The sequence below is a fragment of the Kineococcus sp. GCM10028916 genome (assembly GCF_042674865.1).
Taxonomy (GTDB): domain Bacteria; phylum Actinomycetota; class Actinomycetes; order Actinomycetales; family Kineococcaceae; genus Kineococcus.
Genome location: NZ_JBHTFM010000021.1, coordinates 284,330 through 379,988, shown reverse-complemented (window position 1 = coordinate 379,988; position 95,659 = coordinate 284,330). Strand labels below are relative to the sequence as shown.

General features: G+C 72.1%; 89 protein-coding genes and 1 tRNA gene (1 of these 90 only partly in view). 38 read left to right on the top strand and 52 right to left on the bottom strand.

The window, feature by feature from the left end:
* The first annotated feature begins 170 nt into the window (after positions 1-170).
* From ACFQ46_RS23675 to ACFQ46_RS23665, 3 genes are read left to right on the top strand one after another with little or no spacing between them, the layout of a single operon-like run.
* Positions 171-968 (top strand): triose-phosphate isomerase family protein, encoded by a 798-nt coding sequence (locus tag ACFQ46_RS23675; RefSeq protein ID WP_380262686.1) that lies wholly within the window; start codon positions 171-173, stop codon positions 966-968.
* Between the two features lie 57 nt (positions 969-1,025).
* On the top strand, positions 1,026-2,003 hold the full coding sequence (locus ACFQ46_RS23670; RefSeq protein WP_380262684.1) for a 3-hydroxyacyl-CoA dehydrogenase family protein: 978 nt from the start codon (positions 1,026-1,028) through the stop codon (positions 2,001-2,003).
* Positions 2,004-2,016: 13 nt separating this feature from the next.
* Positions 2,017-2,733 carry a hypothetical protein gene (locus ACFQ46_RS23665; RefSeq protein ID WP_380262682.1) on the top strand — a complete coding sequence of 239 codons (717 nt, stop codon included), beginning with the start codon at positions 2,017-2,019 and terminating at the stop codon, positions 2,731-2,733.
* Positions 2,734-2,760: 27 nt separating this feature from the next.
* Here ACFQ46_RS23665 and ACFQ46_RS23660 read toward each other — a convergent pair whose 3' ends face one another.
* Positions 2,761-3,198, bottom strand: coding sequence for a VOC family protein (locus tag ACFQ46_RS23660; RefSeq protein WP_380262680.1), 438 nt, complete (start codon positions 3,196-3,198; stop codon positions 2,761-2,763).
* Position 3,199: 1 nt separating this feature from the next.
* Complete coding sequence (locus ACFQ46_RS23655) at positions 3,200-3,763, bottom strand: DinB family protein (RefSeq protein ID WP_380262678.1); 564 nt, start codon at positions 3,761-3,763, stop codon at positions 3,200-3,202.
* A 97-nt stretch (positions 3,764-3,860) separates the two neighbouring features.
* On the opposite strand from ACFQ46_RS23655, the gene ACFQ46_RS23650 reads away from it, so the two are divergent.
* Complete coding sequence (locus ACFQ46_RS23650; RefSeq protein WP_380262722.1) at positions 3,861-4,787, top strand: helix-turn-helix transcriptional regulator; 927 nt, start codon at positions 3,861-3,863, stop codon at positions 4,785-4,787.
* Between the two features lie 25 nt (positions 4,788-4,812).
* Here the strand turns inward: ACFQ46_RS23650 and ACFQ46_RS23645 are convergent, their stop codons facing one another.
* On the bottom strand, positions 4,813-5,181 hold the full coding sequence (locus tag ACFQ46_RS23645) for a VOC family protein (RefSeq protein WP_380262676.1): 369 nt from the start codon (positions 5,179-5,181) through the stop codon (positions 4,813-4,815).
* A 110-nt stretch (positions 5,182-5,291) separates the two neighbouring features.
* Here ACFQ46_RS23645 and ACFQ46_RS23640 point away from each other — a divergent pair, with 110 nt between their 5' ends.
* From ACFQ46_RS23640 to ACFQ46_RS23620, 5 genes are all read left to right on the top strand, one after another.
* Entirely contained in the window at positions 5,292-5,498 is a 207-nt protein-coding gene (locus ACFQ46_RS23640) for a DUF4229 domain-containing protein (protein ID WP_380262674.1), read from the top strand.
* Positions 5,499-5,709: 211 nt separating this feature from the next.
* Complete coding sequence (locus ACFQ46_RS23635) at positions 5,710-6,489, top strand: alpha/beta hydrolase family protein (RefSeq protein WP_380262672.1); 780 nt, start codon at positions 5,710-5,712, stop codon at positions 6,487-6,489.
* A 55-nt stretch (positions 6,490-6,544) separates the two neighbouring features.
* Entirely contained in the window at positions 6,545-7,051 is a 507-nt protein-coding gene (locus ACFQ46_RS23630; protein WP_380262670.1) for a hypothetical protein, read from the top strand.
* Between the two features lie 492 nt (positions 7,052-7,543).
* A complete protein-coding gene (locus ACFQ46_RS23625; RefSeq protein WP_380262668.1) occupies positions 7,544-8,041 on the top strand; it encodes a ubiquinol-cytochrome c reductase iron-sulfur subunit in 498 nt (165 codons plus the stop codon).
* A gap of 326 nt (positions 8,042-8,367) precedes the next feature.
* Complete coding sequence (locus ACFQ46_RS23620) at positions 8,368-9,366, top strand: tyrosine-type recombinase/integrase (RefSeq protein WP_380262666.1); 999 nt, start codon at positions 8,368-8,370, stop codon at positions 9,364-9,366.
* 24 nt (positions 9,367-9,390) lie between these two features.
* On the opposite strand, the gene moeB is transcribed toward ACFQ46_RS23620, so the two are convergent.
* From moeB to ACFQ46_RS23585, 7 genes are all read right to left on the bottom strand, one after another.
* Complete coding sequence (gene moeB / locus ACFQ46_RS23615) at positions 9,391-10,500, bottom strand: molybdopterin-synthase adenylyltransferase MoeB (RefSeq protein WP_380262664.1); 1,110 nt, start codon at positions 10,498-10,500, stop codon at positions 9,391-9,393.
* Positions 10,497-11,309: a hypothetical protein gene (locus ACFQ46_RS23610; RefSeq protein WP_380262662.1), complete on the bottom strand. Its 813-nt coding sequence runs from the start codon at positions 11,307-11,309 to the stop codon at positions 10,497-10,499. The genes moeB and ACFQ46_RS23610 overlap by 4 nt, the downstream gene beginning before the upstream one ends.
* Positions 11,310-11,352: 43 nt before the next feature.
* Complete coding sequence (locus ACFQ46_RS23605) at positions 11,353-12,489, bottom strand: Gfo/Idh/MocA family protein (protein ID WP_380262660.1); 1,137 nt, start codon at positions 12,487-12,489, stop codon at positions 11,353-11,355.
* Positions 12,486-13,679: an acetylesterase gene (locus ACFQ46_RS23600; RefSeq protein WP_380262658.1), complete on the bottom strand. Its 1,194-nt coding sequence runs from the start codon at positions 13,677-13,679 to the stop codon at positions 12,486-12,488. Before ACFQ46_RS23600 ends, ACFQ46_RS23605 begins: the two co-directional genes overlap by 4 nt.
* A gap of 79 nt (positions 13,680-13,758) precedes the next feature.
* Positions 13,759-14,478: a ZIP family metal transporter gene (locus tag ACFQ46_RS23595; protein ID WP_380262656.1), complete on the bottom strand. Its 720-nt coding sequence runs from the start codon at positions 14,476-14,478 to the stop codon at positions 13,759-13,761.
* A gap of 45 nt (positions 14,479-14,523) precedes the next feature.
* Positions 14,524-14,727 (bottom strand): hypothetical protein, encoded by a 204-nt coding sequence (locus ACFQ46_RS23590; RefSeq protein WP_380262654.1) that lies wholly within the window; start codon positions 14,725-14,727, stop codon positions 14,524-14,526.
* 2 nt (positions 14,728-14,729) lie between these two features.
* On the bottom strand, positions 14,730-15,221 hold the full coding sequence (locus ACFQ46_RS23585; protein ID WP_380262652.1) for an SDR family NAD(P)-dependent oxidoreductase: 492 nt from the start codon (positions 15,219-15,221) through the stop codon (positions 14,730-14,732).
* 92 nt (positions 15,222-15,313) lie between these two features.
* Between ACFQ46_RS23585 and ACFQ46_RS23580 the strand changes: the two genes are divergently transcribed.
* Together ACFQ46_RS23580 and ACFQ46_RS23575 are read left to right on the top strand one after the other, a co-directional pair.
* Positions 15,314-16,141, top strand: a complete 828-nt coding sequence (locus ACFQ46_RS23580) for a helix-turn-helix domain-containing protein (RefSeq protein ID WP_380262650.1) — start codon at positions 15,314-15,316, stop codon at positions 16,139-16,141.
* Positions 16,142-16,262: 121 nt separating this feature from the next.
* A complete protein-coding gene (locus tag ACFQ46_RS23575) occupies positions 16,263-17,522 on the top strand; it encodes a multidrug effflux MFS transporter (RefSeq protein WP_380262648.1) in 1,260 nt (419 codons plus the stop codon).
* A gap of 47 nt (positions 17,523-17,569) precedes the next feature.
* On the opposite strand, the gene ACFQ46_RS23570 is transcribed toward ACFQ46_RS23575, so the two are convergent.
* Both ACFQ46_RS23570 and ACFQ46_RS23565 read right to left on the bottom strand, forming a co-directional pair.
* Positions 17,570-18,397, bottom strand: coding sequence for an undecaprenyl-diphosphate phosphatase (locus ACFQ46_RS23570; RefSeq protein ID WP_380262646.1), 828 nt, complete (start codon positions 18,395-18,397; stop codon positions 17,570-17,572).
* 59 nt (positions 18,398-18,456) lie between these two features.
* A complete protein-coding gene (locus ACFQ46_RS23565; RefSeq protein WP_380262644.1) occupies positions 18,457-19,008 on the bottom strand; it encodes a DUF2231 domain-containing protein in 552 nt (183 codons plus the stop codon).
* Between the two features lie 137 nt (positions 19,009-19,145).
* Here ACFQ46_RS23565 and ACFQ46_RS23560 point away from each other — a divergent pair, with 137 nt between their 5' ends.
* Together ACFQ46_RS23560 and ACFQ46_RS23555 are read left to right on the top strand one after the other, a co-directional pair.
* Entirely contained in the window at positions 19,146-19,532 is a 387-nt protein-coding gene (locus tag ACFQ46_RS23560; RefSeq protein WP_380262642.1) for a BlaI/MecI/CopY family transcriptional regulator, read from the top strand.
* Complete coding sequence (locus tag ACFQ46_RS23555; RefSeq protein WP_380262640.1) at positions 19,529-20,587, top strand: M56 family metallopeptidase; 1,059 nt, start codon at positions 19,529-19,531, stop codon at positions 20,585-20,587. Before ACFQ46_RS23560 ends, ACFQ46_RS23555 begins: the two co-directional genes overlap by 4 nt.
* On the opposite strand, the gene ACFQ46_RS23550 is transcribed toward ACFQ46_RS23555, so the two are convergent.
* On the bottom strand, positions 20,564-21,304 hold the full coding sequence (locus ACFQ46_RS23550; RefSeq protein WP_380262638.1) for a VIT family protein: 741 nt from the start codon (positions 21,302-21,304) through the stop codon (positions 20,564-20,566). The genes ACFQ46_RS23555 and ACFQ46_RS23550 overlap by 24 nt on opposite strands.
* Positions 21,305-21,604: 300 nt before the next feature.
* Between ACFQ46_RS23550 and ACFQ46_RS23545 the strand changes: the two genes are divergently transcribed.
* Positions 21,605-23,020 carry a GDSL-type esterase/lipase family protein gene (locus tag ACFQ46_RS23545; protein WP_380262635.1) on the top strand — a complete coding sequence of 472 codons (1,416 nt, stop codon included), beginning with the start codon at positions 21,605-21,607 and terminating at the stop codon, positions 23,018-23,020.
* A 178-nt stretch (positions 23,021-23,198) separates the two neighbouring features.
* On the opposite strand, the gene ACFQ46_RS23540 is transcribed toward ACFQ46_RS23545, so the two are convergent.
* The gene (locus tag ACFQ46_RS23540) at positions 23,199-24,386 is read right to left on the bottom strand and encodes an FAD-dependent monooxygenase (RefSeq protein ID WP_380262633.1); all 1,188 of its coding nucleotides are present in this window, start codon (positions 24,384-24,386) and stop codon (positions 23,199-23,201) included.
* A 91-nt stretch (positions 24,387-24,477) separates the two neighbouring features.
* Between ACFQ46_RS23540 and ACFQ46_RS23535 the strand changes: the two genes are divergently transcribed.
* Positions 24,478-25,083, top strand: coding sequence for a TetR/AcrR family transcriptional regulator (locus tag ACFQ46_RS23535; RefSeq protein WP_380262631.1), 606 nt, complete (start codon positions 24,478-24,480; stop codon positions 25,081-25,083).
* Between the two features lie 406 nt (positions 25,084-25,489).
* On the opposite strand, the gene ACFQ46_RS23530 is transcribed toward ACFQ46_RS23535, so the two are convergent.
* From ACFQ46_RS23530 to ACFQ46_RS23505, 6 genes are all read right to left on the bottom strand, one after another.
* A complete protein-coding gene (locus ACFQ46_RS23530; RefSeq protein WP_380262629.1) occupies positions 25,490-26,161 on the bottom strand; it encodes a hypothetical protein in 672 nt (223 codons plus the stop codon).
* On the bottom strand, positions 26,158-26,799 hold the full coding sequence (locus tag ACFQ46_RS23525; RefSeq protein ID WP_380262627.1) for an esterase/lipase family protein: 642 nt from the start codon (positions 26,797-26,799) through the stop codon (positions 26,158-26,160). The genes ACFQ46_RS23530 and ACFQ46_RS23525 overlap by 4 nt, the downstream gene beginning before the upstream one ends.
* A gap of 59 nt (positions 26,800-26,858) precedes the next feature.
* Complete coding sequence (locus ACFQ46_RS23520) at positions 26,859-27,734, bottom strand: alpha/beta fold hydrolase (protein ID WP_380262625.1); 876 nt, start codon at positions 27,732-27,734, stop codon at positions 26,859-26,861.
* Between the two features lie 339 nt (positions 27,735-28,073).
* A complete protein-coding gene (locus tag ACFQ46_RS23515; RefSeq protein ID WP_380262623.1) occupies positions 28,074-29,288 on the bottom strand; it encodes an anion permease in 1,215 nt (404 codons plus the stop codon).
* A 431-nt stretch (positions 29,289-29,719) separates the two neighbouring features.
* Positions 29,720-30,022, bottom strand: a complete 303-nt coding sequence (locus ACFQ46_RS23510) for a DUF4193 domain-containing protein (protein WP_380262621.1) — start codon at positions 30,020-30,022, stop codon at positions 29,720-29,722.
* A gap of 317 nt (positions 30,023-30,339) precedes the next feature.
* Entirely contained in the window at positions 30,340-31,722 is a 1,383-nt protein-coding gene (locus tag ACFQ46_RS23505) for an EAL domain-containing protein (RefSeq protein WP_380262619.1), read from the bottom strand.
* A gap of 306 nt (positions 31,723-32,028) precedes the next feature.
* On the opposite strand from ACFQ46_RS23505, the gene ACFQ46_RS23500 reads away from it, so the two are divergent.
* A complete protein-coding gene (locus ACFQ46_RS23500) occupies positions 32,029-32,478 on the top strand; it encodes an STAS domain-containing protein (RefSeq protein ID WP_380262617.1) in 450 nt (149 codons plus the stop codon).
* 789 nt (positions 32,479-33,267) lie between these two features.
* Here the strand turns inward: ACFQ46_RS23500 and ACFQ46_RS23495 are convergent.
* From ACFQ46_RS23495 to ACFQ46_RS23485, 3 genes are all read right to left on the bottom strand, one after another.
* Positions 33,268-33,597 (bottom strand): hypothetical protein, encoded by a 330-nt coding sequence (locus tag ACFQ46_RS23495; protein ID WP_380262615.1) that lies wholly within the window; start codon positions 33,595-33,597, stop codon positions 33,268-33,270.
* 242 nt (positions 33,598-33,839) lie between these two features.
* Complete coding sequence (locus ACFQ46_RS23490; protein WP_380262613.1) at positions 33,840-34,781, bottom strand: hypothetical protein; 942 nt, start codon at positions 34,779-34,781, stop codon at positions 33,840-33,842.
* An 83-nt stretch (positions 34,782-34,864) separates the two neighbouring features.
* A complete protein-coding gene (locus tag ACFQ46_RS23485; RefSeq protein ID WP_380262611.1) occupies positions 34,865-35,812 on the bottom strand; it encodes an oxidoreductase in 948 nt (315 codons plus the stop codon).
* Between the two features lie 61 nt (positions 35,813-35,873).
* Here ACFQ46_RS23485 and ACFQ46_RS23480 point away from each other — a divergent pair, with 61 nt between their 5' ends.
* Entirely contained in the window at positions 35,874-36,464 is a 591-nt protein-coding gene (locus ACFQ46_RS23480) for a TetR/AcrR family transcriptional regulator (RefSeq protein ID WP_380262609.1), read from the top strand.
* Between the two features lie 138 nt (positions 36,465-36,602).
* Here ACFQ46_RS23480 and ACFQ46_RS23475 read toward each other — a convergent pair whose 3' ends face one another.
* Both ACFQ46_RS23475 and ACFQ46_RS23470 read right to left on the bottom strand, forming a co-directional pair.
* Positions 36,603-37,442, bottom strand: coding sequence for a helix-turn-helix domain-containing protein (locus ACFQ46_RS23475; RefSeq protein WP_380262607.1), 840 nt, complete (start codon positions 37,440-37,442; stop codon positions 36,603-36,605).
* A 73-nt stretch (positions 37,443-37,515) separates the two neighbouring features.
* Positions 37,516-38,061 carry an MFS transporter gene (locus tag ACFQ46_RS23470; protein WP_380262605.1) on the bottom strand — a complete coding sequence of 182 codons (546 nt, stop codon included), beginning with the start codon at positions 38,059-38,061 and terminating at the stop codon, positions 37,516-37,518.
* A gap of 282 nt (positions 38,062-38,343) precedes the next feature.
* Here ACFQ46_RS23470 and ACFQ46_RS23465 point away from each other — a divergent pair, with 282 nt between their 5' ends.
* The 5 genes from ACFQ46_RS23465 (at position 38,344) to ACFQ46_RS23445 (ending at position 44,910) form a co-directional block, all read left to right on the top strand.
* Entirely contained in the window at positions 38,344-39,081 is a 738-nt protein-coding gene (locus tag ACFQ46_RS23465) for an Atu4866 domain-containing protein (protein ID WP_380262720.1), read from the top strand.
* Between the two features lie 31 nt (positions 39,082-39,112).
* The gene (locus ACFQ46_RS23460) at positions 39,113-40,513 is read left to right on the top strand and encodes an amidohydrolase family protein (protein ID WP_380262603.1); all 1,401 of its coding nucleotides are present in this window, start codon (positions 39,113-39,115) and stop codon (positions 40,511-40,513) included.
* On the top strand, positions 40,510-40,767 hold the full coding sequence (locus tag ACFQ46_RS23455) for an Atu4866 domain-containing protein (protein ID WP_380262601.1): 258 nt from the start codon (positions 40,510-40,512) through the stop codon (positions 40,765-40,767). Before ACFQ46_RS23460 ends, ACFQ46_RS23455 begins: the two co-directional genes overlap by 4 nt.
* Positions 40,768-41,144: 377 nt before the next feature.
* Positions 41,145-41,996 carry an SDR family NAD(P)-dependent oxidoreductase gene (locus ACFQ46_RS23450; RefSeq protein ID WP_380262599.1) on the top strand — a complete coding sequence of 284 codons (852 nt, stop codon included), beginning with the start codon at positions 41,145-41,147 and terminating at the stop codon, positions 41,994-41,996.
* A gap of 454 nt (positions 41,997-42,450) precedes the next feature.
* The gene (locus ACFQ46_RS23445) at positions 42,451-44,910 is read left to right on the top strand and encodes an EAL domain-containing protein (RefSeq protein ID WP_380262597.1); all 2,460 of its coding nucleotides are present in this window, start codon (positions 42,451-42,453) and stop codon (positions 44,908-44,910) included.
* Positions 44,911-45,402: 492 nt separating this feature from the next.
* Here the strand turns inward: ACFQ46_RS23445 and ACFQ46_RS23440 are convergent, their stop codons facing one another.
* Complete coding sequence (locus tag ACFQ46_RS23440; protein ID WP_380262595.1) at positions 45,403-45,927, bottom strand: cupin domain-containing protein; 525 nt, start codon at positions 45,925-45,927, stop codon at positions 45,403-45,405.
* Positions 45,928-46,056: 129 nt separating this feature from the next.
* Positions 46,057-46,854 carry an SDR family NAD(P)-dependent oxidoreductase gene (locus ACFQ46_RS23435; protein WP_380262593.1) on the bottom strand — a complete coding sequence of 266 codons (798 nt, stop codon included), beginning with the start codon at positions 46,852-46,854 and terminating at the stop codon, positions 46,057-46,059.
* 313 nt (positions 46,855-47,167) lie between these two features.
* On the opposite strand from ACFQ46_RS23435, the gene ACFQ46_RS23430 reads away from it, so the two are divergent.
* The gene (locus ACFQ46_RS23430) at positions 47,168-48,172 is read left to right on the top strand and encodes an AraC family transcriptional regulator (protein WP_380262591.1); all 1,005 of its coding nucleotides are present in this window, start codon (positions 47,168-47,170) and stop codon (positions 48,170-48,172) included.
* A gap of 187 nt (positions 48,173-48,359) precedes the next feature.
* Here ACFQ46_RS23430 and ACFQ46_RS23425 read toward each other — a convergent pair whose 3' ends face one another.
* The 3 genes from ACFQ46_RS23425 to ACFQ46_RS23415 all read right to left on the bottom strand — a co-directional run bounded on the left by ACFQ46_RS23425 (position 48,360) and on the right by ACFQ46_RS23415 (position 50,629).
* Positions 48,360-49,325, bottom strand: a complete 966-nt coding sequence (locus ACFQ46_RS23425; RefSeq protein WP_380262589.1) for a phosphotriesterase — start codon at positions 49,323-49,325, stop codon at positions 48,360-48,362.
* Between the two features lie 460 nt (positions 49,326-49,785).
* Positions 49,786-49,908: a BTAD domain-containing putative transcriptional regulator gene (locus ACFQ46_RS23420; protein ID WP_380262587.1), complete on the bottom strand. Its 123-nt coding sequence runs from the start codon at positions 49,906-49,908 to the stop codon at positions 49,786-49,788.
* A gap of 148 nt (positions 49,909-50,056) precedes the next feature.
* Positions 50,057-50,629: a hypothetical protein gene (locus ACFQ46_RS23415; RefSeq protein ID WP_380262585.1), complete on the bottom strand. Its 573-nt coding sequence runs from the start codon at positions 50,627-50,629 to the stop codon at positions 50,057-50,059.
* Between the two features lie 975 nt (positions 50,630-51,604).
* On the opposite strand from ACFQ46_RS23415, the gene ACFQ46_RS23410 reads away from it, so the two are divergent.
* A complete protein-coding gene (locus ACFQ46_RS23410; RefSeq protein ID WP_380262583.1) occupies positions 51,605-53,833 on the top strand; it encodes a hypothetical protein in 2,229 nt (742 codons plus the stop codon).
* An 810-nt stretch (positions 53,834-54,643) separates the two neighbouring features.
* Here the strand turns inward: ACFQ46_RS23410 and ACFQ46_RS23405 are convergent.
* Together ACFQ46_RS23405 and ACFQ46_RS23400 are read right to left on the bottom strand one after the other, a co-directional pair.
* Positions 54,644-55,588 (bottom strand): phosphotriesterase, encoded by a 945-nt coding sequence (locus tag ACFQ46_RS23405; protein WP_380262581.1) that lies wholly within the window; start codon positions 55,586-55,588, stop codon positions 54,644-54,646.
* A gap of 277 nt (positions 55,589-55,865) precedes the next feature.
* Complete coding sequence (locus ACFQ46_RS23400; protein WP_380262579.1) at positions 55,866-56,999, bottom strand: SDR family oxidoreductase; 1,134 nt, start codon at positions 56,997-56,999, stop codon at positions 55,866-55,868.
* A gap of 115 nt (positions 57,000-57,114) precedes the next feature.
* Between ACFQ46_RS23400 and ACFQ46_RS23395 the strand changes: the two genes are divergently transcribed.
* Positions 57,115-58,047: a helix-turn-helix transcriptional regulator gene (locus tag ACFQ46_RS23395; RefSeq protein ID WP_380262577.1), complete on the top strand. Its 933-nt coding sequence runs from the start codon at positions 57,115-57,117 to the stop codon at positions 58,045-58,047.
* 315 nt (positions 58,048-58,362) lie between these two features.
* On the opposite strand, the gene ACFQ46_RS23390 is transcribed toward ACFQ46_RS23395, so the two are convergent.
* Both ACFQ46_RS23390 and ACFQ46_RS23385 read right to left on the bottom strand, forming a co-directional pair.
* Positions 58,363-58,905, bottom strand: a complete 543-nt coding sequence (locus ACFQ46_RS23390) for a hypothetical protein (protein WP_380262575.1) — start codon at positions 58,903-58,905, stop codon at positions 58,363-58,365.
* A gap of 189 nt (positions 58,906-59,094) precedes the next feature.
* Entirely contained in the window at positions 59,095-59,493 is a 399-nt protein-coding gene (locus ACFQ46_RS23385) for a hypothetical protein (RefSeq protein ID WP_380262573.1), read from the bottom strand.
* A gap of 639 nt (positions 59,494-60,132) precedes the next feature.
* On the opposite strand from ACFQ46_RS23385, the gene ACFQ46_RS23380 reads away from it, so the two are divergent.
* Complete coding sequence (locus tag ACFQ46_RS23380; RefSeq protein WP_380262571.1) at positions 60,133-60,534, top strand: hypothetical protein; 402 nt, start codon at positions 60,133-60,135, stop codon at positions 60,532-60,534.
* Between the two features lie 259 nt (positions 60,535-60,793).
* On the opposite strand, the gene ACFQ46_RS23375 is transcribed toward ACFQ46_RS23380, so the two are convergent.
* Positions 60,794-60,878 (bottom strand) — tRNA-Leu (locus tag ACFQ46_RS23375).
* Between the two features lie 164 nt (positions 60,879-61,042).
* On the opposite strand from ACFQ46_RS23375, the gene ACFQ46_RS23370 reads away from it, so the two are divergent.
* The 7 genes from ACFQ46_RS23370 to ACFQ46_RS23340 all read left to right on the top strand — a co-directional run bounded on the left by ACFQ46_RS23370 (position 61,043) and on the right by ACFQ46_RS23340 (position 71,285).
* Positions 61,043-62,041: an AAA family ATPase gene (locus tag ACFQ46_RS23370; protein ID WP_380262569.1), complete on the top strand. Its 999-nt coding sequence runs from the start codon at positions 61,043-61,045 to the stop codon at positions 62,039-62,041.
* Entirely contained in the window at positions 62,038-63,087 is a 1,050-nt protein-coding gene (locus ACFQ46_RS23365; RefSeq protein ID WP_380262567.1) for a DUF58 domain-containing protein, read from the top strand. Before ACFQ46_RS23370 ends, ACFQ46_RS23365 begins: the two co-directional genes overlap by 4 nt.
* Positions 63,084-65,171, top strand: coding sequence for a transglutaminase family protein (locus tag ACFQ46_RS23360; protein ID WP_380262565.1), 2,088 nt, complete (start codon positions 63,084-63,086; stop codon positions 65,169-65,171). The genes ACFQ46_RS23365 and ACFQ46_RS23360 overlap by 4 nt, the downstream gene beginning before the upstream one ends.
* 136 nt (positions 65,172-65,307) lie before the next feature.
* Positions 65,308-66,360: a 3-oxoacyl-ACP synthase III gene (locus ACFQ46_RS23355; RefSeq protein ID WP_380161836.1), complete on the top strand. Its 1,053-nt coding sequence runs from the start codon at positions 65,308-65,310 to the stop codon at positions 66,358-66,360.
* Positions 66,357-69,068 (top strand): alpha/beta fold hydrolase, encoded by a 2,712-nt coding sequence (locus tag ACFQ46_RS23350; protein WP_380262563.1) that lies wholly within the window; start codon positions 66,357-66,359, stop codon positions 69,066-69,068. The genes ACFQ46_RS23355 and ACFQ46_RS23350 overlap by 4 nt, the downstream gene beginning before the upstream one ends.
* A complete protein-coding gene (locus ACFQ46_RS23345) occupies positions 69,065-70,042 on the top strand; it encodes an NAD-dependent epimerase/dehydratase family protein (RefSeq protein ID WP_380262561.1) in 978 nt (325 codons plus the stop codon). The genes ACFQ46_RS23350 and ACFQ46_RS23345 overlap by 4 nt, the downstream gene beginning before the upstream one ends.
* A 10-nt stretch (positions 70,043-70,052) precedes the next feature.
* Entirely contained in the window at positions 70,053-71,285 is a 1,233-nt protein-coding gene (locus tag ACFQ46_RS23340) for an App1 family protein (protein WP_380262559.1), read from the top strand.
* 383 nt (positions 71,286-71,668) lie between these two features.
* On the opposite strand, the gene ACFQ46_RS23335 is transcribed toward ACFQ46_RS23340, so the two are convergent.
* The 16 genes from ACFQ46_RS23335 to ACFQ46_RS23260 all read right to left on the bottom strand — a co-directional run bounded on the left by ACFQ46_RS23335 (position 71,669) and on the right by ACFQ46_RS23260 (position 89,940).
* Positions 71,669-73,474, bottom strand: a complete 1,806-nt coding sequence (locus ACFQ46_RS23335; RefSeq protein ID WP_380262556.1) for a diguanylate cyclase domain-containing protein — start codon at positions 73,472-73,474, stop codon at positions 71,669-71,671.
* A 140-nt stretch (positions 73,475-73,614) separates the two neighbouring features.
* Positions 73,615-73,851 (bottom strand): carbon storage regulator CsrA, encoded by a 237-nt coding sequence (gene csrA, locus ACFQ46_RS23330; RefSeq protein ID WP_328291669.1) that lies wholly within the window; start codon positions 73,849-73,851, stop codon positions 73,615-73,617.
* A gap of 186 nt (positions 73,852-74,037) precedes the next feature.
* A complete protein-coding gene (locus tag ACFQ46_RS23325; RefSeq protein WP_380262554.1) occupies positions 74,038-74,283 on the bottom strand; it encodes a hypothetical protein in 246 nt (81 codons plus the stop codon).
* Positions 74,280-75,008 carry a PilZ domain-containing protein gene (locus ACFQ46_RS23320; RefSeq protein ID WP_380262552.1) on the bottom strand — a complete coding sequence of 243 codons (729 nt, stop codon included), beginning with the start codon at positions 75,006-75,008 and terminating at the stop codon, positions 74,280-74,282. The genes ACFQ46_RS23325 and ACFQ46_RS23320 overlap by 4 nt, the downstream gene beginning before the upstream one ends.
* Before the next feature lie 70 nt (positions 75,009-75,078).
* Positions 75,079-77,499 (bottom strand): hypothetical protein, encoded by a 2,421-nt coding sequence (locus ACFQ46_RS23315; protein ID WP_380262550.1) that lies wholly within the window; start codon positions 77,497-77,499, stop codon positions 75,079-75,081.
* 10 nt (positions 77,500-77,509) lie between these two features.
* Entirely contained in the window at positions 77,510-79,564 is a 2,055-nt protein-coding gene (gene flhA / locus ACFQ46_RS23310) for a flagellar biosynthesis protein FlhA (RefSeq protein WP_380262548.1), read from the bottom strand.
* Between the two features lie 204 nt (positions 79,565-79,768).
* Positions 79,769-80,158, bottom strand: a complete 390-nt coding sequence (locus ACFQ46_RS23305) for a response regulator (protein ID WP_380262546.1) — start codon at positions 80,156-80,158, stop codon at positions 79,769-79,771.
* An 89-nt stretch (positions 80,159-80,247) separates the two neighbouring features.
* Positions 80,248-82,089 (bottom strand): ATP-binding protein, encoded by a 1,842-nt coding sequence (locus ACFQ46_RS23300; RefSeq protein WP_380262544.1) that lies wholly within the window; start codon positions 82,087-82,089, stop codon positions 80,248-80,250.
* On the bottom strand, positions 82,086-84,323 hold the full coding sequence (locus ACFQ46_RS23295) for an ATP-binding protein (protein WP_380262542.1): 2,238 nt from the start codon (positions 84,321-84,323) through the stop codon (positions 82,086-82,088). Before ACFQ46_RS23295 ends, ACFQ46_RS23300 begins: the two co-directional genes overlap by 4 nt.
* A 91-nt stretch (positions 84,324-84,414) precedes the next feature.
* Positions 84,415-85,497 (bottom strand): flagellar biosynthesis protein FlhB, encoded by a 1,083-nt coding sequence (locus ACFQ46_RS23290; RefSeq protein ID WP_380262540.1) that lies wholly within the window; start codon positions 85,495-85,497, stop codon positions 84,415-84,417.
* Positions 85,494-86,300, bottom strand: coding sequence for a flagellar biosynthetic protein FliR (locus ACFQ46_RS23285; protein ID WP_380262538.1), 807 nt, complete (start codon positions 86,298-86,300; stop codon positions 85,494-85,496). Before ACFQ46_RS23285 ends, ACFQ46_RS23290 begins: the two co-directional genes overlap by 4 nt.
* A gap of 5 nt (positions 86,301-86,305) precedes the next feature.
* On the bottom strand, positions 86,306-86,584 hold the full coding sequence (locus ACFQ46_RS23280; RefSeq protein WP_380262536.1) for a flagellar biosynthetic protein FliQ: 279 nt from the start codon (positions 86,582-86,584) through the stop codon (positions 86,306-86,308).
* Positions 86,585-86,844: 260 nt separating this feature from the next.
* Entirely contained in the window at positions 86,845-87,732 is an 888-nt protein-coding gene (gene fliP, locus ACFQ46_RS23275) for a flagellar type III secretion system pore protein FliP (RefSeq protein WP_380262534.1), read from the bottom strand.
* Positions 87,729-88,259: a FliO/MopB family protein gene (locus ACFQ46_RS23270; protein WP_380262532.1), complete on the bottom strand. Its 531-nt coding sequence runs from the start codon at positions 88,257-88,259 to the stop codon at positions 87,729-87,731. Before ACFQ46_RS23270 ends, fliP begins: the two co-directional genes overlap by 4 nt.
* Positions 88,259-88,999 (bottom strand): flagellar motor switch protein FliN, encoded by a 741-nt coding sequence (gene fliN, locus ACFQ46_RS23265; RefSeq protein ID WP_380262530.1) that lies wholly within the window; start codon positions 88,997-88,999, stop codon positions 88,259-88,261. Before fliN ends, ACFQ46_RS23270 begins: the two co-directional genes overlap by 1 nt.
* A complete protein-coding gene (locus ACFQ46_RS23260) occupies positions 88,996-89,940 on the bottom strand; it encodes a FliM/FliN family flagellar motor switch protein (RefSeq protein ID WP_328291683.1) in 945 nt (314 codons plus the stop codon). Before ACFQ46_RS23260 ends, fliN begins: the two co-directional genes overlap by 4 nt.
* 331 nt (positions 89,941-90,271) lie before the next feature.
* Here ACFQ46_RS23260 and ACFQ46_RS23255 point away from each other — a divergent pair, with 331 nt between their 5' ends.
* The 5 genes from ACFQ46_RS23255 (at position 90,272) to ACFQ46_RS23235 (ending at position 95,460) form a co-directional block, all read left to right on the top strand.
* Positions 90,272-91,684, top strand: coding sequence for a ferric reductase-like transmembrane domain-containing protein (locus tag ACFQ46_RS23255; RefSeq protein WP_380262528.1), 1,413 nt, complete (start codon positions 90,272-90,274; stop codon positions 91,682-91,684).
* A 74-nt stretch (positions 91,685-91,758) separates the two neighbouring features.
* Positions 91,759-92,202 carry an FMN-binding protein gene (locus tag ACFQ46_RS23250; RefSeq protein WP_380262718.1) on the top strand — a complete coding sequence of 148 codons (444 nt, stop codon included), beginning with the start codon at positions 91,759-91,761 and terminating at the stop codon, positions 92,200-92,202.
* Positions 92,199-92,975: an FAD:protein FMN transferase gene (locus ACFQ46_RS23245; RefSeq protein WP_380262526.1), complete on the top strand. Its 777-nt coding sequence runs from the start codon at positions 92,199-92,201 to the stop codon at positions 92,973-92,975. The genes ACFQ46_RS23250 and ACFQ46_RS23245 overlap by 4 nt, the downstream gene beginning before the upstream one ends.
* 72 nt (positions 92,976-93,047) lie before the next feature.
* On the top strand, positions 93,048-94,445 hold the full coding sequence (locus tag ACFQ46_RS23240; RefSeq protein ID WP_380262524.1) for an MFS transporter: 1,398 nt from the start codon (positions 93,048-93,050) through the stop codon (positions 94,443-94,445).
* A gap of 10 nt (positions 94,446-94,455) precedes the next feature.
* Entirely contained in the window at positions 94,456-95,460 is a 1,005-nt protein-coding gene (locus ACFQ46_RS23235) for an aldo/keto reductase (RefSeq protein WP_380262522.1), read from the top strand.
* A 33-nt stretch (positions 95,461-95,493) separates the two neighbouring features.
* Here ACFQ46_RS23235 and ACFQ46_RS23230 read toward each other — a convergent pair whose 3' ends face one another.
* A protein-coding gene (locus ACFQ46_RS23230) for a hypothetical protein (RefSeq protein WP_380262520.1) crosses the window boundary here: on the bottom strand, positions 95,494-95,659 show its final stretch. The gene runs 722 nt beyond the window's last position; the window shows 166 of its 888 coding nt (coding positions 723-888); its start codon lies off the right edge, out of view — the gene reads right to left on this strand; the stop codon is at positions 95,494-95,496.

Below are 95,659 nucleotides of genomic sequence, written 5' to 3'. Positions count from 1 at the left end.
AAGGAGCTCGCCCGCCGTCTGGCGAAGGAGTTCCTGGGCTACGTCTTCGACGAGACCTCCGCCTCGGCGGAGAAGGTCGACGCCATCACCGGGTACGAGACCGCGACGGAGGGCGAGGCAGGTACCGTCGGTTCCTGCTGATGCCCACCTAGATCTGGAGCCCGCGCACCATGACGACTCGTCCCCGCCCGCTCGTCGGGGTCAGCCTGAAGATGTACTTCTCCCTGGCCCGCACGCGCAGCTACCTCGCCGACGTCGCGACCCTCGGTCGCGACGTGGCGGGTAGCGGCGTGGACGCGTTCGTCATCCCCGACTTCCTCAACATCACCACCGGCGTCGACCTCCTGCGCGGCACGGGCATCGCCGTGGGCGCCCAGGACGCCTCGTGGGAGGACTTCGGGGCGCTGACCGGCGAGGTGTCTCCGGCGGCGCTGCGCGAGGCCGGGGCGCGGTTCGTCGAGATCGGGCACGCCGAACGTCGCCGCATGTTCGCCGAGGACGACATCGTGACCGCCCGCAAGGCGGCCGCGGCCGCCCGCAACGGGCTGGTCCCGCTGATCTGCATCGGCGAGAACGTGCGCATCGACGTCCCCGACGCCGCCCGCACCACGATCAGCCAGGTGCTGGCCGCGCTCGAGGACGTGCCCTCCGAGGCCGAGGTCGTCATCGGCTACGAACCGAACTGGGCCATCGGGCAGACCGAACCAGCCCCGCCGGAGCACGTCGTCGGGGTCACCACCCGCTTGCGCGACGCCCTCGCGCACCGACGTGGGGTCACCCGCATCCTCTACGGCGGCAGCGCCGGCCCGGGCATGTTCACCGACGTCGCCGAGGGCGTGGACGGCCTGTTCCTGGGCCGCTTCGCCCACGACGTCGCCAACTTCCGGCTCGTGATCCAGGAGATCGTGGACCACCCGCTCAACGCACACCACACCGACACGGACGACGAGCCGGCCGACCGCGCCTGAGGCGCGGGAGGTCCGGTTCACCGTCGAACCAGCCACCACCACACCAGGAGACCTCCCATGCCTCTCGCACCCCGCACCGACAAGATCACCAAGGTCGCCCAGATCGGCACCGGCTACATGGGCGGCGGCATCGCCCAGTCGCTGGCCCTGGCCGGCAACGACGTGTGGCTCGCCGACGCCGACAAGGAGTCGACGCAGCGCAACTACGAGCGCCTCCTGAAGGAGTCGGAGCTCTTCGAGGCCCAGGGGCTGTTCCCCGCGGGCAGCACCGACACCCTCAAGGAGAAGTTCCACCCCGCGGACTCCATCGAGGAGGCCGTCGCCGACGTCCACTTCGTCGAGGAAGCCGTCTTCGAGGACCCGCAGGTCAAGAAGGACGTCCTCTCCCGCGTGGAGAAGGCCGTCACCCCCGGCACCATCATCGGCACCAACACCTCGACCATCCCGGTGAAGGTCCTGGCCGAGGCGTTCGAGGACGCGTCGATGTTCCTCACCGTGCACTTCTCCAACCCGGCGCCGTTCATCCCGGGTGTCGAGCTCGTGATGGGCGAGGCGACCAACCCGGCCGTCCTGCCCCTCATCGAGGACCTGCTCACCCGCGCCGGCCGCCGTGGCGCGCAAGTGAAGGACGTCCCCGGTTTCGTCCTGAACCGCCTGCAGTACGTGCTGCTGAAGGAAGCCATGTCGGTCGTCGAGGAGGGTGTCGCCACCCCCGCCGACGTCGACACCATCGTCTCCACGACCTTCGGTTTCCGGCTGCCGTTCTTCGGGCCGTTCGCGATCGCCGACATGGCCGGGCTCGACGTCTACGCCAAGGGCTTCAAGGTCCTCGAGGGCCACTTCGGCGAGCGTCTCTCCGCGCCGGCGAACCTCACCGCGCTGGTCGACGCCGGCAAGTACGGCACGAAAACCGGTTCCGGGTTCCTCGAGCTCGAGCCGGAGAAGCTGGCCGCGCTGATCGACTACCGCAACAAGGCCTACCAGAAGATGGGCGAGCTCCTCGCTGAGCTCGGCCCGTCGCCGCTGGCGGAATGAGTTCCTGAACACCATGGGTGTCGCGGTCTCCGGTCAGGGGATCCCGGAACTACCGGGGTACCGCCTCGTCTTCGCCGACGAGTTCGACGGCGACCGCGACACCTCCAGCTGGTCCGGGTACCAGGGGCAGCCGAAGGGGCGACCGCAGGCGCGTTGGCGTCGGGACCACCTGCTGTGCCACGACTCCCGGATGCTGTTGCGGACGACCTTCACCGAAGGCCTCTGGACCTCCGGTGGGACGTCCAACGCCCGCGCCGGTACCCAGACCGGTGGGGCGTGGGCGTTCCGATTCCGCGCCCGACCGGCGGCGGGGATCGGCTACGCGTTCCTGCTCTACCCCGGTGGCGGAGGTTGGCCACCCGAGGTCGACCTGGTCGAGGACTTCGGCGGCGAGCGTCGCCGCTTTCGCACCACCGTGCACTGGAGCGACCCGACCACCGGCCGGCACGAGCAGAAGGGCTGGGCGGTCGAGCACGACCAGACCGCCTGGACCACCGTGGTGGCCCGCATCGACCCGGGCCGCTTCACCGTCGACGTCGAGGGTGTCCGAGTGCTCGACTGGGACGGCACCCTCGACGACGGGACCCCGGTTCCCTGGGCCGTACCGGACTCGCTGCCGCTGTGGTTCGGGATGCAGGCCCACGCCGCGGACGGCGCGACGGACGAGACCACCCCGCCCGTCAGCGACGTCGAGGTCGACTGGGTCGCCCGCTACGCCCGTCTCGACTGACGATCCGGTCCGACGGGTCCGTCCGGTTCAGTCGAGACAGAACTCGTTCCCCTCGGGGTCGGCGAGCACCAGGTGACCGGCTCCGGTGGGTGGGGCGGGTTCGAGACGGGCGACATGGTGCGCGCCGAGGCCGACGAGGCGGTCGGCCTCGCGCTCCAACGCCGCCATCCGTTCCGGTCCGGTGAGTCCAGGAGCGGCACGGACGTCCAGGTGCAGCCGGTTCTTGACCTGCTTCTCCTCGGGAACCCGCTGGAAGAACACCCGCGGTCCGGATCCGGACGGGTCCACGACGGCCGAGGCGTCGTTGCGCTGCTCCTCGGGCACGTGCCAGGCGTCGAGCGCCGCGGCCCAGGTGTCGAACCCCGGCGGCGGCCCCTGGACCCGGTAGCCGAGGGCTTCCGCCCAGAACCCGGCGAGGCGGGCCGGATCGGCGCAGTCGATCGTGATCTGCAGTTCCCGGGCCACGTCAGGCCTTCTTCGTGCGGAACAGGTCGCGCAGCAGCGACACCTCGGCCAGGTGGTGGATGAGTTCGCGGTGGATCTGCAGCACCAGGGCCGCTCTCGGGGCGTCGGCGAGTCCCTCCTCGGCGGGTCCGCAGGGTGCGAGTAGACCGTCCTCGCCCCACGACTCCACCCCGGCGAGCCAGGTCGCGTACTCGGTGTCGAGCTGGCGCAGGGCGGTCGCGGCGTCCGGGGCGTAGTCGAAGGTGGAGTAGTCGGTGGCCGCCCGGCCGAAGTGCGCGGCGTTCCTGAGAGCGAGGCAGCCGACGATCACGTGTCCGAACCGCCAGGCGATCGTCGTCAGGGGCGGGGGACTCGGTTCGGGGTACGCGAAGTCGATCGTCATCGCCCCCGATCCACCCTGCACGGGTGCGGTGCTGCTCCCCCGGGAGCGGACGTTCCAGCTGCCGGGGGACGGTTCCCAGAAGTACTCCTCGTCGGTGAGCCCTTCGAGTCCCCTCCGGACCTGGTGGTCCCAGTGCCGGTTCATCTGATCCCGCAGGAGTCGGTTCCAGCTCTGATCGCTCATGAGACCACCGTGACCCCGATCGCGGACAGCTGCGGTCCGCGATCGGTGCCAGGATCGTGGGGTGGGCGGGGAAGGGACCACCGAGCGCGTGCTCCGGATGCTCGGCCTGCTCCAACGACGGAGGTCCTGGACGGCGGCCGAGCTGGCCGCGGAGCTCGGGGTGACCGAACGCTCGATCCGTCGCGACGCCGAGCGGCTCCGTTCCCTGGGCTACCCCGTGCGGGCGACCTCCGGTGTGGGGGGCGGGTACCGGCTCGGTGCCGGCGCCCGGATGCCGCCGTTGCTCCTCGACGACGAGGAGGCGATCGCCACCGCCGTCTCGTTGCGCCTGGCCAGCGGCGGGACCGTCAGCGGGGCGGCCGAGGCGGCCCTGCGGGCGTTGGCCAAGCTCGACCAGGTCATGCCACCCCGGCTGCGCGAACAGGTCCGCGCCGTGCACGCCGCCACCGACACGCTCGTGGCCGAGGGTGTGGCGATCGACGCGGACGTCCTCGTCACCTTCGCCCGCGCCTGCCGCGACCTGCTCCGGGTCCGCTTCCACTACCCCGCCCGCGCAGGGGGCGAGAGCGAGCGGACGGTGGAACCCGTGCGGATGGTCACGACCGGTCGGCGCTGGTACCTCATGGCCTTCGACGTCGACCGCGACGACTGGCGCACGTTCCGGCTGGACCGCATGCGCGACGTCCGCGCCACGACGTGGCGCTTCCGGGCGCGGGAGCACCCGGACCCGGTGGAACACGTCCAGCGCTCCGTCACCACGATCCCCTACCGGTGGCTCGTCCGAGTCCGCCTGCACGCCCCGGCCCGGACGGTCCGCGAACTCGTCCCCCCGACGATCGGCCTCGTGCACGACGAGGGGACCCACTGCGTCCTCGAGGTCGGCGGCGACGACCTCGACTGGATCGCCGCCCACATCGCCCGGCTCGGGATCCCCGCCGAGGTCCTGGAACCGCCGGAACTGCGGGAGGCCGCGACCCGGCTGGCCCGCACCCTGCAGCAACTGGGCGGCGCGGGGACGCGGTAGGACTTCCCGCAGGCCGGGGTTCGGCTCAGGCTCGGTCGTGGAGGGTGATCTGGTAGCCGTCGGGGTCGGCGAAGGTGAACGTACGCCCGAAGGGCCCGTCGATCGGCGCCGAGACGACGCGGTGGCCGCCGGCGACGAGGGCGTCGTGGATGTCCTGGACGTCGTCGGCGTGCAACCAGATCGCCGCCCCGACGCCTGGCTGCGCGACAGCGCCGAGGTCGGTGCCCGGTACGACGTCGCGCAAGGCGAAGGCGATGGGCGCGGTCTCGAAGACCACGGCGTGCGGGGGCCCGGCCGGGGAGCGGCGGAGACCGAGGTAGTGCTCGTAGAACTCCCGGGAAGCGGTGAGGTCGCTCGCCTGCAGCGAGATGAAGTCGGGTCCGGTGACCGGCACGGGGATGTCCCTTCCGTCGGTGTCAGATGCCTGACACGCAGACCGTATGTCAGAAAACTGACACAGGTCAAGACCCGCACCCCCGGCGCAGGACCGGTACCGTGGCGGACGTGAACCCCTACGTGACCTTCGCGCTCCTCCGGGTCGGGTTCCTCGTCCTCCCCCTGGCCGTCCTGACCCTCCTCGGACTTCGACCACCACTCTCCATCGCCGTCGCCCTGGTCCTCTCCGTCGTCCTGTCCGCGGTGTTCCTGCGCGACCAACGCCGTCGGATCGCCGACCGGATCACCGCACGGGCGCAACGCCGCACCCGCTGACCGGACCTGCCCGGCGCTCGCCACCCGCCACCACTCCACCCACGGAGTCGCGCAGACCACGACGGAACGACTCCTCACCGAACACGCCCTCGAACTCGGGAACGACGTCGACGCGCACCTCTCCGTCCCCGTCGTCATCGCCGCCCTCGCCCGCCCCCACGACCTGCGCGAACACCTCCCCCGCGGGTCCGGCCCGCTAGGCTGACCCGTCGTGGCAGAACAGGTCTCCTTCCTCAGCACCACCGGCCAGAAGCTCGCCGGCCTGCTCGACCTGCCCGAGGGACAGGTCCGCGGGTGGGGGATCTTCGCCCACGGGTTCACCCTCGGCAAGGACTCCCCCGCCGCGTCCCGCATCTGCAAGGGCCTCGCCGCCGAAGGCATCGGCATGCTCCGCTTCGACAACCTCGGCCTCGGCGACTCCGAAGGCGACTGGGGCGACGGGTCCTTCACCCACAAGGTCTCCGACACCGTCCTCGCCGCCGGGTTCATGGCCGAACGGGGAACCCCCGCCGCCCTCCTCGTCGGACACTCCTTCGGCGGTGCCGCCGTCATCGCCGCCGCGAACCGCATCCCCGACCTGCAGGCCGTCGTGAGCATCGCCTCGCCCTCCGAACCCCGCCACGTCGAACACAACTACGACGCCCTCGTCGAACGCGTCATGTCCGAAGGTCACGCCGAGTGGATGGTCGGAGGCCGCGCCCTCACCCTCAAACGCGCCTTCATCGAGGACGTCCGCACCGCGGACCTCAAGCAGCAGATCCACCGGCTCTCGGTCCCGCTGCTCGTGATGCACTCCCCCACCGACGACACCGTCAGCATCGACAACGCCAGCGAGATCTTCAAGGCCGCCAAGCACCCCCGGAGCTTCATCTCCCTCGAAGGCTCCGACCACCTGCTCATCGCCCGCGGCCAGGCCCGCCGCGCCGCGCACATCATCAGCGCCTGGGCCGACCAGTACCTCAAGGACGTCTCCCCGCCCACGAGTGCCTGAGCACCTGGTGACCGAACCCGAACCACCGGGCGCCACACCGCCCTCGCGGTGGACCGTGCCACACCGCCGCTGGCACCGGCCCACCCTGGACGGCCTCGTCGACGACGTGCTCCTGACCGCGGCTTTCGCCGGCGGACTGCTGCTGGGCACGGGCGACCCCGAACGGCTTCTCACGGGAGTGGGGATCTTCCTCGTCGGGTTCGTCACCAGCCAGTACCGCACCGAGGACGACAGCCCGGAAGCTGAGACGAAGCGACTCGTCCACGACCTCGTCACCCGCGGTGAACTCCCGCAGGATCCCGACCAACGGCGCCGAGCGATCGAGCACGCGCAACGCTGGTCCGCACGGCTGCGCCGGGTCCTGCTCCGGGCCGGACTCGGCGTCCTGGCGTGGTGCGCCGTCACCGTGGTGACGCACGCCCTCCTCGTGCGGCACTGGCCGGAGACCAGCGCCCCGAGGGCCTGGGGTGCCGGCATCGCGATCACCGGCGCGACCGGTTGGTACCTCCACGCCGCGGTCCCGGCGGTCCGGCGGGCGCGACGCCTCCGCCGCCTCCTGTAGCCCGGCACCGGGCGCTCGCGGGCGGCTCAGGGCAGGGTCCCGGCCCGCACCGCTCCCTCGTCCTCGGCGCGTCCACGACCTCGAGGGTCAGTGAGACTCGTGACGACACCACGTCAGGTAGTCGCGCACCACTGCGGTGAACCTCCCCTCGGGGTTCCCGGTCACGTCGTGGAACACACCTGACAGCGCCTTCCGGTACGACAACGGGTCGGCGAACCCCAGGGAGCGACCGGTGATCCGCTCCGCATCGGCCTGCACCGCAGCGAAAGCGGGGCACGCGGCCGAGCTACCCGCGAAGCCGAGCAGTCGGAACCTCCCGTTGACGGTGTGATCCGCCGAGCCACCGGACGTGCCGCAGCCGTTCGTGCAGGTCGTCGGCCACCCGCGCGACGTTCCCACGCTGACCCTGCCCCGGGGTGAACCGAACGGGGCGTGACACCGTGTCCCCTCCGAGCGGACCGATCGGGCCCGCCGGACCGACGGAGGATCCTCGTGGACGACGCCCGACTGCCCCAGCCCGTGACTCCCGGGCTCCTGTCCCGGCGCAAGGCGCTCGCCGTGGGCGGTGGCGCCCTCGGTGTCGGGTCCCTGCTGGCGGCCTGCGGCAGCGACGACGACGCCGGAACCACCCCCGCGACCACCGACAGCAGCAGCTCGTCCACCAGCTCCTCCGGCAGCGCCACCTCCAGCGGGGACGGGGCGCTGACCACGGTGTCCGCGGTGCCCGTGGGCTCGGCCCTCCTGGTCACGGCGGCCGGCGGCGCACCGGTCGTCGTCGCCCAGCCGACCGCGGGCGAGATCGTCGCCTTCAGCGGACTCTGCACCCACCAGGGCTGCGCGGTGGCCGTGATGAAGAAGGAGCTCGACTGCCCCTGCCACGGGTCGAAGTTCGACGCCCTCACCGGCGCCGTCCTGAACGGGCCCGCGACGGATCCCCTGACCCCGTTCAAGGTCACCGTCGACGGCGATTCGGTCGTCGCGGCGACCTGACCTTCCGGGCCGGGGCACCCCGGTGCGGTTCCGGTGTCGCGGCGGGAGGTCGACGGGGAGGATCGTCCTGCCGCCGGCGGGCATCGGTCTGCTGTTCAACGTCCTGGTCGCGACCGCCGTGCTCTTCCCCGACGTCCACGCTGGTTTCGAGTGCGGTGTCGACAGCGGGACATCCGCCGGCGGCACGTGCTCCTGAGTCGGGCCAGGGGTGTCCGTCCGGCCCAGAACCCCCCGTTGTACAGGCAGGCTTTGGTGGCGCAGCCGACATGACCATTCTGGTCACGGATTGACTCCAATAACTGAATTTTCAACGCCATTGTGGAGACATGACCGACGAGATGCCGGAACTCGCTGCCGCGGCCCTGCCGCCGTTGCCTGTCCCCGGCGCGTTCGACGCCGAGACCCTGGGCCTCTGGTTCACCCTGCTGGACCCGGTCCGTCGGGCGGTGCGCGCGCCCGGGACCTGGAACGCCTACGCCGTGGACCTCGCCCACTTCGCCGAGTGGTGCACCCGCACCACTCGGCAGCCGTTGCCGGCCGAGCCGGAGACGGTCGCCGCCTACCTCGCCGACCACGTCGAGACGCTGTCCATCGCGACGCTGCGCCGTCGCCTCGCCGCGATCGCCGTCGCGCACGGGATCATCGGGGTCCCCTCCCCCACCGACGGCGAGCGCGTCTCGCTGGTCTGGCGCGGGTTGCGGCGGGTGCACGAACCGCAGCGCAAGCCCCGGAAGGTCGACGCCGTCGAGGTCCGCGACCTCGCGGTCCTCGTCGCCCCGCTGCAGGACACGGTGATGGACCACCGCGACCGGGCGCTGCTGGTCATGGGGTTCGCCGGGGCGCTGCGGCGTTCCGAACTCAGCGCGCTCGACGTGTCCGACGTCGTCGTCGACCCCGGACGCCTCCTCGTCACGATCCGCGAGGCGGGGTCACGGGCCGAACGGGCCGTGGAGCTCCCCCGCGGTCACCGGCTCGAGACCTGCCCCGTTCGCTCCTGGAAGGCCTGGGTCACCGTCGCGCGGCTCACCGAGGGGGCCGCGTTCCGCCGGATGACCAAGGGCGGTCGCTCCCTGCGGCCCGAACGCCTCGGCGACCGCGGGGTCGCGGAAGTGGTGAAGCGCCGGACCCTCGATGTCGGGCTGGACCCGACCCTCTTCTCGGGTCACAGCCTGCGGGCCGGGTTCGTCACGGCCGCGTCGCGCGCCGGTGTCCCCTCGGTGTCGATCGCCCGCCAGACCGGCCACCGGTCGGCGGCGGCCCTCGCCGCGTGCGTCCGGGAGGACCGCCCGTTCCCGCGGAACCCCGCGGCGCACGTGGGGTTGTGACGACGGGGACCACCGCCGCACGGGTCAGGGCGCGCTCGCCGTGCCCACCACCGGTCCTCCCGCCGCCCGCCACGCGACGACCCCACCCTCGAGGTGCACGACGTCGGTGCGGCCCGTCGCCAGGACCGCGCTCAGCGCCTGGGCGGAACGGGTCCCGCGTTCGCAGTGCAGGACGAGCGGGCCGGGGGGCAGGATCCCCGGGTCGGCGAGGACGTGCGCGAGAGGCACGTTGAGCGATCCCGGGATCGCGGACTCGGCGTGCTCGACCGGTTCCCGCACGTCGACGACCAGCGGTGTCGCACCTCCCGCGGTCGCGATCAACGCCCGCGCCTGCACCGCGGGCAGCGTGTCCAGGCCGGTGACGGGTTCGCGTCGGGGGTCGGGGCGCAGCGGCAGTTCGCGCCAGGTCATCGCGAGCGCGTCGTGGACGAGGACCCGCCCCAGCAGCGGCCGGCCGGCACCGGTGACGACCTTCACGGCCTCGGTCACCATGGTCGAGGCGACGGCGCCGCACACCCCGCCCAGCACACCCGCCTCGCCGCAGCCGGGGACGGTTCCCGGTGGCGGGGCCGTGGGGAAGAGGTCGCGGTAGGTCGGTCCGTGCCCGGCGTGGAAGACGCTGACGTGACCGTCGAAGCGCAGGACCGCACCCCACACCCAGGGCACACCCACCAGGCTGCACGCGTCGTTGACCAGGTACCGCGTCGCGAAGGTGTCGGAGCCGTCCAGGACGAGGTCGTAGCCGCGCACCAGGTCGAGGGCGTTCGCCGCGGTGAGACGTTCACGGTGGGTCCGGACCACGACCCCGGGGTTCAGCCGTCGCACGGCCTCGGCCGCGCTGTCGACCTTCGCCCGCCCGACGTCCGGCGTGCCGTGGGCGATCTGGCGTTGCAGGTTCGACGCGTCGACGACGTCGTCGTCGACGACGCCGATCGTCCCGAAGCCGGCCGCCGCCAGGTAGAGCAGCGCCGGGGACCCGAGACCGCCGGCGCCGACGACGAGGACCCGGGCGGCCAGCAACCGCCGCTGCCCGACCTCACCGATCTCGGGGAGCAGCAGGTGCCGCGAGTAGCGGGCGCGTTGCTCGTCGGTCAGCTGCGGGCCGGGTTCCACGAGAGGCGCGTTCGGGGTCACGGGGAAACCTTCCCTCCCGCTGCGGCGATCCGCTCGGGCGGGCTGTCCTGGCGTTGCAGGGCGGCGCGCAGGGTGTCGCCCCCGGAGTCCACCCCCTGACCCACCGCGGGTGGCGCGGACCCCGTGAGCCGTTGCAGGGCACGGGAGGTCGCCTCGAGCACCCCGAGGACGGCGGGTGAGCGCAGGAGCTCGAGGGAACCGGCCGGCCCGTCGAGCGCCACGCACCCCGTGACGCGGGAGGTCTCCCCCGTGTCGTCGACGAGCGGGACGGCGACCACGACGGCGTACTTGCCGACGACCCGGCGGAACTCCTCCACCGTCAGTCCCTGCCGTTCCCCGGCGGCGTCGAGGACGCTGACGTCGCGCGCGATCACGGCGCCCGTCGCGACGCATTCCCCGATGACGCCCTTGCCCGGCGCCCACCGCACCCCCGACGCCACCGGTCGGCGCCGGGACCGGACCCGGTGCACCCGCGCCAGCCGGGGTGGGCGCAGGAACGGCCGGCGCACGCGGTAGGCGGCGAGCGCGAGGTCGCGCGGGTCGAGGCGGCCGCCGGTCGCGTCGACGACGGCCCACAAGGCCCCGGAGAGCAGGTCGTCGTGCAGTTCGCGGTCGGCGTCGGCACGCCGGTCCAGCGCCCGCGCGAGGACGTGCTCGGCCGTGGAACCGATCGCCAGCACCGCGGTCAGGACGACGAGGGTGACGACCACGCCGGCCGAGGGGTTCCAGATGTCGCCACGGTCCAGCGCCAGGGCCGCGCCGACGGCGGCGGCGAGGACGGCGAGAGCGAGGTCGACCCAGGTGCGCACGCCGTCACCGTAGGGGTCCGCTCCGACAGGACCTCCGGACGGCTCACGTCCAGTCGACCCCGCACCCGCTGAACGTGCTCCGCCGCCGTAGGGCCTCGTGGACGGCCTCCTCGACACCGGGCAGTTCGCGCCGCTCGTCACCGTCGGGCAGTTCCACGACGCGGAACGCGTCGGGTCGCACGACCCGGGGTTCCGGGCCGTTGACGATCGCGTCGAGGACCCTCGTGAAGGCACCGGCCGACGCCAGGGGGGACCGCAGCGGCCGGCCGTCCTCGCGGTGGCGGAGGAGGTCGTCGAGCAGGTCGACCCGGGTGTGCTGCGTCGTCGCCGGTGGACGCCCCGGGAGTTCCTCCACGACCACGTCGAGGGTGTAGTAGAGCGTCAGCCGGCCGCGGGTCCCCTCCACGACGACGAACGGTTCGCCGGGTTCGGCGGCCGCCAGCGTCGCGGCCAGGACGAGGTCCGGGGAGTCGCGCAGCGAGACGACGACGGACGTCGTGTCGTCGGTCTCGATGTCGTTGACCCGGAACGGGTCCACCTCGACGGCGAGCACGTCCTCGAGGGACTGGCGGCCCGCGACGGCCAGCGCGGTCGCCACCGCGTGGGCCAGCGGGTTGGTCAGGACGCCGTCGGCGACGACCTGATCCCCGAGCCGGCGGCGACCCGCCCAGGGGGCGCGGGTGAAGTAGGAGCGGGCACGCACCCAGCACCCTGCCGCGGAGAAACCCGTCACCTCCCCGATCCGGCCCTCGGCCACGCGGGTACGGACGTGGTCCAGCGCGGCGGACCCGAGGCTCTGGAAACCCACCTGGACGCTGCGGCCCTCCGCCTGCGCGAGGTCGAGGAGATGGGCGAACTCCGTCAGACCCGTCACCGCGGGTTTCTCGAGGACCACGTCGGCCCCGCTGCGCAGCGCCCGTTCCGCGAGGTCCGCGTGGGTGTGCAAGGGGGTGGCGATGGCGACGACGTCGGGTCGCTGCTCGGCGAGGAGGTCGGCGAGGTCGCCGTAGCGGGGGACGTCGGTGGGCAGACCGTCGGGGAGCGCCCCGACCTCGAGCCGCGGGTCCGCGACGCCGGCCCAGCGGAACGTGCCGGCGGCGATCCGGGGGCCGAGGCGCGCGAGGTAGGAGTGTCCGTAGCCGTGGACCCCGGCCAGGGCGATCGTGGGGACGGGGTTCACCGTGCTACCTCCGGGGACGAGGGACCCGGGACGGGTCCGGGGGTTTCCAGCCAGTCGAACGCCGTCTGCTGCGCGGCCGCGTCGAAGGAGTGCCCCACGTCGGCGAACGACGCACTGTAGGCCTGCGCCGCACCGGCTCCGGTGTAGCGACGACGGATGACGTCGTCCGCGCGGGTCATGCCCTCGCTCGGGAACAACCGGTCGCGGGTGGCGTAGTGGACGTGCAGCGGACGGGGCGCGGCGGCCGCGACGACGTCGGGCCAGTCGCCCACCCGCGCCAGGCCGGGGGTCATGAACGCCCAGGTGTGGGAGTGCACGTGCCGGGCCAGCAGGTCCCGCAACGTCGAGACCATGGCCGCCAGCACCACCCGACCGATGCCGCCCTCCGGGGTGGGTCGCAGCGCGGAGGCGATGGCGGCCCGGGCGCCGCCTCCCGACAGACCCACCAGGGCGACGCCGTCGAGCGCCTCGCCGGTGGCGCGCAGGACGTCCAGGGCCAGCAGGTCCTCCCGCGCGATCAACCCCGCCCACGACGTGCCCAGCAGACCCAGCGCCTTGGCGATCGCGTCCTCGGCCGGACCGGCGTGGACGTCGTAGGTCGCGGCCTCGTCGAGCGGTGCTCCGGTGGCCAGTTCCCGCGCGGCGAGTTCGAGTTCGGCGACGGCTTCGCTGCGGGCGGGCATCGCCGCCACGGGCAACCGCCGGCTCCCCCAGCCGTAGGCGTCGTGGACCAGGACGAGGTGGCCGCGACGGGCCAGTTCCTCGGCGGGGGCCCGGCCGCCGTAGAGCGCGTCCCGGACCACGCCGAGGGAAGGGTGGACGGGCCGACCGTCCGCCCCGTCGGCGAGCTTGTCCAGCCCGAACCGCTTCATCCCGCCGTGGCAGTGCAGGAAGACCGCGGCCGGCAACCGTTGCGGACCGTCGAGGGGTCGCAGCAACCGGCCGCGCACGCGAGGCCCGAACCCGGCCTCCCAGGACAGTTCCCGCCCGGACAGGTCGCCGCGGACCCACTCGGCCTCGACGCGGACGTCGGCCTCGGCGACGCCGGGCACGCGCGGGACCCCGAGCACCCCGTGCAGCCGCCGGCTGACCTCCGCCGGCGTCGGTGCGTCGTCGCCGAACAACGGCCAGGAGTCCTCGAGGACCTCCACCAACCCGTCGAAGACTCCGAGACGATCAGTGGTGGTCATGTCGGTCCGGCTCCGTCGCAGGTCGGGAAAGCGCTTGCTCGCACCGTAGTGGGCGGTCTTCCGGGCCAGCAAGCCACCCTCAGGAGATGAGTTCCGAGAGGACCAGGTAGACCAGGAACCCCACGAAGAACCCGACGCTCCCGACGCTCGTCTCGCCGCTCTCGTGCGCCTCCACGAGGAGTTCCTCCGTGGCCAGGTACATGAAGGCGACGGCACCGAAGGCGAGGACACCGGCGAGCAGGGCGGGCGACGCACCGCCCAGCAGCACGGCCCCGCCGAGGGCACCGCCGATGGTGAGCACGGCGAGGACCGCCGGGAGCAGCGCCACCACGAAGGTCGGGAGGGTTCCCGCGATCGAGGCGGAGATGGACAGACCCACGAAGAGGTACTCCACGGCGAGGGCCACGGTGAGCAGGACACCGACCTGGGCCTCGGTGGAGAACCCGGCCCCGAGGATGACGCCGTCGACGAGGAAGTCGATGCCGGTCGCGACGATGAGCCCCACCGGGACCCCCAGCGCCCCGCGAGCCGCGCGTCCGCGTTCGATGCGGGCGCCGACGTGGCGGAAGGTGAACATCACGGCGATGCCGGCGGCGAACCCCGCCACCGCGACCCACGGGGACCGTTCGAGCACGGCGGGGATGAGCTCGATGGCGGTGGCCGCGAAGACGACACCCGCGGCGAAGTGCTGCAGGCCGCTCGTGAGGCGGGGACCGGGGGCACGCACCGCGGCGATGCCGCCGGAGAGCAGGGCCGCCGCGAGCGGGACCAGCGTGTAGAGGGCGATGGTCGAGAGCACCTCGTGATCGTCCCCCGCGACGGGACCGGGCGCCGTCCGTGCGGTTCACCAGGCGAGCGCGCCCTCCCGGTTGACGAAGGTCCCGGTGGGGCCGTCGTCGGGGAGGGTCGCGAGGCGGACGATCGCGTCGCTGCCCTCGGTGACGGTCTGGGTCCCCTGGCCGTCGTTGAGGTCGGTGTCGGTGTAGCCGGGGTCGGCGGCGTTGACGAGGATCCCGGGCAGCGCGCGGGAGTACTTCAGGGTCAGCATGGTCAGGGCAGTCTTGGAGACGGCGTAGATCGGGGGACGACCTCCCAGTCGAACATGTCGTGCTCCAACGTCGCGGCGAAGGAACCGACCGTGGAGGACACGTTGACGATCCGCGGGTGCTCGGAGTTCTGCAGGAGGGGCACGAAGGCGTTGGTGACGCGCAGCACCCCGAGCAGGTTGGTGTCCAGGACCGCCGCGGCCTGTTCCGCCGTCGTCCGTTCCAGGGGGGCGACGCCGGAGTTGACGGCGGCGTTGTTGACGAGGACGTCCAGACGACCGTGCTCGCTGCGGACCCGTGCGGCCGCGGCGTCGACGCTGCCCTGGTCGGTGACGTCGAGGTGGAGGAAGTCGACGCCGAGGTCGGCGGCGGCGGAGCGACCGCGGTCGAGGTCGCGAGCGCCGAGGAGGACGGTGTGTCCGGTGGCGGCGAGTCGTCGGGCGGTTTCGCGGCCGATGCCCTTGTTGGCGCCGGTGACGAGGGTGATGGTGTCCATGGCGCCACCTTGCGGGTCGCTCCTGCGGGGCGGAAGGCGCTGGGCCTCGGTAGGACTGCCGGCACCACCCGGCCCACGGGCATGATGCCCGGGTGAGCGGGAGTGCGGGGTTGGGGACGTTGTTGCGGGGGTTGCGCAACCGCTGCGACGTGGGGCCGAGCGGGATGGTGGTCACCGCGCGCCGGACGCCGGGGTTGCGCCGTGAGGAGCTCGCGCTGCTGGCGGGGGTGTCGGTGGACTACCTGGTGCAGTTGGAGCAGGGGCGTGCGACGCGACCGTCGGCTCCGGTGGTGGCGGCGTTGTCGCGGGCGTTGCGCCTGGAGACGGAGGACTCCGACCTGCTGCACCGGGCGGCGGGGTTGGCCCCGGTGCGGGGGGCGTTGTCGCGTGAGGTCCCCGAGGGGGCGGAACGGGTGGTGTCGCGGTTGCGGGAGTGGCCGGCGGCCGTCTACTCGGCGGACTGGTGGTTGTTGCGGTGGAACTCGGCGTGGACGGCGCTGCTGGGTGGGGTGGGGGAGGGCCGGTCGCGCAACGTGGTGTGGTTCGAGATGACGCAGCCGAACCCGAACGTGCGGGTGGACCCGGTGGAGGACGAGGTGTTCCGGGACGCGATCGTGGGTGACCTGCGGGTGGCGCTGGTGGAGCATCCCGACGATCCGGAGCTGGTGGACCTGGTCGCTGCGTTGCGGGAGGCGAGTCCGGAGTTCGTGGAGCGGTGGGGTGCGGCGCGGCCGGCGCGCTACCGCGGGATGCGCAAGCGGGTGGAGCACCCGGAGGTGGGGACGGTCGTGCTCGACGGTGACGTGGTGCAGTTCCCGGGGTCGGACGTGCGGTTGGTGGTGTACTCCCCCGTCGCGGGTGGCCGGGACGCGGAACGCCTGTCCCGGTTGACGCGGACCGTCGACGCTCCGGGCCGGTAGCGGGCTGGCCGCCGGGTGTACTGGCGGTACACCTCACGGCAGGGACTCCTCCCGCGCGGCGCTGCTCGTTACCGTCGACGGACCTCCACCGGCACCCCGCGACGATCGGAACCGCAGCCCCGTGACCCGTTCCCCGTCGGAGACCCGACCGGTCCCCGCCGCGCTCATCGCCACCGTCGTCCTCCTGACGGCGATCGCTCCGCTGGCCACCGACATGTACGTGCCGGCCTTTCCCGACGTCGCCCGCGATCTCGACACCTCGGCCACCGCGGTGCAGTTGACGTTGACGACGTTCTTCACCGGGATGGCGGTGGGGCAGCTGGTCGGTGGTCCGGTCTCGGACCAGCGGGGTCGTCGTGGGCCGCTGCTGGTCGCGGTGGTCGTGGTCCTGCTGGCCTCGGTCGCCTGTGCCCTCGCGCCGACGATCACCGTGATGGCCGTGACGCGGTTCGTGCAGGGTCTGGCCGGTGGGTGGGCGATGGTCATCGGTCGGGCCGTCGTGGTCGACCTGGCCACGGGTCACCAGCTGGTGCGTTCGCTCAACCTCGTCCAGGGCGTGGGCGGGGTGGCGCCGATCCTCGCGCCGCTGCTGGGTGGGGTCGTCCTGCAGCTCTCGACGTGGCGGGCTCCGTTCTGGGTCATCGCGGTGATCACCGCGGTGACCCTCGTGGTGGTGTGGTTCGTCGTGCCGGAGTCCCTGCCCGTGGCGGATCGGCACCCCGGCGGGTTGGGGGCCTTCGTCCGGGCGGCGCGCGAGGTCCTGGGGAACCGGGAGTACGTGGGCTACCTGGTGGTGTGCTCGGCGGCCGTGGTGGCGTTGTTCGCCTACGTGGCGACGTCGGCGTTCGTGCTGCGGTCGATGAACGGGATGAGCCCCATCGCCTACTCGGTCTCCTTCGCCGCCAACGCGGTGGGCATGACGGTGGCGTCGCTGGTCTCGGCCCGCCTCGCCGGCCGGGTCGCGACCCGCTCGGTGATCCTCACCGGTCAGGTCCTGGCCCTGGCCGCCGGTGTCGGCATGCTGGTGGGGGCGTTCTGGCTGGGGACTCCGCTGCCGCTGGCCCTGGGGTGCTTCTTCGCCCTGATGGTGGCGATCGGTCTGGTGCTCGGGAACGCCGGTGCCCTGGCCAACGCTGCGGTGCCGGACCACCCGGGGACGGGTTCGGCGGTGCTGGGGATGCTGCAGTGGGGCACGGCCGGGGTCGCGGCTCCGCTGGCCGGGCTCGGTGGGGAGGACAGTTCCGTCCCGGTGGCGCTGCTGATGACGGTGGGCGCCCTCGTCTCGCTGGCGGCCCTGGTGAGCGTCACGGGAACCCGCCGGCGGGCCGGCACCCCGGTCGGGCGTTTCCCCGGCGATGGTGGTGGTGGTGCTCGGCTCTGAGCCGTGGCCGTCGGGTCCGGCGTCGGGCGCGACGCGTCACTCCCCGCTCAGAGGACTCCGGTCGCCAGGAGCACGAGCAGCACGACGCCGAGGAGGACCCGGTAGCCGATGAAGACGGTGATGGGGTGGCGGGCGACCAGTCGGAGCAACCCGGCGATGGAGGCGTAGGCCACGACGAGGCTCACCAGGGTCGCGACGAGCGTGGGGGTCCAGCCGACGCTGGCGCTGATGTCCGAGGCGCTGCCGGCGGCCTCGTAGGCCCCGGCGGCGGTCAGCGCCGGGATGGAGAGGAAGAACGACAACCGGGTCGCCGTGACGCGGTCCAGACCGCGGAACAGGGCGGCGCTGATGGTGGCCCCCGACCGCGAGACCCCGGGGACCAGGGCGACGCACTGGACGAGCCCGATGACCAGGACGTCGGAGAGCCGGACGTCGCGCTCGGACCGTTGCTGACTGCCCCGCCGTTCCGCGAGGTACATGACCGCGCTCCACGCGATGAGGGCGACGGCGACGACGCCGAGACTGCGGAGGCGACCCGAGACCAGGTCACGGGCGGCGAAACCCACGATGCCGATGGGGACGGAACCCGCGATGACGAACCAGGCGAGGCGGTAGTCCGGATCGCGCCGGGCGGCGGGGTGCAGGAGTCCGGACACCCAGGCCCGCACCAGCCTGACGATGTCGGTGCGGAAGTAGATCAGGACGGCGGCGATGGCTCCGACCTGGATGATCGCGGTGAACGCGGTCACCCCGGGGTCGTCGACCCGCAGGCCGAGGAGTCGTTCGGCGATGGTCAGGTGTCCGGTGCTGGAGACGGGGAGGAACTCCGTGATCCCCTCGACGACCCCGAGCACGAGGGCCTGGGCGATGTCCATGTGGTGCAGTCCTCAGATCGTTCTCGACGGGTGGCGGTTCGGTGGTTCGGTGGTTCGGGTCAGTCTCCGCTGCTGCCCTGGGCGGGGGCGCTGGTCATCTGGTCCGCCCACACGGCCTCGGCGCCGGAGTCGCCCACCCGGTAGACCTGGACGCCGGCGGCGACGGCGGCGACCACGGAGAGCACGGCGACGACGCCGAGGCCCCGCACAGCCCGCGGGCCCCGACCGCGAGCGCCGGGGTCCTTCGCGACGTCGGCGGTGTCGGCGACGGCGGCGGCGTCGGGGGTGTCAGCGCGGTGGCGGCGCTGGACCCACCACAGCACGATCGCGAGCAGCGTCATGGGGAGGGCGAACCAGACGAGCTGGTCTCCGAGTCCGGCGTGCGCACCGGGGTCGCCGACGCGGTGTTCGAGGGCTTCTCCGCTGCTGGTCGCGATCGGGCAGAGGGCGGTGGCGATCACCGCGACGAGGGCGTTGAGCCCGCCGTAGCGGACGCGCCAGCGCGGCAGGACGGCGACGAGGATCGTGCCGAGCACCGCCAGCGGGAGGAGCACGACGACGGCGTGGACGACGAGGGGGTGGACGGGGAGTCCGTCGATGGTGTCCAGCACGGGGTTCCTCCAGGGCTGCGGCTTCGGGGAGCGGTGTGCCGCACACTGGCGGGGGGCCGGTGGGGAGCTGCACGCGACGACGTCGACTACTATTGCCTCAGTAGTAGACACGGAGACCAGGGAGGCGTCAACCGGTGGTGAGGCGATCGCGCGGCGCGCTCGAGGACGCCGTCCTGACCGTGGTGCAGACCGCGGACCGTCCGTTGTCCGTGGCCGACGTGGTGGACCGTCTCGACGACGACCCCGCCTACACGACGGTCATGACCACGCTGACCCGGTTGTGGTCCAAGGGGGCGTTGCTGCGCGAACCGGCGGGGCGCGGCTACACCTACGCCCCGGCGGCGGCGCCGGACGAGGTCGTCTCCGCCCGGGCCGCGCGCAGCATGCGACGCCTCCTGGACGGGGAGGGCCGCCGCACCGACATCCTCGCGAGGTTCGTCTCCGAACTGGACCCCGACGACGAGCAGTTCCTGCTGGAGGTCCTCACGCGCACCGCCGCCGAGAACCCCCGAACGGACGCGTGATCCGCGTGCTCGCCACGGTGCCCGACGCGTTGGACGTGCTCGTCCCGCTGTGCGTCGCGTGGTCGCTGGTGCTGCGGGTCGTGGCCCGCCGGCGGGCCGAGGAGACCTCCTGGCGGCGCGCGGTGGTCCTGTTCTCGCTCGCGGCGGCCGCGACGACGACCTGCGTGCTCACGGCGGCCGCGGTCGTGATCGGTGTCCTGCTGGCCCGCACGTCGTGGCTGGCGCACTGGGGTCGGTGGCACCCGACGGCGTTGCCGGAACCCGGGGTGTCCTCGTGGTGGGCCGTTCCCGTCGTCCTCGTGCTGCTCGTCCTCCTCGCTGCCACCGCCCGCCACGTCGTCCTGGTGGTCGCCAGCCTGTGGAGGGCCGAACTCGCCTGCCGTGACGTGGACACCCGCAGCACCCCCGACGGGGGGACCTGGACCGTCCTGGAGAGCGCCTCCCCCGACGCGTTCGCCCTCCCGGGGTGGCGACGCCCGGTGGCGGGGGGACGTCAGCGTGGACGGGTCGTGATCTCCTCCGCGATGCTCGCCGCCCTCGACCCCGACCAGCAACGCGTCCTCGTGGAGCACGAGCGCTCCCACCTGCGCCACCGGCACCCGGTGTGGATCCAGCTCGCCGAGTCGTGCGCGGTGCTGAACCCGTTGCTGCGCGGGGTGCCCGAGGTCGTGCGCGCTGCCGCGGAACGGCAGGCGGACCTCGACGCGGCCGCCTGCGTCGCGGACCAGGAACTCACCGCGCGGACCATCGCCACCGCCGCCCTGGCGCGGGCACGGATGGTGCCGCGCGAGCGCCGTCCCCCCGCTCACCCCGCTCCTGCGGCCACCGGCGGTGACGTCGTCCACCGGGTGGAGTACCTGCTGCGCCCGGAGCGCCACCGCTCCACGCGGTCCGCAACGCTGCTGCTGGTGGCCATCGTGCTGCTGGCCTCGTCGACCTCGCTGGTCACCGGTTACTGCGCGATCGCCCGCCTGGACGACACCCGCGCCCCGGCCGGCGCGACCGCGGCGTCGGGCGCGACGACCCGCCCCTCAGACGCTGCGACCCACCAGTGAGCCGATCCCGTAGGTGACGGCCATCGCGAGCGCGCCGCCCAGGACCGTCCGCAGACCCGCCCGGCGCCGCCCGGCGCCGCCGAGCTGGGCGCTGACCCCGCCCGTGACGGCCAACGCGACCAGGACGGCGAGGAAGCACGCCGCCACCCGCACCGCGACCGGGGTGAGCAGGATGGCCAGCAGGGGGACGAGGGCCCCGAGGGTGAACGCCGCCGCGGACGTCCCGGCGGCCGTCCAGGGGCCTGCGACCTCGTCGGGGTCGATGCCGAGTTCGGCGTCGGCGTGGGCGCGCAGGGGGTCGTGGGCGGTCAGTTCGAGAGCCACCTGCTCGGCCAGGGCGCGGGAGAGGCCCTTGTCGACGTAGATCGCCGTGAGCTCGGCGAGTTCCTCCTCCGGCATCTCGGCCAGTTCACGGCGTTCCGCGGCGAGCAGGGCCTGCTGGGTGTCGCGCTGGGTGGAGACCGACACGTACTCCCCCGCCGCCATCGACAGCGCCCCGGCGACGAGGCCCGCGACACCGGCGGTGAGCAACGCCGTCCGGTCCGTCGTGGCCCCCGCGACGCCGACGACGAGACCCGCCACCGAGACGATGCCGTCGTTGGCGCCGAGGACACCGGCCCGCAGCCAGTTCAACCGCGACGCCAGGCTGCCCCGGTGCAGGGCCGGTTCCCCGGCGTGGGACGTCTGGGTGGCAGCGCGGGCGAGGTCGTCGGTCACGGGCCCAGCCAAGCGCCGGGGACGCGGCACCGCCACCCACGCGCCGCGTCGACGCCCGACCCGCGGTCCTTGAGCGGCGGGTGGGCCGGACGGGTGACGCGGTGAGGTTCTTCCCCCGTTCGGCGCAACCGCCGGTGGCGTACGGGTGAACGGTGTCGATCGGTCGGCATGCTCGCCCGTCGCTCCCTGTCCGTGCTCGCCCTCGCGGGCCTGACCCTGCTGGCCCCGGTCGTGTCATCGGCATCGGCATCGGCATCGGCATCGGTGGCAGGGTCGGCATCGACGCAGGTGCCCGGGCAGGTGCCTGCAGCGACCGCGACCCCGGCACCCGCCGGAGCGGGACCGAGCGACCCCACCCCGCAGCCCTCCTCCCCCTCGGGGGTCACCACGCGCACCTCCCGGGTCGCCGCACCGCCGAGCGGGTGCCTCGTCACCGGCGACTTCGGCCAGACCTACGCGGCCGTGGGCGGTCGCTCGTCGGCGTTGGGCACGTGCACGGGCAACGAGGCTCCGGTGAACGGGGGCGGAGCGGCACAGCCCTTCCAGAACGGCTCGCTCTACCGGAGCCCCGCGACCGGCGCCCACACCCTCTACGGCGCGATCCGGGGCCAGTACGCGAGCGCCGGGTGGGAGAACTCCCCCCTGGGTTTCCCCACCACCGACGAGTTCGAGGTGCGCGGTGGCCGCGGTCAGCACTTCCAGGGCGGGTCGATCTACTGGAGCCCCGCCACCGGCGCGCACGACGTCGCCGGGGCGATCCGGGAGGAGTGGGCGGTGCTGGGGTGGGAGAACTCCCCCCTCGGCTTCCCCCTCACGAGCGAGGTCCCCCTGCCCCGCGACGGCGGACGGCTGCAGCGGTTCAGCGGTGGCGTCGTCTACTGGACGGCGCGCACCGGTGCGCGGACGGTGCGCGGCGCGATCCTGAGCGCGTGGGCCGACACCGGCTACGAGGGCGGCCGGTTGGGTTACCCCACCAGCGACGAGTACGACGTTGCCGGCGGGCGGCGCAGCGACTTCCAGTTCGGATCCATCACCTGGGACGCGGCGACGGGGCACGTCGGGGTGAGCACCGTCCCGCGCATCGCCGTCATCGGGGACTCGATCACCTACGGCGCCTGCGGCGGAACCGCGCAGACCGCTCCCGCCACCGTTCCGGCCGCCACCGCCGCCTGCTTCGGCTGGCCCGGCTCCACCAGCGACGAGATGCAGGCCTTCGTCGAGGACCAGGGCTTCCGCTCCTCCTGGCCGGGGATGCCCACCCCCACGGCGACGGTGGACCTGCGTCGGGCCGTCGGCGACAGCGACGTCCTCGTGCTCGGTCTGGGCACCAACGACGCCCTGCGCGACCGGGCGGCCTTCCCGACCCGGACGTGGCCGCTCGGGGACACCGCTCCGGCGCCCAGCGGGCACGTGCCCGTCGGCAACGGCTACTTCGACCAGAAGATCGACTGGTTCATGGGCCTGGCCGCGGGGAAACCCGTCTACTGGTACGACCTCGGCTTCCACGGCAGCGACCGGGCCACCGGCGACTACTTCCGCGCCCGCAACGAGCGCCTGGCCGCGGCGACGCGGCGGTGGCCGAACCTGCACGTCATGGCCTGGTCCGGTGTGGTCGCGGCGCACCCGGCGTTCCTCGTGGACGAGGTGCACCCCAACGAGGCCGGTCGTGCCGCGCGGTGGGCCCTGCTGACGTCGAGCGTGTGGGGTCACTCGTGACGGTGTCCGCCTCGAGAGTTCGCACCGTCGGGCGCTACCGCTCATCGACGCTCTGCGTGATCACCGACCGGGTGGTCATCGACGGGTGGCCCGCCGCAGTTCACCGCGGAGGTCGCCCGGGGAGACGACGACCACCGGGTGCGACAGGAGGGCCGTCAGCGCTGCCCGGCCGTCGTGCTCACTCCTCGGGGGCGTCGTGTCCACGGCCGGCCATGACCCGCTCGAGGATCGGCGCGGCCGCGCGCCGCTGCGCCACCCTCCAGAGGATCGGCCAGGTGTGGATGCCGAAGCGGGTCATCGGGGCGAACATCGCGACCCGGCCGGGGAGGAGTTTCCGCGCGCCGAGGGCAGGGCGGCGCATCCGCCGTTCGTAGGCGGTGAAGGCGTCGTGGGCGGAGCGCTCGCCGTCGGCGAGTTCCTGGGCCAGTGCTTCTGCGCCGAGCAGGGCGAGCGCCGTTCCGAGGCCGGAGAGAGGGCTTGCGCACCAGGCGCTGTCGCCGAGGAGGACGACGCGGCCGTCGTGCCACTGCGGGACGGCGATCTGGTCGAAGGTGTCCAACGCGAAGTCTGCGGCACCGCCGGCACGGGAGACGATCTCGCCGGCGCGCCAGCCGACGTCGCGGAACGTCCTCCCCAGCAGGGCCAGTTGCGCGGCGCGGTCGTGACGCGGGGGCAGTGGGTCCGTGGTGCGGAAGGAGAGGCCGACCTCCTGCTCGCCGCGGTGACCGGGGCGGGCTTCGACCACGAGGCCGCCGGGTGCGTTGTGCACGAGGAACCAGCCGTCGATCGCGGGTGTGTCCGCGCGCTCCTTCAGGGTGTACCAGGCGTGCGCGATGCCCAGGGAGTTCCGGAACCGTTCCTCCGGGCCCCAGCGCAGGCTCCGGACGCGGGAGTGGACACCGTCAGCGCCGACGACGATGTCGAAGTCCCCGACGTCGCCGGAGCGGAACCGGACGCGCACGCCGTCTGCGTGGTCCTCCAGCGCGGCGACGGTCTCGTCGAAGCGGTAGTCGATCCTGGTGCTTCCCGCGTGGTGGAGGATGCGCGCGAGGTCGGTGCGCAGGATCTCCTCCCTGGACACGAACCCTCGACCGTCGAAGGCTTCGACCGGCATGGCGGCGAGGCGCCTTCCGGATGCGTCGACCCAGGCCAGCCCTCGCTGGGCCACGAGGTGGTCCAGGACGGTGTCGAGCAGGCCCATCCGTCGCAGGACCTCTCGGGAGCCACCGCGGAGGTCGACGGTCTGCCCACCTTCGCGCAGGCCTGGGGCGATCTCGGCGACGATGACCTGCCAGCCCTGTCGGTCCAACAGGACCGCGAGGGCGTCGCCGCCGATGCCTGCTCCGACGACGAGTGCGTGCTTCACGACGTCTCCGATCACCCAAGAGCGAACATCCTCGCATTAACGTAGAGCCGCCGGCCTTGTTCTGCAAATTCTCTCGCATTAGGGTGAGCGGATGGCGCAGGCGACAGGCGAGCTCCGCCCCGGCGGTCGGACGGCCAAGACGCGAGAGTCCGTGCACGCGGCGGTCCGGGCCCTCGTGGAGGACGGCGGACCGTCGGCGGTGACCATGGCCGCGGTCGCGGCCCGAGCCGGTGTGCACCAGGCCACGCTCTACCGGCGGTGGCGCACGCCCGAGGCCCTCGTGCTCGACGTCGCCGCCGGGGACGTCGCGTCGGCCTTTCCCGTCCCGGCGAGCGGGGACCTGTCGGCGGACCTGACGGCCTACCTCGAACACCTCATCGACGATCTCGCCCGACCCGGCAGCCTCGGCTTCCTCCGGGCGATGATCGCGGCGGCCGAAGCCGATGGCATCGGCGCGGCGCAGCAGTTCAGCAGGCCCCGCCTCGAACAGTTCCAAGCGATGCTCGACGCGGACGGCGCGAGCGAACTCACGTCGGTGGACCTCTTCGAGATCGTCCTCGCGCCGGTGTTCATGTGGGCACTCCTCTCCGGGATCGACGTCGACACGACCCGGAGCAACGGCCCCGACGTGGCCAGGATCGTGGACACCGTGCTCGCGGTACGCACACACCGGCAGCGGCAACGCGGATCGCGGTGAGTCACCCACCTGGGCGCGACGGACCGTGGCGGCCTGGACGACATCGCAGGGGAGGTCGTCACCGCGACCTCAGGTCGCTCCACGGTGTCCAGGGAACCCCGGCCTCGACACCCGGAGGAGGCGTTCAACCGTCTGAGGACTCCCCGGCGGAAGAGCAACCGCACGTCGCGTGACCTCGCCGTCGACCTCGTGGCCCGGGCCCGCGGCGGTCGAGTCCAGTCCAGTCCAGTCCAGTGAGGTGGTGCGCGACGTCTGCCACGTGATGCCCGTGCCGCCGAGAATCTCCCGATTCGACCGGCCCTGCGCATCGTCCGGACGGACCTGGTCTCGACCTCCCCCAGGAACGGTGGAAGAGCCACGACGTCAGCGGCATCAGGTTGGTCGCAGACGCTGTGCAGCAACGTCCTCACCCGAAGCCAGTCGGCTCACCGCCTCCCGGCGAGGTCGCGCGAACTCCGTCCTCGCCCCCTTCCCGGCCGTGCAGAGCGCGCAGCGCCGCGAGGTACGGCACGAGGACGACGTTGCCACCGATCAGCAGAGAGACGCTGACCGCGCGCAACCGTCGACGATCACCTCGACGGGAGTTGCACCCGCTCAGGACCCGGGCCGCTCCGGCCGTGCTCACGCTCGATCCCGCGACCAGCAGCAGAACGGTTCCGCGTGCGGAGTGGCGTCCGACGGCTCCTGACCGGTGAGCGAGCCGCTCGTGCGCGACCGCGACGACGGCGGGCGCCAGGCTCGCGACCGCGGTGCGCGCGAGCGCGCCGTACCCCGCACCCGAAGGACGCGAACGCGTGCCCAGGGCCACGAGGACCAGGCCGGCGACCGACGCCGTGTCGAGGGACAGCACCGCGAGCAGTCTGCGGCGCCCAGGGATGCGGGCCCCCGCCGACGACCTGAACCCGAGGTTCCCCTCACCACGCGCGGCCACGGCCACGGCCACCCGTTTCGCCAGTTGCACCCGCGACGTGAGGTTCAGGTCGACCACGCCCTGCTCGTCGGCGAACGTCGTCCTGGTCCACTCGCTGCTCCACGGTCCGGAGTTCCCGGTGCGACCCGCCCCTCGCCGGACGATCACGGCTGGGGTGTCCGGTCCAGCGACGCGAGGACGTCGAGCAGCGCCGAACCCAGCCGGGGATCAGCCAGCAACCGGAAGTGCCCGACGGTGTCGACGACGATGTTCTCGGCACCCGGGAGGTGGCTGGAGCCGGGGATGTTCGGATCGATCTTCGCGTAGATCGAGGTGATGGAACGGTTGACGTCCTCCGCGGCGGTCAGGGTCCGCAGCAGTTCCCCGCCGGGCGCGAAGACGCGCACCGACCGCAGCGGGACGAACCGGGCGAGGCTCGAACCGGAGAAGGGGGAGTTCACGGCCACCAGGTGCTCGAACAAGCCGTCACCGTTGTGCTGGGCGAGCAACTGCTTGCCGATGAGACCGCCCTTGCTGTGCCCCACCAGGGCGATCCCGCCACCTCCGCTCAGGCCGTGCTCCTCGACGTGGCGGCGCACCCGGGAAGCCATCTCGGGGATCTCGCCGCTGTTGAAACCGAGACTGCTCACGACGTGCACGGGATGGCCACCCCCGTGCAGGGCATCGATGATCGGCTGCAGGAAACGCCAGGACTCGAAGACTCCGGGGATCAGCACGACCGGGATCGACCCACCACCGCCTGCGCCGTACTCGGGCGCCAAGGCACTGCGCCGCAGACTCTTCACCTCCCACCTCAACGCGTACCACAGGTCCGCACCCACCCAGCGGACGATCTCGAGACGCCTCACGGCGAGGACTCCCCCACCGCCGTCGTCGCCAACTCGCGCGTCCCCCACCACCAGCACAACCGGGCCACCTCGGCCGGGTGCGACCAGTGGACGACGTGACCAGCACCGGCAACCTCGGCGACAGCACTTCCACGGCACGCTGCGGACAGCCGTCGCGGCCACGCGGCCGAGGCCAGCCGATCCCGCTCCCCCCGCACGAGCAGCACGGGAACCCGCACCTGCTCGAGGGCGTCCTCGATGTGCTCGTCCAGCATGAACCGCGACGTCCGCCACCAGACCCGGGCCCCGCAGGCCGCTGCCGCGAACAACTGGACGAACTTCAGGTTCAGCGGCTGCCCCCAGCTGTCCCAGGCCAGCCGCCGCGCCTGGGAGAACCGGTTCCGGGCGGCGTCATCGGTCGTGGGGGCGAGGAGGACCGCACAGCGGACGTCGCCGGGTTCGGTGCTGAGGAGTTCGGCGACGACCTGGGCGCCGAGGGAGTGCCCCAGCAGCACGACCCCCGTCAGGTCCTGCTCGCGCAGGAAACGCGCGAGCACCTCGGCGTGCTCGCGCACGGTGAGGATGCGCGGACCGGCAGGGGAACGACCGAAACCCGGCAGGTCGATCGCCACCACCCGCCACCGACGCGCCAGTTCCAGCACCAACCGGGTGAAGTAGGCCGACGAGGAGCCGATGCCGTGCACGAGCACGATCGGCGGTGCGTCGAGCCGCCCGGTGGCGGTGACGAAGACCTGGGACCTTCGGACCTGGCGAGGCGGAGCTGCCCCCGCGGCCACACCCTGGTGACCGGCGCCGGCGACCGAGACGGCGATCGCCTGCGAGGTCCAGGCCAGGAGGGAGGACCACGGGCCACGGATCTCGGGACGCGTCACGGGCTTCGGCGGACGTCGGGCGTCACAGGTTCTCCTGGGCAGCGGTCGAAGGCCGCTGTTGGACCTGCGGGCCACCGTAGGTGCTCCGACGGCGGAGGGCACGCCGGGTCGGGCCACGACGCGGTGGGACCAGCACGGCGTCAGCGTCCGCCCGGATCCACCGCTGGACGGTCGGTGAGCTCGACCGTGCGGTTCCCGTGCGCGGCGCGCAAGCGGGACCGGTACCGACCGCCACCCCAGCCGACGCCCACCACCCCCTCTGAACACCATGCCCACCGTCAGGACCCCTCACGTGGCCGTGACCGCCAGGTCGAAGGTGTCGGCCCTCGCTGCTCGTCCTCAGATTCGCGTGGCGGCGTGAGCGCGGGGCTGCGGCGCCCGCCACCGGTCGTTGACGTTGTCGGCGCGCACCGGGTTCCGGCGCGCACGGGAGAAGACGAGCCCACCGAGGGCGACCGCGACAGCGGTGATGACTCCTGCACCCAGCAGGCCACCGCCGAGCAGGTCCGCCACCCACCACGTCAAGGCCCCCACCACCGCCGCGGCGGGCAGAGTCGCCACCCAGGCGACGGCCATGCGCCCCACCAGCCGCCAGCGCACGACCGCGCCGGGCTTGCCGAGGCCGGTACCCACCACCGACCCGGTGGTCACGTGGGTGGTGGACAGGGGGAGGCCGAGGTGGCTGGAGATCAAGATGATCGACGCGGAGGCGGTCTCGGCGGTCATCCCCTGGGGCGGGGTGATCTCGACCAGACCCTTGCCCAGGGTGCGGATGATCCGCCAGCCGCCGATGAGGGTGCCTGAGGTGATGGCCAACGCGCAGGCCACCTTCACCCACCACGGGATGGCCTCGGTGCCCGACCAGTGCCCGGAGGCGATGAGACCCAGGGTGATGACCCCCATCGTCTTCTGCGCGTCGTTGGTGCCGTGGGCCAGGGCGACCAGGCAGGCGGAGCCGATCTGGCCCCAGCGGAACCCCTGGTCGGTGAAGCGCTGGGCGACACCGGCGATGACCTTGCACACCCACCAGGTCCCGACGGCGGCGACGAGGCCGGCGATGACCGGGGAGGCCAGGGCGGGCAGGATCACCTCGCCCACCACACCGCCCACCTCGCCGCCGCCGTTCCAGTTCACCCCCGACCAGCCGAGCCCGGCGACGGTGGCGCCGATGAGGCCGCCGAAGAGGGCGTGGGAGGAGCTCGAAGGCAACCCCAGCAGCCACGTGAGCAGGTTCCAGGTGATGGCGCCGACGAGGCCGGCGAGGACGATGAGCAGCAACACCGACCCACCTCCGAGGAGCAGTTCACGGCGAGGGCTGCCGTCGTCGTCCTGGAGGTGGACGACGGCGTTGGTGACCGTGAGGGCGACCTCCACGGACAGGAAGGCACCGATGAGGTTCAACACCCCCGAGAGGAGGACCGCCGTCTTGGGCGGCAGGGCGTGGGTGGCGATGGAGGTGGCCATCGCGTTCGCGGTGTCGTGGAAGCCGTTGGTGAAGTCGAACGCGAGCGCCACCGCGACGAGGAGCACCAAGATCGCCGTTGCTGTCTGCACGAGACCCAGGTTGCGACCACGACGCCGCGAGGGAAACCTGAAAGTGCACGGCGGTACCGGCTCAGGCGGACACCGCGGAGGAGGACCGTCGCGCAGCAGGCGGTGGCGCCCTCGCACCGGGTGAGCCCCAGGACACCCACGGAAGGGTGGGGCGCCCGGGGCTCACCTCGGCGGTGGTCGAACAGCCGGGACGCGTCGGTGTCGACTCGAACCCGACCCCGTGCTGGGCCCTCGGTCCGGCGTCGTCGACCGTCGTCGGCTTGGCGACGTCCTCCCCGCAGGCCGCGCTGCGTGCGACGTCACGGCCCTCCCACGGAGCACGCGGGTCGGCGTGAACCCTGAACACCGCACTCGACGATGCAGCAGCTACGGCGTCCGTGCGGCCGCAGGTCGGGGGAGGACGCCCACGCGGATCAGGGTTCCTCGGCGGCCTACGCGGCGCAGTCGTTGCAGACGACCCGGCCGTCGCCCGCGCCGGACAGCTGGCTGCGGTGCCTCACCAGGAAGCAGCTGGTGCAGGTGAACTCGTCCTGCTGAGCAGGCAGGACCCGAACCGAGAGTTCCTCGTTCGACAGGTCCGCACCCGGCAGCTCGAAGGACTCCGCCGCGGCGGTCTCGTCCTCATCGACGTCGGCCGAGTTCGACGAGTCCGAGCGCCGGGTCTTGAGCTCCTCGATGGAGTCGGTGTCCTCGTCGTCGGGGTTCTTGCGCGGCGCGTCGTAGTCGGTTGCCATGCGTCATCCTCTCGGTGCGGTGGATCGAGCAGGCACCAGCGCGGCGCGTACCCGGTTCATGGCTGCTGCGGCTGTCCGGAGCGACCGGCACCAGGCCCGTGCCCGTGCCCGTGCCCGTGCCCGTGCCCGTGCCCGTGCCCGTGGGGAGCCGAACCAGCGAGGGGCACACCGGAGGTCACGGGCCGGACGGGACCTCGGCGCCTGACGGTCATGGCCGGGTGAGGCGTGAGTCGAAACTCCTCGACGACGCCCGCGGCACTCGTGGCGTCGGCCGCTGGAGTCGAACGCCCGGTGAGCACTGCCGACCGAGGCGCCGATCACCACTGCAGTTCCGCCGCGGGGAGCGCGGGCGAGTAGTAGTGACCCTGGACCCATCGACACCCCAGTTCCCGCGTCCTCGCCGCCGCCGCCGCGCTCCCCACGCCCTCGACGACCGTCGCCAACCCCAGTTCCCGCGTCAACGTCAACAACGCCCGCACCAGGGCGTCACCCGTCGGGGTGGCCAGCGCGGCCGTGAAGCTCCGGTCGATCTTCACGGCGTCGGCGGGCAGGTGCAGCAGGTAGGACAGCGAGGCCCACCCCGTGCCGAAGTCGTCGAAGAAGATCGGGAAACCGATGTCCCGCAACTGCTGCACGAACGAGGTGGCCTGAGGCGTCAACGCGATGAGGGCACTCTCGGTGATCTCCAGACCGACCGAGGACGCAGCCACGCCGGCCCGGGTGACGACGTCGTGGATGCGCTGCACGCAGTCCAGGTGCGCGAGGTGGCGCCCGGACAGGTTCACGTTGACCCGAAGTTCTGGGTGTTCTCCCTGCCAGCGCGCCAGCTGACCGACCGCGTCGGCCAGGACCGCCAGGTCCAGGTCGATGATGAGGTCGGAGTCCTCGGCCAGCGGGATGAAGGCGGCCGGGTGGAGCAGGCCTCGCCGTGGGTGGTGCCACCGCGCCAGCGCCTCGAAGGCCTGCACCTGCCCCGTGACCACGTCGACGATGGGTTCGTAGTGAGCCACGATCTCCCCGGCGCCCAGCCCCCGCCGCAGGTCCTGCACCGCGGCTGCCAGCCGTGTCGTTCCCGCGGACCGGACACCCGGCCGTCCTCGACCGTTGACGCGACCCTCGGGCGACGATCGGGCTTCCCGCTCGAAGATCAGGCCCAGCTCGCTGCGGCGCCGGTGCAGGTCCAGGTGGTCCTCGACGATCTCGGCCTGCACCTGCAGGAGTTCCGTCTGCGCAGCGGTCACCGGGTGCGGCTCGGTGTCCATCAGGCACAACGAGCCGACGACGGTTCCTTCCCTGCCGCGCAACGGGACACCGAGGTAGGCGCGGACCCCCGCCGCCGTCAGCAAGGGCCAGTCACCCCCGGGTGATGCCCCGACGTCTTCCTCCCTCGACACGACCCGGTGGTAGGGATCACCGAACGGCGACTCCCGCGACGACAGGTCGGGGATGGCCACCGCACGGGCGGAGTCGATGACCAGGTCGCACGGGGTGTTGACCCGGGAGAACACCGGCACCTCGAGGTCCCCGGTGAAGGCCAGCGTGTGCAACGAGGTGTCGTTGGCGATGGACACCGCACCCGACGGGAAGTTCAGCAGGTGCGCCGTGTGGGTCAGGGTCGCTTGCAGGGCCGCCGTCTGCACCCCGTCGCAGAGGTAGTGAGCCGCGTGCTGCGAACCACCCGGGCGGGAGGGCAGAGCCACGCCTGGGGTGGTGGTCGACAAGGAGACGTGTCCTGCGCTCATCGCTCGCCCTCCGTGGCGCTGTGCTGCGCTGACGCCAGGTGCTGGACGGCTGGGACAGATGGTAGGAGAAGTGGACTTCCAGCGCTACGGGTGACGGCGCTGAACTTCGCCGCGTCCTCCTGGCGTGCCCAGAACGAACGCGCAGCACCTCAGTCGGGCCCTCAGACGCTCGACGTTCCCCCGCAGCTCGACGCGCGCTACGCTCCTCCCGTCGAGAAGGCGGCACCGTGCGTCCAAGGCTGGGCGCCGAAACGCTGGACCTCCGTGGAGACCACCGTGAACTTCTCCGTCGATCGCTACCGTGTCGGCCCGGCCAAAGTCCTCCAGATCAACGGTGAGCTGGACGCCGACACCGGCGACCTCCTCATCGCGTGCGCGGAAGCGGGTCTGGCGGACGTGCACCACCTCGTCCTCGACCTCAGCCGCACCGCCTTCGTGGACTGCGGCGGACTCTCCGCGCTGCTCACGGTGGGAGCCTCCGCACGCCGGACCGGAGGGTCGGCCCGGGCCGCCGGCGTGCAGGGTCCGGCCGCGCTGCTCTTCGACGTCTTCGACGTGTGGAACGTTCTGGGCGGGCGGCATCCGGTGGAGCTGGAGGTTCGTCGAGCCGTCAGGACCCGTGCGGCGATCACCCCCTCGCACCCCACGTCGAGGTGCTCCTCCAGAGCGCGAACCGCGCCCACTGCTCCCGCGGTGTGCGCGAGCGGAGGATGACGTGGCCGCCGCGGCGATGGTCACCGCGACGGGCAGACCATCGCCGGCAAGGTCTCAGACCAACGGGAAGATCGTTCGGGTCCGGCAACACGTCCCGGGTGAAGTGGACACCGGCTCGCTGGAGGATGTCGATCTCCATCACCTGCACCCCGGTCTCGCGGTACAGCTCGAGGGTCTGCTGCATGATCAGGTGACAGGTACGTCATGCGGTCAGAGCGAGCGAAGTGGTCATGATGGCCTCGTACTCGATGGGGGTCGAACGACCAACCCGCTCTGCCGACGACGGCGGTGACACGTCCGCTCGATCCAGGTCACGATCGCCATCCCAACCCTTCCCGAGTGGCCCAGGACCGTCGATCCAGAACGTTGTTCTGCAGCAGCCCGGAGAAGCTCTCCATCGCCGTGTTGTCCCCGGCGGCACCGACGCGACCCGTCGAACTGACCATGTCGTGACGGATCGAAGCGTGAACGGATCTCCTCGGTCGGATGGCGATCCACGATCCGGATGCAGCGTGCAGCCAGCAACGTCAACTCCCTCAACCCGCCGTCGCGCAACGGCATCGGCCGAGGCGGAGACGGCCAGACGGGACTGCCGACGTGAATCGATGGAGTAGAGGTACAGCTTGGCCTCGGTGGTCCAGTGCTCCGAGGGGCACCTCCTGCTTGCGGGGAATGTCGGTGCCACAGCTGGTCGAGCCTGTCCGCAGTGAAGTTCCGTTGCGCGAGGTCACCGTGGACGGGCGGTCCGGACTTCTCGCCGTTCTCTTCGCGGCACAGAGCGAAGGTGCTTCACCGCTGGTCGTCCGAGTGGATCCGCCACGCAGTCCGTCCCGCCATCGTCTGACCGTTCTCGGCAGCCTCTTCGTGCAGGTAACGGGAGCCGAACTCGGGGTCGTCGCGGTGAGCGTCGAACAACGCGTCGGCGCGGTAGGCCTGCTCCAGCTCAGCGGCGGTGACCGGGCAGACGACCCAGCGGCGCGGCGCAGGACCTCGTTCTCCTGCTCGAGACGCTTGGTTCGCCCGCGCGCCTCGCGCAGCTCCGCGTTCTCGCTCGTACTCGTACCGGGGTTTCACCTCGGCATCGACGCCGGCTTGGCGCATCCACTTCGAGAGCGTCACGACGTGGCACCAGGGTCGCGATCGCGGACGATGCGGACGACGCCGTCTCGGTACTCGCAGGGGCAGGGCTCGGGAACAGCGACGTCCTCCCAGGCCTGCACGGGAGCAAGCTCAGTCGTCAGCGATCGATGCAGCAGACCCGATGGCCTCGACGGTCGAGGAGGGAGCGGTTCGACTCACCCGCAGTGGAGACCGTCGGGGTTGTGAGTCATCGGACTGCTCCTCGGCCGACAGGTGCGACGTCAACCGCGCCGCTGGGACGCGTACCGGATGATCCCCGCCGCGCCCACGGCGCCCAGCAGGGCCAACACCCCGGCGGTGGCCCAGGTCAGGGCGTCAGGATGGATGATCGACTGTCCCCGCAGCGCCTGCCACAGCACCAAGGCGGAGAGTGATACCCACGTCGCAGCAGCCAGGAACACCAGGCGCAGTCGTGTCCCCTCCCCCAGACGCGTTCCTCGGTCCGCGCGTGCACGGCTGACCGCGCGCAGGGCCAGCGCCAGCAAGGGCAGTGCCTGCAGGGCGTGCATGCCGACGAAGTGGGCCGGGCGCAGATCTCCGTGCCGGGTGTTCCACCCCAGGAAGAACAGGCCGCCGCCGGCGTCGTCACCACCGACGGAGTGCGACCCGATCACGCTCTGGTCGGGTGCGGCCAGCTGCTGAGCAGTGGGCAGCACCATGAGGAAACCCACCGACAGGCCCGCCACTGCGATGAGCAGGCCCAAGCGCAACGCCCAGGCCAGGGAGCGGTCGGGCAGCTCGGTGAACAGCGCCAGGAACACCCCGATGAGCAGGGTCGCGCAGTAGAGGACGACCACGGCGACCCCCATGACCGCGTACAGGGCGGCGTCCAGCGGAGTGGCCACGTTGAAGTGGCTGCTGGTACCGCGCACGACCTGCACGGTGGTGGCGATGATCTCCAGCACGGCAACGGTGGCGGCGGTGGTGCCGGCCCACCACCCGGTGCGACGTCGCCGGGGTCCGGTGATCAGGGACAGCATCCAGGCCAGCGTGAGGCCGTAGAGGCCGAAGGAGATCGTGAACTTCAGCGGTTTCGCCCAGATCGGGGCGCCACCCAGCATCCGACCGTCCAGGAACAGACCCGACGTGCAGACCACCGCCCAACCGGCCATGGCCGCCACGAGACAGGCCAGTGGACCGTGCCAGGCGCGGACGGTGGCCACGACCGTGCGCGCCGAAGGACGCGGCCAGAGGTCGGACCCTCCGTGACGGGTACGGGAACCGGCTGCGGTGGTCCTCGCGCGGCTCACCGCTCCGCCTGTGGACCGCCCATGGGCCCGCCCACGTCCGTGGCCGGCTGCTCGGTCGCCACGCCGGTCAGCTGCTCCGATGCCTGCCAGAGCGCTCGCGCGAGGTCGGGGTTCTTCGCACGGGCGGAGCGGCCGATGACCTGCGCGCCGCCGCGCATGTGGGCCAGGTGACGCGGCCCGGTGAAGGTGTCGCCGGGCAGGTCACCGGTGGCCGCCAGCAGCACCGGGAGCGCCCCGTGCTCAGCGTCTTGCCCGAGGACGGGAACCAGGCGGTCCCAGACCCCACGACGGGTGCGGTGGGGGTCGTCGTAGATGGCGGTGGTGACCAGGCCGGGATGAGCGGCCAGGGCCCGCACCGCTGAGCCCTCGGCGCGCAACCGGCGGTCGAGCTCGGCGGTGAAGAGCAGGTTGGCGAGCTTGGAGTCGGCGTAGGCGCGAGCGGCGTTGTAGGGACGTCGTTGCCACTGCAGGTCATCCAGGTCCAGACGGCTGGCCCGCTCGGCTTGGGAGGCGAGGGTGACCACCCGGGTGGTGATGAGCGGCAGCAGGAGCGTGGTCAGGGCGAAGTGGCCCAGGTGGTTGGTGCCCACCTGCACCTCGAAGCCGTCGGCGGTGTGGGCCAGGCGGGAGGAGGAGACCCCGGCGTTGTTGATCAGGATGTCGATGACCTCGCCGGAGTCCTGCATCTGGGCGGCGAAGCGGCTCACGGAGGAGAGGTCGGCCAGGTCCAGGGCCTGCACGCGGTGCTGCCCTGCCCCATCGGCGGGGCGGGGCAAGGTGGCGGCGACAGCGCGTCCCTTGTCGGTGTTGCGCACGGCCAGCACGATGCGTGCCCCTGCTGCGGCCAGGGCGGTGGCCGTGGCCCGCCCGATCCCGCTGGTGGCTCCGGTGATGACGATGGTCGTGCCGCTGACGTCGAGGGGGGCTGTTCCCGCGTGGCTCATGACCCCAATGTGGACGCCAATCACATTGTTGTCAACACCTACATTGGCTTACGATGCCGAGGTGTCGACCTCCTACCACCACGGGTCCCTGCGACAAGCCCTGCTCGACGAGGGCCGGCGTCTGCTGGCCGAGCAGGGTGTGGCCGCGGTGACGATGCGCGAGCTGGCCCGGCGCACCGGGGTGAGCTACGCCGCCCCGGCACGGCACTTCCCGAGCCGGGAGGCGCTGCTGGAGGCCATCGCCGATGAGGGTTTCGAGGAGCTCATCGAGGTGCTGCAGGCCTCGCAGCTGGCCGGTGACCTGCAGCAACGGCTGCGCGCCTACGCCCACGCCCACGTCCGCTTCGCCGCCGCCAACGGTGCGCTGATGGAGTTGATGTTCTCCCGCAAACCCGGTTCGGAGCGGGCCGAGCGCCCGGCCTCCCCTGCGACCCTGCGCTTCTTCGCCCTCGGGGCGCAGATGCTGGGCGAGCCGACACCCCGGGAGCGCCTGGGCCCCTTGCCCTACGTGTTGAGCGGCGCTCTGGAGGGCATCAGCGCCTTGGCCGCCGCCGGTCGCCTACCGCTGGACCGGGTGGAGGAGGTCACCGACGCCGCGGTGACGATGATGCTGCCCGCGATCCACGAGCAACTCGAGAGCTCCACTTCCTAGCGATCCTGGACTGCAGTCGCTGTGCGCTGCGCCGCCGCTGCACCACGCTCCCGCACGCTCTGCGTGCTCGAGCAGCGAGCCCTTCCAGCCCAGGTCTGCCAGGGCCTTGGGCATCGACCGCTCTGCAACCGGCGAACCTCAAGCCCGATCCCTGACGGTTGCTGCTCGCGTCGCGGCGAGGGACTCGAGCAGGCAGAGCTTGTCAGCGCTCGGTGTCCCGACGGCAGCCCTGTAGACGATGAGTTGCTGCCCGGGCGCCGAGCGGACGTCGAAGGCGTTGTAGTCCAGTTCGAGGTCGCCGACCTCCGGGTGGCGGAAGAACTTGGCCTCGTGGGTCTTCCCGCGGACGTCGTGGCGGGCCCAAAGACGTCGAAACTCCGCACTCGCCTCGTGGAGCGTCGCGACGAGCTCCTGCACGCGTTCGTGGGTGTGGGCGTAGCCGAGGGCGAGACGCACGTTGGCGACGCACGTCTCGCTCGCGCGGTCCCAGTCGGTGAAGAAGTCCCGTCCTGCGGGGTCGAGGAAGGTCATCAACGCGATGTTGCTGGTTTCGGTGAACCCGGAGTACAGAGCGTCGGCCAGTTCGTTCGAGGCGAGGATGTCGAGTTGCCGGTTGATGACGATCGCGGGAGTGTGCGACCACGCCGCGAGAAGTTCCTCGAGCGACTCGTCCACCGCGTCTCGGACGGTGTTGCGGATAACTGGCACGAGATCGGCGAGGCGGAACACGTGCTCGCGCAGGTCGGCGTCCAGGTCGAGGGCTCCCGCGATCGCGTTCAGCACGACCGGGGACGGATTGCGTTCACGTCCCTGCTCGAGTCGAGTGTAGTAGTCGACGCTGACGCCGGCCAGCATCGCGACCTCCTCACGGCGCAGTCCTGTGACGCGGCGACCCGACAGCGTCTTGATCCCGACGTCACCCGGCTGGACGTGTCCGCGACGCGCCTTGAGGAACGCGCCCAGGTCAGTACTGCTCATGAGAGGACCGTAGCTGTTCGCGTGCCGCATCAGCAGGCCGCGCCGGCAGCTGCAGCGGCCAAGAAGAATCCGGTCACGGCACGGCGGAGCGGGGCGGTGCGGTGCGGTGCAGGGTCGCGACCAGCAGCATCACGGCGAGCAACGCGGGGAGAGACGCGACACGAAGCCCTTGCAGGCCGCCCGGGAACGAGGCGACTCCCCTCCCGGGAAGGGCGAGCACGGCTGTCTGCAGGGGAACGGAGGTGACGGGGTTCCCGGAACGCAGGATCGCGGCGTCGAGGGCGGCGCATCCGGCCAGGGCGATCCCGGAGGCCAGGAACACACCTCTCCAGCCGCTGACGGTTGAAGACGGCGCCGTCGTCAGGGGCAGGACGATCGCCGATGCGAGGAACGCCGTGGTCAGCGCGGACGTCGCGACCGTACGCAACTTCGGAGGGAATCTCTGTGCCACGAAGATGAGGGCGCACGGGGCGAAGGTCGCGGTCACGACGCCCTGCACGGCACGGGCGAGCAGCTCACCCTCGAGCGTCGTGGGCAGGGCCGCCGCGCACGCGGCCAGAGCAGCCGCCGCGAGCCCCCAGAGGACCGGCGACGAGAAACCCCACGGCACAGGCGACACCGAAGACCGTGCAGGTCTGGCCCACGGCCACGAGCCCCGTGGCGGTCATGACCGGAACCACCGCGAACTGTCGAAGCGGTGATGTCGCGGGTGAGGTGGTGGTGATCGAACCTCTCCGGAGCGGGCCGGAACGTGACCACGACCATCGTCGCGCCGCCCTCGATCGCGAACCAGGCCGTGCTGCACCCCGGTTCAGCGCGGTCTGGTCCACCGGGGCGAGGACCGCGAGGGTGGGTCTCGTCGACGGCAACCGCGTCGGCCGGCACTGATCATCGGATGGACATGGCTGTTCCCTTCACCCCTGAGCTTCTGGAGCTCATCGACGTCAACCAGGTGAACGGTCACAGGCCGTTGCTCTTCGCGAACGCACGGATCCTCACCGGCGACTCGCTGATCGGTGACTTCGACCGAGGCGATGTCCTGCTCGGCGGTGACCGCGTCGTCGGCATCGGCCCGGGTCTGCTGAGCGCCGCCGACGACGACGGCGCCATCGTCATCGACTGCGACGGCTACGCCATCGTGCCGGCCGTCATCGACACCGCGTCCATCAACGGACTCCGGTCCCCGGGTCATCGGGCGGCAACGGCCGTCGCTCCGGGCAACCCTGCCGCGTTCGCGATCGTTCCGGCTGAGGCCGCCGATTCGAACGACACGATCGTGCGCCGTTTCCTCAGATCTCCGGAGTCGGCTCAGGGCGTCGTGCTCGACGGGCGGATCGCTCTGTGGGCAGGACGTGCACTGGCCGCTGCGCCGGCCGAGGCCGGAGGTGGGACCAGCGTGAGGCCCTCAACTGACGAACGGCTCGGCACCTGGGTCGACGAGAACGGTTTCGTCCACCAGTCCCTGACCGCCGACGGCCGCTACGACGAGACCCGCGGCGGCCGTGAGCACGCGTTCCACGGCAACTTCTGGATCACCGGCGACCGCATCGACTACCGCGACGACCTCGGCTTCTGGGCTTTCGGCGAATTCACCGGCGACAGCCTCCGCCACGCCGGCTACACCTTCCACCGCTCCTGACACCGCTCTCTCCAGCTGCAGAAGGACAACCATGAACACCATCTCCCTGAACGACGTCGACACCGCTCGCGCGAGCGGGCGTCCTGTCCTGCTCACCGGCGGCGCCGTCGTCACGATGGATCCGGACATCCACGACCTCGAGGTGGGTGACGTCCTGATCCTGGGGTCCCGCCTCCTCGCCATCGGCGCCGACCTCCTGTCCGACCCCGAGCACGCCACCCTGGCCGCCTCCGCGTTGCGCGTCGACACGCGCGGCTGCATCGTCAGTCCTGGCTTCGTCGACAGTCACCGTCACGCCTGGGAGGCGCAGCTGCGCCGCAGCATTCCCGACGTCACTGACCTCGGCGAGTACGTGATGTCGACGCTGGCGGGGATCGCCCCGAGCTACACGCCCCACGACATGTACGTCGGAACCCGACTCGCTGCCTTGACGGCACTGGACTCCGGCATCACCACCATGCTCGACTTCTCGCACAACTCACGAACGGCGGCGCACTCGGACGCAGCCGTCGAAGCCCTCGTCGAGACCGGCATCCGTGGCGTGCACGCGTCGATGGGACCTCACTTCGGTGAATGGGACCACCAGTGGCCGGCTGACCTGGCCCGGCTGATGAGCAGGTCCCCCGGCGGCGACGCCTCACTCGTCACCTTCAGGCTCGCCGCCCTCTCGACCAGTGAGATCGCAGGACCGGCCATCGCCTACGGACCTGAACTGGCCGCCGTCGCCCGCGATCTCGGTGTGTGGACCTCCATCGACGCCGTGTTCGGGCAACCCTCGTCGCAGGCGATCTTGCGGTGGGCGGAACAAGGGATCCTCGATCCCACCCTCACCCTCATCCACTCCACCGGCCTCACCACCGACGCCTGGTCGGCGATGGCCGCGGCCGGCGTCACCGTCTCGCTGGCACCGACCTCAGACGCGCAGATCGGTCTCGAATCAGGGATCCCGGCCGTCGACGAAGCCCTGGCGGTCGGTATCCGACCCGGCCTGAGCATCGACGTCGAAGTGGCCCTGGCCAGCGACATGTTCACCCAGATGCGGGCCCTGCACGCCATCCAGCGGATGCGCGCCACGAACGCCGTCTACCGAGGCGTCGACGCAGCACCTCGGATCAGCACGCGCGACGTGCTCGACTTCGCCACCCTGCAAGGAGCGAAGGCGAACGCGCTCGGTGACGTGACGGGCTCGCTCACCCCCGGCAAGCAGGCCGACCTCCTCATCGTCCGAGCCGACGACGTCAACAACATGCCGCTCAACGACGCCGTCGGGACTCTCGTCCTGGGTGCCGACGCCCGCAACATCGACACCGTCCTGGTCGCCGGCACACCGCGGAAGTGGGGTGGGCAGCTCGTCGGTGAGGACCTCGAAGCCCTCCGCGACGACGTCATCCGCTCCCGCGACGACATCGAGCGGCGGGTGGCGCAACGATGAGGACCGAACCCGACACCTCGCATCCGTTCGTCGGCCTCTGGGTCACCGCGGACGGGGAGATCCGGCAGCGGCTCCTACCGGAAGGACGCTACGTCGAAGGGCGTGGAACGCGGGAAGCCGCCTACGCCGGTGCCTACCGGGTCGAAGGGTCGATGATCCACTACCGCGACGACACGGGGTTCTCCGCCGACGGGGAGTTCCGCAGCGACGTCCTGCACCACGCTGGAATGATCATGCACCGGCGACTCGGGTGACCCGCGGAGAGACATCACGGAGTTCGTCTTCGTTCCCGGCGTGAACCACGGTGGACGGTGCCGGTACCCGGTGGGTCAGCGAGTGCGCGCTGCCGGGTACGAGGCCCACCCTTCGACGTTGCCGGGTCTGGCGATGGGCGATGGTCCCAGGGGGCTTCGCCTGGTCGATGCGGTCGACCACATCGTGGGCGAGGTGGAACGCCGCGACCTGCGCGACGTCGTGCTCGTCGGGCACAGTGCCGCTGGAACACCCATCACCGCAGCCGCCCGGATCGCCGAGTGGCTGGAAGTGACCATCCCTGCCCCGCACCGCGCGAGCGATCCCCCGCCCAACGTGCGGCCAGGTCCAGCGTGCCGCGCCCTGCAGCCGGAGCACCATGGACGGCATGGCACTCGACACCACCAAGACCACCGGGACCGCCCTGGTCACCGGCGCCTCCTCCGGAATCGGCGCCGTGTACGCCCGCCGGCTCGCCGAACGGGGTTGGGACCTCGTCCTCGTCGCTCGCCGCGGCGACCGCCTGGACCAGCTCGCCGTCGCCCTGCACGAGGAGCACGGCGTCACGGTGCAGACCCTCACCGCCGACCTGTCCCAGGCGAGCGACCTGGCCCGGGTCGCCACACGTGCCGCCGGCGTGGACCTGCTGATCAACAACGCGGGCATCAACGGCTACGGTCCGTTCGCCGAGACCGACGCCGACCTGCTGACCCAGGTGCTGGCCGTCAACGTCACCGCCCTGACGGTGCTGACCCGGGCCGCCGTGCCCGCGATGCTGACGCGCGGGCGCGGCGCCGTCATCAACGTCGCCTCGCTGCTGGCGTTCGCCGGCAGCCTGCCGCCGGACCCGCTGCCCCACCGGGCCGTGTACGGCGGCACCAAGGGCTACGTCGTGACGTTCACCCGCACCCTCGCCGCGGAACTGGCCGGCTCCCCGGTGACTGTTCAGGTCGTGTGCCCGGGGCTGACCGCCACCGAGTTCCACCTCACCCAGGGCGACCTGCCCGTTCCGGGCGATGAGAAGGTCCACGACGACGGCGGCATGCCACCCCGAGACGTCGTCGACGCCTCGCTGTCGGCGCTGCGAGACGGTGAGGTGGTGTGCGTACCCGGGCTCGAGGACCCGGCTGCGGTGGAGGCGTTGAGCACCGCCGAAGGCGCACTGCGCGCCAGCTCCCGAGGCGGCCGGATCGCCGGCCGCTACCGGTGGACCGGGACCAGGGCGGACTGACTCCAGCGTCCCGACGCACGCGCACGTCGACGACCAACGCACGTCGATGACCAAGCGGTCAGCGTGGCCGGTAGAACGAGGGTGTCGACGCTTCAGCGGAGACTTCACGACGCATCCAGAGCGGCCCCCGGAAGTGGGCGGAGGACGTTCATCCGGCTGTCCTGCGTCAGCTCGCTGCCGGCCGGTTGCCCGTCAGTGGCGGCCAGGCCCAGGGGGTCTGGCGCACGGATCGGTGACCATTCGACTGACCTCCTCAGTCACCACCGCGCCCTCCTTCCACGCCTCCCCACCGCGCCCGCGTCGCTCGTGGCGGTCGAGGCATCGGCCTGGCGCGGACGGGACCGGGTCACTGGACCTGCGGGACCAGGTGCTCACCTCCACCCGCGATCAGCCGATGAAACGATGAGCACCACGCGTTGAAACGGCAGCGCACCAGATCGCGCGAGGAGCAGCCGTGGACACCATCGAGCACGTCATCGATCGCCGGGCTGTGCACAGCGTGTTCCAACCGATCATCGACCTCGACAGCGGGGCCGTCGTCGCCTACGAAGCCTTGGCCCGAGGACCGCGAGGACCACTCGCCACGCCAGACGCCTTGTTCAGCGCCTCCCGCCGAGCAGGTCTGCTGGCCGAGCTCGATCAGGCGTGTCGAGCCGCGGCCTTCCGCGGAGCCGTCGAGCACGGCCTCTTCGACCCGCTGACCGTGTTCGTCAACGTCGAACCCGAAGTGCTGGACGACGCTCCGCTGGACGACCTCCTGGCCCTGGCTGACGACGTCCCCGGACGGCTGCGGATCGTCCTGGAGATCACCGAACGGGCGTTGGCGGCACGCCCCGCCGAGCTGCTGCGCACCGTCGACCGGGTACGCACGCTGGGCTGGGGCATCGCCCTGGACGACGTGGGCGCCGAGGCCGCCTCGCTCGCCTTCATGCCCCTGCTGCGCCCGGACGTGGTCAAGCTCGACCTGTCCCTCGTCCAACGGCGCGCCTCCCCCGCCATCGCCGAGATCATGAACGCGGTCAACGACTACGCCGAGCGCACCGGTGCCCGCGTCCTGGCCGAGGGGATCGAGACCCCCCAGCACCTCACCGTCGCGCGCGCCCTCGGCGCCCACCTGGGACAGGGTTGGCTCTTCGCCAAACCCGCCCCCGGCCCCGCCGCCGCGTTCCCCGTCGGGCACCTGAGCCTGCCGATCGCGGCGGCCGGCGCCCTCGAGGTGCCCCCCTCGCCCTTCGACTGCCTACCCGCTGACGTCGCGCTGCGTCGCTCTCCCAAGCGACTGCTCGTGGAGCTGAGCAAGCAGCTGGAGCGTCAGGCCATGCGGTTGGGTGAGACCTGCGTGATCGCGGCCACGTTCCAGGAAGCCCGCCACTTCACCCCCGCCACGGCGTTGCGCTACCGCGACCTCGTGGCGCGCACCGGGTTCGTGTGCGCGCTGGGCGAAGACCTGTCCCTGGAACCCGTCCCAGGGGTTCGCGGCGCCACCCTGGCCCCGGACGACCCGATCCGCGGGGAGTGGGACGTCGTCGTCGTCAGCCCGCACTTCAGTGCCGCGTTGCTGGCCCGAGACCTCGGTGACGACGGCCCGGACATGGACAGGATGTTCGAGTACGCCCTCACCTACCAGCGACCTACCGTCACCGCGGCGGCCAAGAGCTTGCTGTCCCGGGTGGCCCCGGCACTGGAACCATCGGCGACCCCGGTGCCGGCGGTGACGTCACCCAGCGGCGCCGAGGAACTCACGCCTCCCTCGTCCCGCTCCGTCCACCCCACCGCTGCGGCGTCTGCCACGGTGGGAACAGGAGCGGTGGGAACAGGAGCGGTGGGAACAGGAGCGGCAGGAACAGGAGCGGCAGGAACAGGAGCGGCAGGAACAGGAGCGGCAGGAACAGGAGCGGCAGGAACAGGAGCGGCAGGAACAGGAGCGGCAGGAACAGGAGCGGCAGGAACAGGAGCGGTGGGAACAGGAGCGGCAGGAACAGGAGTCGAGTCGCTGCTGCAGCGCGCACTGGCCGCCTCCACCAGCGGCATCACCATCGCCGACATGCGTCAGCCGGACCAGCCGCTGGTGTACGTCAACCGCGCCTTCGAACAACTGTCCGGGTACCGGTCTGAGGAACTCCTGGGTCGCAACTGCCGGTTCCTGCAGGGGACCGACACCGACCACCACGCCATCGCTCGCCTGCGCACCGCCATCGCGCAACGACGCGAGGTCCGCGAGACGCTCTTGAACTACCGCGGCCCCGACCGCGTCGAGTGGTGGAACGAGATCTACATGGCCCCCGTCCTCGATCAGGACGGCAGGCTCGTGCAGTACATCGGTGTGCAGAACGACGTCACCGCGCAGGTCAGCGCAGAACGCGCTCTCGTCCAGGAACGCGACCGCGCGCAGAGCTACCTGGCCCGCATCGAGGAACTGGCCTTCACCGACTCCCTCACGGGGCTGATCGACCGGCGCCGGTTCACCGAACGCGTCGAGGTCGAACTGTGGGAAGCCGCTGCCGGCGACACGTCCCTGGCGTTGCTGTTCATGGACCTCGACGGTTTCAAAGCGGTCAACGACCGGCTCGGACACGCCGCCGGAGACCACCTGCTCATCCAGGTGGCCCAGCGACTGAAGAGCAGGTTGCGACGCAAGGACCTGGTTGCCCGCCTGGGCGGTGATGAGTTCCTCGTCTCCCTGATCGGCTTGAGCCGTCAGGACGCCCGCGTGGAGGCCGACCGTGTCGCCGCGGACCTCCGCGAGGCCATCGACGCGCCCTACGACATCGACGGGGACAGGCTGCAGATCACGGTGAGCATCGGCGTCAGCACCTTCCCCGAAGAGGGCGTCGACGACTTCCGCGACCTTCTGCACCTCGCCGACACCCGGATGTGTTCACTGAAGCACGCACGAGCAGGCCAGACCGGTTGATCACCGACCTCCTCACCACGCGAGCTGTGACTCGGACCCGCTCGTCGACAGCAACCGTTCGAGTCCGCCAGAGTGGTGTGACGACGCACCCGGTGAGTGGAGGCATGTCCGCTGACGTCGGAGCTCGACCCGCATCTCCGAACAGCACGATCATGGTGTCCAGCGAAGCGGGTCAAGCTCAGCGACTCCGGAGAAGTGGGTTGTGATCGAAGCTGTCCGGGAACCGGGTCAAGCTCCTGACGCTTCGAACAGACCAAACCCCAAGTCGGCAGAGCCCTGAGTTGTTCTGGCCATTGAAGTTGAAGACGCGTGAGACAGACGGTAGACCTCCAGGCGCAGCATGGTGGCGGTGATGGTTGTAGACCTGCAGCCAGATCGGCAAAGCCTGCCGGGGCACGGGAAGCAACAACACATGAGCTACTCATCTACCACGACGCTCAAGCCGGACACCTGGTACCGCCCTCGTCCCCTGACTCCATGGTCGACCGTCCGTCAGCGGGTGCGCTGCACTGGCGGTGGGCCGAGGATCTCGATGCCGTACCCGGCGGCGATCCGGGTGAGTTCCTCCGGTGTCGGAGCAACCACCTCCGGCGGGGGCGTCAGGTCGCTGCGGGTAGCGTCCACGAGGGTGGGAACTCCCACCTGGTTGGTGAAGCGGTCGAAACCCCCGGGGTTGTGCAGCGTCAGGAACCGCGCGGCCGCACTCGCCACGACGAACCCGTGGACGGTGTGCTTGGGCAGGAAGATCGTGGAACCCGCCTGAGCGGTGTACTCCTCGCCGTCGGCCACGAGCTCGACGCTGCCGTCGAGGACGAGGAACGTCTCGTCGTCGTGGAGGTGCCGGTGCAGGGGGCTGTTGTAGCCGTTGCGCCCGCGGTGCTCCAGGACCGCGAGGCAGTCGCTGGTCTCGGCGCTGTCCAGCTGGGTCGTGACAAGCGCGCCCAGGAACCACACAGCCCTCTGGACGTCGGGGTCGCTGTACGCGGGTCGAAGGTGCTGGATCTCTGGCTGGGTCATTGTTTCTCCTCGGTTCTCCGGTTGCTGGCTGACTCAAGCTTGGAAGGACGCGGCGACGACCGCATCACTGGTTCGACCAGACCTCGTACGCCACCGCAGGCAGGTGGCGCCATCGGCCCCACTGGCAGATCACCCCTGCGGGCGGGTCATCCGCTCGGTCATCCGGGCCATCGCGGCCCGCGACAGCAGTCGCGGCAGTAGGGCCGTCAGCTTCCACCGCAGCCCGATCACGGTGTGAACCGCTCCGCGGTCGAGGGCGTCAAGGGTCGCGGTGACCACACCCGACGCCGGGCGCATGGCGCCGAAGCGCGCCTCCCGATCGTTGCCCACGACCTCGAAGTACTCGGTGTCGGTGGCCGCCGGGGCGCAGGCGACGACCCGGACACCCGTGTGCTGGTTCTCAGCCCACAACCCTTCGCTGAAACTCTGCAGGAACGCCTTCGATGCGGCGTAGACGACCTGGTACGGCAAAGGCTGGAAAGCCGCCGCGGAAGAGACGTTGATGACGATCCCGTCGCCCCGGCTCACCATCGCCGGCAGGAACCGGTGCGTCAGCGCGACGGGCGCGGCCACATTCACCATCACCATGTCCTGATCTCTCCCGGCGTCCGCACCCGAGAAGGGACCGTAACCCCCGAAACCGGCATTGTTCACCAGGACGTCCACGTGGACACCAAGGTCACGGGTAGCCGCGTGGACAGCCCCGGGGGCGTCGGACCGGCTGAGGTCGGCCACCACGACGTGGGCCTGCACCCCGTGCGTGCGTTCCAGGTCCGCGGCCAGGTCCTTCAGGCGCGCCTCGCGGCGGGCCACCAGCACCACGTCGCACCCGCGCGCCGCGAGTTCTGCGGCGAACGCAGCCCCGATGCCAGACGACGCTCCGGTGATGAGTGCCGTACGACCCTTGTAGATCACGCGTTGCTCCATGTTCTGCTCCTGTTCCTGTTCCTGTTCAGTCCGCCCTCAACGACCGGAGCGGCATCCGCGTCTTGCTGCGTCACGAACTCTGCCGATCGGAAAGCCCGCGGTCTTGCCCGTCAGCGAAGGCTCCTTGCGCTGCGGCGCACGATCGGTCGTAGAAACCGGGACACCGCGCCACGGTCCTACGCTCACCACCCGTGGCGCCCTCACCTGCAGCTCGACCCACGCCGAGCTCCGTTCAGGCCGATGTCCGGGCCGTGGTGGTTCACCAGGAGCGAAGACTTCCTGGCAGTCCCCGTCCGTGCGTAAGGTGAAGGGCGTGTACGACGTCGAGGAGCTGGCCGCGAACGGCGGCGGTGTTGAGTGGACGGAGGCGTTCCAGGCCCTGCACGGCGCCCACGACGTCCTGGCCACGGACGCCGACCCCGCCAGCGCGCCGATCCTCGTCTGGCAGGCGTCCGAGCGCTACCGCCTGGCCCGGTGCGGCGGCGCCGAGCACAGCGTCGCTCGCGGTCCCCGGCACGTGCGGAGCGACCCCCGGGGCACGTTCGAACTGTTCATCCCCCTGCGCGGGCAGGCCCTCGTCAGCACCGGCGGGGAGACGGCGCAGCTCGCCGCAGGTGCCGCGGCGCTGTGCGACCTGGATCGGCCGCTGCGCCTGCGCCACGGCGCCGGCTTCGACTCCATCTCGCTCATCCTCCCGCACTCCGAGGTCTCCTCCCGCGAACGCCGCCTCAGCACCCGGACCACCCTCATCGACACCACCAGGGGCCTGGGCGCCGTGGTGCGGCAGCTGGCCGTCTCCCTGCACCACGAGCGGTCCGAGCTGCACCAGGAGACCTTCGACGCCTCGTGCGACGGCCTGCTCGACCTCGCAGCCCTCGCCGGGGCGGGGGCGGACACAGCACCAGAACGCCACCGCGAGTCCGTGGCCGAGTCCGTGCGCAGCTTCGTGCGCGCCCACGCCCACGAACACGACCTCGACGTCCACCGCATCGCCGGGGCGCTCGGCTGGTCACCGCGCCACGTCCAAGGCGTGCTGCAGGCAGAGGGCACCACGTGCCGGGACCTCATCCGGACCCAGCGCCTGGAACTGGCGCGAGCCCGCCTTCGGAACCCGCAGTGGTCCGACGTCACCGTCGCCGACATCGCCTCCGCGTGCGGCTTCTCGACCCACTCCTCGTTCGCGACGTCCTTCCGCGCCGAGTTCGGCACCACCCCGACCGCGCTGCGCCAAGACGCCGCGACCCCGCTCGCGGCGGCGCAGTCGACGGGTGTCGTCGGCCCCCAGCGGGCGCACCACGCCCTGCTCGCTCCCACCTAGTCCCTCGACCCGAACACCCCGGGGAGCAGGGGGATCCTCGCGGTCCTCCGCCGCCTGTCGCGGTCCAACCCAACGCGCGACCGGCAGCTCGGGCCTGGGCCCGTCCTCGGCGTGATCGCTGACACCAGCCTGAACCGCGAACCTGCTCGAGGCGACGTGGAGGATCAGGCAGAACGGGTGGTCCCCGTCAGCGCTCGCCGGTGAAGTAGCGACGTGGGTTGTCGACGAGCATCGTCTGCAGCTGCGCGTCGGACACCCCCGCCTGGCGGAGCGCGGGGATGCCGCTCTCGGTCAGGTAGGTGTGGTGCCAGTCCGGGGCGATCATCTCGCGGACACCCGGCGGGAACCAGTCGCTGTGGCACGACGCGTCCTGCGACAGCACGATGCGCTCGGCCAACCCCTCCTGCACGAGAGTCGCCACCGTCGCCACCCGCTGGTCGTTGCTGATCGGGATCTCCAGACCGAAGTGGTCCATGCCGAGGTAGGACCCGTTGTCGATGAGCCGGCGCAGCTGGTCGAGGTCGGTGGAGTCCCCACTGTGCCCGAGCACGACAGCGCCGAGGTCCACGCCTTCTCGGCGCAGCACCTCCTGCGCGATGAGGCCCGAACCGGCGATCGGGTCCGTGTGAACGGTGATGGGTGCCCCGGTGCGCTTGTGCGCCTCGGCCACGGCGACGAGGACACGTTCGACGCCGGGGGTCAGGTGCGTTCCGATCGCGCACTTGAGGAACGCGGCCTTGATGCCGGTGTCCGCGATCCCCTCGGTGATCTCCCTGACGAACAGGTCCACCATTGGATCAGGCCCGCCGAGCAGCGTCCCGGGGCCTTGGTGCTGGTAAGAGAGGGGCACGTCGCTCATCGTGTACAGCCCGGTGGCGACGACGATGTTCAGATCCACCTCGGCGTTCACCCGCGCCACCCGGGCCACGTTGCGGCCCAATCCGATCGCCGTGGCGTCGACCAAGGTGTCCACCCCGGACGCGGCCAGGGCCCGGAGCCGCTCGATCGCGTCGGCGATGCGCTGCTCCTCGTCCCAGGTCTCGGGGAGGCTCTGCCGGAGCTCCTCGGTGACGACGAAGACGTGCTCGTGCATGAGCACGGTCCCCAGGTCCCCGGCGGGAACCGATCCCCGGACGGTCGCTACCTCAGTCATCGTTTCGATCTCCACTCACTGCTCGACGGGTGCCCACCCCGCAAGGGCGATCCGCCCGGCTGATCTCCGGGCACATCGAGCGTCTCCGGAACGCGACCCCCTGGCTTGCCACCGAACGCACTGATCTGTTCAGTGAGCGCAGGGCGCCCGTGCCGCGGATCCCAGGGCGGACGCGTCCGCGGTCCTCGCGACGTCGCGCAGGTCGGCCCGCGGCTCTCCGTCACAACCGTTCTCACACTCGGCGGAAGCCCCTGGATCGCCAGTACGCTGATCGCACTGCTGACCAGCGCCCTCAGTCCCTCCACAGCCGCCGCAGCTGCGGCGAAGAGGTTCCGTCAACCGGTCGGGGAGTTCTCCGTGAACCACCAACAGGCGCCCGGTGGGAGCTGGGACGAAACCGGACGCTGCCTTCAGTCAGCGGCGGTCGCCGAGCAGCGTGGGATCGATGAGGGAGGATCAGCTAGGTCGATCTGCGCTGCTCGAGCCCGGATGCGACGCCGAGTTCACGGTCGATGAACTCGTGAGCTTCGCCGTAGGCCGCGAGCGCCTCGCGGCGCCGGCTCGCACGGTACAGGGCAAGCACGAGGAGTTCCGTCGCTGCTCACGCCACGGATCCTCCACCAGCATGGTCACGAGTTCTGCGGCGATTTCGGCCCGTCTCCATCAGTCCTCGAAAACCAAACGTTCTTCGACGCATGAAGCCGCCAGTTCCAGGCGCTCGCGCCGCGCACTCAGGTAGCGACCCTTTGCGCCGCCGAGGACGCACCCACTCGGCCCTTGCGGAACGCCATGGGCGGCATACTGAGGGGGCTCTTCGGATCCCGGTGGGAAGGCCGGACTGACCTCCCCTCTCCAGAGCCAGGTCCGTAGCGAAACCATCCGCTCGTACAACTACCCAGCAACGGCCCGATGCCCGCGCTGGAACTGGAGAACCAGTGCGCGAGGATGCCTGCAGTCGCAGCGATGACGGAGGTCAAGAAGCCGGGGAAGGCGGCCTCCATGTCCGCACGGCGCAGCACGTTCATGCGGGATTTCCGGGTGTAGTACTGGTGCAGCACCCCAGCTCGGCGCAGGACGCTGAAGTGATGGGTGGCGGTGGAAGTCTTGACGGGCAGTTTGATCGAACCGCAGGTCAGGTCCTGGCCGGCCGCGGCCGGCTGGGCGATGATGTGCAACTGGATCGGATCGGGAGCCAGATGGGTCGCCGTCACCGTCGTCCCCGCTGCCCAGCCCCCGCGCGCTGAGCGCACGACCTCCTCGCAGGAAGCTGCGGAGTCCAGGACCCGCCCACGACGCAGCTTCACGTAGAAGCGGGGTAGTCCTCGAAGCCGGTGACGTCGACGGTCGAGGGGCAGGAGGCCCCGCCGCAGCGATCCGCCACTGCTGGCGGTTGTCCTGTTCTTGGAGCGGGTCCCACCGACGCACGAAGCCAGGACGACCCACCCCAGCCGGAAACAGCCGTCCAACCCAGCCGTCCAACCCAGCCGTCCAACCCAGCCGTCCAACCCAGCCGTCCAACCCAGCCGTCCAACCCAGCCGTCCAACCCAGCCGTCCAACCCAGCCGTCCACCCCAGCCGTCCACCCCAGGCAACGTGTCCAGCTGTGCTGGGCAGCCCGCGAGCGTCGTGGCAAGGAGGGCCGGGAGCGAGATGTCGGGCCCGAGCGGGAGGATGCCTGCTGTGCCTGCACGCGATCTGCGGGCAGACCCTTCTGTTCCGGACTGCGGTGCGGCGTAGAGATCGGTCATTCATGACCGAGGGACCGTGCTGGCGGTAACGCTCGGCCAGCGTTTGGCGGTGGGTCAGCACACTTGGAAGCGCTCTGCAGCGCGGATGGGTCAACCACCTTCGACGATGGCGCGGGTTGGTTCAGACGTCCGACAGGGGTCAGGGTGGCGTTGTAGTGGGGCATGAAGACTTTTGGGTGCTCGGTGCGGATGCCGTCAGACAGCTCCGCACCTCACTCGGAGGTCTTCCTCGCGTCATGGACCGGGTAATTCTCGGCGTGTTGCACCTGTGTGCTCAGCACAACTAGCGGACGCGGAGACGGCGTTGGGTACAGCAAGACACCAGACGGCGTTACGCACAGCAAAGTGCGCGTGCGCCAGGCGGGTGAAGCCCACCGCAGACATCACCCGCCTGGCACAGCGCGGGCTCAATCACCGTGCACCGCATGGCGAACCATCACCATGACCTTCCGCGCCACTGCCGCACGTCTACCTCGCCGGTGGCGCCTATCGATCGCCCTGAGCGCCGCACTCGTCGCAGGCGTCCCCCTCGTGGCAGCGCAGCCATCTGTGGCAGTACCGGGCCCGATCCAGGGCAGCGCCCCGGTCGCGGCCACAGGAGCAGACACTGCGTTCGGCGCCCGCGCCCCGCAGAGCCTCGTTCGTGCCGGGAAGCACAAGACCCTCACCGGCGCCATCACGCGCGTGCAGGACGAAGACGACGCCACGACCGATCCGGTCTACCTCAGCAGCGGCGACACCTTCGTGCGTCTCACCGGCGATCTCGTCGCATCCTTGCGCCCGGGCGCCACCGTGACCCTCACCGTCACCGCCGCCGGCGCCGTAGATGGCGTGGACACCGACGCGGTGCGCATCCTCAGCGTTGATGCGGTGCAGTCGCAGCGGACGCTGAAATCCGTGGGCAGTGTGGAGCACCCAGTGACGGTCGCGCTCGTTGCTCCGGCGGGGACGACGCCGACCAAGATGACCGTCGCTGACGTCGCGCCCATGCTGGCGCGCGCCTCAGCGTACTGGAACCGTCAGAGCGGTGGACAGGTCAACTTCACCCTCAGGAAGGCGCTGGACTGGCGCACGAGCGCCACGGCCTGCGAGGACGTCTCCGCACTGTGGCAGGAAGAACTCAACGTCATCGGCCAGTCGCAGGCCGACTACATCAACGGCACGGAGCACCTGCTCATCGTCGCGCCCGCCGCGGGATCGTGCTCTTACGGCCTCGGCACAGTAGGCGACGCGTTCAGTGGTGGGCTCGCGTTCGTGACCGGCACAGATCAATCCGTCGTCGCTCACGAGTTGGGCCACAACCTTGGGCTCGACCACGCGGGAAGCGTCTCCGCCCCAGCCAGCTCAGGACGTAGCGACGTCACATTCAGCGACACCGGTATCGAAGCGGGGGCTCGTTTCGACCCCTACGGTGACACCTATGACGTGATGGGTTACTCCGGCAGCACATCGGGTATGGGCAATCTCAACGTGGTGCACCGCGACCAGCTCGGCCTCTTCCCTCAGCAGCAGCGCGAGATCACGACGCCTCAGACGGTGACCATCCGCGGTCTGGGTGTCGACACCGGCGACGCACCGAAGTCGATCAAGGTCGTCGATGGAGCCACGGCGTACTACCTGGAGTACCGCAGCGCGTCCGGTGACGACGCCCTGGTTGCAGGCAGGTCCACAACCACTGGTGTGCGAGTGCTGCGCGCAACCCCGTGGGGCGCCGCGGGTTACCGCAGTCGCCAAACGGTGGTCTTCGATCCGACCCCGACGCAGTACGCCGACGACGACATGGTCGTTGCACCCGGCAAGACCTGGTCCACCGTGGGCGCAGACCTGCACTTCCAGGTTCTTTCCGCCCAGGGCGACACCGCTCAAGTGAAGATCGTCTACGGGGCCGCTCCCGCGCCGATCACCGTCGCCACCCCTGTCCCCACACCGGGCACCGGGACTGGCCCGGGCGTCAACTTCGAGGTCGCGGGTGTCATCGCCGGGGCCTACCTGAACTCCGGAGCACAAACCGGTCCCCTCGGCCAGCCGGTCAGCAACCAGTTCGGGCTCAGGAACGGTGGGTCGGGCCAGCACTTCCAGGGCGGCTCCATCTATTGGTCGCCTTCCAGTGGCGCACAGATCATCAAGGGCAGCTTCCGCGACAAGTACGCCAGCATGGGCTGGGAGACCTCCTACCTCGGCTACCCGACGAGTGGGGAGATGCCTGTCAGGGGCGGGGTCATCCAACGCTTCCAGGGCGGTATCGGTTACTGGAGCCCGGCCACGGGAGCACAATTCATCCGCGGCGCCATCTTCGACAAGTACGGCGCGTTCGGCTGGGAAGGCGGCCGTCTCGGCTTCCCGGTCATCTCCGAGGTGGGTCTGCGCACAGGAGCGTTCACCGCCTTCCAAGGCGGCTCCATCTACTGGCACCCTACTTCAGGTGCACACCCGGTGTTCGGCGCGATCCGCGACACCTGGGGTGCGAGCGGCTGGGAGAACGGCCCGCTCGGCTTTCCGACGTCGGATGAGTTCGGTCCCCTGCGTGGCGGCGGCTTCGGCCAGCGCTACCAGGGCGGAAGCATCTACTGGTCCCTCGCAAGCGGAGGGCACACCGTCACCGGAGCCTTCCGCGGCTTCTACGCCGCTCAAGGCTGGGAAGGTGGCCGCCTGGGATATCCCATCAGCCAGGAGTACCGCAGCGGCAGCTTGATCAAGCAGGACTACCAGGGCGGGACCCTCACCTGGGACGGGCGCGCCACCAGCCTCGCCTGGCGCTGAGAACTCACGGCGCTGCCTGATCCAGCTCACCACCGTTGAGGGCCCGGTTTCCCCCGTAGGGCGGCCGGGCCTGCAGCGTTGATGAACTGGGAGGGATGGAGAAGGTCAGGATCAACCTGTCCGGGAAACCGGGTCAAGCTCTGGATCCATCGATCCACGGGTAGCCGTCAGCTGTAGCGGTGGCTCTTCTCGGGGTGCGCCGCCTCACGGGAACATGCCCGGCCATTCATGGACCTGTGCCCGCACCGATCATCCGTGGGTGCCACCGGAGCGGCTGCCGCGGTGCCAGCCGGCTGTGCCGCACGGGCAGCTGGAGCCGCTGCCGTTTCCCCGCCAGCTGCTGCGCGGGGGCCGCGGTTGCGGGCGTAGTTGGCTTCGCGCATCGCCCGCTGGGCGTCGAGCTTGCTCATCGTCGGATCACACCGCGGAGCCTACGACGCACCACCGACACCAGCCTCCAGGCAGCGGGTTCGACCCGTCGACGGAAGCCGACGGGTCGTGGCCCCGCGTGCGATCGGAGAAGGGTCTGCTGCACCGATCGGCGACAGCTGCGCCACCGATCAGCACAGCAGACCCAGCACCCTCGTTCAGCCGTCCCTGCCTTGCCGGTCGACACCGACTGGACGTCCTGCAGACGCTCGCCGCTGCACGAACGGAGAGTCGTGCTGATGCACGGCCAGTCAGCGAGCCGGCGCGGTCAGCCCTGTCGCGTGGGTCAGATCGTGGTCCTCGTCCAGGAGGCCCCAGCTGGGAAGCGCGCGGGAGAACCCGTCACCGGACCGACCGACGACCACGAGGGAGCTGCGGTGACTACCGCGCGAAGGCGCGGAACGGGTTGCGGACGCACAGGTCGTCCACGACCTCCGCCGCGACACCCGCCGCCCGCAACGCCGGCAGGAACGAGCCGGTCAGGTCCGTGAACGGTCGAGGCGTCCCACCGCCCGCCAGGGCCGGGTCGAACCACCCCGCGTCGTGAGACAGCAGGACACGACCAGCCTGCCCCGCCTCCAGGCTGTCGAGCACCAGCCCCAGCGTCCGCGCGTCGTCGCCCTGCCCGACGTCGTCGAACTCGATCCACGCACCGCGGTCGACGATCGCCTGCCGCACACCGGGGTCGGTGATGGTCTGGGTGTGGATCGAGAGGAAGCGCTCCGGCGCCAAACCCTCGGCCACGGCGAGGTCGATCTGCCCCAGCACGACCACCCCGTTCGTGGTGTGGGAACCGACGAGCGCGCCGGTGCGGGCCGCGGCCCGGGCAGCGGCCCGCACGACACGTTCCTCGACCGCTCGGATGCCGTCCTCGGCCGCCGAGATCTTGATGAACCCGGCGAGGACACCGGAGTCGTCGACGCCCTCGGTCAGCTCACGGTGCATCCACGCCTCGAGCTCGTCGTCGCTCGCGTCGTACACCCACTCCGGCACCCACGGTTCTCGATAGACCCCGGTCGCGACCACCACGGGCACGCCCGTGCGCCGGCTCACGTCGAGGACGAGGTCGACGCGGCGACCGAGGCCGGGAGGCGTGCACTCGACGAGCGCGGTGACCCCGGCCGCGGCCGCCCTGGCCAGCAGCGGTTCCACGACCGAGGCGAACTCCGCCGGATCGGCCTGGGCGAAACCCGGGGAGTCGGCGGGGCGGAAGTCGACGAACAGGTGCTCGTGCGGCAGGATCAGGCCCACGTCCTGGGCGCCGAGGGGGCCCAGCGTCGTGTGCAGGCGAGGTTCCCGTGCGGCGGTGTCAAAGGACTCTGCCATGTCGTCTCCCGGTGCGGTGGGTGGACCCTGGTCCACGGCTCGACATCCTAGGAGTGCCGCCGAGTCGCTGCGGCCACACTGCGGGAACAAACGGCCCCCGCACAGGCGCGACATCGCACGTCACGAGCCGCGCCGTCCAGCTCGACGGTCAGGCTCACCGAGCCGGTGCGGGACGAGCCCAGGCCCAGCAGGTGCCGGCGCCTGCCCAGTGCCCCAGGCACTGTCGCTGCGTCCGACAGGGAGCTGCGTCTTCTCCGCAGCGGCGGTCGGGCAGTGCTCAGGGGATGATCCTCTCGTCCCGGAGTCGGCGCACCAGACCGCGGAACATCTCCTCGGTCTCGACGTGGTCGTGGAAACCGGCCCGGCGAGCTTTCGAACCGTCGGACAGGAAGTCGTAGTCCCACGAGAAGACCCCGTCGCCGAAACCCCAGCTGGACACCGCCGAGAACGGCACGTCGGCCAGTCCGTGCCTGGCCTTGACGTCCTCCCACACCTGTTCCTTGTCCGCCATCACGTCCACCAGGGACATCGGCAACGGTGCCGCCACCGGAACCTCGAAGATCTCCGCCAGCACCGGCCACATCCGGTTCCACCGGAACAGGTCCCCGTTGGTGATGTTGAACGCCTGGTTGGCCCCCGCGGGATCGGTGGCCGCCCACACCGTGGCCCGCGCCAGCAGGCCGGCGTCGGTGACCTCCAGCAGCGTGTCGTAGGCCCCAGGTCTCCCGGGGAACCGGAACGGCACCCCGAGTTCCTTGCACAGGACCGCGTACACCGCCAGGACCAGGACGAGGTTCATCGGATTGCCCAGCGCGGTTCCGCAGACCACCGACGGGCGCATCGCCGACCACGTCCACGATCGCTGGCGCTGCAGCGTCCGCAGGAAGTCCTGCTGGGCGACGTTGAACTCCGGGGGCAGGTGCCCGGGGTCGTCCTCGCGGGCCGGGGTCTGGAACGGGCCCAGGTGCGCGCCGTACACCTTGTACCCCTGCATCAGGCTCACGTGTTCCAGGCCGGCCGCGGAGGTGTCGACGGCGGTGACGACGTTGCGCAGCATCGCGAGGTTCGGCTCGACCAGCTGCGCCCACGTCGAACGTTCCTGGAAAGCCGCGTAGAACACGTGGGTCACCTCCGGTACCCGCACCAGCGCCTGCCTCGTCGCGTCGGCGTCGATCAGGTCGACGGCCACGTGCCGCAGCGGCGCCTCCCCCGGTCGTCCTGGTTCGTCGACCCCGCCTCGGCGGGAGAGGCCGAGGACGTCGAAGTCGCCGCGCCGGCGGAGGTGGCGGACCAGCTCGGCGCCGATGACGCCGTGAGCCCCGACGACCAACGCGGTGCCTCGGTGGCCGGACGTGGTGGTCCCCGCCGTGGTCTCGGTGCGGGCACGGGCGGCGGTCTCGTTCTGCTCCATGGCGCCAGCTTCAGTCGATCGCCTCCGACCGGCCACACCCCCGTCAGCCTGGTCAGGCTCAGGCGAGCACTGACAGGGACAGGCAACCTCCCGGCGCCTCGGCCACACTGGAGCGGTGCCCGACCCGCGACCCACCACCGCCCAGGGCACGCCGAACGTCCCGACCGACGCCCCCACCGTGGCCGGCCGGGGTCGCGACGTCGACCGGACCGGGGAACTGGGCCCCTTCCTCCGCACGATGCGGGCCCGCCTGACCCCCACCCAGGTCGGCCTGGTCTCCTACGGTGCGCGGCGCGTACCGGGACTGCGCAGGGAAGAACTGGCCCAGCTCGCCGGCGTCAGCCCCACCTACTACGCACGCCTGGAGCAGGGACTGAGCGCCCACGCCTCCAAGCAGGTCCAGGAGGCGTTGGCCGACGCACTGCGACTCGACGCCGACGAGCGGACGCACCTGCGCCACCTCGCCCAGCCGCGCCCACGTGACCGTCGCACCCCCGCGAAGGTCGAGCACGTCCGGGCCGGCACCCGGCAACTCGCCCACGCGGTCACCGGTGCGGGGGTACTGGTCCTCGACGTCCGCAACGACGTCCTGGCCTGGAACCCTCTGGGGCACGCACTGCTGGCCGGACACCTCGACCCCTCGGCTCCCGAACGCACCGCTGACCGACCGAACCTGATCTCGATGCTGTTCTGCGACGCCCACACCCGCGAGCTCTACCGTGACTGGGCCGCCGAAGCCCGCCGCGCGGTCGCCTCCTTGCGCTGGATCGCCGGCCAGTTCCCCGACGACCGGGCACTGGCCGAACTCGTCGGGCACCTCAGCATCGCCAGCACCGAGTTCGCTCGCGCCTGGTCCACGCACCGGGTCCACAACTGCACCACCGGGACGAAGCTGTTGCACCACCCCACGGTCGGCGACGTCGACCTGCAGTACACCGTCCTCACCGTCGGGGACGGAACCGGACATCGACTCCTCACCCTGTACGCCGCACCTGGTTCCAGCGACCAGGCTGCTGTGACCTTGCTCGAGAGAGAGCTCCGTCGCTGACGGTGGGCGGTCGCGCCGCCCGACGCCGACCGGCAGGATCCACCGGTCGTCCCGCGACGTCCGACGGGTGTTCATCACATCCCCAGCCCACGGGCTCGACGACGAACACCGGCGGCGAGCGCCGTGCAGGCGTGGTCGTCGGCCACGGGGAGCCTGGTCGTCAGCACCAGGGCACCACTGCGTGGAACCACGCCGGGGCACGGGTCAGGTGGGGCGTGCGGTCGGCACTGCCGCTCGCTGCTCAGCTCCACCTGCGGCACAGGCAGTGGGGCTCGTACCGGTTCGTCAGCAGTGCGCGGGGTGGGGCCGGTCAGGTCAGAGGAGTGGGTCCTGCTCCCACCCGTCGGCCAGCGGAGGGTGACCGTTCTGCGGGGTCGGGCTCGAGCGGTTCGGCTCGCCGGTTCTTCGGGTCTTGCCGGGCGCGCGGGTCCTGGGGGTCCTGGGGGTCCCGCCCGGCTGCGCCGTGCCGCTGGCGGGGAGGCCGTCGTGGGGACCTGACGACGCCGGCGCAGGTGGGGCCTCGTCCACGCGCAGCTGGTACCACCTGCTGCTCCAGCCCCTGCGGTGTCTGATCAGGTGACCCGCGTCGCTGAGGTGCGCCAGGGTGGCACTGATGTTGCCGCCGATCACCAGCACCAGCCAGGAGGTGCGCACGTCGTCCGGCAGTCGCCGCCACACCTCCTGCCGGACCGCGTCGAGGGGAAGGAGGTCGTCGGAGTCCGCGAAGACGCCGAGAACGATCTCCTGCAGCTCACCCAGCAGCCCCGGTGGACGAGGCGGTAGCGTCGACGACGTACCAGCGGCGGTGAAGTCAGCGGGAAGCTGCGGGGCGTCGACGTCGAGCTCGAAGCGATCCATGTCGCACCTCCTCGACGACCCGAGCGACCGTGGACGACCTGCGTGACGTGGCCGTCACCTGATCATGCAGCAGATCCGTGCTGACCGGTGAGGAGGTCGCCACGGGTTCGCCGGTGTCCTGGTCGCTGCGTACCCCCGCGGGCGCAGACGGGTGGGGTCAGGGCCACCTCGGCCTCGCGGGACGTCGCTCTACCCCTGCTCACGTTCGTGCCCCAGCAGGTCCGTCAAGACGTCGGGCTGCTCGTAGAGGGCTTCGTAGCCGCCGTCCACGAGGACGGTGCCCACGGCGATCACCGAGACTCCCGCCATCTGCGCGTCCAACGCGAGGTCACCGGGGAGGAAGTCCCCCTCACCCAGAGTCAGCAGCCGTGCGCGGGTGGCCTGGTCCACCTGCTCCCACCACGCTCTGAGCAGTGCTCGTTGTCCTCCCACCTGCTCGAAGGTGCCCGAGGCACCGGTGCGCTGGGAGCCGACCAGGTGGGCGGGTACCCCGTCGTCGGGAATGCGGGAGTCGCGCGTGGCGTGGTCAGGACCCAGGGTGTCGGGTTCCAGCTCGACGCCGCTCCGAGCGGTCGGGTGGTTGCGCATCTCGCGTACCCGCCCTTTCGTCTGGAGTGTCTGGCCGCAGAACGTGGAGTGGGACGAGGGAGAACGGGACACGACCCGACCATGTCACATCACCGTGTGTGTTGCCTCAGTGGCTCGCTGTCATACCCGATCTGACGAGGAACACCCGCCGGACCGACGGGAGGCTTGACCTCCTCCACGGACACGGTCGTGGTCGAGGGGTCCTCGACCACCAGGACGACCGGCGTTCCGTTGACGCGGAAGGACAACCAGGACGGACCACCCGCGCGGTGCACGACGTCGAAGAGGACGCCTGCGTAGGGCTGAGGCCCCCGCTCGGTGGGGCAGTCGACGATGAGGTGGGAACCGACGTGGGTGAACGCCAGGTCGGACACGCACAGTTCCGGCACTCACCCACGGTAACTACAGGCCCCCCTGATGGGGGGCAGAACGAGAGATCAGCACTCTCGAGCGGCCGGACAGGTGCGTGACCTCGGCCACGCCGCCACGTCAGGCCACGACACCGCTCATCGGTGGGCGCACTCGGTCGCAGCACCCCCCGAACAGGCGATCGTGCCACCCGCTCCACCCGCCGATGAGCAAGGAGAGCAGGAAGCCCACGAGCAGCGGGGTGACCAGGCCGCGTTCGAGGAGGACCCAGTGCAGTACCACCCGCGTCCGAGCACGACCCAGCGCAACGGGTCGTCTGCCGTGCGCCCCGCCACGCCCCAGCCTGCCTCGGCCGCCGACATCAGCGCGCTGGCCCGGATGCTGCTGAACCGCCCCGAGCTGGCTCACCTCGACGACGACAGGCTGCTCCTGCGCCTGGCCCGCACCACCGCCGTCGGGCACCTGCTGCGTTCCCGCGTGGCCGCCGCGGCCTCTGACGCCGAGCGCCTCCTGGACGCCATGCTCAACGACGGCCGCGCCGTGGTGCTGGACATCACCGACCCCGATCCGCGCGAGGGGGTGCTGGCGGTGCGTCGCCCTGCCGCGGTCAGCGACCTGCCCCGCGCTCGCGACATGGCGCGCGGACTCGCCCCGCTCCTCGCGCGGCGCTGACCACCCCACCTCGAGCGGGACCGTGGTCGGCGGTGGTCGGCGGTCGCGGTCTTCTCGTCCGCAGCGCCCTCGGGGCGGGTGTGGTTCGGTGAGGTCGTCCCCCGGTGTCCCCGGGTACGACCGAGGATCCGGACGTGGTCCGGACTGCAGTCGTACCCACCGTCGCCCACGGACGCCGGAAGGACCGGAGCGGGGAACGAAAAAGGCCCCGACCTGCGTTTCCGCTGGTCAGAGCCTGTCCCGTCGCTGTCTCAACGAGTGTCCGAGGGGGGACTTGAACCCCCACCCACTATACGTGGACTAGCACCTCAAGCTAGCGCGTCTGCCTATTCCGCCACCCGGACGAGTGGTGCTCACCCGTGCCTTCCGGCCGGTGCGAACGAGGAAAACCGTAGCACGCTAGGAGCCTCGATCACGCCACGTGTCCGGGGCCGACGGGGTGCTCCGGACGGGGGAAGCTGCTGCGCCACACCTCCTGTGGCCCACGCCGGGTGCCGATCCCCCCGACGTGAGCCACGCCCTGCCCGAGACCGCCCCGTCGACCACGGACCCCGCGAGCGCCGCGCGCTCCCTCGTGGAGGGGATCGAGCGTGTCGTCCGGGGGCGGCGGCAGGCGGTGGAGCTGCTCGTGACGGCGGTCCTGGCGCGGGGGCACGTGCTGATCGAGGACGTCCCGGGGAGCGGGAAGACGACGATGGCGATGGCGTTCGCGGCGTCGCTGGGGGCGGACTGCGCGCGGGTGCAGGCGACGGCGGACCTGTTGCCGGCGGACGTGACGGGGTCGGGGATGTGGGACCCGGCGGCCGAGGGGTTCCGGTTCGTGCCGGGTCCGTTGTTCGCGCCGGTCGTCCTGGTGGACGAGCTGAACCGGACCTCACCGCGGACGCAGTCGGCGTTCCTGGAGGCGATGGAGGAACGGGCGGTGACCGTGGACGGTGTCCGCCACCGGTTGCCCGATCCGTTCGTGCTGGTGGCGACCCAGAACCCGGTGGAGCAGCACGGCACCTACCCGTTGCCGGAGGGGCAGCTGGACCGGTTCGCGGTGCGGTTGGTGCTGGGCCCCATCGGTGAGGACGTGGAGCGGCAGGTGCTGCGGGAGCAGTTGACGGGCAACCGTCCGGAGGCGTTGTCGCCGGTGCTGGCGCTGAGCGACCTGATCGGGTTGCAGCGGGCGACGACGCAGGTGCACGTGGCGGAGGCGACCCTCGACCTCGCGCTGAGGCTGACCCGGGCGACGCGCACGGACCCGCGGATCGTGTCGGGGGCGGGGACGCGGGCGGCGTTGACGCTGGTCCGGTGCGCGCAGGCGCGGGCGTTGCTGGGCGGTCGGGACCACGTGCTGCCCGAGGACGTGCAGGCCCTCGTGGTGCCCGTGCTCGCGCACCGGCTGGTGCCGGCGGAGGAGCACCGGTTCGCGGACTCCCTGGGGACGGCGTCGCGCACGCTGGCGCAGGAACGTCTCGCGGCGGGGCTCGTCGCCGGCACGGCCGTGCCGATCCACCGGTGAGCGACGCGCGACCCGGCCCCGTCCCCGGCCCTGACCCCGTTCTGGAGCGCGAGGTCCTGCTGACCCGGCCGAACGCGGACAAGGTCCTGCGGATGCGCCCGATCCTCGTCGCGGCGGCGGGGCCGGCGTTGCTGCTGCTCTCCTTCGGGGTCGGCAACCGCTGGATCGCGCTGGTGGCGTGCCTGCTGCTGGCCGCGGTCGGGGTGGCCGTCGCGACGCTGCAGCGGGTCTGGACGCTGTCGGTGCGGGTCGAGGTGCCGGTCCGGACGCGGGTGGGCGAGGTGGTGGAGCACGTCTTCCACCTGCACAACCACGGGCCGCGGGACCTCCCCCCGGCTGTCCTGCACTTCCGCGGCGACGCCTTCGCGGCGGGTCACACCGCGCTGCCGGCGATCCCGGCCGGGGCGAGCGTGGCGCTGCGCGTTCCCCGCGAGGCCGGCCTCCGCTGCTTCAGCCCGGGCCCGGAGGTCCTCGTCGAGGCGGCGGACAACCTCGGGTTGCTGACCGTGGAACGGGTCGGGCGCGTCGCCGCGCCCGTGCACGTCCACCCCGCACCGGCGACGCCGCCGACGCCGGCGCTCCCGCCCGCGAGCGCCGGGGTGGAGGACGTGGCGGGGGTGCGTCCGTTCCGGCGGGGAGACCGGGTGTCGTCGGTGCACTGGCGGGCCAGTGCGCGTCGGGGGGCGCTCTCGGCTCCCTCGCGTGGTGCGGGAGCGGGGTTGGTGGTGGTGGAGCGGGAGGCGGAGCCGGTGGGTCCGCTGGTGGTGGCGGTCGGTAGTGCCGCCTGCGGTGACGGGTTGGGTGACGGGGTGGCGTGGGAGGAGCTGCTGGCCTCTGCTGCGGCGCTGGTGCGTCGGGAGCTGAGTTCGGGGCGGGTGGTGCGGGTGGTGGTCGACGGGGCGTCGGGTGAGGGCCTGGGGGCTCTGGACGTGCTGGCGGCGGCCGGCGGGCCGACGCCGGTGGACGGGGTGGCCGCGCGGGCGGCGGCGGGTCGTGACGGTCGGGTGCTGGTGGGCGAGCTGGGGACGGGGTGGCGGTTCGCGTGAGCAGGCGGTCGAAGGCGTCGATCGATGCGGCGGATCCCTACGCGACGCACGGGGCGGGCCGTGCGTCGCTGGTGTGCGCGGCGCTGGCGGTGCTGGGCGCGGCGTGGGGTCTGGTCGTGACCGGTGGGTTGCCGGTGGGCGGGGTGGCGACGACGACGGCGGGTCTGGGCCTGGCGGCGCTGGTGCGGCGCGCGACGTCGTCGCGCTCGGCTCGGGCGTGGACGAAGGTCCTCGCGGCGGGGGCGGGTGCGGTCTGGCTGCCGGGGGTGGTGTCGAGCTCGGGGGTCTTCGCGCTGTGGCCCGTGCTGGCGTTGTGCCTGGCGGTGCGCCAGTTCGCGAGCGCCCGCTCGCTGCGTGAGGTGCGGTTGGTGCTGGGGTTGTCGGTGCTGGTGGTGCTGGCGGCGGCGGGGGTGTCGCCGGTGGCGGCGTTGGTCGGTCCGTTGGCGGTGGTGTGGTCGGGGGTGCTGGTGGGTTTCGCGGGAGCGGTGCCGCACCGGGTCGGGGGTGCGGCGCAGCGGGCGCGGACGCTGCGGGCGGTGGCGGCGGCCGGGGTGGCGGGGGTGTTGCTGTTCCTGCTGGTGCCGGCGGGTGGCGGGGCCTCGTCGGCCGGTGGCGCGCTGGGGCGGGCGGCGGCCTCCGCGGCGGGGGGCGAGCGGTCGGCGGCTCCGCGCTCCGGTGCGGCCTACGCGGGGGGTGACCTGGACCTGTCCTCGCGCGGTGAGCTGCCGCAGACGGAACTGGTGAGCGTGCCGGCGGACTCCCCCGGGTGGTGGCGTTCGGCGGTGCTGGACACCTACGACGGGCGGACGTGGACGGGTGGGCCGGTGGCGTCGTGGTCGTCGGGGCCGAGCCCGGCCGGGGACGGGTCGTCGCAGTGGTCGGCGGTCGGGGAGGACGGCGCGACGGGGCCGCAGCGGGTGGACGTGGTGGAGCCGGTGTCGGGTGACTACCCGGCGCTGCTCAGCGCCGGGGCGCCGGTGGCGGTGTCGTCCCCGGGGGTGGACCTGCGGGTGGTGCCGTCGGGGGCCGCGGCGTGGCTGGGGCCGGTGGGGTCGCCGTACGCGGTGACGTCGGCGCTGACCCCGACGGTGGACGCGCGGGCAGGTTCGCCGGCGGGCGTGGGCGCCGGGGAGGCGCCGGTGGACGAGCAGCGGTGGGTGCAGTTGCCGTCGTCGCTGCCGCAGCGGGTGCGCGACCTCGGGGTGCGCCTGGCGGCGGGTCGCGGGCCGGTGGCGGCGGCACGGGCCGTGAACGAGCACCTGCACGCGAGCGCGCGCTACTCCCTGGACGCACCGGTGCCTGCGACGGGTGAGGACGCGGTGGACGCGTTCCTCTTCGAGGACCGCATCGGCTTCTGCGAGCACTTCGCGAGCGCGGAGGTGGTGCTGCTGCGTTCGGCGGGCATCCCGGCGCGGTTGGTGACGGGCTTCGGCGGTGGTACCGACGCCGGTGGGCGGCGGGTGTTCCGCGGTGCGGACGCGCACGCGTGGGTGGAGGTGTGGGTCCCCGGGCAGGGGTGGACGACGTCGGACCCGACGGCGGGTGCGCAGCTCGTGGCGGGGGATCGTCCGTCGTGGGTGGCGCGGGTGTGGTCGTGGGTGCAGCGCACGGTGGCCGGGCTGCTGGCGAGCGCCGTGGCGCGCACGGTGCTGGCCGTGGTGCTGGTGGCGGTGGCCGTCGGTGCGTGGGCGCTGCTGCGGGCGGGGGCTCGGCGTCGGGCCCGGACGGGGGTTCCCGGCGCGGTGGTGGCACGCCGACGGGGCGAGGGGGTGTCGCCGTCGGTGCTGGCGCTGCTGGTGGCGTGGGAGCGCTTCGACGCGGCGTTGCCGCCGGAGCGTCGCCGGGGTGGCGCGGAGGGGCTCTCGACGTGGCGTGCGCGGTTGCTGACGCCGGCGGGGGCGGGGCCGCTGGCGGCTCGGCGGGAGGAGCTGGGGGCGGCGTTGGCGGTGGTGGAGCGGGCCTGCTTCGCCCGGCGGGTGCCGTCGCGGGCGGAACTGGAGGGGGCGGTCGCGACGTTGGAACGGGCGTCGTCCACGGTGCTGGCGGCGGCTCGGGTCGCGGGCTCGGCGGGTGCTCGGGGGTGACCTCGGCGAGCGCGGCGTTCGTCGGCGGTTAACCTGAGTGCCCGCCGCGCGGGTGGCCTGCTGCCAGCCGGTGGACGGTGCACCGGGCACGGCGACCCACCGCCGCGCGGCCGACGACTCTGGATCGGGGAAGCCCTTGTACGACCCTTCTGCCTCGGACCGCGCGTTCCACGGGAACGCGACGTTCGCGCCGGCCAACGCCGCCCTGCTGTCGATCTCGCACGTCGAGGCGCCCCGGGTGGTGCCCTCGTCGTACTTCGACGACGTGCTGTCGGGGACGCTGGAGCGGTTGCGCCTGCGCCCCGGACTGCTGGAGAAGGTCGCGGGGGTGAGTGAGCGCCGCTGGTGGGCGGACGGCCAGAAGGCCTCCGACGTGGCCGCGGAGTGCGGCGCGAAGGCGCTCTCGGAGGCCGGGGTCGACGCGAAGGACGTCGGGGTGGTCATCTCCACGACGGTGACGCGCCCGCACCTGGAACCGGCGGTGGCGACGTCGGTGCACCACGGGATGGACCTGCCGACGTCGGCGATGAACTTCGACATCGCCAACGCGTGCCTGGCCTGGGTCAACGGGGTGCAGGTGGCCTCGGCGATGATCGACGCGGGGATGATCCGCTACGCGGTGGTGCTGGGCGCGGAGGACGTGCGCTCCATGCACGAGGGGACGATCTCGCGGTTGCAGCGCGACGGGATCACCCGCAAGGACTTCCTCAACGAGTTCGCGACGATGACGCTGGGCTGCGGTGCGGCGGCGGCGGTCATCGGCCGCGCGGACGAGCACCCGCAGGCGCACCGGATCGTCGGTGGGGTGTCGCGGGCGGGTACGGCCCACCACGAGCTGTGCATCGGGGACATGAACCACATGAAGACCGACGCGAAGCTGATGCTGACCGAGGGCATCGAGATCGTCGTGGACGCCTTCAACGCCGGTGACGAGCTGTGGGGCTGGCGCGACGCGGAGAAGTTCGTCATCCACCAGATCTCCCGCGTGCACACCGAGACCCTGGTGGAGCGGATCGGCGTGGACGCGGCGAAGGTGCCGATGACGTTCCCGCAGTGGGGCAACGTCGGTCCGATCTCGCTGCCGATGACGTTGGCGGCGACGGCGCCGGAGCTGTCCCCCGGCGACCGGGTGATCGCGATGGGTGTGGGTTCGGGGTTGAACACGGCGATGATCGAGTTGGAGTGGTGAAGACCGCTGTGCGGCCGGCGGTGACCCCGCCGGCCGGTCTGGAGGGTCTCGACCCGCGCTGGTCCCGTCTCGTGGAGGCGGTCGACCACGCGGGGGTGACGCGGACCTGGCACGTGCTCGACACCGCCCCCGACGCGGGACCGGACGACGTCGTGGGGACGTTGCTGTGCGTGCACGGCAACCCGACGTGGTCCTACCTGTGGCGCGGGCTGGCGCGGTCCGCCTCCGCGGTGCACCTGGGGTGGCGCGTCGTCGCGGTGGACCAGCTGGAGATGGGCTTCTCGGAGCGCACGGGGACGACGCGTCGTCTCGCGGACCGGGTCGAGGACCTCGCCGGGCTCGTGGACGCGCTGGGGTTGTCGGGTCAGGTCGTGGCCGTGGGGCACGACTGGGGCGGTCTCGTCGTCTCCGGCTGGGCCGCGGGTGAACTCTCCCGCCGTGGCGGCCGCCACGGGTCGGGCTCGCCGGTGAGGCTGGCGGGGCTGGTCGTGGCGAACACGGCGGCGAGCTGGCCGACCGGTGCGGGTGCGCCGGGGGTCCTGAAGCTCGTCATGCGCCCGGGGCTGCTGGCGGGCGTGACGTCGCGCACGGACGCGTTCCTGCGCACGACGCTGGCCCTGCCGCGCCCCGCGCTCCCGGCGCCGGTGAAGGCGGCGTACCGCTCCCCCTACGCCCACGCCGGTGAGCGGGCCGGGATCGAGGCGTTCGTCGCGGACGTCCCGGTGGGTCCCGACCACCCCAGTCGGGCCGCGCTGGACGCCGTCAGCGACGGTGTCGCGGCGATCGCCGCGGCGGGGGTCCCGACGTTCGTGGCGTGGGGTCCGCGCGACCCGGTGTTCACCGAGTGGTTCCTGCGCGACTGGCGGGCCCGGGTGCCGCACGCCGACGTGCACCGCTTCGCCACCGCCAGCCACCTCACCCCGGAGGACCCGCAGTTCGCGGCCGCGGTGCTGCGGTGGCTGGACGAACGGGTCCTGCACCCCGCCCCGCAGCCCGGGGACGGGCAGGTCGAGGTGCGGGTGCCGCGGATGTGGGCCGCGCTGGAGGAACGGGGCGGGGACCCGGCGCTCGCCGACTCCCCCGCCGTCATCGAGATGTCGGAGGACGGCACGTCGCGCAGCGTGGCCTGGGGCCTGCTGAAGCGCCGCACCGACGAACTCGCCGCGGGCTTCACCGCGATGGGTGTCGCTGCGGGGCAACGGGTCTCGCTGCTCGTTCCGCCGGGCGCGGACCTGACGGCGACGCTGTACGCGCTGCTGCGCATCGGGGCGGTCGCCGTCGTGGCCGACGCGGGCCTGGGGGTGCGCGGGTTGTCGCGCGCCGTCACCGGCGCCGGGGTCGACTGGGTCGTGGGGGTGTCGAAGGCCCTCGCCGCGGCGCGGGTGCTGCGCTGGCCCGGTCGCCGGATCGCCGCCGGGGAGATCTCCGACGCCACCCTGAAGGTGCTGGGGGTCGAGGCGACGTTGCTGGAGGTCGCCCGGGCCGGGGCGCACCGCCTCGCCGTGGGCTTCGAACTGCCCGCCGAACCGTCGCCGCAGGCGGAGGCCGCGGTGCTCTTCACCTCCGGCTCCACCGGCCCCGCGAAGGGCGTCGTCTACACCCACGGCCAGCTCGCGCAGCTCGCGCAGGCGATGGGCCGCACCATCCGCACCGGTCCCGGCCAGCCGCTGGTGTCGGCGTTCGCCCCGTTCGCGCTGTTCGGGCCCGCGCTGGGCGCGACGTGCGTGGTCCCCGCGATGGACGTCACCCGGCCGGCGACGCTGACGGCGGCCGCGTTGGCCGACGCCGTCGCCGCGGCCCGCGCGACGTCGGTGTTCCTCGCCCCCGCGGCCATCGTCAACGTCCTCGCCACCGCCGCGCAGCTCAGCGCCGCCCAGCGCGAGGCGCTGGGTGGGGTGGACACCCTGCTCTCCGCCGGGGCGCCCGTCCCGACGCCGCTGCTGCAGCGGGTCCAAGACCTCATGCCGCTGGCCGACCCGCGCACCCCCTACGGCGCCACCGAGGTGCTGCCCGCCACCGACGTGGGTCTCTCCGACGTCCTGGCCGCCGGTCCCGGTGAGGGCATCTGCGTGGGCACTCCCGTCGAGGGGGTCGTCATCGCGATCGCGCCCCTGGACGGGGACGGGCACGCGGGGGTCGACCTCGTCACCACCGCCGGAGTCGTGGGGGAGGTCGTCGTCGGCGGTGAGCACGTCAAGGACCACTACGACCAGCTGTGGTTCACCCAGGCCGCCAGCGTCGACGTCCGTCCCTCCCCGACGCTGCTCGGGCAGGTCCGGTCGGGGCGCTGGCACCGCACCGGTGACGTCGGCCACCTCGACGCCGCCGGGCGGGTCTGGATCGAGGGGCGCCTGGCCCACGTCGTCGTGAGCGCCGACGAGGTCGTCACCCCCGTCGGGGTGGAGCAGCGGGCGGAATCCGTGCCAGGCGTCGCGCGGGCCGCGTTCGTGGGGATCGGGCCGCGCGCCGCGCGCCAGTTCGTCGTCGTCGCCGAGGGTGAGGGCGACGTCGCGGTGACCCGCACGACGGTCGCCGACCCCGGGCTGTCGGAATCCGTGCGCACCGCGACCGGACGCAACCTGGTCGCGCTGCTGCTGGTCCCGGCGCTGCCGACCGACGTGCGCCACAACTCCAAGATCGACCGGGCCCGGGTGGGTACCTGGGCCGAGAGCGTCCTCGCGGGCGAGAAGGCGGGGAAGCTCACGTGAAGGTCCTCGTGACCGGGGCCAGCGGCATGCTGGGCCGGGAGACCGCGCGGGCCCTGGCCGCCCGCGGTGAGGACGTCCGCGTCCTGCAGCGCCGTCCGTCCGGGCTGGCCGGCTTCGAGGAGGTCCTCGGGTCCGTCACCGACGCCGACGCGTGCGCCCGCGCCGTGGCCGGGGTCGACGCCGTCGTGCACCTCGCGGCGAAGGTGTCGGTCACCGGACCCCACCCGGAGTACGTCGCCACCAACGTCGAGGGCACCGCGAACCTGCTCGCCGCGGCCCGCACCGCGGGGGTCTCCCGCTTCGTCATGGTGTCCTCGCCCTCCGTCGCCCACGCCGGGTCCGCGCTCGTGGGGGTCGGGACGACGCCCGCGGACCCGGCCGCCGCGCACGGCTCCTACGCCGTGACCAAGGCGCAGGCGGAACTGCTCGCCCTGGCCGCGGACTCCCCCACCTTCGCGGTGTGCGCGGTCCGCCCGCACATCGTGCTGGGCCCCGGTGACACCCAGCTCGTGCAGCGCATCGCCGACCGCGCCCGCGCGGGCCGGTTGCCGCTGCTGGACGACGGGACCGCCCTCATCGACACCACCTACGTCGACAACGCCGTGGACGCGCTCCTCGCGGCGCTGGACCACGTCACCGACGCGGGCGTGCACGGGCAGGCGTTCGTCGTCACCAACGGCGAACCCCGCACCGTCAGCGAGGTCTTCGCCCGCATCTGCCGCGCCGCCGGGGTCCCCGCCCCGACCCGGCGGGTCCCCGCCGCCGTCGCGAAGGTCGCGGGCTCGCTCGTGGAACGGGTCTGGACGCGGTTCGGGCTGCCCGACGAGCCGCCCATGACCCGGTTCCTCGCCGAGCAGCTCTCCACCGCGCACTGGTTCGACATCGCCCGCACCAAGGAGCTGCTGCACTGGGAACCGCGGGTCGGCCTCGACGAGGGCTTCGACCGCCTCGCCGGAGGTTTCCCCGCCCGTTAGGGTCCACCAGGTGATCAACCGACCCGCTCTCACCGGCGCACAGCGACGGGCCCGGCGTGTCGCGGAGGCGCGACGCGACCTCGAGGAGCTCCGCTCCCTCGACCTGGCCGCCCGCCCCGGGGAGCACGGCCTGCACCGCGCCGCCCGCATCGAGGACGCCGTGAAGGGTCTCGCCGGGTCGCGGCTGCGGCGGCGGGGCTACCACGCCCGCGCCATCGCCTACCCCGGCTACGGCGGGCCCGGCTGGGTCCGCGTCCTCGGGCGGGTCCTGCTGGGCCGGGAGGAGACGCCCGCCGAGAACGCCCGCGACGGTCTGCGGGTGGTGCGCGGCTGGCGCAACTTCCTCACCGTCCCCATCGCCGACGCCGAGGTGACGGTGCGCATCGGGGAGCACGAGCGCCTCCTGCGCACCAACCGCGAGGGCTACGTCGACGAGGTCGTCCGCATCGACCTGCCCCCGGGTGAGCACGAGGTCGTCCTCACCGTCGGCCCCGACGCCGGGGACGCCGGCGACGAGACCGCGGAGGACGTCGAACTCGTCGAGGACGACACCGAGGGCGGTGCGGAACTGCCGCCGCAGAACGTGTTGCGCCACTCCGGCACCTCACGGGTCATCGTCGTGGGTCCCGAACCGACGCTCGGGCTGCTCTCCGACATCGACGACACCGTCGTCGTGACCCGCCTGCCGCGTCCCCTGGTGGCGGCCTGGAACTCCTTCGTCCTCGACGAACGGGCCCGGGTCCCGGTCAACGGGATGGCCGAGCTGTACCGCCAGGTCGTGGCCGAGAACCCGGGCGCGCCGGTGCTGTACCTCTCGACCGGGGCGTGGAACGTCGCGCCCACCCTCACCCGGTTCCTGCGCCGCTTCGGCTACCCCGAGGGGCCGCTGCTGCTGACCGACTGGGGTCCCACCAACACCGGGTGGTTCCGCGACGGGCCCGGGCACAAGCGGGAGTCGCTGGCCCGCCTCGCCCGGGAGCTGCCGCAGGTGACGTGGCTGCTGGTGGGGGACGACGGCCAGCACGACCCGACGCTGTACGCGGAGTTCCTCGCCGCGGCCCCCGAACGCGTGGCCGGGGTCGCGATCCGCCGCCTCACCCCCGCCGAGCAGCTCCTCGCCGGGGGGCACCCGCTGGCCCCGACCGCGATGCCGGCGGACTCCCCCGTCCCCTGGGTGACCGGGGACAACGGCTACGAGCTGCTGCACCACTGGTACCGGGCGGGGATCCTCACCGCCCCCTGACGGGAACGAGGAACGGGAACGACGAAGGCCGGCCCCCGTGGCGGGGACCGGCCTTCGTGGTGGAGCTCAGAGCTGGATGCGGCGCGGGTTCGCGACGGTGGTCAGCTCGATCTCGCGGACGTCGATCACGACGTCGTTGGTGCCGTTGCGCGTGGTGCTGTCGTTCATCTCACGACCTCCTCGTTCAGGACGGTGCCTCTGGTCGACCACAGACGACACTGTCTTCACCGAGCGGTGGCGGGTCTCACCCCAGGATGGCCGATCAGCCCGGGCAGGGGAATCCCGCGCTGAGCCGATCGGGGGTGAGGTTCATCACGCAGTGACCGAACACACCCGGATGCCGCCTCCGAACGCCGCCTCAGTCACCGCGACGTGACACAGCGTCACGCCGCGCGCCAGCACGCCCGTCCGGCCGCCTTCGCCCGGTACATCGCGCGGTCCGCCGCGCGCAGCAGCTCCTCGGGGCCGAGTTCCCCGTCGGTGCGGGCGGCGCCGATGCTGGCGCTGACCGTGACCGTCCGGATCCCCAGGTCGACGGGGATGCTGAGGCGTTCGCAGACCCGGTCCGCGATCGACGACAACGCCTTGGCGTCGGCGACGTCCTCGCAGACCAGGACGAACTCGTCACCACCGATGCGGGCGGCCATGTCCCCGGCCCGCAGCAGTCCCCGCAGCCGGTCGGCGACGTCGGCGAGCAAAGCGTCCCCGGCGGCGTGACCGAGGTTGTCGTTGACGTCCTTGAAGTGGTCGAGGTCGACGAAGAGCACCGCGCAGCCCCCGCCGCGGCGTCGGGTCCGCGAGATCGCCGTCCGCAGCTGGTCCTCGGCCTTGGCGCGGTTGGGCAGCCCCGTCAGCGGGTCGTGCAGGGCGGCGTGCTCGAGCTGCTCGGCCTCGCGCTTGCGGGCGGTGACGTCCTCGACGAAGGCGAGGAAGGCCGGCTCACCGGAGCTGCTGGAGGTCAGCGACAGCGAGATCTGGCCCCACACCACCTTGCCGCTGGGCAGCTCGTAGCGCCGCTCGCGGTGCACGACCTCGACCGCGCCGGAGACCAGGGCCTCCAGCTCGGCGGCGGCGCGGGCGTGCTCGTCGCGTTCCTCCGCGCTGGGGCGGGCGCCCTCGGTAGGACCGGCGGGGTCGAGGAACTGCCCCGCCGGGGCGCCGATCAGTTCCGCGGTGTCGCGTTCCCAGAAGGTGCAGAGCGCGTCGTTGACCTCGCTGACCCAGCCCTCCAGACCGAAGAGCAGCATCCCGACGGGCCCGCGGGCGAAGATCTCGTGGAAGCGTCGTTCCGAGCCGGCGAGCGCGTCCATCGTCGTGATCGTCTCGGTGAGGTCCTGGGCGATGCCGACGACGCGCACCGGGATCCCGACGGCGGAACGGTCGGAGACGGTGGACCGGGTGTGCACCCACCGGTCACCGCCGTAGCCGTCGACGACGCGGTAGGTGCACTCGACGATCTCGCCCGCACCCGCACCGCCCAGGCACTCCAGGGCCCGCACGACGCCCGGGGCGTCGTCGGGGTGGATCGCGTCCAGCGCGACGTCGCCGTCGGCGCTGGGCAGCCCCAGCAGCGAGGCCGGTCCGGCGTTGGTCCACTCCACGACCCGCTGCGGCAGGTTGATGCGGTAGATCGTGTCGGGGCTGGCGGCGATCACCGCGTCCTGGCGGGCCAGCAGCGTGCGCAGCTGCTGGCGGGTCGCGCGTTCGACGGTCACGTCGCGCACGACGAGGACGGCCCCGCCGCCCGCGTCACCGGTGGCGGAGGCGTGCACGTGGGCGACCAGCAGCTGGCCGTCGGAGCGGGCGACGTCGACGTCCACGTCGAGGTCGCCGCTGCGGATCGCGCTCAGCACGTCCAGGCCGGTGGGCATCGCCCCGGACAGCACGGCCCGCTGGGCGGGTGTCAGGTCGTCGTGGGCGTCGCGGTCGTCGTGCCCGTGCCACTCGGCTTCGGGGAGGAGGACGACGGAGAGTCCCAGCCACCACTGCAGCCGGTGCTGGCCGAGGAGGTCTTCCGCGCTGACGCCCAGCATGCGGGTCAGGCCGTGGGTGACGTGGACGAGCCGGCCGTCCGCGTCCAGCACCGCGAGGGCCAGACCGGAGCGCTCCATGGCCGCGACCAGGACCGGGACGGGCAGCACCGGGGGTGCCGTGACGTCCGACGTGTTCGTGGACGGCGCCGCCGTCATCGCTCCACCCCCACCGTTGGCCACCGGACCACGGGAGGTCAGCAGCTCTCACGGTGCTTTCGGTCCGTCGACGCTCCCCCTTGAGGGCGGCGTGGGCCGGACGGGTGAAGCCCTCTCGAAGCAGGACTCGGAGCGGGGGCTCAGGCGCCTGCGCGGCGAACGATGCCCCGCAGCGCGGAGATCGCCTCCTCCGAGGCGGCGGCCGCGGCGATGTTCGCTTCGCGGACCGCTTCGTAGACCTCCTGGCGGTGCACCTGGACGTCGCGGGGGGCGTCGATGCCGACGCGGACGACGTCACCTCTCACCTCGAGGACGCGCACGACGACCTCGTCGCCGATGACCACGGATTCCCCGGCCTTGCGCGTCAGGACCAGCATGGGGCCCAGCATAGGTGACGAAACGTGTTCGTCCATGTCGTTCTAGTGACAGATTTCCGCAGCCCGGCGCGGACCCCACCCGTCACACCCGTCTCAGCCGGTGCGGAAACGTCCCGGAAACACCCGACGCCCGCTCCGCGGTGCGGAACGGGCGTCGGGTGGTCTCCAGCGGTGGGCGGAAGGGCCTCAGAAGTCGTTGCGGCGACGGCCCGGCAGACCGTCGACGTCCTCCGCCTCGGGGCGGGGGGCGTTCTCGGCCTGTTCCTGGTACCCCCGGACCAGTCCGCGCAGGACGCGGCCCGCGACGGTGCTGACCAGCAGGGCCAGGACCAGGTGCAGCAGGGCGGTGTCGACGTCGCCGGTGCCCTGCAGGGCGGCCAGCACGGACGGTCCGGCCAGCAGCAGGCTGACGGCCAGCACGATCGCGGTCATCGGTCTCCTCCACGGCGTTGCCTGATCTGGGTCTGCATGACGAAGCGGCGCAAGCGGTCCGCGGCGGGCACCGGCTCGCTGAAGGCGACGACGACCTCGACGAGGTCGGGGTCGAGGGAGTCCAGCGAGCGGACCACCTGACCGACCTGGTCGAGCGGGGCGCCGTCGAGCTCGAAGGACATCCGCACCAGCCGCCCCAGTCGCAGCCAGGAACCGCCCCGCACGGACAGCGCGGACCCACCCTCGCTGAGGTCCACCAGGTGGCCCTCCAGCACGGGCTCGACCACGCCGTCAGCGAGGTCGGCCTCGCGCTGCAGGGGGTCGCCCTCCACCGGGGAGAGCCGGACCGACCCGGAGGCCGGGACCCGGGCGTAGCGGCGACGCTGTTCGACCACGACCTCGCTGGAGGGCGCCAGGTCCCAGGCCGAGACCCGCCGACGGACGACCTCGGCGATCAGGAACTCCTGCCGGCTCTGGCCGCGCGCCCCCGCCCAGGCGACCGTCACGGGCAGCCCGGGGGCCACCACGTGCAGGTCACCGCGGAAGCTCGGTGCCGCGACCACGAGGCTGCCCTCGTGGGCGTCCTCGACCCGCGTGGGGAGCCGGATGAGGTCCCCGCCGAAGGTGTCCGGCATCTGCAGCTCCACCCAGACCCGGTGGTTGAGACCGGGCCACTGCGCGGCGGCGCGGCTCAGCTCCGCCCCCGGAGCAGCACGTCTGGCCATGGGCTCTGTCGTTCTCCGGTTCTGGTCTCGAGGGATCGGGCGACGGGTTGAGTTCGTGAACCGTTGCGGCTCAACGCATCCCGTGGTCGCCCGCGGCGTCGAGGAGCAGACCGGCCCAGGCGCCGGAGGTGGCGGGGCGTCCGTCGAGGAAGCCGACGGGGACGTCGAGGGAGAGGACGTCCAGGGGGTCCGGGCTCTCGGCGGCGCGGTGCACGGCCAGGCGACGGGCGGGCAGCCCGACGGCCTCGAGCGCGCGCAGCAGGCTCGCGACCGCGTGGCTGCGGCGGGTGGCGTCGACGCAGACGACGACGGAGGCGGCACCGATCTCGGCGGCCATGCGGGCGGCGCGCTCGGCGTCGGCCCCGGTGGGACGGGCCGGGATGGCGACGGTGAGCGGGGCGCTCCAGCGCCGGGCCTGGTCCTGACGGGCCGGCAGCTCCTCGGCGGTGATGGTGTTCTGCACGTCGGCACGACCCAGCACCAGCGGCGCCTCGGAACCGACCTCGTCGGCGACGAGCAGCGCGGCGGAGACGACGGCGTCGGCCTCGCCGATGACGACGACCAGCTCACCGGCGCCCACGCGCAGCGGCGCGGGGACCTCGATGTCACGGGCCAGGCGCAGCACGTCGCCGGTGTCCTGCGGTTCGCGGTACGGCATCCGCGGCTGCGAGGGGCGGTCACTATAGGTGGTCACCGGTTCACGGTAAGTCAGATCCATGCTCATCGCCTCGTTCTCGTCCCCGTCGCGTGCACTGGTGGGCTGGTAGGTCCGCTCCGCGGTGCGCGGAGACCGGTCGTCCTGCTCGGGGGCGTACTGGCCCGCGAACTCCTGCTGGTAGGCCTGGTCGAAGTCACGAGCCTCGCCGTGGCCGTTGGCCGTTCCGTTCAGCTGGCCGTTGACCTGGCCGTTGGCGGTCCCGTTGACCTGACCGTTGAGCTGGTCGTAGTCGCCGGCCCACTCGCCACGGCGGTCCTCGGCGAACCGGTCGCCGAACTGGTCACCGAACTGGTCGGCGAACTGGTCGGCGACGGCCGCGGGGCGGCGCAGTTCCGGACGGCGGGCGGGGCCACGGCCCTCCGGCTCACCGCGGCGGCCGACCGGGGTGTTGGCGGCTCCGTTGGCCGCACCGAACTGGTCAGACACGCGATCCTCCGAGCTGCGAACGGTCCGGGTCGAGGCTTCGACCGCGGGGCGACCCGGACGGGGACGAGCGGGCCGCGCAGGCTGCATCGTCACCGAGCGTACATCAGCAGTTACTCCAGTCGCAGGGGATCGTCCGTAGCGGTGCCCCTCTCCCCCGGTGCTGGCCGACGAGCGCATCGAGGCCACCGTCGCGGCGAAGGAATCGCTCTCCGTGGAGATCGGGCGGTGCGGGCGCTGCTGGGACGCGGTGTCCTGACGCGGGTCCTGACGCGGGTCCTGACGCGGGTCCTGACGCGGGTCCTGACGTGCGACCTGACGCGGGGTCTGACGCGGGTCCTGCGAGCGCCCGGCGCTGAACATGGCCTCGAGGCGGTGGGTGCCCTCGGCGGCGTCGGCGGCGGCGAGGACCTCACCGAGGGAGCGGGCCGGTGCGGTGGTGGCGCCGATGCGGTCGGCCTGGCGGCGACGGACGTCGGCGCGGGCCTCCTCCCGGCGCAGTTCCTGCTCGCGGGCGGCCTCGCGGCGGGCCGTCTCCTGCGCGTGCCGGCGCTCGGTCTCGTGGGCGTGCTGGCGTTCGATCTCCAGTTGGCGCATCCGCTCCTCTTCCAGGGCTCGACGGTCGGCTTCCTGCTGGGCTGCGATCTGCTGGGCGGCGAGCTCCTGCTCGTGGCGCTCGTTCGCGTGGCGTTCCTGCTCGAGGCGTTCCTGCTCGAGGCGCTCGGCGCGCTCGGTCTCGGCGCGCTCGATCTCGAGGCGGGCCTCCTCGAGGAGCTGGGCCTCGAACCGCTCGGCGACCAGGTCCTCGTCGCGGTCCTCGGACCGGTCCTCGGTGGGGGCCTCGACCTCGGTGCTGTCACCCGTTTGCGCGATCACACCGACCTCCTCGGCATCCGTCCCGGAAACCTTGAACGGCGGTTCCTGGACGTCGCTGCCGGTGGAGGCGCGGAGCATGTCGAGCAGGCCCTGGCGGGCGGACTCGAAGTCCTCCTCGGGCTGCGCGGCGGGCTGTGCGACGAACTGCGTGGCGGTGCCCTGGGGCGCGGCGGGGGCCGGCGCGGGGGTGGCTTCGGCGGCGTCGGCGGCGGCGAGCAGGGCCTCGAAGTCGAGGGACTCGCGTTCCTCCTCCCCCGCCGGGTGCGCGGTGGTGGAGGTGCTGTCCTGCGAGGAGGCTTCGCCGGTCGAGCCGCTGACCGTGTCGCCGGCGGTGTCGCCGTCCATCTCGACCGTCACCTCGTAGCGCTCCTTGGAGAAGAAGCCGGCGACGCCGCCGGAGCGGATGCGTTCGGCGCGGACGACGCGGGCGGTCTCGCCGTGGGTCTCACGGACCTGCGTCAGCAGCTCCTGCAAGTCAGAACCTTCAAGAAGCAAGTGCATGGACACCGCTCACCGATCCAACCGTCTCGATCCGGGGGTGGTTGCTCACGTCGTCGTAGGACAGGACGTGCAGGCGGCCCACCGCCACCTTCAGCAGGCGGCGCAGCGGGGCTCGCAGAGGGGGTGCGCACACGAGGACTGCGCTGATGCCGTGCCCTTCGGCACGTTCGAGGCAGGAACTTGAGGCGGTCACCAGGTGCTCGGCCGTGACGGCGTCCAGGGCGAGGCTCGCGCCGTGCTCACCGGGGCGCAGGGACTCCGCCAGGGTCTGCTCCAGCATCGGGTCCAGGGTGATGACGTGCAGGGTGCCGTCCTGCTCGTGGACGGCCGCGACGGCCGGTCCCAGGGCACGGCGGGCGGACTCGACGAGACCGTCGAGGTCGGAGCCGGCCTTGGCCTTGAGCGAGAGCGCCTCGAAGATGCGGGCGAGGTCGCGGATGGGGACGGCCTCGTCGAGCATCGCCTGCAGGACGCGCTGGACCTCGCCGAGGGAGAGCGCCGCGGGGGTGAGCTCGTCGACGACGGCCGGGTGGGTGCGCTTGAGGGCCTCCACCAGGGAGCGGACGTCCTCGCGGGAGAGCAGGCGTGAGGCGTGGGTGCGGACCAGTTCCCCGAGGTGGGTGATGAGGACGCTGGCGCGGTCGACGACGGTGGCGCCCATGAGCTGGGCCTGGTGGCGCAGTTCGGCGGGGATCCACTTGCCGGCGAGGCCGAAGACCGGTTCCACGGTGGCGCGTCCGGGGAGGCCGTCGAGGTTGTCGCCCAGGGCGAGGACCTGCCCGGGCGGGGCGGTGCCGCGGGCGACCTCGACGCCGGAGATGCGCACCGCGTAGGTGGACATCGGCAGGTCGAGGGAGTCGCGGGTGCGCACGGGCGGGACGACGAGACCCAGTTCGAGGGCGATCTTGCGGCGCAGGGCCCGGACGCGTTCGAGCAGGTCGCCACCGCCGGAGGTGTCGACGAGGTCGACGAGGTCGGGGGCGAGGACCACCTCGAGGGGGTCGACGCGCATCTCCTCGAGCAGGTTCTCCGCGGCCTCGTTGGGGTTGACCGGGCCGGGGGCGGAGGCGGCGAGCGCCACGTCGCGGGCGGTGTTGGCGTCGCGGCGGGAGATGCGGGTGGAGGCGAGGAAGGCCAGCCCGCCGACGACGAGGAACGGCAGCTTCGGCATGCTCGGGATGAGCGCCAGGACGATCATCGCGCCGCCGGCGATCTGCAGGGCCATCTTCTGCTGCGAGAACTGCCTGATGGCCTCGGTGCCCATGTCGCCGTTGCTGGTGGAGCGGGTGACGATGAGGCCGGTCGCGACGCTCAGCAGCAGCGCGGGCACCTGGCTGACGAGACCGTCACCGATGCTCAGCAGGGCGTACTTGTTGATCGACTCCGCCGGGCCGAGCCCGTGCTGGACCATCCCGATGGCGAACCCACCGATGAGGTTGATCAGCATGATGATGATGCCGGCGATGGCGTCGCCCTTGACGAACTTCGAGCCACCGTCCATGGCGCCGTAGAAGTCGGCCTCGGCGCTGACGTCAGCGCGGCGCTGACGGGCGGCGTCCTCGTCGATCAGGCCGGCGTTGAGGTCGGCGTCGATGGCCATCTGCTTGCCGGGCATGGCGTCGAGGGTGAAGCGGGCACCGACCTCGGCGACGCGCTCAGCACCCTTGGTGATGACGACGAACTGGATGACGACCAGGATCAGGAAGATCACCAGGCCGATGACCAGCGAGCCGGAGATCACGAAGTGCCCGAAGGCCTCGATGACCTTGCCGGCGAAGCCGTTGCCGAGCACCAGTCGCGTCGAGGCCACGTTCAGGCCCAGGCGGAAGAGGGTGAGGACCAGGATGAGCGAGGGGAAGACCGAGAAGTCCAGCACCCGCTTGACGAACATCGTCACCAGCAGCGCCATCAGCGACAGGGTGATGTTCAACGCGATGAGGAAGTCCAGCATGGCCGCCGGCAGAGGCACGACGAGCAGCAGGACGATGCCGACGACCCCCGCGGGGACCACCAGCTGCGAGAAGTTCGGGAGTCGCACTGCACCGCCTGTTGTTCGCGGTACCCCGTTCGGGGTCCCTCGTCCAGCGGCCCGTCCATGGCCCTGCTGTCAGCCTTCCTGGCTAGTGCCTCCTTCGGCACCGCCCGGGACTTCCTTGAGTCACCCGTCCGGACGCACCCAACCCGAGACGAGACGAACCCCCGGTCCGGGACGGATCGGGGGTTCGTGGGTCGGGGTGGTGGCTCACCAGCCGGCGGCGGCCTCGACGCTCGCGGTCAGCGCCTTCTCGATGGCCCCGGCCAGCGCGGAGACGACGAAGGGCTTGGTGAGGTAGATCGCGCCGAGCTCCTCGCCCGCGGCGATGTCCTCGGGACGCACCCGCGCGGAGAGGAAGATCGCGGGCAGGTGGGCGTGCTCGGGCAGGGTCCGCAGGGTGCGCAGGACCTCCAGGCCGGTCATGCCGGGCATCGCGACGTCGAGGACGACGACCTCGGGTGCGCCGCGCTCGGCGATGACGGTCAGCGCCTCCGGCCCCGAACCGGCCGACACGACACGGTGGCCGAGGCCGCGCAGGCGCAGTTCGACGAGCTGGCGGATGTCCGGGTCGTCCTCGACGACCAGCACTCGAGCCATGGTGGTTCCTCCTGCGGGACCTGGTGATCCAGACGGATCGGGGAAGGTGTGGGACGGACGTCCACCGGCCCCATCGGCAGCCGGGGGCCTCACGTGAGGGCCACCGCGACCCCGCTCGCGCCCCAGCGGGGGGCCTGCGCCGGCGGGAAGGCGGCGCGCAGGGTCGCCCCACCGCCGGGGGTCTCCTCCACGCTGATGCGCCCGCCGTGGCGCGCCACGATGCGCCGGCAGGTGGCGAGGCCGATGCCGTGGCCGGGACGCCGAGCGCCGGTGTTCTCGGCGGTGTTCTCGGCGCTGACCGCGACGGCGAACATGGCGAAGACCTGCTCGCGCTGGCCGGGTGGGATGCCGCGGCCGTTGTCGGCGACGGCCAGTTCCCAGCCGCCGCCGGCGAGGTCGCGCACGCGGACCTCGACCCGGCAGGGTCGCTCCGGACTGCGGTAGCGCACCGAGTTGCCGACGAGGTTCTGCAGCAGCTGCCGCAGCAGAACGGGGTCGGCGTGGGCGGTCCGGCTGGTGCCGGTGAGGACGATCTCGGCCTGCACCGCGGTGGCGCCGAGGTCCTCCACGACGTGGGTGAGGACGTCGGAGACGACCACGGGACGCACGTCGAGACCGGTGGAGTCGGCGCGGGCGTGGTCGAGGACGGCCTCGATGAGGCCCTGCATCCGGTGCGCCGCACGCATCGCGGTGGCCAGCCACTCCCGGCCCTCCCCGCCGAGGGCGCCACCGTGGACGTCGAGGACGAGCTCGAGGTAGCCGAGCACGGAGGTCAGGGGCGCGGCGAGGTCGTGGCTGGCGACGGCGGCGAGGTCGCCGAGCTCGTCGTTGGAGCGGCGCAGTTCGGTGACGGCGCAGGCCAGGTCGCGGCCCTGCCGGCGCAGCTGCTCCCCCGCCACCTCGAGCGCGTGGATGCGGGCCCGGTCGGTGGTGATGTCCTGCATGGCCACGACGGCGCCGATGACGCGACCGGCGTGGTCGTGCAGGGCGCGGCCGGTGCACAGGACCCGCACGGGGGTGCGGCCCGCGGGGGCGATGACGACCTCGACGTCGCGGACGTGGCCCTCGACCAGCGCCCGCCACAGCGGGGCCTCCTCCGGTTCCAGCGGGGTGCGGCCGTCGGCGGCGTGGAGGCCGTGGGCGCGGGCGAACTCGCTCGCGGGCAGGCCCAGGTCGGCGTCGCGGCCGTGGAGGCGCCGGGCCGTGGGGTTGACGACGGTGAGGCGACCGGCCGCGTCGCAGGCGAGAACGCCCACGTCGACGCTGGTGAGCAGCGCCCGGGTGAACTCCTCGCGCGCTTCCAGCTCGGTGAGGGTGAGCTCGGCCAGTTCCCGCTGCTCCTCGACCTCGGCGACCAGTCGCTGCTGCTCGCGGTGGCGGCGGTGACCTTCCAGCAGCGCCATGACGACGTCGGCGAGGTCGCGCAGGCGGGCGAGCTGGTCCGGGGTCAGCTCGCGGCGGACGACGTCGAAGACGCAGAGGCTGCCGAGGTGGTGCCCCTCGGCGGTGACCAGCGGGAGCGAGACGTAGAAGACGACGTCGGCGAAGCGGCCGTCGACCCAGGCGGAGTCGCGGTAGCGCGGGTCGCGCCGGGCGTCGGGGACGTGGACGACCTCGGGGTGGCCGAGGTTGCGCGCGCACAGCGACTCGCTGCGCTCGCTGGGCCCGCCGGCGAACCCGACGGCGGAGAGCTGGCACTGACGGTGGGCGTCGATGAGGTTGATCGTCGCGGTCGCCACGCCGGCGATCGCGGCGGCGAGGCGGACGACGGCGTCCAGCGCGGGGTCGGCGGGGGTGTCGAGGAGGTCGTAGCCGTGCAGCGCGGCGAGGCGCACGACCTCCAGGCGGTCGACCTCGGGCGGGGCGTACCGGTCCGCGGCGCAGCCGCGGGTCCGCTGCACCGGGTGGGCGGGGTGGGTGAGGTGGTTCACCGTGCTCCTCCGATCCGCAGGTCTTCGAGGGGGTCGATCAGCGGCAGCTCGAGCACGGCCGTCGTGCCCTGGTCCTGCACCGAGTCCAGCGCGAGCGACCCGCCGTGCAGGCGGACGAGGTCGCGGGCGATGGTGAGGCCGAGACCGGTGCCGGGCACGGCGAGCACGGCGGCGTTGGACCCGCGCGCGAACCGCCCGAAGACGGCGTCGACCTCTCCCGCGGGGATGCCCATCCCGTTGTCCTGCACGACGATCCGCACGCGACCGCTGTGCTCCTCCACCCGCAGGCGCACCAGCGAGCCGACGGGTGAGAACTTCACCGCGTTGTCGACGACGGCGAGGACGGCCCGGTGCAGGTGCCCGGCGTCGCCGTTGACCCGCATCCCGCTCAGCTCCTCCCGCGGCGTCGTGCAGCGCAGCGTCCCGCCGCTGGTGGCGCCGGCCGCGACGGCGGCGGCCACCCCGGCGACGAGGTCGGCCACGGGGGTGGAGCCGCGCACCTCGGCGGTGGGGGCGGACTCCACGCGCGAGAGCAGCAGCAGGTCCTCGATGAGGGAGCGCAGCCGTTCGGTGTTGCGTTCCACGATGCCCAGCACCGAGGACACGTCCGCGGAGACCTCCCCGACGGCGCCGTCGCGCAGCAGTTCGAGGTAGCCGGAGATGGAGGTGAGGGGGGTGCGCAGTTCGTGGGAGACGGTGGCCAGCAGGTCGGACTTGACGTTCTCGACGTCGCGCAGCTCCCCCAGCAGCCGTTCCTGGGCGCGGTAGAGCCCGGCCAGGACCAGGGCACGGGCGAGGTCCACGGCCACGGAACGGGCCAGTTCGACCTCCGGCACCGACCAGTCGCGGATCCCGGCCCCGCAGACGACGCTGAGCAGACCGTGCGGGGTGTCCCCGACACCGATGGGCACCAGCAGCAGGGCGCGCGCGCCGCAGTCGTGCAGGAAGGCGTCGAGGGTGGCGGAGCGTCCCTGCAGGGTGCGGGTGTCGGGCACGGCGTAGACCTCGCCGCTGGTGTGCAGCTCCTGGAGCCAGCTGCGCGAGTCCTCGAAGACGGCCCACCCGCCGCCGTGGACGGCGCCGCCCGCGGGGCCTCCGGGGCCACCGGTCAGCGGCGACAGCGGCGGGTGGGCCCACTCCCGGGTGATGGGGCCCAGCCCGGCGTCGGTGAGCATCCGGACCCAGACGCGGGCGACGTCGAGCTCCTCGCCGAGGCGGGTCACCGCCACCTGCAGGGCGTCCTGGGCGACGAGCTGGTCGCGGACCTCGCGGCCGATGTCCCCGGCGAGGCGGTGCAGGCGCGCGGACTGCTCCGCGGCGTCCAGCAGCCGCTGGTTCTCCCGGGCCAGGTCGTTGACCGCGAGCGCCACGGAGCGGACTTCGCTGGGGCCGTCGGTGGGGTCGGCGTGGGCGCGTCGATCGCCCCGGCCGTGGGCGTCGAGCACGTCGACGAGGGAGCGCAGGGGGTCCACGAGGGCCCGGCGGGTGCGGCGTCCGGTGGTGGCGACGACGGCGAGGGCGGCGGCGAGGGTGAGTCCGGTGCCGGCGAGGGCCCCGTAGCGGACCCAGTCCTCCGCGGAGGTCGCGTCGTGGCGCTGGTCGCGGACGAGGACGTCGAGGCGGGCGTTGGCGTCGCGCAGGCGCGCGAAGGCCTGCGTCTGCTCGGTCCCGGAGGTGTCCGCGTTGGCGGCGACCCAGGCGTCGATGAGTCGGGACTGCTCGGTGAAGAGACTGCGCTGCAACGGGTCGGTGAGGAGGGTCTCGACGTGCCCCCGCAGGGCGGGTAGGGCGTCGAGGGCGGTGGTGTAGGTCGCCGGCAGCGCTGCGGAGCCGCTGTCGCGGCGGTCGCGCAGGGCGGAGTCGGCGTCGGAGAGGGTGAGCTGGAGGGAGGCGTTGGCCGACTCGAGCTGACGCAGCTGGGTCTCCCGGGCGCGGGAGGAGCCGGTGACGAGCAGGCCCCCGGCGCCGGAGACCCCGACGAGCAGCAGCAGGGCGACGACGACGCCGAGGGCGCGGGTGAGGCGGGCGCCGACGGAGGTGCCGCCGGCGGCGGCCGCGCGCTCGTCGACGCGGCGACGGGTGCGGCCGTGGGCGAGGGCGGCCTCGTGCAGGGCGCCGGGGCGCGGGGCGGGCTGCGGGAGCAGTTCGTGCAGGCGCTCCCCCGGTGCGGGGTGGAGGTGGGCGGAGCGGAGGTGGGGGGCGGGGTGGGGGGCGGGGGCGGTGCGGCTGCTCACGTCCGGCGCACCGCGCGCATCACCCTGTCGGCCCACACCGTCACCATCGGTCGCGGTCACCGCGACCTTGAACCGGCGCGGTCCGGCGCGGTCAGGCGGGCACGGTGTGGGCTTCGCCGAAGGCCGTCAGGGACCCGCGGCTGCGCAGGCTCATGACGAAGGCGAGGACCTTGGCGACGGCGGCGAAGAACTCCGGGGGGATCTCCTGGCCGACCTTGCAGCTCTTGTACATCGTGCGGGCGAGCTGGACGTCCTTGACCAGGGGGACGTCGTTCGCCTTGGCCCTCTCGCGGATCTTGGTCGCGATCGCGCCGGCGCCCTTGGCGACGACCTTCGGTGCGCCGGTGCCCGGTTCGTAGCGCAGGGCGACGGCGATGTGGGTGGGGTTGACGAGGACGACGTCGGCCTTGTCGACGTCGGACATCATGCGGTTGCGCGACATGGCCATCTGCTTGGAGCGGATCGCGCCCTTGAGCAGCGGGTCGCCCTCGGCGTTCTTGTGCTCCTGCTTGATGTCCTGCTTGGACATCCGCAGCTTCTTCATGGTGCGGCGGTAGCTCATGGCGTAGTCGGCGGCGGCGATGATCAGCCCGATGAGGACGGTGACCATCAGCATCCTCGCGATGGCGGACTTGGTCAGGGCCAGCACCGCCGACATCGACATCGCCCCCTGCCCGACGAGGTCGGGAGCGAGGTTCTTGGCGATCATCCACATGACGAAGCCGATGACGGCCGTCTTCAGCAGCGACTTCGTGCCCTCCCAGATGGCCTGGGGGCCCCAGTGCTGCTTGAAGCCGTTCACGGGATTGAGGTTGCTGAACTTGGGTTTGAGCTTCTTCGTCGCCGGGCGCAGGGTCCCCTGGATCGCGCCGGAGACGACGACGGCCATGAACGTCGTGAACGCCAGCGGCCCCAGGACGCCGGGGATGCCGGAGAACGTGTCCGACATCGCCGACAGGGCCCGCGCCGGTTCGGGATCGGCGGCGACGGTGGCGATGTCGGTCATCGCCTGCGTCATGAGGACTTTGCCGGCCTCGATGGTGTGCGGGATCACGACCGCCCCCGCACCCGTCGACAACCACGCCGCGACGTCGCGGGAGAACGGGATGTTGCCTTCCTCGCGCGCCTCCTTGAGGCGCTTGGCGGTCGGCTTCTCGGTCTTCTCCCCGCTCATCCGCCCCCACCTCCGCTCACGCGATCCTCAGCGCCGGGGGTGACGAGGCGGACGACGGTCTCGCGCGCGGTGCCGGCCATGTCGGCGACGACCCCGGGCAGCATCGAGAACGTGAACCCGGCCAGGGTCAGAGCGATGAGGATCTTCACCGGGAAGCTCATGGCGAAGACGTTCAGGGCCGGGGCGACGCGCGAGAGCAGCCCCAGGCCGATGTCGGTGATGAAGAGCACCGCGATGAGGGGTGCCGCGATCTGCAGCGCCGAGAGCATCAGCTGGCTGATGCCCTCGGTGAACACCCGCCCCACGGTCCCGGTGTCGATCCCCGCGTTCAGGGGCAGCACGTCGTAGGAGCGCAGGAAGCCCTGGAGGATCAGCAGGTGCCCACCGGTGACGACGAGCAGCGCCGTGGTCGTCCAGCTGTAGAGCTTGCCGAAGATGGCCGTCTGGACCTGCATCAACGGGTCGTAGGCGCTGGCGAGCTGGAAACCGCCGAAGAGGTCCAGCATGTCGCCCGCGGCCTGGACGGCGGTGAAAAGCAACGCGACGAAGGCGCCCATGACGACCCCCACGAGGGCCTGCTGGACGACGGCGGTGATGAGCGGACCCGGTTCCGCAGCGGGCACGGAGTCGCGCAGCCGACCCGCGACGGGCAGGGCCATCGCGACCGAGAGCATCGCCTTCACCTGGCCGTTGACGGCCTTGTTCGCGAACGGCGGGGCGAACATCAGGAACGCCGCCGAGCGGACCGAGGCCAGCAGGACCGCCAGGATCAGGTCCAGCGGGATCGAGGGCAGTCCTTGCACGCCGCTCAGCCGCCGTGCGAGAGCAGCGACGGGATCTGCTCGTAGAGCGCGGTGGTGAAGGAGGTCATCTCGTGCAGCATCCACTTGCCGCACACCACGATCGCGACACCCACGGCGATGGCCTTGGGGACGAAGGCGATCGTCTGCTCCTGCAGCTGGGTCACGGACTGGAACAGCGAGATGCCGAAGCCGACGGCCAGCGCGGTCAGCAGCATGGGGGCGCAGAGCTTGGCAGCGAGGACGAGAGCGGTCATCCCGATGTGGATGACGGTCACGTCGGTCATCGCGGTGCCTTCCTGTCGGGAGGGTGGTGCGGGGGTGTTCACGCTTCTGGCGTAGTTCTCGGCCGATCGGGTGAGGTTCTTGAATCGGGCTCAGGAGGGGCGTTCGGTCGGGTTCGGGGCCGGACGCAGTACGGGGTGGGGTCGTCGGACACTCCGTTCGCGCGGGTTCTCGCACTCCCTCACGGGAGTGGGCCGGCGCTCACTTCGGACATCCGACGACCCCACCCCGTGGCGCGTCCTTTCAGGTCACCTCGCGTGGTTCAGCCCGCGTAGGAGCTCACCAGGGCCTTGATGATCAGGCCCCAGCCGTCGACCATCACGAAGAGGAGGAGCTTGAAGGGGAGGGAGACGGTCACCGGGGGGAGCATCATCATGCCGAGGCTCATCAGGGCTCCTGAGACGACGATGTCGATCACCAGGAACGGGATGAAGATGACGAAGCCGATGATGAAGGCGCTGCGCAGCTCGGAGAGGGCGAAAGCGGGGACGAGGGTCGTCAGCGGGGTGGCCTCGCGGGTGGCGGGCAGGTCACGCTTGGCGGCCTTGGTCATCAGGGCCAGTTCCTCGGGCCGGGTCTGCTTGAGCATGAACTGCTTCAGCGGCTCGCTGCCGTCGGTGAAGGCGACCGTCGCGGTCTTGTCGCCCTTGAGGTAGGGCTGGATCGCGGCGTCGTTGATCGCGCTGAAGGTGGGGGCCATCACGAACATCGTGAGGAAGAGCGCGAGGCCGGCCAGCACCTGGTTGGGCGGGGTGCCCTGCAGGCCGAGCGCGTTGCGCGTCAGGCCCAGGACGATGAGGATCTTGGTGAAGCAGGTCGTGAGCAGCAGCAGCGCGGGGGCGACCGAGAGGATCGTCAGGGCGATGATGACGGTGACCGACTGGCTGGGTTTGCCGCTGACGCCGTTGATGTCCAGGGACACCGAACCGGGTGCGGCCGGGGCGGCCGGGGCCACCGGGTCGGCCGGCGCCACGGTACCGGCGGGGCTGCCCGCGCTCACACCCGTCACGTAGGCGACAGGGGCGGCGGCGGAGACGCTGAGGGGGGCGAGGGCGGAGGTGGCGGCCTGAGCGGACGCGGCACCTCCGGCGATCAGTCCACCGGACAGCACCAGCGCCGCGGCCAGGGTGCGGGCACGGGAGTTCTTCACCTGCGGGTCGTCCTCTCACGCAGAACGTCGACTGCCTTGGTCCAGGTGGCCGGCGACAGGGCCGAACCGGTGACGCCCGGCTGGGGGGCGTGGCGCGCGGGGAGCTTCGCGGCGACGGTCTCGCCGTCCTTGCGCAGGTATCTCTCCCCCACGTTCGGCTGGGCCGCAACGACTTCCGGTCCGTCCGTGACGTCCACCGTGGAGGGTTCCGCGGTGATGTCCCCTACCTCGGCACCTTCGGCGATTTCCTTGAGTTCACCCGTCCGGGCGAACACGGAGGCGACGTCGGTCTCGCCGAGCAGGTTCACGCCGGCGTCGGAGACCCCGACGACCAGGGCCCGGTCGCCGACCTTGATGAGGGCGACGGCGGCCTTCGCGCCGAGGCTCTGCTTGGCCAGGACGGAGAAGTCCGCCCCGCCGGTCACGCCGCCCTGACGGCGGCGCAACCAGCGCGAGATCAGGTAGAGGAGGCCGAGCACCGCGACCAGCGAGATGCTCGTGCGGGCGATCGCGGCGACGGCGTCCATCAGGCGCCGGCCTCCGGGGTGACGATCTCGGTGATGCGGATGGCGTAGTCCTCGTCGACGACGACGACCTCGCCGCGGGCGATGAGCTGACCGTTGACCAGGATGTCCGCGGGGCTGCCCGCGGCGCGGTCCAGCTCGACGACGGAGCCGGGGGTCAGGGCCAGCAGGTCCTGCACGGTCATGCTGGTGCGCCCGAGCTCGACGGTGACGTCCATCTGCACGTCGCGCAGCAGGTCCATCGTGCGGGGGCGGCTCACCGCGGGCGACGACGACGACGCCGACGCGGTGGGCTGCGGGGTGTCGTTCTGGGCGGTGAGGGTCAGCCCGATCAGGGCCAGGGTCTCCCCGCCGGCGCCGATCACCGCGACGGCACCGCCGTCGAGCTGGGACAGGGCCTGCGCCGGGTCGCCCTCGACGCCCGCGTCCAGGGTGCACTGCCCAAGGGAGTGCACGACGGTCTCCAGGGCCGGGCGCAGGGCGTCGACGGGGTCGAGGGCGCCCTCGGGGCTCATGAGGAGGGTGTTGAGGGTCTCCTCGCCGACGACGACGGTGACGCGGCCGTTGGCGGCACCGGCGAAGTTCGCGGAGACCGCGATGCCCTCCTCGCCGAGGTCGGGGGCCTGGGCGACGGTCACGACACCGGTGATGGTGCCGGGCGCCGAGAGCGGGAGGACGGCGAGCGCAGCCTGGGCGGCCTCACGCAGCGTGGCGGTCAGGTCGGTGTGGGTTGCGGTGCTCATCGTGCGTTCTCCTCGGGGGTCGGGACGATCAGGCAGGCGAGTCGGGGTCCGCGGCTACCGGCCACGGCGGAGGCGACGTGGGCGCCCTGGGCGACCACCTCGAGGGGCTCGTCGGCGCGTTGCGGCAGCCGCAGCACGTCACCGGGGATGAGCGAGAGGATCTCGTCGGGACGCATCTGCGCCGCCTTCATCCGGACCGAGACGTCCACCGGGATGTGCTCGAGGTGGTCGTCGAGGCGGTCGCGCATGAGGCGCCGGATCCGCAGTTCCTCGGGGCTGGCGACCCGCAGTTCCGCCGCGGTCAGCGCCGCGGACAGCGGGTCCAGCGGCATCGCGAGCGTCGCGGTGCCGGCGACCCCGTCCACCTCGAGGTGGAAGGAGGACACGATCATCACGTCGGTCGCGGCGGCGGCCTGGGCGAACGCCGGGTTCTGGTCGATCGCGGTGAGCTTCGGCTTGAGGTCCACGACCGTCACCAGCGAGGAGGCCAGTTCGACGAGCGTGCGCTCGACCATCCCGCGGGCCAGGACGGCCTCGATGTCGGTCAGCTGCCGGTTGGGCTGCTCGTTGTGACCGCTGCCCCCGAGCATCCGCTCGATGCAGGAGAGCACGAAGGCGATGTCGAGGTGCAGGACGCCCGCCCCGGTCAGCGGCTCGGGGTCGAAGACGGCCATCACGGTCGGCAGCGGCAGCGACGCGGCGTACTCGTCGTAGCTGTACTGCTGGATGCCGTCGAGCTCGACCTGCACGGTGGTGCGCAGGGTGGAGGACAGCAGCGTCGCCCACTGACGGCAGAAGCCCTCGTAGGTGATCTCGAGCACGCGGGCGTGCTGACGGGACAGCTTGGTCGGCCGTCTGAAGTCGTACGGGACGGGAACACCGCGTCGCCGGGAGCGACGGGTGCCTGTCCGCTCGGCGGTACTGGGGGTCTCGGCTGCCACGAGCCCTCTATCGGCACGAATGGCCGTCACCCTTTAGCGCGAGCCCGAACGGGTGGTTCCGGGCGTTGCGGCTCAAGGGTTCGCCCCGACGCGAGGAGGCCGACGGGCAGGACGACGGCCGGCGTCCACCGGCTCGACGGGGTGCCCGGGGCCGGGAGTCCCGGTGCCCTCAGACCCCGGACCAGCGACCTGGGTCGGGTCGTGGGCTGACCTGTGCGTGACCTGGGAGGTGCGTGGACGTCCTTCAGGTCGCCTTCAGCCGGTTCGACCCACACTCGGAACCGGAACGACACCGGCGAGGTCCCCACCCACGAACCCCTCGGAGCACCGCATGACCATCACGACGTCACCGGGCACCCGGTCGCAGCCCGGTCGTCCGCCCGGTCCCCCCGCGGGCCGCGCCCGACGCGACCGGGGCGTGCGCCTCGCCGCGGGCTGCTCGCTGTGGGGTTCCCTGCTGCTCGTCACCTCCTGGTGGGCCGCCGACCGCGGACTGCAGGACCTCACCGGCTGGGCCGACGCCCTGACCTCGCTGGGACGGTTGTCCGGCCTGGTCGCCTCGGTGCTGCTGCTGGCCCAGGTGTTCCTCATGGCCCGCGTCCCGCTCCTGGAGGCCGCCTTCGGGCAGGACCGCCTCGCCCGGGTGCACCGGTGGGTGGGCTTCTGCTCCTTCGACCTGATGCTCGCCCACATCGTGACGATCACCTGGGGCTACGCCGGCGGGGAACTGTCGCAGACCCCCGCGACCGGGTGGAACCTCCTGGTCGAGGAACCCGGCGTGCTGCTCGCCGGGGCGGGAACCCTCGCGCTGGTCGCCGTGGTCGTGACCAGCGTCCGCGCCGCCCGGCGCCGGCTGCGCTACGAGTCGTGGCACCTGATCCACCTCTACGCCTACCTCGGCGTCGGTCTTGCCCTGCCACACCAGTTGTGGACGGGTCAGGAGTTCACCGGTCACCCCGCCCGGACGGTGTTCTGGTGGGCCGCCTGGGGTGCCACGATGGCAGCCGTCCTCGTGTTCCGGGCCTCGCTCCCCTTGCTGCGCAACCGGAGTCTGGGCCTGCGGGTCACCTCCGTCGTGCAGGAGGCACCCGACGTCGTCTCCGTCGTGATGACCGGTCGGAACCTGCACCGGTTGCCGGTCGAGGCCGGGCAGTTCCTCGGGTTCCGCTTCCTGGACGGACCGGGCTGGATGCGCAACCACCCCTACTCCCTCTCCGCCGCCCCGGACGGCCGCCGGCTGCGGATCACCGTCCGCACCACCGGTGACGGCGGTCGCCGGCTGCGCCGCCTCCGACCTGGGACGAGGGTCCTCGTGGAAGGCCCCCACGGTCGCCTCTCGGCCCGGGCCCGGACCCGCCGCGACGTCGTCCTCATCGGCGCCGGGGTGGGCATCACCCCCCTGCGGGCCCTGGCCGAAGGCCTCGGCTACGCCCCCGGTGAGGCGGTCCTGCTGCACCGCCACCAGGGGACTCCCCTGTTCGCGCGGGAGTTCGACGTCCTCGCCCGCGACCGGGGCCTGCGGGTCGTGGACCTCCCCGGTCCGCGCCGCGCCGAGGGGTCGTGGCTGCCCGCCGGAACTCCCCCGATCGACGACGTGACCGCGCTGCGTCACCTCGTCCCCGACATCGCCCGACGCGACGTCTACGTCTGCGGCCCCGCGGGATGGACCGCGGACGTGCGCCGCGCCGCCACCGCCGCCGGGGTCCCGGCCGAGCGGTTCCACTGCGAAGACTTCGGATGGTGAACCTCGTGACCCGAGAAACTTCCCTGCGCGAACCGGGCGAGGGTGGCTCCACCCGCCGCATCGTCGTCGCCGGCATGAGCACCGTCACGGTGCTCGTCCTCCTCTTCGGCTACCACACCTCCACCGAAGGGACCGCCACGACGAGCACCGCGGCCGTGTCCCCCGCCGTCGCGGGAACCACGAGTTCGGGGTCCACGGGTTCGAGTGGCACGGCGACCTCGGGCGGCACCTCGACGACCGCGTCGGCGACGTTCACCGGTTCCGCCGCCGACACCAGGTGGGGACCGGTGCAGGTGGAGATCACCGTGGCGAACGGCGAGATCACCGCGGTCGACGTCGTGGAGTACCCCAGCGAGAACGGCAGGGACCAGGAGATCAACGCCCGCGCCCTCCCCACCCTCGTGCAGGAGACCCTGTCCGCGCAGAACGCCGCGATCGACATGGTCAGCGGAGCCACCGTGACCAGCACCGGGTACCTCACCTCCCTGCAGAGCGCGCTGGACCAGGCCGGGCTGTGAGCGGGGAGCACGACGCCGCCACCGTCCGCCGGGTCGAGCAGGTCATGGGTTTCCCCGTGAGCCTCGCGATCCGGGGACGACACCGCGACGACGCCGCGGGGCGGGACGCCTGGGACGGGGTGCTCGCCTCGTTGCGCGCGGCGGAGGCCGTCTTCAGCCACTACCGGCCGCAGTCGTGGGCCTCGCGGTTGGGGCGCGGGGAGGTCACCGTCGCCGACTGCCCGCCCGAGGTGGCGGAGGTCCTGGCGATCGCGGAGGAGGCCCGTCGCGACTCCAGCGGCGCCTTCGACGTCCACCGCCCGGGAGCGGACGGGGTGCGTCGCCTCGACACCGCCGGCGTCGTGAAGGGCTGGGCCCTGGAACGCGCCGTGGTCTGGCTGACGGGTTTGCCGGACACCGACTCCTGCCTCTCCGGGGGAGGTGACCTGCTCTGCCACAACGCCTCCCCCGGGTCCCCGCCCTGGCGCATCGGCATCGAGGACCCCGCCGATCCCCGGCGGATCATCGCCACCGTGGCGATCGCGAACGGCTCGATCGCCACCTCGGGCACCGCGCACCGGGGGGCGCACCTCGTCGACGCCCGCACCGGCGTCGCGCCCACCGCGGTGGCCCAGGTGAGCGTGATCGCGCCGTCGCTGACCCGCGCCGACGTCGACGCGACCGCGGCCTACGCCCTCGGTCCCGACGCCACCCGCTGGCTCCGCGGTCGGCCCGGGACGTCCGGTCTGGTCGTGTGGGCCGACGGGACCACGGAGGTCGTCGGCGGCCCGTGACGGGGGTGGAAGGGGTGAGAGGGGTACTGCCAGGGCATCCCATCACCCGGCGAGCCCCCCTACGGTGGGTTCGTGCGCCACCGTGACGAGGTCGAGGAACTCCCCGCGGCGGGTGTTCCCCCGGCACCGGAACCCCCCGACTCCCCCCACGCCCGCGTCGTGATCACCATCGCGTCGCTGGGCTTCTTCCTCATCACCCTCGACATCTCGATCGTCAACGTCGCCCTGTCGGCGATCCGCGCTGAACTCGGCGGTGGGGTGACGGGTCAGCAGTGGATCATCGACGGCTACACCCTGCTGTTCGCGTGCCTGCTGCTGTTCGCCGGGAACCTCTGCGACCGGATCGGCGCCAAACGTGCCCTCGCGCTCGGCGTCGTCGTCTTCACGATCACCTCGGCGGCCTGTGCGGCAGCCCCGTCGGCGGGGGCGCTGATCGCCGCGCGGTGCGCGCAGGGAGCCGGCGCGGCGATCATGCTGCCGGCGTCCATGGCCCTGGTCCGGGAGGCGTTCCCCGATCCGGGCCGCCGATCCCGGGCCCTGGGGGTCTGGGCCGTGGGCGGAGCGGTCGCCGGCCTGCTCGGTCAGCCCCTCGGCGGTTTCCTCACCTCGCTGGACTGGCGTTGGGTGTTCCTGGTCAACGTGCCGGTCTGCGGGGGGATGCTCGTCTTCCTCACCCGGGTCGCGACCTCGCCGCGCCGACCGAGGCCCTTCGACGTGGCCGGTCAGGTCCTGGCCGTGCTCGGGTTGTCCGCCCTGGTGTTCGGGTTGATCGACGGCGGGCACCGGGGTTTCACGTCACCGACCGTGGTGGCGACCCTGGTCGTGGCCGTCGCGGCGATCGCCGGGTTCATCGTCGTCCAGGCCCGCGCCGCGCACCCGATGGTGCCGCTCGACCTCTTCCGCGCCCGCGGGGTGCGGATCGCGTTGCCGGTGGGTTTCGCCTTCATGGTCGGCAACTTCGGCAACGTGTTCGTCGTGAGCCTCTACCTGCAGCAGCACCTGGGGTTGACCCCGTTGCGGGCGGGACTGGTCTTCGTGCCGTCGGCGGCCCTCGCCGTCGCGGGGAACCTGGCGAGCGGACCGGTCACGAACCGCTTCGGCGCGCGGGTCCCCGTGGTCGCCGGGTTGACGTCGATGGTCGCGGGGTTGCTCGGGCTGGCCGCCACGGTCGGTACCGGCTCGGTCGGGTGGACGGCGCTCTGCGTCTGCTTCATCGGGGCGGGCGGTTCGCTGGCGATGCCGTCGGTGACCTCGGTCGTCCTGGAGGGCGTCGCGCCGGAGCGGTCCGGCACGGCCAGCGCGGTGTTCAACACCTTCCGCCAGATCGGCGGCGCGGTCGCCATCGCCGTCTTCGGCGCCCTGGTGTCCGGCGAGTTCCTCGCGGGCGCCCGCGCCAGTTTCCTGATCTCCGCGGCGCTGCTCCTGGGCGCTGCGCTGCTGAGTCTGCGCGTCCCCGCCCGAAGCTCCTGAGGAGGAACCCGTGCACACCCGAACCCTCGGCCCGCAGGGCCCCGCCGTCTCCGCGATCGGCCTGGGCTGCATGACCACCACCGGTGGGTACGGCGCCACCCCCGACCGGCAGCAGATGCTGGCCCACGTCCGCTCCGCGGTGGACCTCGGCGTGACGTTCTTCGACACGGCCGAGGTCTACGGCCCCCACGCCAACGAGGAACTCGTCGGCGAGGCCCTGCACGACGTCCTCGCCGGGCGCGACGACGTCGTGATCGCCACGAAGTTCGCCCAGCACGTCGACCCCGTCACCCGGACCGCGACCGGCCGGATGCTGCGGCCGGACGAGGTCGCGGCCGCCGCCGACGGTTCCCTGCAGCGCCTCGGGGTCGAGGCGATCGACCTGTACCACCAGCACCGGGTCAACCCGGAGTTCCCGATCGAGGAGTTCGCGGGCGCCGTCGCGGAACTCGTCGCCGCGGGCAAGGTGAAGCACTACGGGCTGTCCGAGGCGGCCGCCGACACCATCCGCCGGGCGCACGCCGTGCTCCCGGTGACCGCGGTCCAGAGCGAGTACTCGCTCTGGTGGCGTCGCCCCGAAGAAACCGTCCTCGACGTGTGCGCCGAACTCGGCGTCGGGTTCGTGCCCTTCAGCCCCCTCGGCAAGGGTTTCCTCACCGGGACCATCGCCACCGGGACCTCGTTCGCCGAGGGGAGCGACCTGCGCGCCAGCATCCCCCGCTTCGCGGCGGCGGCCCAGCAGCAGAACGCGGCCGTGGTGGACCTCGTGCGGCGCTTCGCCGAGCGGAAGGGCTGCACGCCCGGCCAGATCGCCCTGGCCTGGCTCCTGGCCCGGCAGCCGTGGATCGTCCCCATCCCCGGGACCACGAACCCCGGCCGGCTCCGCGAGAACGTCGCCGCGGCCGACGTGACCCTCACGCCCGAGGAGGTGGAGGAGCTGTCCCGCCAGTCGGGCGCCCTCGAGATCGAGGGCGGACGCTACCCGGACTGGCTGGAGTCGCAGACGAACCTGTGACCCGGTCGTCACCGGGTACGGGGGGACACCTGATCAGCTGCGGTCCCCGCCGGTGTCGCCGGACCGGAACTCGCTGGCGAGCCTGGGCGACGACGGCGCAGCGCGGCGCACCGGCAGGTCCGCGGCAGCCTCCGGAACCCCTCCGGTCTGCTCCTGCACGTCGCCGCGCTTCACCGCCAGGTGGGCCACCAGGGCGACG

Excerpts from the sequence above, each read along its gene's own strand:
- ACFQ46_RS23290 (WP_380262540.1), bottom strand. The coding sequence starts at position 85,497 with ATGAGCGGGGAGAAGACCGAGAAGCCGACCGCCAAGCGCCTCAAGGAG.
- ACFQ46_RS23255 (WP_380262528.1), top strand. The coding sequence starts at position 90,272 with ATGACCATCACGACGTCACCGGGCACCCGGTCGCAGCCCGGTCGTCCG.
- ACFQ46_RS23270 (WP_380262532.1), bottom strand. The coding sequence starts at position 88,259 with ATGGACGCCGTCGCCGCGATCGCCCGCACGAGCATCTCGCTGGTCGCG.
- ACFQ46_RS23620 (WP_380262666.1), top strand. The coding sequence starts at position 8,368 with ATGACCGACGAGATGCCGGAACTCGCTGCCGCGGCCCTGCCGCCGTTG.
- ACFQ46_RS23655 (WP_380262678.1), bottom strand. The coding sequence starts at position 3,763 with ATGAGCGATCAGAGCTGGAACCGACTCCTGCGGGATCAGATGAACCGG.
- ACFQ46_RS23465 (WP_380262720.1), top strand. The coding sequence starts at position 38,344 with ATGGCTGTTCCCTTCACCCCTGAGCTTCTGGAGCTCATCGACGTCAAC.
- ACFQ46_RS23590 (WP_380262654.1), bottom strand. The coding sequence starts at position 14,727 with ATGCTGACCCTGAAGTACTCCCGCGCGCTGCCCGGGATCCTCGTCAAC.
- ACFQ46_RS23650 (WP_380262722.1), top strand. The coding sequence starts at position 3,861 with ATGCTCGGCCTGCTCCAACGACGGAGGTCCTGGACGGCGGCCGAGCTG.
- csrA (WP_328291669.1), bottom strand. The coding sequence starts at position 73,851 with ATGCTGGTCCTGACGCGCAAGGCCGGGGAATCCGTGGTCATCGGCGAC.
- ACFQ46_RS23600 (WP_380262658.1), bottom strand. The coding sequence starts at position 13,679 with ATGACCACCACTGATCGTCTCGGAGTCTTCGACGGGTTGGTGGAGGTC.
- ACFQ46_RS23440 (WP_380262595.1), bottom strand. The coding sequence starts at position 45,927 with ATGACCCAGCCAGAGATCCAGCACCTTCGACCCGCGTACAGCGACCCC.
- ACFQ46_RS23425 (WP_380262589.1), bottom strand. The coding sequence starts at position 49,325 with ATGACTGAGGTAGCGACCGTCCGGGGATCGGTTCCCGCCGGGGACCTG.
- ACFQ46_RS23390 (WP_380262575.1), bottom strand. The coding sequence starts at position 58,905 with ATGGATCGCTTCGAGCTCGACGTCGACGCCCCGCAGCTTCCCGCTGAC.
- ACFQ46_RS23455 (WP_380262601.1), top strand. The coding sequence starts at position 40,510 with ATGAGGACCGAACCCGACACCTCGCATCCGTTCGTCGGCCTCTGGGTC.
- ACFQ46_RS23460 (WP_380262603.1), top strand. The coding sequence starts at position 39,113 with ATGAACACCATCTCCCTGAACGACGTCGACACCGCTCGCGCGAGCGGG.
- ACFQ46_RS23305 (WP_380262546.1), bottom strand. The coding sequence starts at position 80,158 with ATGGCTCGAGTGCTGGTCGTCGAGGACGACCCGGACATCCGCCAGCTC.
- ACFQ46_RS23475 (WP_380262607.1), bottom strand. The coding sequence starts at position 37,442 with ATGAGCAGTACTGACCTGGGCGCGTTCCTCAAGGCGCGTCGCGGACAC.
- ACFQ46_RS23510 (WP_380262621.1), bottom strand. The coding sequence starts at position 30,022 with ATGGCAACCGACTACGACGCGCCGCGCAAGAACCCCGACGACGAGGAC.
- ACFQ46_RS23570 (WP_380262646.1), bottom strand. The coding sequence starts at position 18,397 with ATGGACATCGCCCAGGCCCTCGTGCTCGGGGTCGTCGAGGGGATCACG.
- ACFQ46_RS23250 (WP_380262718.1), top strand. The coding sequence starts at position 91,759 with ATGAGCACCGTCACGGTGCTCGTCCTCCTCTTCGGCTACCACACCTCC.
- ACFQ46_RS23535 (WP_380262631.1), top strand. The coding sequence starts at position 24,478 with ATGGCGCAGGCGACAGGCGAGCTCCGCCCCGGCGGTCGGACGGCCAAG.
- ACFQ46_RS23385 (WP_380262573.1), bottom strand. The coding sequence starts at position 59,493 with ATGCGCAACCACCCGACCGCTCGGAGCGGCGTCGAGCTGGAACCCGAC.
- ACFQ46_RS23405 (WP_380262581.1), bottom strand. The coding sequence starts at position 55,588 with ATGGCAGAGTCCTTTGACACCGCCGCACGGGAACCTCGCCTGCACACG.
- ACFQ46_RS23435 (WP_380262593.1), bottom strand. The coding sequence starts at position 46,854 with ATGGAGCAACGCGTGATCTACAAGGGTCGTACGGCACTCATCACCGGA.
- ACFQ46_RS23585 (WP_380262652.1), bottom strand. The coding sequence starts at position 15,221 with ATGGACACCATCACCCTCGTCACCGGCGCCAACAAGGGCATCGGCCGC.
- ACFQ46_RS23320 (WP_380262552.1), bottom strand. The coding sequence starts at position 75,008 with ATGGCCAGACGTGCTGCTCCGGGGGCGGAGCTGAGCCGCGCCGCCGCG.
- ACFQ46_RS23400 (WP_380262579.1), bottom strand. The coding sequence starts at position 56,999 with ATGGAGCAGAACGAGACCGCCGCCCGTGCCCGCACCGAGACCACGGCG.
- fliN (WP_380262530.1), bottom strand. The coding sequence starts at position 88,999 with ATGAGCACCGCAACCCACACCGACCTGACCGCCACGCTGCGTGAGGCC.
- ACFQ46_RS23485 (WP_380262611.1), bottom strand. The coding sequence starts at position 35,812 with ATGAGCCACGCGGGAACAGCCCCCCTCGACGTCAGCGGCACGACCATC.
- ACFQ46_RS23670 (WP_380262684.1), top strand. The coding sequence starts at position 1,026 with ATGCCTCTCGCACCCCGCACCGACAAGATCACCAAGGTCGCCCAGATC.
- ACFQ46_RS23325 (WP_380262554.1), bottom strand. The coding sequence starts at position 74,283 with ATGACCGCGATCGTGCTGGCCGTCAGCCTGCTGCTGGCCGGACCGTCC.
- ACFQ46_RS23675 (WP_380262686.1), top strand. The coding sequence starts at position 171 with ATGACGACTCGTCCCCGCCCGCTCGTCGGGGTCAGCCTGAAGATGTAC.
- ACFQ46_RS23665 (WP_380262682.1), top strand. The coding sequence starts at position 2,017 with ATGGGTGTCGCGGTCTCCGGTCAGGGGATCCCGGAACTACCGGGGTAC.
- ACFQ46_RS23280 (WP_380262536.1), bottom strand. The coding sequence starts at position 86,584 with ATGACCGACGTGACCGTCATCCACATCGGGATGACCGCTCTCGTCCTC.
- ACFQ46_RS23335 (WP_380262556.1), bottom strand. The coding sequence starts at position 73,474 with ATGACGGCGGCGCCGTCCACGAACACGTCGGACGTCACGGCACCCCCG.
- ACFQ46_RS23450 (WP_380262599.1), top strand. The coding sequence starts at position 41,145 with ATGGACGGCATGGCACTCGACACCACCAAGACCACCGGGACCGCCCTG.